Below are 102,538 nucleotides of genomic sequence, written 5' to 3'. Positions count from 1 at the left end.
TGATCAACGGTAAACCCTGTGGGAGCGAGCTTGCTCGCGATGTCGGAGGGTCGGTTTGCGGTGATGTTGGATACCCACAAGGTTTTTGGGTACTGCACGACCCTGTGGCGAGGGAGCTTGCTCCCGCCGGGTCGCGCAGCGGCCCCAAAAAAAGCGATGAGCGCTGCGCACTCAAGCGGGAGTAAGCTCCCTCGCCACAAAAGCGACCCAGCCATCACGCCACGGATTGATCAACGGTAGACCCTGTGGGAGCAAGCCTGCTCGCGATGGCGGTGGGTGAGTGGGTGGAGGTGTTGAGTGTGCCCAACCTCCGCTATCCTGAGCCTCACGCCCACCCGTCGAGGCTGTCCATGCTGGAAGTCCGCCAAGTGTTCAAAAGCTACCCCACGCCCCAAGGCCCATTGCCGGTGCTGCAGGGCGTCGACCTGACCCTGATGCCCGGCAGCAGCCTGGCGCTGATGGGAGAGTCCGGCAGCGGCAAGAGTACCTTGCTGCACCTGATTGCCGGGCTGGACAAGGTCGATCGCGGCAGCATTCGCAGTGGCGACTATCGGCTCGACGGTATGAGTGAAAGCCAGTTGGCGAACTGGCGTCGCACGGAAATCGGCCTGGTGTTCCAGCAGTTCAACCTCATCAGCAGCTTGTCGGTGGAGGACAACCTGGCGTTCCAGGCGCGTCTGTGTGGCCGGTATGACGCGGCTTGGCAAGCCCATCTGGTGCAGCGGCTTGGGCTCTCAGAGTTGCTGCGGCGTTACCCCGAGCAGCTTTCTGGCGGCCAGCAGCAACGGGTGGCGTTGGGGCGGGCGCTGGCTTCTCGACCGCCCTTGTTGCTGGCTGACGAACCCACCGGCAGCCTCGACGAAGCCACCAGCGACGAAGTGCTGCAACTGTTGCTGGAATTGCTGGAGGGCAGTCCAACCAGTCTGCTGATGGTGACCCACAGTCCACGGGTGGCGGCTCGCCTGGCCCAACGCGTGGTGTTGCACGGCGGACGGTTGGCGCAGGTGGCCCAGGGGTGATGATCTTTCGCCAGGTCCTCAAGGCCCTGCTCAGCCATTGGCGCCAACACCCGGTGCAATTTTTCAGCGTGCTCACCGGCCTTTGGCTCGCCACCAGTCTGCTCACCGGCGTGCAAGCGCTGAACAGCCAGGCCCGGGACAGCTACGCCCGGGCCAGCCAACTGATCGGCGGTGAACCCCAGGCTAGCCTCACTGCGCCCGGTGGCGGCACCTTCCCTCAGCAATGGTTTGTCGATTTGCGGCGCCAGGGCTGGCCGGTGTCGCCGGTGTTGCAGGCCCGGGTGATGCTCAAGGAGCATGCGGACCAGCGTCTGCAACTGATGGGCATCGATCCGGTGTCGCTGCCGCCCGGTGCGGCGTTGGCGGGGCAGGCGCGGGAGATGAGCGAGGTGGTGGCGTTCTTTACCGATCCCGGTCGTACCTGGATCGCCCCGCAGACTTTGCAGGCCCTGGGGCTGAGGGAGGGCGACCAGCCCCAAACCGTCGATGGACGACCCCTGCCGCCGCTGCATGTCCAAGTGGACATGGCGCCGGGCATGCTATTGATGGACATCGGGTTTGCCCAAGCGGTACTGGGAATGCCGGACCAGCTGTCGCGGCTGCTGTTGCCCGCCACGTTCAGCGCCCCGTTGCCGGAGGTGTTCGGCGATCGGCTGCAATTCAAGCGCGCCGATGAGGAAAACAACCTCTCGCGCCTCACCGAAAGTTTCCACCTGAACCTCGACGCCCTGGGCTTTTTATCTTTCGTGGTAGGGCTGTTCATCGTTCACGCCGCCATCGGCCTGGCCCTCGAACAGCGCCGCAGCCTGCTGCGAACCCTGCGGGCCTGTGGCGTCAGTGCGCGGGTATTGGTCACCAGCCTGGCGATTGAGCTGGGCGCGTTGGCCTTGCTCGGTGGGATGGCCGGGGTGCTCAGCGGTTATTGGCTGGCGAGCCTGTTATTGCCCGATGTCGCGGCGAGCCTGCGGGGCTTGTACGGCGCAGAAGTGGCCGGGCACTTGAACCTTAGCCCGGCGTGGTGGCTCAGCGGTGTCGGCCTTAGCTTGCTCGGCGCGCTGCTCGCCGGCGCCGACAGCCTGTTGCGGGCGGCGCGCCTGCCCTTGCTGGCGCTGGCCAATCCCCAAGCCTGGCATCAAGCCCATGGGCGCTGGCTGCGACGCCAGGGTGGGGTGGCGATGCTGGCGGCGCTGATTGGCGCATCGGCGTTGGTCTGGGGCGATAGCCTGGCCAGCGGTTTTGTCCTGATGACCGCCTTGTTGCTGGGCGCGGCGCTGGCCTTGCCGGTGTTGCTCAGCGGCGTGCTGACGTGGTTGTTGCGCCGCAGCCGCTCAGTGCTCGGGCAATGGTTTATCGCCGATTGCCGGCAGCAATTGCCGACGCTGAGCCTGGCGCTGATGGCTTTGCTGTTGGCATTGGCGGCGAACATCGGCGCCGGCAGCATGACCGCCGGCTTTCGCCAGACGTTCAGCAACTGGCTCGAACAACGGCTGACCGCCGAGTTGTACATCAACCCGCAAACCCCGGCCCAAGCCGGAGAACTGCACACCTGGCTCCAGCAGCAACCGGCGATCACCGCTGTCGTTCCCCTCTGGCAAGTCTCGATTCCGTTGCAGGGTTGGCCGACGGATATCCACGGCATCATCGACCATCCCCACTACCGTCAGCATTGGCCGCTGCTGGAGTCGGATGGCGACAAGCCTTGGGAACAACTGGCCAGCGCCAACACCCTCATGCTCAGCGAACAACTGGCCCGACGGCTCAAGGTGAGGATCGGCGATCAATTGACCTTGCCGACGCCGCAGGGTCCTTGGGCGCTGCGCATAGTCGGCATCTACGCCGACTATGGCAATCCCAAGGGCCATGTGCTGGTCAATGCCGAGCACTTGCTGGCGCACTGGCCGAACCTGACGCCGAACCGTTTCAACCTGCGCATCGAACCGCCCGCGATCCCGGCGCTGGTGACGGCATTGCAGAGCCGGTTCAGCCTCGATGACAGTCGCATCGTCGACCAGGCCCGGCTCAAGGGCTGGTCGACCCAGGTGTTCGAGCGCACCTTCGCCGCCACTGCGGCCCTCAACAGCCTGACCCTGGCGGTGGCCGGGGTGGCGTTGTTCATCAGCCTGCTGACCCAGAGTCAGAGTCGCCTCGGCCAGTTGGCACCGCTGTGGGCGCTGGGGGTGACGCGTCGGCAATTGATGTTGCTCAACCTCGGCCAGACCTGGCTACTGGCGCTGTTGACCCTGGTCCTGGCCTTGCCGCTGGGCATTGCCCTGGCCTGGTGCCTGGATGCGGTGATCAATGTGCAGGCCTTCGGTTGGCGCCTGCCGTTGCGGGTGTTCCCGTTGCAGTTGGCGCAGCTGCTGGCCTTGGCGATGCTCGCCACGCTGCTGGCGTCGGCCTGGCCGCTGTATGCGTTGTACCGCACGCAGCCGGCGGATTTGCTGAGGACCTTCGTCCATGAAGATTAAAGTTGGCGTGTTGTTGCTGGCATTGCTCAGCGGTTGTGATGACTCAGGGCCGACGCAAAAGGGCTTCGCCGGTCTCGGCGACCAGGCTGTCGCGTTCACGCCGGTCGTGCCTGGGCGGACGTTCAGTTTCCCGGCCGACCACGGTATTCATGACGGTTTTCGCATCGAGTGGTGGTATGTCACCGCCAACCTCAAGGATGCCCAGGGGCATGAGTTTGGCGTGCAATGGACGCTGTTTCGCAGCGCCTTGAATGCCGCGCCCCAGGCCGGCGGCTGGCGCAACCAGACGATCTGGCTCGGTCACGCAGCAGTCACCTCCGCCAGCGTGCACCATGCCGCCGAGCGATATGCACGAGGTGGGGTGGGGCAGGCCGGGGTGCAGGCACAGCCCTTCGAGGTCTGGATCGACGACTGGCAATTCGGCACCCAAGCTTCAGCGGCCGAGCCGTTGGCGGACATGCAATTGAAGGCTCGCGACCGACGCTTCAGCTATGCCTTGCGGCTGACGTCGGACCGTCCGTTGGTGTTGCAGGGCGATCAAGGTTTCAGCCAGAAATCCGAACAGGGACAGGCGTCGTACTACTACAGCCAGCCGTTCTTCCAGGCCAGTGGTGAACTGGAAATCGATGGCCAGCGCTACACGGTCAGCGGCCCGGCCTGGCTCGATCGCGAATGGAGCAGCCAACCCCTGACTGCAAACCAGACCGGCTGGGACTGGTTCTCCCTGCACCTGAACAATGGCGAGCACCTGATGCTCTATCGCATGCGCCACAAGCACGGCGCGCCCTACCTGACGGGCACCTGGATCGATGCCCAGGGCCGGGCACAAACCCTGCAGGCCGAAGCGATCAGCCTGCTGCCGTTGGATACCGCCAAGGTCGCCGGGCGCTCGATGCCGGTACGCTGGGCCATCAAGATCCCTGGCAAGCAACTCGACGTCACCACCCAGGCACTCAATCCCAACGCCTGGATGGACTTGCGCATTCCCTATTGGGAAGGCCCGGTGCGACTCAGTGGCAACCAGGGCGGCACGGGTTACCTGGAAATGACCGGCTACTGAAAATCACTGGAACTCCGCGCGAACGCCGACCCTCATAACCTATGAATGTCTCGCAGGAGTCCGTCATGGGCGATGACCTCAAGCTTCCGTCGCTGGCCGATTGGCAGCGGCTGTTCGACGACAAGGCCTACCGGCAGCAGTCCCCCGATGCTCATTTCACTGAGTTGATGCAGGTGGCCAATGACCTGTTCGGTCGGGGCGCCATCGACCTGGCACGTTGGCAGGATTTGAAGACCCAGGCCGAGCAACTGCACCAGCGCTCCCCGGATGCGAATGTCGCCGAAGAAGTCGCCGACCCCGATGCATGAATCCCGAAAGACCCAAGGAGTTCGCCATGAAGCAGAGTCCCGATCAAACCCGATCCAACCCGGACGCGCCAGCATTACCCGGCGAAGTGGAACGCGATAACGATGCCTTGCGGCCCAATGATCCGGCCAAGCGCAAACAGCAGCACGGTGATCCTGAAGCGGGGGACACCGATGCGCAAAAAACCGGACGGCGTGGATGAAGTGCGTCATGCCGGCGGGTATTAAAAAAGAGTTTTTCATGGCTGTTTAAATTTTTGCCGATAACTTTTTTGTATTTGTCCATGTTTTGTATAACTGTTTGGGCCGCCAGAGCAGGAGTTGCTATTCAAACTGTGGCGAGGGAGCTTGCTCCCGCTGGGATGCGAAGCAGCCCCAAAAGCGGCCGCTGCGCGCCCGAGCGGGAGCAAGCTCCCTCGCCACAGGTTCCGCGGTTCGGTCACAAATGTAACTGTGCGAGTCATGATCAATCGTCGGCAGTTACGATCAAAGATAAATAATTATTTAAACAGTCTCCCGGACATATTCTGAAAGTTCCATTATTATTGTCCCCGTTCGCCCAGTGTCAGGCTCTTTACCAGTGCATGGATTGCCGAGGCCGTCGCACTGGGCGAACACCATTCTGGATTAATGACTTTCAATTATTTGTTTGCACATTGGCCAACAGCGTTGGCCGATGCGTGAATGGTTATCTTTGATTCAACCGACGGCGGGTGCACGCCAGTCATCGGAACCCGAGGTACCGCAGACTTCGTGGGTCCAGGTGATCTTGCGATACGTGAAGTGAACGTCTTCCAGATGGGTGAAGTGAGCGTTCGTCGGGTCTTGGCAATTGAACATGTAGTCCTTGATTTCCACGATGATCGCGTCGAACAACGTGGTCGTGAAGTAGTGTTCCTGAGTGCCCACTTTTGAAGTGCGAAACCATTGAATCGAGACCTCTTCCATGAGCTCACCGCTGGTGAGGGCCGCCAGCAACAGGGGCGAGGCCTTGTCAAACACCTTGGTGATAACCAAGGGCTTGTGTATGCGCTGGCCGGTTGGTTGGCCGGATTGAGGGTCGCGCGGGATGATCACTTGGTGCTGGAAGCCCTGCACCAAGATCTGATCTTCGTGTCCTTCCTGATAAGTATTGCCCACCGAGTCGGCGGTAAACGCGCCGGCGGTAATCAGGCCTTGTTTGGTGCCGACGATGGCCATATATGCGGGGGTAGCCAAGGGATGCTCTCCTTCCTGGATAACTAAGGGCCTGGGACGGGAATCGCCCCGAGGTGGCCTGACGGTTATCAAGAGCTGTGCCATCTTCAAAAAAACTATAAATATCAATGGGTTGATTTGACGGTGGGCGAATAGACATTCCAGGCGGGCCAAAAAGCGCACAAACCCTTGCCCGGCGCATGACAGATCCTCGCGGCCCACCCGCACACCGCGCCATCCGGGCAGAATCACCCAGGAACGCGCGCCACGCTGCACGCCCCCCAGGCAACTTCTTGCCATTTCATCCTTCGGCTTGTTCCTACACGCCCAACGCAGCCCTGCACTCATCGATGGAGCGCTGTTGCGTCTGGGCATACAGCCCCAACTCGTCAATGGTTTCACGCCCCAGCGCCGTTTCGAAGGCCTGGCGATTGGACTGCCCGGCGTAATGGCTCTGGGCGGCGTCGCCGAGGTTCGACTGGAAGATGCCGGCAGCGCTGACCGGCAGGAAGTCTTCGTACACCAAGGGCTCGACCCGCAGGTATTGCTGTTCGAGCAAGTGTTCCAGGGAGGTCGCTGCCTTGAGGGTGCCCTTGGCGGCGAGGCCCTTGGGCGTCGGGAAATAACGGAAATACGCCAATGCCTGTTGGCGCAGTTCATCGTGGTCGTCCGGGAATGCGATGAAGTGTTCGGCCATCAGTGAGTTGTAGCGCTCGGCGTTGGCTTCGTTGGGGAACGCCCCCAGCGCATCGCGCGCGGCGTTGAGCAATTGGTCATAAAGCGCGCGGCCCTTGGGTGTGAGCGCGGCGCCGCGTTGTTCGATTTCGCCGAAGCGGGCGCTATGGCTGCCTTGGGGCTGGGTCCGGGTCTGGGACTGGTCGGTGAAGGCAACGGGCTCATCGAGCGCCTTGAAACTGGTCTGGCGCAGCAGGATCGGACATTGGCGGCGGGGTGGGCCTTCGATCACGGCCTTGGGGGTAATGCCATGCATGGGCATCCGCGCCTGGACGATGTCGATGTCCAAGGTGCGCGGCGTCAGGTGATTGATGTGCGGGCCCTTGAACGCCACCACGTCGGCGATCAGGCGATGCTGGGCGCTCAGTTGCCGATATTGTTCGGCGGTGACGGTGGCGCTGTGGTGCCAGCGAAAGGTTTCCAGGGCCTGTAGGACAAAGTCCTCGGTTTGGGTTTCGCTCAGGCCGCCCTGGCGTTCGGCCAGGTCAATGAGCTCAAGAGCGCCAGCGGTGAAGATTTGCCGTTTGGCCAACACCGATTCGGCAAAGGCCCGAAGCTCGGCATTCTCGATCAGTTCCAGGCGCAGCAGCGAGGTAAACACCCGGAACGGGCTGACCTGCAAGGCGCTTTCATGCACGGCGCGAAACGCGGTGGAATGCACCGGTACGCCGGCCGGCGTGAGGTCGTAATAGCCCACCGGCTGCATGCCCATGACTGCGAACAGTCGCCCTAGGGTCGCCAGCTCGGCGGCGGTGCCGACGCGGATCGCGCCGTGGCGTTCCAGGTCCAGGCGCTCGAGTTCGCCGGTGCTGCGCAGATGGGCGGCGAGTTCCGGCTGTTCGGTCAGGACCTGGGCGTTGGTGTCTTCCACCAGTTGCATCAGTGCGCCATACAACGGCACCTCGTCGCGGTACATGTCGGACATCGCTTTGGAGAAGCGTTGGCGGATCAGGTCGGGACTGACGAAGCTCATTGTGGGAATTCCTGGCGAGGGCTGTGGGAAAGTTGGACGAAAGATCGCAGCCTTCGCCCGCCCCGGCAAACGAAGAATCTTCAGGACTTCATTCTGCCAGGGACTGATCCACGCGGCTTGCGTGGAAAAGGGGGCGCTACGCAGCCCAGCGGGAGCAAGCTCCCTCGCCACGGGGTTTTGAGTGCACCTTGATCACTGCCCTAATCCCTTGAGAAAACCACGGTACAGCGCCGCGGTTTTCCCCGGTTGTTCGATCATGGGCAGGTGGCCGATCCCGTCCCAGATTTCCACACGCAAGTCCGCGATGCCCTTGCTCCATACGGGCACGCTGCTGACGTCGATCACCCGGTCCTGGCGACCCCAGAGCAGCAGCGAAGGGGCGCGAATGGCGGCCAAGTGGGGCTCCATCGACGGGCTGGCGCGAAAGTCGGTGTAGATCTCCGCCAGTTCTTCGCGCTGTTGTACATAACGCTCGGCCACGGCCGCCATGACCATGCCCGGTACCCAGGGCGGCGAGGCCATGGTCATTGCGTAGAACGGCATGAATTCCTCCCGCGAATGCACGAGGGACGGGTTACGACCGGCGTTCAGTTGGCGGTCCATGTCGCTGGGCTGGGGGGAGGTGACGCCGGCTGGATTGAGCAGCGCCAGGGTCAGCACACGCTCAGGCGAAGTGGCCGCCAGCCACGCGGCGAGATGCCCGCCCATGGAATTGCCGATCACATGGACCTTATCCAGGCCGCAGGCGTCGAGCAATTCGATCACCCGCCGGGCCTGGGTCGGGATATCGTAGCCGCCACCGGCCTTGAAGCCGGTTTCGCCATGGCCGGGGAGGTCGGGGATCACCACCCGGTAATCGTCGACAAAATGCCGGGCTACCCGCAGCCAGAGGTTCTTGTCGCCGCTGTAGCCGTGCAGCATCAGGATACTGGCGGACGCTTCATAAGGCCCGCCCTGCCAGGTCGACACGGTCATTTCGCTGATGGGCACGGTGATTTTGCGCAACCGGTAAAGGCGTGCCTCCAAGGCCATGCTCATGTCGTAGATCACATGGCCGATGCCGGGATACGTCAACCAACTCCAGGCGATAAGTACAGCAATAACCACGAACAACACCAGCATGTTTTGCCCTCCATGGGCTGCGACAGAATGTAATCAAACGGATCAGGCGGTGTTCCGAGAAGCTTAACCCAGGAACATCGTTGCCCAGGAACCCTGCTTTGCGAGGCGTCACGGATTTCCTTGTCATATATAGCCAAAATCCGAGCAGAGCCGCGCATTTGGCGAAGAATAAATACCCCTGCATTCAGTGGTGTCTATTTGATGGCGCCCTGATAGACTCCAGGCAAGCCCATCCCGATGATTCGGGAAACCCGCGGTGCAGAGGCGTCTATGCAAAAGACGGGAAGAAAGGGACTGTCGTTGGCCAGGAGGCTCTACGTATCACGCATCCTGGGGCTGACGCTGGGGTTGCTGCTGGTCAGCGCCGCGCTCTATCCCCTCGATCCGCCGCCCTGGGTCTGGGGCTTCATGCTGTTCAACGGCCTGCTCTGGCCGCACCTGTCCTATTGGTGGGCTCGCCGATGCGCGGTGCCGTACCACGCCGAACACCGCAACTTGTTGATCGATGCCTTTCTCGGCGGCTTCTGGGTCGTGGCGATGCAATTCAACCCGCTGCCCACGGCCGTCACGCTGGCGATGATGGCGATGAACAACGTCGCCATCGGTGGTCTGCGTTTCCTGTTCGTCGGGGTTGTGGCCCAAGTGGCGGGCATCGCCGTGGGCACGGTGATCTTCCCGCTGACCGGCGTGCCCATGACCAGCCCGACGCAGATCTATGCTTGTCTGCCGCTGCTGTGCCTGTATCCGATGGCACTGGGTTGGATCTGCTTTCGCCAGGCCTACACCCTGGGGCGGCAGAAACGTGAGTTGCTGGCCCTGAGTCGTACCGACAGCCTGACCGGGTTGCTCAACCATGGCGCCTGGAAAGATCGCCTCAACGAGGAGTTCCAGCGTTGCGGGCGCCATCCAGCGGACGGGATGGCCCATGGCGCGATTGCGCTGATCGACATCGACCATTTCAAAGCCATCAATGACACCTATGGCCACGGCGCCGGCGACGTCGTGCTGCGCCGGCTCGGCAAGCTGCTCAGGCAGAACCTGCGCGCCGCCGACATTGTCGGGCGTTATGGTGGCGACGAGTTTTGCGTGGTCTTGCCGGACCTGACCTTGCATAACGCTGTGCAGGCGATGGATGGTTTGCGAGAGCGCTTCGCGACCCTCGGCTACGAGCAGGATCCGGCGCTTAAAGTGAGCCTGAGTATTGGCCTGGCGGTGTTCAACCCGGCGTATGGCGACGCAACGCTTTGGCTCAACGATGCAGACCAGGCGTTGTACGAAGCCAAGACCAGCGGGCGCAACCGGGTCACTTGCCACCGACATCGGCAGGTGCTGGAAGCATCGGTTGTTTCCCTCTGAGATGGCCACCTGCTGTCTAGAGCCTTGCCCCGTTGTCAGGTAGGGTGCCCATGGCACTCTCTCGATACGGAACAAGGATGAAATCATGACGATGACCGCTGTTCGCTCCCGTCTGGCCGTCAGCCTCGGCCTGAGCCTGGCCCTTGGCGCCTTCACCCCCATGGCCTTTGCGCAACCCCATCAACAAATCCTGACCGATGCGCAGCAGTACCAGGGCGAGGCCCTGAAACTGCTGGAGCGGCTGGTGAATATCGACTCCGGCTCCGGCTATGTGCCGGGGCTGACCCAGGTCGGTGACATTGCCATCGATGAACTGGAAAAGTTGGGCGCTACCATCGAGAAGGTGCCGAATTCGGACGGTAGCCAGCACATCCTGGCGACCCTCAAGGGCACCGGTAAGGCAAAAATCCTGCTGATGGCCCACATGGACACGGTGTTCAAGGAGGGCTCGGCCGCCGAACGCCCGTTCCATATCAAGGATGGCCGCGCCTACGGGCCGGGGGTGATGGATGACAAGGGCGGCATCGTCGCCGGGATCTACGCCCTGAAAGTGCTCAAGAACCTCGATTTCAAGAATTACGCGCAAATCACCTTCCTGCTCGACGCCAGCGAGGAAACCGGCTCGGACGTGGCCACCGATCTGATCAAGAAAACCGCCAAGGCCCACGACGTGACCCTCAACCTCGAACCGGGTCGTCCGGCCGACGGCCTGGTGGTGTGGCGCAAGGGCAGTGCCACGGCGCTGATGGAGGTCAAGGGCAAGGCGTCCCATGCCGGTGTAGCGCCGGAACTGGGACGCAATGCGGCGATGGAAGCCGCCCACCAGATTCTGCAACTGGGCAAGCTCGGCGACGCGGAAAAGAAAACCACCATCAACTTTACGGTGCTCAAGGCCGGTGACCGGACCAACGTCATCCCCGACCAGGCGAGCGCCAAGGCCGATGTACGCGCGGCGGTACCGGAAGAATTCGACCGTATCGAAAAAGACCTGGCCCGTGTTTCACAGGACAAGTTGATCGCCGATACCGAAGTCACCACCAGCCTCAAGCGCGGCCTGCCACCGATGCCGCAGACGGCGGAGTCTGACCGATTGATGGCCATGGCCCAGGGCATCTATGGCGAACTGGGGCGCAAACTCACCGAAGAAGGCAGCGGCGGCGCGGCGGATGCCAGCCTGTCGGCCGGGGTTGGTACGCCGACGCTGGATGGGTTTGGCATCGTGGGTGGCAATATCCACACGCCGGAGGAGTACGCCGAAGTCGAGAGCGTGGTGCCGCGGATTTACCTGTTGTCGCGGATGATCATGGAGTTGGCGGGGCGGTAACGGGCCGCTCGTTCAGTCATGACGCACATGCCCTTGTGGCGAGGGACGGGCTTCGACGTTGTCCAGCGCTCGGTCTGCCAGCTGTCCACTCAATTCGATCAATTGGTGAATGCCCAGGATAATGTGGCGCCTTGAGCCTTCCAGGTCGAAGGCCAGGTCGCTGAGCATGGCGTTGGCCGAGGCCAGGTTTTCGCTGAGGTTGGCGAGCAGGGTTTCGGTGTCGACGCCATGGGCGACGGTGAACAGTTGGCCGGGATCAGCCTCGGGTTTGCTGGGTTTGGGCTTGAGGTAGTGGTCGAGGATGCGGTCGGCGGCTTTGTCGAACGCTTTTGATGATGGATCGGTATCCGGTGGGTTGGGTGTTGGTTTGAACATAGATGAAACTCCAGATAAGAAATTGGAGCCATCACTCTCGCTACCAAACGAAGGGTGGTGGCCATACGAAGGTTGGTAGACCGGTTACCTGGCAACCCGGCGCGTCCGAGAACGCCCTGCGCATGACCACCATAAAACAGAGGACGTAGAAGTCCCTCGCATCAGGATGCACGTGCGCCAGGAAACCGGGCTACCAAACCCGATCGCTGATTTGTCAGCGACCCGGAAACGATAAAGCCCTGGCCCCAAGGCGCACAAGCCGGCGGATTCTGGCGTAGTTGTAGGCAATGGCGCAAGACGAAGTCGTTCGGTCCTACATTAAGAATAATGAGGTAAACATCCGGGCTTTTGTGGTGGGGGATTTTAGCGAAACGTCGCCTCGCTCCACTGTGGGAGCAAGGCTTGCCCGCGATGAAGATGACGCGGTCTCCTGGCGAACCGAGGTGCCTGCATCGCGAGCAAGCTTTGCTCCCACAGGGATTTGTGCTGCGCCGCTTGGCGAGGTCAGTAAACCCAAACCTCCACCCGCCGATTCCTGACCCGTCCTTCATCCTCGCTATTGGCCGCCACCGGCATCAAGGCCCCGAACCCTCGCACTTCCCGCAGCGCCACGCCATATTTGACCAGTTCCCGTCGCACCGCCATGGCTCGCAGTTTGGACAACAGGTCGGCCCGCGCCGGGTCGTCCTTGGCGTCGCCAAAACCCACCAGGGTCACGCGTCGGTCGGCTTTTCCATGCTGCTTGATATAGTCGAGCACGCGGCCCAGGTCCTGGTGGGCCTTGTTGTCCAAGCTGGCGCTGCCTTCTTCGAAGCGAAAGTTCACGGTCAAGCGTTGGGCGTGGCGGCTCAAGGCCTGGTAACCCTCGGGCATCAGTGCATTCGGTGTGACGGCCATGGCCTGGACGGTCTGGGCGATAAACCCGTTGGCCGCGACGATGGCCTGGCCTTTGTCGCTTTGGGTAAACGCCACCAACGCTTCGGCCCAGGGGTTGGTGCCCCAGGGTGGCAAATAGAAGAACAGGCGTCGGGATAGCGGGTAGTCCTCGGTGGCGATCAGGTGGTTGAGCGGCAGCATGGGTTGGGACGCACCGTCGACAATGGCCAGCGCCTTGGCCTGGCGCACATAGGGCAAACCGATGAAACCGATGCCTTGCGGGTCCTGGCTGACCGCGTCGGACAACTGTTCGCTGGACTCGAAGCGCTGCGCTGTAGGATCCAGCCGTTTTCCCTGTCGGCTAAGGACCAGTTCCTTGAAGGTGTCGTAGGTGCCGGACTGTTCATCCCGGGCATACAGATGAATCGGCCCGCCCGCGCCGCCGACGGCTTCCCAGGTTTTCGCCTCGCCGCTGAATATTCGTGCCAGTTGCACGGCATCGAGCTGGCGCAGTGGGTTGTGAGGATGAAGGATGATTGCCAGGCCATCGATGGCGATGACCTGCTCGGCGGCGGGACTTTTCAGGTCGCCTAGGGACGACAGGTCCTTCAGTTCGCTGTCCTTGATCGGTCGTGAGGAGGCCGCGAGGTCGGCAGTGGCCTGTTTGAGGGCGGCGAAGCCGGTGCTGGAGCCATGGGCTGCGATGTCGACTACCACCCGCCGGCCATCGGTGGTCTGGCCTACGATGCGCTGTTCGTTGTCGCGCCCGGTAATATCGCTGCTGACCCTGAGCAGGCCCTGGTCCTCCATCAAGCCCCTGACCAGCGCCGGCCCCAGCGCCGCACCGATGGTATTGGAGCCCTGGAGGCGCAAGGCTGGGCCTTGTTCAGGAATGGGCAAATTGCCAGCCCATGCCACGAACGGCAGCCAGAGGTCCACGAAAAACACAACACACCGCCGCATGCCGGCACCTGCTGAACCCGAGGAAGTGCCGGAAGATTAAGTCAGTCAGGTTACTGAAAGGTGACAGGGGTGCGACTTGTCGTTGCCGCAAACCCCATGTGGGAGCGAGCCTGCTCGCGATGACGGCGGCACATCCAATATTAATTTTGGCAGTCACACCGCTATCGCGAGCAGGCTCGCTCCCACAAGGGAGTTGTATATGGCTTGGATCAGCCCAACTGCAACCAGATCGGCGCATGGTCCGACGGTTTTTCCATGCCCCGCAGCTCGTAGTCCACACCGGCATCCTTGACCCGTGGCAGCAGGCCGTGGGAGGTGAGGATCAGGTCGATGCGCAGGCCGCGCTTGGGCTCGTCCTCGAAGCCGCGACTACGGTAGTCGAACCAGCTGAAACGGTCGGTGACGTCCGGATTCAGGTGGCGGAAGCTGTCCACCAGGCCCCAGTTCTTCAGGCGGGCCATCCACTCGCGCTCTTCCGGCAGGAAGCTGCATTTGCCGGTTTTCAGCCAGCGTTTCATGTTGTCCGGGCCGATGCCGATGTCGCAGTCTTCCGGGGAAATATTCACGTCGCCCATCACCACCACCGGCTGGTCGTTGCTGAAGCGGCTTTCCAGCAGATGTTGCAGATCGCTGTAGAAACGTTCCTTGGCCGGGAATTTGGTCGGGTGGTCGCGACTTTCACCCTGTGGGAAATAACCGTTCATTATGGTCACCGGCACGCCGTTGGCATCGGCGAAGGTGCCCCAGATGAAGCGCCGCTGGGCGTCTTCGTCATCACCCTCGAAGCCTTTGTACAGGCTCAGCGGTGCCTGGCGGGAGAGCAGGGCGACGCCGTAGTGGCCTTTTTGCCCGTGGTAATGCACGTGGTAACCCAGGGCCTGCACTTCGGCCAGGGGGAACTGTTCGTCGTGGACCTTGGTTTCCTGCAGCCCGATCACATCCGGCTGATGCTTCTCGATCAGCGCCGCCAGCTGATGGGGGCGGGCGCGCAGCCCGTTGATGTTGAAGGAGACGATCTTCATGGTCGGCTGTCCTGGCAAAACTGCGATGCTAGCTGACATGTGGGAAGGGAGCTAGCGTGGCAGTAGGACAAATGCGCTGCTAATGTCCTGTGGCGAGGGGATTTCCCCGTTCGGCTTTGTAGGAGCTGGCGAAGCCTGCGATCTTTTGATCTTTCGCTTGGGATTCAAGCGCCCGTGGAAAGATCGCAGCCTCGTTGCACTCGTCAGCTCCTACAGGGCTCATTACCAAGCCTCGCCCTAGGAGATCCAACGCCATGCCTGAAACTGCAACCGCTATCGCCGACGTCCATATGCTCGACAGTGGTTATTCCCGGGAAGCCCGTTCGTTGCTGTACCAGGCCTATCGCCATGAGCCGACTTTCAGCTACCTGTTCGAATCCGAGCGTCCCGGTTATGAACAGCGGGTACGGGCCACGGTGCGTGAGCTGGTCAAGCAGCATTTTCTCCAGGACCTGCCGGCCATCGGCCTGCTGGTCAACGACCGCCTGATCGGCATCGCCCTGATCGCCCCGCCGCAGCGGCGCCTGGGCATCACCGAAAGCTGGGCCTGGCGCCTGCGCATGGTCTTGAGCACTGGTTTTCGTTGCACAAGGCGCTACTTGGACTATCACGCGGCGGTGCTGGCCTGCTTGCCGTCCGATGCGGTCCATGTACTGCCGCTGCTGGGCGTGCACCCACAGTTCCAGGGCAAGCATTTCGGCGAACAGTTGCTCACGGCGGTGCATAACTGGTGTGCGGTGGACGAACATTCCCGCGGCGTGGTGCTGGACACCGGCAACCCGCGTTACCTGGAGTTTTATAAACGCCAGGGCTACGAGGAAATCGGCGAAGTGGCGGTAGGACCGATCCGCGAGCATGTGTTCTTCCACGCCAACCCGCAGGTTCTGCAAAGCGCAACGGCATAGTCGGGCGAACTTTTAGGAAATGTCCGGCTCTATCAGGCACCTACGCTCGTGATAGCATCCGCGCCATGAACCGCTCAGGAAGAATGATCAGTGGCGCGCTCGTGCTGTCCCTCAGCTGCGCGGCCCTGGCAAAAAGTGAACTGGAAGTACGCGTCCAGCCGTCCAACGACGAACTCAAGGCCAACGTAGAAGGTTACATTGGTGACTTGGGTGATCGTGATGAGGAGGCCTTGCTGCGCTTCAGCCGCGGCGCCGAGGAACAGGCGCGCAAGGCCGCCCAGGCGCTGGGCTACTACCAGCCGCAGATCGACAGCGAGGTCAAGAGTGGCAAGGACCCGCGCCTGGTGCTGACTATCGACCCCGGCGAGCCGGTGCACCTGCGCAACGTCACCGTGCGCATCGATGGCCCGGCGGCATCGTTCAAGGCGTTTCGCACTCCCAGCAACGCCGGCCTGAAACCGGGCGCGGTGCTCAACCACGGTCGCTACGAAGACGCCAAGCGGGTGATTCAGAACCAGGCCTCGCGCTATGGTTATTTCAGTGGGCGCTTCACCCAGCAGAAACTCCTGGTGGACCCCCAGGCGGGTGTCGCCGACATCGAACTGGTCTACGACAGCGGCCCGCGCTATGCCTTGGGCCCCGTGAGTTTCGAGGGCGACACGCCGTTCGACGAAGACCTGCTGCAACGCATGGTGCCGTTCAAGGCCGGCACGGCGTACGATTCCGAACTCATCGCCGAACTCAACCAGGCCCTGCAATCGAGCGGTTATTTCGAAGGCGTGCGCGTCGATGCCGCGCCCACCGCAGCCACCGATAACGTGATTCCGGTGGCGGTCAAGCTCGACACACGCAAGCCGCGCACCATGGGCCTGGGCCTGGGCTTTTCCACCGACGTCGGCCCCCGGGCCAAAGCCAACTGGACGCGCCACTGGGTCAACCCCCAGGGCCACAGTTATGGCTGGGAAGCGGAAGTGTCGGCACCCCGGCAGAACGTCGGCCTGTGGTACGACGTGCCGCTGGACCCGCCGCTGACCGACAAGATGCGCTACGCTGGCGGTTATCAATATGAAGAGCTGGCCGGCACTGACAGCCTCAGCAAATTGCTCACCGTGGGCCCGGAATGGCACAGCAAGCTGCCCAGCGGCTGGCAGCGGGTGGTGTCGCTCAAGTGGCAGCGCGAGGAGTACCGCCTCGGCGACGATGCGGGCCTGAGCACGCTGTTGATGCCGGGCGTGAGTTATTCCTACCTGCGCAGCGACAACCGCATCGACCCGCACAACGGCTATCGTTTGCAGTTCGATACCAAAGTCGCCAAGGAAGGCCTGGGTTCGGACAACAACCTTTTATATGGCACCGCCATGGTCAAGGGCCTGACCACGGTGTTCGACAAGCATCGGCTGCTGGCTCGGGCGCAGATCGGCGGCAGCGCCACCAATGGCTATAAATCCATTCCGCCGTCCCTGCGCTTCTTCGCCGGTGGCGACCAGAGCGTGCGCGGTTACGACTACCAGAGCCTGTCCCCGGAGAACTCCGAGGGCGACCGTATCGGTGGTCGCTACATGGTCGCCGGCAGCCTGGAGTATCAATATTCCATCGCGCAAAAATGGCGGGTGGCGACGTTCATCGACCAGGGCAACTCTTTCAACAGCCTGGAGCTGCCGAGCCTGAAGACCGGCGTGGGTGTCGGCGTGCGTTGGGTGTCGCCGGTGGGGCCGATCCGCCTCGACCTGGCCCATGCGATGGATGACGATGGCGGCATTCGATTGCACTTTTCCATGGGGCCTGAGCTGTGACGCGTGGTTTGAAGAAAACGCTGCTGGCGCTCGCCGGGGTATTGCTGGCGCTCGTGCTGGCCTTGAGCGTGGTGCTGGGCACGGCCTTCGGCAGCCGCTGGGCCCTTGGCCTGGTGCCTGGGCTGACCGTGGAGAATTTCCAGGGCCGGCTGGGCGGACAGTGGAGCGCCGATCGGCTGCTGTGGCAGCAGGGCGACAGTCGTGTGGAAGTGGATCGGCTGATATTCGGCTGGTCGCCGCTGTGCCTGCTGCGCATGACCCTGTGCATCGAACAGCTCAAGGCCGACCAGATCGGTTTGCAATTGCCAGCCTCGGCCGATGAGCCAAGCAGCGGTCCGATCAGCTTGCCGGACCTGGACTTGCCGCTCGCGATCGAACTGGGCGATGTGCAAGTCGGCAGCCTGTCGTTCAACGGCAGCGAGCAGCTCAAGGGTTTGCAATTGGTTGCCCATTGGACCGCCGAGGGCCTGCAGATCGATTCGGTGCAATTGCAGCGCGACGAACTGGGCCTGAAGCTGTCCGGCTTGTTGAAGCCGGGCGGTGACTGGCCATTGAACGCCGAAGGCCGGTTGACCTTGCCGGCGCCAGGTGAGAAGCCCTGGGCCTTGGACCTGAAAGTCGACGGCAACCTGCTCAAGACCCTCAACCTCAAGGCCGACAGCAGCGGCTACCTGCAAGGCCAGTTGACCGGTGAGCTGCAACCGCTGGCGGACAACCTGCCCGCCAATGTGCGCATCACCGCCGACGGCTTCAAGGCCAGCGCCGATCTGCCCGACACCTTGTTGCTCAATCAGCTGGAGTTGACCGGCGCAGGCGATCTGAAAAATGGCTATCAACTGCTGGGCAAGGCGACCTTGCCCGCCGAAAAAGGGCCAGTGGCGTTGCAGCTACAAGGCACCGTGGATGCCAATGGCGCCCGGATCGCCGGGCTGGACCTGGACGCGGGCAATCAACAAAGCCTGAAGCTCAACGGGCAAGTGGACTGGCGCGAAGGCCTGAGCGCCGAGGCGAACGTCGCCTGGCTGGATTTCCCCTGGCATCGCCTTTATCCGCTGATCGACGAGCCGCAGGTGACCTTGCGCAGCTTCAACGGCGAAGTCTCATACACCGACGGTCAATACCTGGGCAACTTCCAAGCCGCCCTGGACGGACCGGCCGGAGCCTTCAGCCTGGACAGCCCCTTCAGCGGCGACCTGACGCAAATTCATCTGCCGCAGCTCAAGCTCGCCGCGGGGCAGGGCAAGGCCGAAGGGCACCTGAGCCTGCAATTTGCCGACGGCATTGCCTGGGACACGGCGCTGCAACTGTCGGCCATCAACCCGGCGTACTGGCTGGGCGAACTGCCCGGAACCCTGGCCGGGCCATTGCGCAGCAAAGGGGCGATGAAAAACGACCGCCTGGATCTCGATGCGGACCTGGACCTCAAGGGCAAGCTGCGCGGCCAACCGGCGCTGTTCCAGGCCAAGGCCAGCGGTGCCGGCGAGCAGTGGAATCTCAGCGCGCTGGACATCCGCCTGGGGGACAACCGCATCAACGGCAGCGCCAGCCTGCAACAGAAACTCACCGGCCAGATCGACATCAAGCTCTCGCGCCTGGCCCAGCTCTGGCCGCAACTGCGCGGCCAAGTGCTCGGCCGGGTCGACATGGCCGGCACGCTCAAGGCGCCCCAAGGCAAGATCGGCCTGCAAGGCACGCAGCTGGCATTGCAGGACAATCGCCTGCAAAGCTTGAACCTCGATGCGACCCTCGACAGCGCCCAGCGCGGCAAGCTCGACCTCAAGGCCAGTGGCATCCGCGCCGGCGAAACGTCGTTAGGCGTGCTGACCGTCAGCGGGCAGGGCGACATCAAGCGGCAATCACTGAACCTGGATTTGCAGGGGCCGCAGCTCGACACGACCCTGGCACTCGATGGCGCCTTCGACCAGGGCAATTGGCGCGGGCGCCTGGCCAGCGGCGAGGTGCAGGCCGGCGGCCAAGCCTGGCGCCTGCAAGCCCCGGCGAAACTCGAACGCCTGGCCGATGGCACGCTCAACGTCGGCGCCCATTGCTGGCGTTCCGGTGAATCCAGCCTGTGCGGTGAAGACCAACGGCTGATGCCGGAGCCAAAGCTGCGCTATCACCTCAAGCAATTCCCCATCGAAAGCCTGGCCCAGTGGATGCCCAAGGATTTTGCCTGGCAGGGCCGGCTCAACGCGGACCTGCAATTGGACCTGCCGGCCAGCGGCCCGAATGGCCGCATCCTGGTGGATGCCAGTGGAGGCACCTTGCGGATTCGGGATAAGGCGAGTGATAAACCGCGATGGCTGGACTTCCCGTACCAGACCCTGACGCTCAACAGCCGCCTGACCCCCAAGCGCATCGACACCGACCTGAATTTCGTCGGTGCCAGGCTCGGCGAACTGATGCTCCAGGCGCAAATCAACCCGCTGCCGGCGAGCAAGCCCTTGAGCGGCTCGTTCCGCCTGACCGGCCTGGACTTGTCCGTGGCCCGGCCGTTCGTGCCGATGGTGGAAATCCTCACCGGTCACCTGAACGGCAGCGGGACGTTGTCCGGTGGGTTGCTCGCGCCCCAGGTCAACGGCAACCTGGTGCTCAGCGACGGTGAGGTCTCCGGGCCAGAGCTGCCGGTCAGCCTCGAAGCCTTGCAAGTGCGGGCGATGATCGCCGGCGAAACGGTACGGCTCGACGGCGACTGGAAAAGTGGCAAGCGCGGGCAGGGCAGCCTGACCGGGAACATCGGCTGGGGCGAGGCCCTGTCCATGAACCTGGCCCTCAAGGGCTCGCAACTGCCGGTCACCGTTGAGCCTTATGCGGTGCTCGACGTGGCACCGGACCTGAACATCACGATGCAGGGCGAGCAGCTTTCCATTGCCGGCAAGGTCCTGGTGCCCAAAGGCGAGATCACTATTCGCGAACTGCCGCCGTCCACCGTCAAGGTCTCGGATGACACGGTGATCGTCGGCCACCAGACCGAAGAGGGCAAGGCGCCGCTGGCCATGGCGATGGACATTGACGTGATCGTCGGCCAGGACAAACTCGCGTTCTCGGGTTTCGGCCTGACGGCCAACGTCCAGGGCCAGGTGCACATCGGCGACAATATGGACACTCGCGGTGAACTGTGGCTCAACGACGGCCGTTATCGCGCCTACGGACAGCGGCTGACGGTGCGGCGGGCGCGACTGCTGTTCGCCGGGCCTATCGACCAGCCCTACCTGGACATCGAAGCCATCCGCCAGACCGACGACGTGATCGCCGGCATTCGCTTGAGCGGCAGCGCCGAGCAACCGACCACGCAAATCTTTTCCGAGCCGGCCATGAGCCAGGAGCAGGCATTGTCCTATCTGGTGCTGGGCCGACCGCTGAGCACCACGGGCGAGGACAACAACATGCTCGCCCAGGCCGCCTTGGGCCTGGGGTTGATGGGCAGTTCGGGGGTGACCAGCAGCCTGGCCAATAACCTGGGCATCGATGATTTCCAGCTCGACACCCAGGGCAGCGGCAATACCACCAGCGTGGTCGCCAGCGGCAACCTCTCGGAAAAGCTCAGCCTGCGCTACGGCGTCGGCGTGTTCGAACCGGCCAACACCATCGCCCTGCGCTACAAGCTCAGCAAGAAGGTCTACCTCGAAGCCGCCAGCGGCGTCGCCAGCTCGCTGGATATCTTCTACAAGCGCGATTTCTAACTCCCTTTCTAAATTCCCCAATGCCCAATGTGGGAGCGAGCCTGCTCGCGATAGCGCAATGACATTCAGCATCTTCGTTGACTGACACACCGCTATCGCGAGCAGGCTCGCTCCCACAAGTTTTTCTGTGTCTGTCTGTTTATGTGTAGTTAGCTAACGATTTGTTTGACATTTGCTGCCTAAGCAGTAATATTTCGACATACATTCACTGCCTAGGCAGCAAACGGTGCCCGGATGAAGCATTTCACCCCAGACGAATTTCACAATTGCCACCTCGGCATGCTGCTCGGCCGCGCCGCGCTGCTCAAGGACCGGATCATCGACACCCACATGGAACCCGTCGGCATCACCGCCGCGCAGTTCAAGGTGTTGATCATCATGGCCCAGCACGGCATCGACACGCCGGTCGAGCTATGTCGCTACCTGTCCCTGGACAGCGGCTCAATGACGCGCATGCTCGATCGCCTGGAGCAGAAAGGTTTCCTGGTCCGCCAACGCTCGGCAGAGGATCGGCGCCAGGTGCAATTGGTACTGACCGAAGCTGGCCAGGCCCTCGCCGATCGCCTGCCGTTCATTGGTGCCGACGCCATGAACCAGTTGGCGAGTGCCATCAGCCGCGAGGAGCTGCAGACCCTCGAAGACATCCTCAAGAAAATACTGCTCGCCGCCGGTGATCCCATCACCGTGTTGCGATTGGGGGAGAAATGAAACGTCAAACCTTGCGTACTCGCTTGAGTCTGGTGCTGTTGGCCATGAGCCTCGCCGGTTGCGCCAGCTACAGCGGCCTGAAGACCGAAGGCGTCAGCCTCGAGGCCAAGAGCCTCCAGGCTGGACAATCGTTGACCGGGGTTACGCTGTCACCGGCCGCGTGGCCGAAAAACGACTGGTGGAAAAGCCTCGGCGACCCGCAACTCGACGGCCTGATCCGTGAAGCCTTGCGCGACAGCCCGGACATGCAGGTCGCCAGCGCCCGGGTCCACCAGGCCAGTGCCGCGGCCTATGCCGCCAACGCCGCACGCCTGCCGACTCTGGATGCCAGTGGCAGCGTCAGCCGTTCGCGCCTGGCCCGTGACCAAGACCCGCAAGGGCAGGGCGGGGCCTACAGCACCCTGCGTTCGCTGAGCGTGGACTTCAACTACAACTTCGACCTCTGGGGTGGCCAGCGCGCCGCCTGGGAAGCCGCCCTGGGCCAGGCCCGCGCCGCCGAGATCGATCGCCAGGCCGCGCAGTTGACCCTGGCCGCCGATGTGGCTCGGGCCTACAGCGACCTGGGCCAGGCCCACATCATTCATGACCTGGCCGCCGAAGACCTCAAGCGCACCCGGCAGATGCTCGACCTGGGCAAGCGCCGTCTCAGCGCCGGGATCGACAGCGAATACCAGTTCCAGCAGACCGAAAGCCTGGAAGCCAGCGCCGATGCGACCCTGATCGACGCCGAGAAACGCCTGCAGAGCGCCAAGATCGCCCTGGCCGTGCTGCTGGGCAAGGGGCCGGACCGCGGCAACGGAATCGCCCGGCCGAACGTGCTGCAAGCCAGCGCGGTCGCCTTGCCGTCGAACCTGCCGGCCGAGCTGCTGGGCCGCCGCCCCGACCTGGTCGCGGCGCGCTGGCGGGTGGAGGCGGCGAGCAAGAACATCGAGGCTGGCAAGACCCAGTTCTATCCCAACCTCAACCTGAGCGCGGCGGCGGGAGTGCAGTCGTTGCTGGGCGATGCGATGTTCGGTTCGCCCAGCCGTTTCTTCAACGTGGCGCCCACCGTGTCGCTGCCGATTTTCGACGGCGGCCGTTTGCGGGCGGATCTGGATGCCCGGGACGCCGATTACGACCTGGCGGTGGCGCAGTACAACAAGAGCCTGGTCACGGCCCTTGGCGATGTCAGCGACACCATCAACCAGTTGCGTGACATCGCTCGCCAGATCGGTGCCCAGCAACATGCCACCGACATCGCGCAGAACTCCTACGACACCGTGGTCCAGCGCTACGGCTCGGGCATCGGCAATTACCTGGACGTGCTGAGCATCGAGCAGCAATTGCTTCAGGCCCAGCGCCAATTGGCGAACCTGAATGCCGAGCAGATCGATTTGTCGATCCAACTGATGCAGGCCCTGGGCGGCGGTTTCGAAGCCCAGACCCTGGCGGCGGCCACGCCGCCCCCTGCCACGCCGACCCACTGATTCGAGGTACTTGTCATGGCGACTGCCGAAACGACTCAATCCGAACAAACCCAAGACAGCGGCAACCCACGCAAGCGCAAGGTCATGCTGTTGGCACTCACGCTGATCGTCATCCTCGCGGGCCTGGGGGTGTGGGGTTGGCACGAACTGTACGGCCGTTGGAGTGAAAGCACCGACGACGCCTATGTGAACGGCAACGTGGTGGAAATCACCCCGCAAGTCACCGGCACCGTGGTGAGCATCGGTGCCGATGACGGCGACCTGGTGCGTGAAGGCCAGGTGCTGGTGCAGTTCGATCCGAACGACGCCGAAGTCGGACTGCAAAGTGCCCAGGCCAACCTGGCCCGGACCGTGCGCCAGGTGCGTGGCTTGTACAGCAACGTCGACGGCATGCGGGCGCAGGTCAACGCCCAAGAGGCGGAAGTGCAGAAGGCCCAGGAAAACTACAGCCGACGCAAGAACCTGGCAGCCGGCGGAGCGATTTCCCAGGAAGAACTGTCCCACGCTCGGGATGACCTGACCTCGGCGCAGAACGCCCTCGCCAATGCCCGGCAACAGCTCAAGACGACCAGCGCGTTGGTGGACGATACCGTGGTGTCATCCCATCCCGATGTGCAAGCCGCGGCCGCGCAACTGCGCCAGGCCTTCCTGACCAATGCCCGCAGCACCTTGATCGCGCCGGTCACCGGTTATGTGGCCAAGCGCACCGTGCAGTTGGGCCAACGGGTGCAGCCGGGCACAGCGCTGATGGCGGTGATCCCGCTGGATCAACTGTGGATCGATGCCAACTTCAAGGAAACCCAACTGCGTGACATGCGCATCGGCCAGCCGGTGGACATCGAAACCGACCTGTACGGCAGCGATGTGAAGTACAGCGGCACCATCGACAGCCTGGGCGCCGGGACCGGCAGCGCGTTTGCCTTGCTGCCGGCGCAGAACGCCACCGGTAACTGGATCAAGATCGTCCAGCGGGTGCCGGTGCGGATTCACATCAATGCCCAGGAGCTGGCCAAGCATCCGCTGCGGGTCGGCCTGTCGACCCAGGTCAGCGTCAACCTGCACGACCAGAGCGGCCCGGTGCTGGCCCAGCAGCCACCGCAGAAAGCCTCGTTCAGCACCCAGGTCTATGACCGGCAACTGGCCGATGCCGACGCGATGATCACCCGCCTGATCCACGACAACAGTGCCGCGGCGAGCAAGACCGCGCAGCGCTGATGAGTTTATAGGGTGCCAGTTATTTAGCGGTTTGAACCTGTGGGAGCGAGCCTGCTCGCGATAGCGGCGGATCAGCCAGCATTGGTGGCGACTGACACTCCGTCATCGCGAGCAGGCTCGCTCCCACAGTTTTTTGTTCCCATGCTTACTGGGATTGAATCGCGAATTTCGCTCTATCCGTTCCGCTTCATAGGATTCTCGCAATGAGCAATAACGCGTCCTTCACGCCGCCCAGCCTGTTGCTCAGCACCATCGGGCTGTCGCTGGCGACGTTCATGCAAGTGCTCGACACCACCATCGCCAACGTCGCCTTGCCGACCATTTCCGGCAACCTGGGCGTCAGCTCGGAGCAGGGCACCTGGGTGATCACCTCGTTCGCGGTGAGCAACGCCATCGCCCTGCCGCTCACCGGCTGGCTCAGCCGTCGGTTTGGCGAGGTAAAGCTGTTTTTGTGGGCGACGATGCTGTTCGTGCTCGCGTCGTTCTTGTGTGGCATTTCCACTTCGATGCCGGAGCTGATTGGCTTTCGTGTGCTCCAGGGGCTGGTGGCCGGGCCGTTGTACCCGATGACCCAGACGCTGCTGATTGCCGTGTACCCGCCGGCCAGGCGGGGCATGGCCCTGGCGCTGCTGGCGATGGTCACGGTGGTGGCGCCGATTGCCGGGCCGATCCTCGGTGGCTGGATCACCGACAGCTACAGTTGGCCGTGGATCTTCTTCATCAACGTGCCGATTGGGATCTTTGCGGTGATGGTGGTGCGCCAGCAGCTCAAGGCGCGGCCTGTGGTCACCAGTCATCAACCGATGGACTACGTCGGGTTGATCACGTTGATCATCGGCGTCGGTGCACTCCAGGTGATCCTCGACAAGGGCAACGACCTGGATTGGTTCGAGTCGAACTTCATCGTCATCGGAGCCTTGATTTCAGTCATTGCCCTGGCGGTGTTCGTGATCTGGGAAATGACCGACCGCCATCCAGTGGTCAACCTGCGGCTGTTCGCCTATCGCAACTTCCGCATCGGCACCATTGTGTTGGTGGGCGGCTACGCCGGGTTCTTCGGCATCAACCTGATCCTGCCACAATGGTTGCAGACGCAGATGGGCTACACCGCGACCTGGGCCGGATTGGCGGTGGCACCCATCGGCATCCTGCCGGTGTTGATGTCGCCTTTTGTCGGCAAGTACGCTCACAAGTTCGACCTGCGCTTGCTGGCCGGGCTGGCGTTCCTGGCCATCGGCCTGAGCTGCTTCATGCGCGCCGGCTTCACCAACGAAGTGGATTTCCAGCACATTGCGCTGGTGCAGTTGTTCATGGGTATCGGCGTGGCGCTGTTCTTCATGCCGACCCTGAGCATCCTGATGTCGGACCTGCCGCCGCACCAGATTGCCGACGGCGCGGGACTGGCAACGTTCCTGCGGACCCTGGGCGGCAGCTTTGCCGCGTCGTTGACCACCTGGATCTGGATCCGCCGGGCGGACCAGCATCACGCCTACCTGAGCGAAAGCATCAGCACCTTCGAGCCCACCACCCGCGAAGCCCTCAACCAACTCGGCGGCGCGAGTGCGCCGGCCTATGCCCAGCTCGACCAGATCCTCAACAGCCAGGCGTACATGCTCTCCACCGTGGATTACTTCACGTTGCTGGGGTGGGCGTTCATGGGGTTGATCGTGCTGGTGTGGCTGGCCAAACCGCCGTTCGCGGCGAAGGCGGGGCCTGCATCGGCGGGGCATTGATCCACACACAACACCCTGTGGGAGCGTACCTGTGGGAGCAAGGCTTGCCCGCGATGCAGGCGACATGGTTCAACTGCAAGACCGTGTCATCGTTCATCGCGAGCAAGCTTTGCTCCCACAGGCTCGCGCCCACAAAGGAGATCTGCGGGCTTCAAGTGCTTGGCAATGCCAACTGCGCATTACCAAACCCGAACGGCGCCAACGCAAACCCTTGTTCATCCACCTGCAACGCCCAGCCTTGCTTGTCCCAATCCCCCAGCACGATGCGCCGGGCGGCGTGTTCGCCCAGTTGCAGCTTGTGGATGGCGGGACGGTGGGTGTGGCCGTGGACCAGGGTCTTCACGCCGTATTGCTGCATGATCCGTGGGATCTCTTCGGGCGTGACGTCGACAATGTCATTGGCTTTCATGCGTGTCTGCGTGCGGCTTTCGCTGCGCAGCTTGCGCGCCAGTTTCTGGCGGCTGCCCAGCGGCAGGTGACGCAAGATGAACAGTGTGACCGGGTTGCGCAGCCAGCGCCGCAGTTTCATGTAGCCTTCGTCGCGGGTGCAGAGGCTGTCACCGTGCATCAGCAGCACCGGCTCGCCATTGAACTGCACGACGCTCGGGTCCTTGAGCAGGGTGCAGCCGGCCGCTTTGCAGAAGGCCTGCCCCAGCATGAAGTCGCGATTGCCGTGCATCAGGAAAATGGCCGTGCCGCTGTCGCTCAGTTCGCGCAGGGCCTGGCAGATGGAACGCTGGAACGGCGTCATGGCATCGTCGCCGATCCAGGCTTCGAAAAAGTCGCCCAGGATGTACAACGCTTGCGCCGAACGGGCGCGTGTGGCCAGTAAATCCAGAAACGCCCGGGTGATGTCCGGGCGCTCCTCTTCCAGATGCAAGTCTGAAATCAGCAGTATCACTCAATGATCTCGGCTTTCTCGATGATCACGTCTTCTGCCGGGACGTCCTGGTGGCCAGCCTTGGAAGTGGTGGCGACGCCTTTGATCTTGTCGACCACGTCGGTGCCGGCCGTGACTTTACCGAATACCGCGTAGCCCCAGCCCTGGACGTTCTTGCCACTGTGGTTCAGGAACGAGTTGTCGGCGACGTTGATGAAGAATTGTGCGGAGGCCGAATGCGGTTCCATGGTGCGGGCCATGGCGACGGTGTACTTGTCGTTGGAAAGACCGTTGTCGGCTTCGTTCTGGATGCTTGGGCGCTTGTCTTTCTTTTCCTTCATGCCCGGCTCGAAACCACCGCCTTGAATCATGAAGTTACCGATGACACGGTGGAAAACGGTGTTCTCGTAATGGCCGGCCTTGACGTATTCAACGAAGTTGGCAACGGTAATCGGAGCCTTCTCGGCGTTCAGTTCCAGGACGATGTCGCCATGGTTGGTGGTCAGTTTGACTTGGGTCATGATTACTACTCTTTCAAGAAATTCGTGGGTTTCGGGGCGCGAACGCCCGCAACCGGTCTGGCTGCAATCGCCAGGCTGGGGCAGTTTAGCGTGCCAGGCACGAATTTCGAGGCTGTTTTTCATCTGGCCGTCGATTAAATTCAATCGTTTGCCGGCCTGGCCTGTCAGGTGCTTGACAGCATCGGCTATGATACGGGCTTTGATTTATCAGGCCGCACCCGGCCGCGCACTTGTATGTTCAAGGATCCTATGAGCAAGCCCACTGTCGACCCTACCTCGAATTCCAAGACCGGCCCGGCCGTGCCGGTCAATTTCCTGCGCCCGATCATCCAGGCGGACCTGGACTCGGGTAAGCACACACAGATCGTCACGCGTTTTCCACCGGAACCCAACGGCTACCTGCACATCGGCCATGCCAAGTCGATCTGCGTGAATTTCGGCCTGGCCCAGGAGTTCGGCGGCGTCACGCACCTGCGTTTCGACGACACCAACCCGGCCAAGGAAGACCAGGAATACATCGACGCAATCGAAAGCGACGTCAAGTGGCTGGGTTTCGAATGGTCCGGTGAGGTGCGCTACGCCTCGCAATATTTCGACCAGTTGCACGACTGGGCAGTGGAGCTGATCAAGTCCGGCAACGCCTACGTGTGCGACCTGACCCCCGAGCAGGCCAAGGAATACCGTGGCAGCCTGACCGAGCCGGGCAAGAACAGCCCGTTCCGTGAGCGCAGCGTGGAAGAGAACCTGGACCTGTTCGCCCGCATGCGCGCCGGTGAGTTCCCGGACGGTGCCCGGGTGTTGCGCGCCAAGATCGACATGGCTTCGCCGAACATGAACCTGCGCGATCCGATCATGTACCGCATCCGTCACGCCCATCACCACCAGACCGGCGACAAATGGTGCATCTACCCCAACTATGACTTCACCCATGGCCAGTCGGATGCCATCGAAGGCATCACTCACTCGATCTGCACCCTGGAGTTCGAAAGCCACCGTCCGTTGTACGAGTGGTTCCTCGAGCACCTGCCAGTGCCGGCCACCCCGCGCCAGTACGAATTCAGTCGCCTGAACCTGAACTACACCATCACCAGCAAGCGCAAGCTCAAGCAACTGGTGGACGAGAAGCACGTCAATGGCTGGGACGACCCGCGCATGTCGACGCTGTCGGGCTTCCGTCGTCGCGGCTACACACCCAAATCGATCCGCAATTTCTGCGAGATGGTCGGCACCAACCGTTCCGACGGCGTGGTGGACTTCGGCATGCTGGAATTCAGCATCCGTGACGACCTCGACCACAGCGCCCCGCGCGCCATGTGCGTGCTGCGTCCGCTGAAAGTCGTCATTACCAACTACCCGGAAGGCCAGGTCGAGAACCTCGAGCTGCCGCGCCACCCGAAAGAAGACATGGGCGTGCGCGTCCTGCCATTCGCCCGGGAAATCTACATCGACCGTGACGACTTCATGGAAGAGCCGCCAAAAGGCTACAAGCGCCTGGAGCCTGCCGGTGAAGTGCGCCTGCGTGGCAGCTACGTAATCCGCGCCGACGAAGCCATCAAGGACGCCGACGGCAACATCGTCGAACTGCGTTGCTCCTACGATCCCGACACCCTGGGCAAGAACCCGGAAGGTCGCAAGGTCAAGGGCGTGATCCACTGGGTGCCGGCCGCCGCCAGCGTCGAGTGCGAAGTGCGCCTGTACGATCGCCTGTTCCGTTCGCCGAACCCGGAGAAGGCCGAAGACAGCGCCAGCTTCCTGGACAACATCAACCCTGACTCCCTGCAAGTACTTACGGGTTGTCGTGCCGAGCCTTCGCTGGGCAACGCACAGCCGGAAGACCGTTTCCAGTTCGAGCGCGAAGGCTACTTCTGCGCGGATATCAAGGACTCGAAACCCGGTGCTCCGGTATTCAACCGTACCGTGACCTTGCGCGATTCCTGGGGTCAGTGATCAAGTCTTAAGGGAAACCCTGTGCTTACGATCTACAACACGCTCACCAAGAGCAAAGAAGTCTTCAAGCCGCTGGATGGCAACAAGGTCCGCATGTACGTCTGCGGCATGACCGTGTACGACTACTGCCACATCGGCCATGGTCGCAGCATGGTCGCCTTCGACCTGGTGACCCGCTGGTTGCGGTTCAGTGGCTACGACCTGACTTACGTGCGCAACATCACCGACATCGAAGACAAGATCATCAACCGTGCCCGTGAAAACGGCGAGCCTTACGATGCGCTGACCGAGCGCATGATCAAGGCCATGCACGAGGACGAGGCGCGCCTCAATATCCTCAAGCCGGACCTGGAGCCCCGTGCCACGGACCACATCCCGGGCATGCTGGCGATGATCCAGACCTTGATCGACAAGGGCTACGCCTACGCACCGGGCAATGGCGACGTGTATTACCGCGTCGCCAAGTTTCTGGGCTACGGCAAGCTGTCGCGCAAGAAGATCGAAGACTTGCGCATCGGCGCGCGCATCGAGGTCGACGAGTCGAAGCAAGACCCGCTGGACTTCGTGCTGTGGAAAGGCGCCAAGCCGGGTGAGCCGAGCTGGGAGTCGCCATGGGGCGCCGGGCGTCCGGGCTGGCATATCGAATGCTCGGTGATGTCGACTTGCTGCCTGGGCGAGACCTTCGACATTCATGGCGGCGGCAGCGACCTGGAGTTTCCGCACCACGAAAACGAAATCGCCCAGAGCGAAGCGGCCACTGGCAAGACTTACGCCAATGCCTGGATGCATTGCGGCATGATTCGCATCAATGGCGAGAAGATGTCCAAGTCCTTGAACAACTTCTTCACCATCCGCGACGTGCTCGAGAAGTACCATCCGGAAGTCGTGCGTTACCTGCTGGTGTCGAGTCACTACCGCAGCGCCATCAACTATTCGGAAGACAACCTCAAGGACGCCAAGGGTGCCCTGGAGCGTTTCTACCATGCCTTGAAGGGCCTGCCCGCCGTGCCGCCGGCCGGTGGCGAAGGGTTCGTGGCGCGGTTTACCGAAGTGATGAACGACGACTTCGGCACACCGGAAGCCTGCGCGGTGCTGTTCGAGATGGTGCGCGAAATCAACCGGCTGCGTGAGAGCGATCTCAATGCCGCGGCCGGTCTCGCGGCCCGTCTGAAAGAACTGGCCAGCGTGCTGGGTGTGTTGCAGCTCGAAGCCGATGACTTCCTGCAGGCTGGCGCCGAAGGCCGGGTGGACGCCGCCGAGGTCGAGGCGTTGATCCAGGCGCGCCTGACGGCGCGGGCCAACAAGGACTGGGCCGAATCCGACCGCATCCGCGACCAGCTCACAGCCATGGGCGTGGTGCTGGAAGACGGGAAGGGCGGGACGACCTGGCGACTGGCGGACTAAGATCTTCAAAGCCTGCAATACCCCTGTGGGAGCGGGCTTGCTCGCGAATGCGGTGCATCAGTTAATGATTTGTTGACTGACACACCGAATTCGCGAGCAAGCCCGCTCCCACATTTTTTTGCGCGGCTCACTGCCATCGCATACACCAAAAATCCCCTGTGGGAGCGAGCCTGCTCGCGAATGCGGTGTGTCAGGCAGCACTTTTGTCACTGATACCCCCCCGCAGTTTTTTGCATGCCAACCCTGGCAATCATTCTTTTATGAGCTAGTACTGTCAGGTCGATTCGACGTTCCCTCTGTCAGGAGTCTTCCATGTTGGCTCATTGGTCGCTTGCGGCAATCCATTTGCTGGCGTTCGCCCTCGGGTTCTGGGCAGTGCTGACGCGCGGCACGGCACTACGACGCCTGGCGGGCGGCGTGGATGCGGTGCGGGGTGTCTTGGTCGCCGACAACGTGTGGGGCCTGTCGGCGCTGGTGCTGTTGATGACCGGAGGGATGCGAGCGTTCGGCGGGTTCGAAAAAGGCACGGACTACTATCTGCATCAACCACTGTTTCACCTGAAGATGACCTTGCTGCTGCTGATCCTGCTGCTGGAGATCGTGCCGATGATCGCCCTGATCAAATGGCGGATGGCGCTGGGCAAAGGGACGGCGATCGATCCTTCGAAAGCCGGTCGACTTGCGCGGATCAGCCACATCGAAGCCTTGTTGCTGATCTTGATGGTGGTCGCCGCCACAGGCATGGCGCGCGGCGTGGGCCTGGGCTGACCGGCCGCGAACGCCTGCTTCGTCATTATTAAAACGAAACGTCTGACAGCCATGCTAGAGGACATGCCATTAGTATCGGTTCACGGGCGGGACGAAAGAAGGCGAGGAGGGCAGGGTACGGCGCGGTCGACCAGAATCTTTAGCCAGCCATTGCGACGATGCAAACGGGCTGGCTGCGGACTGCTTGCAAGGCTCAGGGAGTTTGCGGCTTGTCGGGCGCGGTGAGGCCGGCCTGAATACGCTGATAAATCTCTTCGCGATGCACCGCAACGTTCTTCGGGGCGTTGATGCCGATTCGGACCTGTTGGCCGCTAACGCCCAGAATGGTGATCGTGATGTCGTCACCAATGTTTATGCTTTCACCGACTTTGCGGGTGAGTATCAGCATGGTGTTCTCCTTGATTGCTTTATAGGGCACCTGATTCAGACAGTGCAGATGTCGGTACTGCTTATAGATTAGTGCTAAGTGTCACAATGTGGGTGCCTCTTTCTGACGTGCAGATGCTGCATTAATTCCCAGGGTGCGACTATACAGAGACGCCGGACAGGATTCTCGTGTTTTGAGCATTGTTTGCGGCGATCTTGATGGGCACGGGTGCTAAAATCCGTGCCTCATGTCTTCCAGGGGAAACGTTGTGCGCAAATTGGCTTGGGTAATTGCGGTATTGGCATTGGCAGGATGCGGTGAGGGGCGTGACGTCGAAGCACCGAAGCCGAAACCCGTCGTGACCTCCGCACCGGCCGCCGCTGCCGCACCGCAGTGGGCCGTAGAGGTTCGCGGGCAGACACCGCAGGCTGTCAGCGACCTGACCGGTTGGCTCATCGAGCACAGCTTCATGTCGACCGTGGTGCGGGAAAACGGCAAGGAGCGCGTCCTGGTCGGCCCTTTGAACTCCGAGGCTGAAGCCAAAGCCAAGCAGGAACAGGTCACGGCCGCGTTGGTCCGGGCGAAGAAACGCAACATCGAGGCGTTGGTGGTGGATTACCCGACCACTCCATAACCGGACAGAACAAAACCTGTGGGAGCGAGCCTGCTCGCGATAGCGGAGTAACAGACAACAGTTTGTCGACTGATACACCGCTATCGCGAGCAGGCTCGCTCCCACAGTGGGTTTGTGGCGTTTACAAAGGGGAGGTCAACCGCAGGCCTTCAAATTCACCGGCCCCACGAACTCGTTCCCACGCCCCATGACGCACGCCACGCTCTGGTTGCGCTGGCGTTCCCAGCTTTCGACCGGGTAGGTCTTGTCCCAGGCTTCATACAGGCGCCGGTCCTGTTTCGACAGGCGCAGGCCATATTGCTTGCTCATGTAGAAATAGGTCCGGGCGATCATCCCGCGTATGGAAGGGCGGGGCATGACCTTCTTGGCCTTGAAATCCACTTGGGTCAGGCATGAGCCGTATTGGCCCTTTTGCTCCGGCAGCCAGCCGAAACTGAAATTGCTGCGGTCGCCATTCACTTCCCCGATGCTCGGGACCAGGTTGTGCAGGTCGGCCTCGGCCCGTTGATAGACCGGGTCATAGCGGGTGCAATTCTTGCGACCGCCTTCTTGCCAGCATTGACGCTGATGACCGATCTGCCACGCCGGAACGATATGCTCCCACTCGATACGGGCGGCGCGGCTGGCATTCTTGCGCGGTACATAACCGCAGGCGGCCAGGTTCACGCGGTTGCCGGTGTATTTGCAGCCACAATAGAACTCCGTGGATTGCGGGGCGTAGAGTTTCCAAGCGATTTTCTTGGCTTCGTTGAAGGTGCGCGGGGCACCGGCCTGTGCGCCCGTGGCGATAAACACAAGCAGTAAAGCTAAGCAGCGAACACTCATCACGCTTAATCTTCCTTCGGCACAACCCAGAAAACCTGCACGCCACCGTCGTCGCGATAGGCGAGGGTCACGTTGTCGTTCTCGTCGATTTCTTCCAGGAGGCGCTCCCACTCATCCACAGGCTCATCGGGAAGGCGGAAGATCAGCGCGGCCTTGGCTTTTTGCGCGGTGGGGGCATTGATGATTTTCGAGACCCGAAGGCCGAGTCGCGTATAGGAATCTAAGGGGGTGGTTGCAGCGGAGGGAGTGGCCACAGGATTATCCTTATTAAGCTGTACGGGCATACAGTATTTAACCGTAGGCATTTACGCAACTACTTAAAATTCAAGAAGATCGTCTGACAGCACTTTTATCGTTTTGGTGTAGGAGAAAGGGTTTTTTTCTCGGCTTGCATCAACAGGTGTCACCCGTTAAGGGTGGCGAAGCTATCGATTGATCTCAGCGGGCGCTAAAGAAAGTGTTTCGGCGGGCGATGTCCTTCGTAGGAATCCCCCTTCATGGAGTTTTGATATGGCCTTTTCCATCGGCTTTCCCAGTGCGGCAGCCGTGACCATCGGCGGCAAATCCGCAGCCACCTTGAAGGCGCTGACCGAGGCAGAAGCCCAGGCCGCCGATGAGGCCTTGGGTACGACGCGAGCCTCGGGCAAGGTCCGCACGAGCATGGGGGGCAGCACCGAAGCAACCGACCAGGCGCAGGAGGGTGGTAGCACCGAGAGCGTGGCCGTCCAGGTGCTGCTCAAGCGGATGCAAGAGCTGCAGCAACAGCTCCGTGAGCAGCAACAGCAACTGGCCGCCGCCCAGGCGCAAAGCTATCCGACGGAGGAGGCCAAGACCTCGGCGGTCATGGCTATACAGGGGCAGATCGCCGATACCAGTGGCGCGTTGCTGGAAGTCACCGGCCATTTGGTCACGGAGCTGGCCAAGGGTGCCGGTTCGGGTACGGTGGTCAACACGACGGCCTGAGCTTCTCCGTTCAACTGCAACGTTGCGGATTAAATCGCAACGTTGACAAATCCCCGAAGCCTTACCATAGTTCACTTCACGCAAACGTTTGCGCGGCGTTCCGTGCACTGATTTGCTCACAATAATCATAAGATCGGAGTGAACCCATGAAGTTGCCATTCGCTGGACGCCTTCTCGCTGTTGCCATGCTCGCGGCCGCCTCCGCTGCGCTGCCTCTCTCCTCGGCATTCGCCCAGACCGCAGAAAAACCCAAGGTCGCCCTGGTCATGAAATCCCTGGCCAACGAATTCTTCCTGACCATGGAAGACGGCGCCAAGGCTTATCAGAAGGAACACTCCGCCGACTTCGACCTGATCTCCAACGGGATCAAGGATGAAACCGACACCGCCAACCAGATCCGTATCGTCGAGCAGATGATCGTGTCCAAGGTCGATGCCCTGATCATCGCGCCCGCGGATTCCAAGGCCATGGTGCCGGTGATCAAGAAAGCCGTGGATGCCGGTATCACGGTCATCAACATCGATAACCAGCTCGATCCGGCCGTGGTCAAGAGCAAGAACATCACCGTGCCGTTCGTAGGCCCCGACAACCGCAAAGGCGCGCGACTGGTGGGCGAATACCTGGCCAAGCAACTCAAGGCCGGTGACGAAGTCGGCATCATCGAAGGCGTGTCCACCACCACCAACGCCCAGGCCCGTACCGCGGGCTTCAAGGATGCGATGGAAGCGGCGCAGGTCAAGGTCGTGTCCCTGCAATCCGGCGATTGGGAAATCAACAAGGGCAACCAGGTTGCCGCGTCGATGCTCAGCGAATACCCGAACATCAAGGCACTGCTGGCCGGTAACGACAGCATGGCGGTCGGTGCCGTATCGGCCGTGCGCGCAGCGGGCAAGGCCGGCAAGGTGCAGGTGGTCGGCTACGACAACATCAATGCCATCAAACCAATGCTCAAGGACGGTCGTGTCCTGGCGACTGCCGACCAGTTCGCCGCCAAGCAGGCGGTGTTCGGCATCGAAACAGCGCTGAAGATCCTCAAGGGTGAAAAAGTCGACAGCGGCACCAACGGCGTTATCGAAACTCCGGTCGAGCTGGTGACCAAGCCGTAATCCTGGCGACACAACGGTGCTCGCCCATCCGGGCGAGCGCATTGGAGAGTTTGTTATGTCCGTTCGCGACCCGAACGCTGTCCTGTGCGTCAGCGGTATCGGCAAGACTTATGCCCAGCCAGTACTGACCGATATCACTTTGACGTTGATGCGCGGTGAAGTGCTGGCGCTGACCGGCGAAAATGGCGCCGGCAAAAGCACCTTGTCCAAGATCATCGGTGGGCTGGTGACGCCGACAACCGGGCAGATGCAATTTCAGGGGCAGGATTATCTTCCTGGCAGCCGGACCCAGGCTGAAGAGCTGGGCGTACGCATGGTGATGCAGGAACTCAACCTGCTGCCGACCCTGTCCGTGGCTGAAAACCTGTTCCTCGACAACCTGCCCAGCCACGGTGGCTGGATCAGCCGCAAGCAGTTGCGCAAGGCGGCGATCGAGGCCATGGCCCAGGTGGGTCTCGATGCCATCGATCCCGACACGCTGGTCGGCGAGCTGGGGATCGGTCACCAGCAGATGGTCGAGATCGCCCGCAACCTGATCGGCGATTGCCATGTGCTGATTCTCGATGAGCCAACCGCCATGCTCACGGCCCGCGAAGTCGAGATGCTGTTTGAGCAAATCACGCGCCTGCAGGCGCGCGGCGTGTCGATCATCTACATTTCCCATCGCCTCGAAGAACTGGCGCGAGTTGCCCAGCGCATTGCCGTGCTGCGCGATGGCAACCTCGTCTGCGTCGAGCCGATGGCCAACTACGACAGCGAGCAACTGGTAACCCTGATGGTCGGTCGGGAACTGGGCGAGCAAATCGATCTTGGCCCACGCCAGATCGGTGCGCCGGCGTTGACGGTTAAAGGCCTGACCCGTTCAGACAAGGTCCGTGACGTGTCCTTCGAAGTGCGCAGTGGCGAGATATTCGGCATCTCCGGCCTGATCGGGGCAGGGCGCACCGAGCTGTTGCGGCTGATCTTCGGTGCCGATCCGGCCGACAGTGGTACGGTGGCGCTGGGTTCGCCGGCCCAGGTCGTGAGCATTCGCTCGCCGGCCGATGCTGTGGCCCATGGCATCGCGTTGATCACCGAAGACCGCAAGGGTGAAGGCCTGCTGCTGACCCAATCCATCGCCGCCAACATTGCCTTGGGCAACATGCCGGAGATTTCCAGCGCCGGCCTGGTCAATGGCGATGCCGAATTGGCCTTGGCCCAGCGGCAGGTCGATGCCATGCGCATCCGCAGTTCAAGCCCGACTCAATTGGTGTCCGAATTGTCGGGCGGCAACCAGCAGAAAGTCGTGATCGGTCGTTGGCTCGAACGCGACTGTGCGGTCATGCTCTTCGACGAGCCGACCCGTGGCATCGACGTCGGTGCCAAGTTCGACATTTATGCACTGCTCGGCGAGCTGACTCGCCAGGGCAAGGCGCTGGTGGTGGTGTCCAGTGACCTGCGGGAATTGATGTTGATCTGTGACCGGATCGGCGTGCTGTCCGCCGGACGCTTGATCGACACCTTCGAGCGCGACAGCTGGACCCAGGATGACTTGCTTGCCGCCGCATTCGCCGGCTACCAGAAACGTGATGCGTTGCTCAACGAAGCAGCGCCTAGGGATTTTTCATGAAAACCGCATCTGCCGTCGGCAAATCGAGTGGCAACTTCTACGGCCTCGGGACCTACCTGGGCCTGGCTGGCGCGCTGCTGGCCATGGTCGCGCTGTTCTCGGTCCTGAGCAGCCATTTCCTGTCCTATGACACGTTCAGCACCTTGGCCAACCAGATTCCCGACCTCATGGTACTGGCGGTCGGCATGACCTTCATCCTGATCATCGGCGGCATCGATCTGTCGGTGGGCTCGGTGCTCGCACTGGCAGCCTCGACGGTCAGCGTGGCCGTGCTTGGCTGGGGCTGGAGTGTCTGGCCATCGGCCTTGCTCGGCATGGCCGTGGCGGCGCTGGCGGGCACGGTCACCGGTTCGATCACCGTGGCATGGCGGATTCCATCGTTCATCGTTTCCCTCGGCGTGCTGGAAATGGCCCGGGGCCTGGCGTACCAGATGACCGGTTCCCGGACTGCCTACATCGGCGACTCGTTCGCCTGGTTGTCCAACCCCATCGCCTTTGGCATCTCGCCTTCGTTCATCATCGCCTTGCTGGTGATCTTCATTGCCCAGGCCGTGCTGACCCGTACGGTGTTCGGTCGCTACCTGATCGGCATCGGCACCAATGAAGAAGCCGTGCGCCTGGCCGGCATCAACCCAAAGCCTTACAAGATCCTGGTGTTCAGCTTGATGGGCCTGCTGGCCGGTGTGGCGGCGCTGTTCCAGATTTCTCGCCTGGAAGCCGCGGATCCGAATGCCGGTTCGGGGCTCGAGCTGCAAGTGATCGCTGCAGTCGTCATTGGCGGCACCAGCCTGATGGGTGGGCGTGGCTCGGTCATCAGCACCTTCTTTGGCGTGCTGATCATCTCCGTGCTCGCGGCGGGCCTGGCGCAGATTGGCGCCACCGAGCCGACCAAGCGCATCATTACCGGCGCGGTGATCGTGGTGGCGGTCGTGCTCGATACCTACCGCAGTCAGCGCGCCAGTCGGCGGGCTTGAACCATGGCGACGATCAAGGATGTAGCGGCGCTCGCGGGTATTTCCTACACCACCGTGTCCCACGTGGTGAACAAGACGCGACCGGTCAGCGAGGAGGTGCGGCTCAAGGTCGAGGCGGCCATCGAGCGCCTGGACTACGTGCCCAGCGCCGTGGCCCGGTCGCTCAAGGCCAAGACCACGGCGACCATCGGCTTGCTGGTGCCCAACAGCCTCAACCCTTACTTTGCCGAACTGGCCCGGGGCATCGAGGATTACTGTGAGCGCAACGGCTATTGCGTGATCCTGTGCAACTCCGACGACAACCCGGACAAGCAACGCAGCTACCTGCGGGTATTGCTGGAAAAACGTATCGATGGGCTGATCTTCGCGTCCACCGGCGGTGATGTCGGCCTGGCCGAAGGGCTGGCCAACGTGCGCACGCCCATGGTGATCGTCGACCGCGGGCTCGAGGGTGTCGATGCGGACCTGGTGCGCATCGATCATGAATACGGCGCGTACCTGGCGACCCGGCATCTGCTGGAGCTGGGGCACCGCGATATTGCCTTTATCGGCGGCCCGGCCAATACCAGCGTGGCGCAAATGCGCTTGGCCGGTTACTGCCGGGCGCTGAAAGAGGCGGGGATCGAGTTGCCCGTCGAGCGCATGCTCGAGAGCGATTTCACCAGTACCGGTGGCTACCGCGCCGCTGCGCAACTGCTTGAGCGGCAACCGCCCAGTGCGATCTTTGCGGCCAACGACATGATCGGCATCGGTGTGCTGCGTGCCGCTGCCGAACGCAACGTGCGCGTGCCCAGCGAACTGTCGGTCATCGGTTTCGACGACATCCAGATGAGCCGTTATGTCTATCCGGCGTTGACCACGGTGGGGCAGTCGATCCTGCAGCTTGGCGAGATGGCGGCCGAGGTGTTGCTGCTGCGTATCGCGACGCCGAGCCTTGCCACCGACCAGCGGATCGTGACGCCGAGTATTGTCCTGCGAGAGTCGACTGCACCGCTGTCCGGTACATTCGCCCAATACCGCTGAACCGAATTGATGAGTAGTGATGTATGCCAGCAAAAGTAGTGGTAATAGGCAGCCTGAACATGGACCTGGTGACCCGGGCGCCGCGTCTGCCCCGTGGCGGTGAAACGCTGATTGGCAAGTCATTCGCCACCATCCCGGGTGGCAAGGGCGCCAACCAGGCGGTGGCGGCCGCGCGCCTGGGAGCGCAGGTGTCGATGGTCGGTTGCGTGGGCGACGATGCCTATGGCGAACAATTGCGCGGCGCGCTGCTGGCCGAGGGCATCGACTGCCAGGCGGTTCGCGTGGTGGAGGATTCCAGCGGCGTGGCGCTGATTGTCGTCGATGACAACAGCCAGAATGCCATCGTCATCGTCGCCGGTGCCAACGGAGCACTCACCGCCGAGGTCTTGGACAGTGTCGATGCCGTGCTGCAAAGCGCCGATGTCATCATCTGCCAGCTCGAAGTGCCGGACGCCACCGTCGGCCATGCCCTCAAGCGCGGCCGTGAGTTGGGCAAAATCGTCATCCTCAACCCGGCCCCGGCTTCCCATGCGTTGCCGGCCGACTGGTATGCCTGTGTCGATTATCTGATTCCCAATGAAAGCGAAGCCGCGGTGCTGAGCGGGCTGGCGGTGGACTCTTTGGAAACCGCCGAAGCCGCCGCAGCGCATCTGATCGCCGCCGGTGCCGGTAAGGTAATCGTGACCCTGGGGGCCCAGGGCTTGATGTTCGCCAACGGTGCCAGCTTCGAACATTTCCCGGCCCCGCAGGTCAAGGCAGTGGACACCACGGCCGCCGGAGACACTTTCGTCGGCGGCTTCGCGGCAGCCCTGGCCAGCGGCAAGAGCGAGGTCGACGCGATTCGTTTCGGCCAGGTCGCCGCCGCGCTGTCGGTCACCCGCGCCGGCGCGCAGCCTTCAATCCCCACACTGCTGGACGTACAGGCTTTCAAACCATGAAAAAGACGCCGTTATTGAATGTGGCACTGTCGCGACTGATCGCTTCCCTCGGCCACGGCGACAAGGTGGTCATCGGCGATGCCGGCCTGCCTGTGCCGCCCCAGGTTGAGTTGATCGACCTGGCCCTGACCCACGGCATTCCTGACTTTGTCAGCACCTTGAAGGTGGTGCTCAGCGAAATGCAGGTGGAAAGCCATGTCCTGGCCGAGGAAATCCTCGACAAGCAGCCGACGGCCCTGACGACCCTGCAAGCCCTGAATGCAGAGGGTGCGCTGGGTGAGCGGGTGCTGGTCAGTCATGAGCAATTCAAGGTTATCAGCCGACAGGCGCGGGCGATTATTCGCACGGGCGAGTGCTCGCCGTACTGCAATATCGTGCTGATCGCTGGAGTGACGTTCTAATCCTGTTCAACCCTGCACAAGGAGTGCGCCATGCACCGCTATGCTCAGAAAATGCATCAACTGATCCGGAGTCTGCTGCTTTTGTCACTGATCACCGCAACGAGCGCCCAGGCGGCGGAAAAGATCGACCTGATCATCGACACCGACCCAGGAGCCGATGACGTGGTGGCGTTGTTGTTCGCCCTGGCGTCGCCCGAGGAGCTGCATATCCGTGCGCTGACCACCGTTGCCGGCAATGTGCGCCTGGACAAGACCTCGCGCAACGCTCGCCTGGCCCGTGAGTGGGCGGGGCGCGAAGACGTGCCGGTCTACGCCGGTGCCCCGAAACCGTTGATGCGCACGCCCATCTACGCGGAAAACATCCATGGCAAGGAAGGCCTATCGGGTGTCACGGTGCATGAGCCGAAGAAGGGGTTGGCCGAGGGCAATGCCGTCAACTACCTGATCGACACGCTAAAGGCTGCCAAGCCCCACAGCATCACCATTGCGATGCTGGGCCCGCAGACTAACCTGGCGCTGGCGTTGGTCCAGGAGCCCGATATCGTCCAGGGCATCAAGGAAGTGGTGATCATGGGTGGCGCGCACTTCAACGGCGGCAATATCACGCCGGTGGCCGAGTTCAATCTGTTCGCCGACCCGCAGGCGGCCGAGGTGGTGGCCAAGAGTGGCGTGAAGCTGACCTACCTGCCATTGGACGTGACCCACAAGATCCTCACCAGCGAAGCGCGCCTGAAGCAGATCGCGGCGTTGAACAACAACGCCAGCAAGTTGGTGGGCGATATCCTCAACGAATACGTCAAAGGCGACATGGAGCATTACGGCATGACGGGGGGGGCGGTGCATGACGCGACGGTGATTGCCTATCTGCTCAAGCCGCAATTGTTCACCGGCCGTTCGGTCAATGTCGTCGTGGACAGCCGCGAGGGGCCAACGTTCGGGCAGACCATCGTCGACTGGTACGACGGCTTGAAGGCACCGAAGAACGCGTTCTGGGTGGAAAACGGCGACGCCCAGGGTTTCTTCGATCTGCTGACCGAGCGCCTGGCGCGCCTGAAGTAACTTGCCTGACATGTGCCCGCAGGCCGGAGCTGCGGGTGCACGAGCCTCAATCCACGGCGTCGACGATGCTCGGGTAGCGTTCGAAGGCTTGCTGGATGAAGTCGCGTGCGACCTCCGTTCCCAGCTCCTTCACCAACAATTCTATACCGATGAGCGCCAGCTCCTCCGGGCTGCCCGGGCTATAGGAGCTGTGGCCCTGCGACCATTTGGCATTGATGGTGGCTTCGATGCTGACGGTGCTCATGGTCGGGCTCGCGAGTTGGAGGTCTGTAGGCTGAGTTAACCATTTTTGCCGAGGATTTGGCACTGCGACTTAGGCATAGGGGGAGGGCTGTGCGACACTTGGTCCTTTATTTTTAAGGAGCCCCACCGTGCAGATCGATTTGAATGCTCCTGATGGCCTGACCGTCGAGGCGGTTCGTCAGTTGCTGGCCTCGGCCAGTGACAACGAGCATACCCAGCTGCGCGTGACCAAGGGCGGTATCGCCTATTTGTCCTCGGGTGTGGTCGGCGGCACCGACATCGATGGCTTGCGGTTTCGCCTCGAGACCTGGGCCAAGGGCTCGGGATACGTCGGTCGGGTCGCTGCCAGTGACGAAGTTTGGGTGATGCAGATCTACAACGCACTGAAGGACAACTGGCCCAATCCGCCCTTCGATTACATCGACGTTTATTGAGTCGCGTTCATATCCAGTCACGATTCAAGCCTGAACAGCGGGAACGGGCTCAGGCAAACTGCCAGCTTTCCCTCAGTCTGATGGCTGCGATGTTGAAACCAAGCGCTGTTTGGGTTGTCGCACGCTCACTGTTTATTCATCGAAAAAAGGAGGCTTCATGCCTTGGAAGCTCGCGTCATTGGGTACTTTGCTGGCCGCCATGTTCTTGAGCGGGTGCAGCAGTACCTCTGAGTCTAACCCCGAACCGGTGGCGACCGAGACCGGTCACAGCCGCTGCGAAGCAAAGGCCGCCGAGTTCGCCATTGGGAAGAAGGCCTCGCCACAGTTGCTGGAGCAGGCGCGTACCCGTGCCGGCGCGCAGAATGCGCGGATCCTCAAGCCCAACGACATGGTGACGCTTGAGTACCGCTCCGATCGCCTGAACCTCAATACCGATGCCAACCTGGTGATCAATCGGGTGAACTGCGGCTGATCGACGCTTTTCAATCGCCCATAAAAAACCCCGTCACATGGACGGGGTTTTTTTAGTGCGCCGAGAAATTACTCTGGGCGAACCTGTGCAGCTTGCATACCCTTTTGGCCTTTCTCAGCCACGAAGGAAACGGTCTGGCCTTCTTTCAGGCTTTTGAAACCGTCGCTTTCGATAGCTTTGAAGTGTACGAACAGGTCGTCACCGCCACCTTGAGGAGTGATGAAGCCGAAGCCTTTTTCATCGTTGAACCATTTAACGGTGCCGGTTTGGCGATTAGACATGGTGTATCTCCAAGAAACATATATTTTCAGTGTACTGTGCTGCTCAGGCCAACTGGGCACACCCGGGTATCATAGTCGAAATGTTCGATTTGGGAGCCCCCCGCAGGCGCTGTTTGCCAATCAGTCGTGTTTGCTTTATCCCCTTTGTCCGCTGAAAGGCCCGGTTTTAAAGGCTTTCAGCCGAAAGTAAAGACGATAAAAAAAGCTGAAAAACCTGCATAAATCAAAGAAAAAAGCCCTTATTCGAGCCTTTTTATCCCTGTCGGGCGCCTCGCAAGGCCCCAATTATTCATTTTTTCGCAGGTGGGTTGGCCTTGCATTTGGCGATCTGGCCGAGTGCTTTCTGTTGCAGCTCCGCAGTGGCCTTGTTGTCCATCAGGGCCTGGATGTCCGAAGCTGGGTAGGACTTGATCGCGTCTGCCCCGCAGGCGCAATGGGATTTGGCCGCGGCCGCGCCGATCTGGGGTGTCGCGGCTTGCGTGCATTGGGCCATGTATTTTTCGCGCTCGCCCTTGGGCCAGTCGGCATGGGCGGTCAGTGGAAGCAGCAGGGCGAGGGGGGCGACTACTGCGAACAATGTATTCAGACGCATGCGAAGATGCTCCTTTCGGGTCGATGTCTTGTTATCTGAGGCGTTACGCCGGCTTCAGTTCAGCACTCTGGCATAAAAACCCTGGATTGACGTCTGCTTCAATTCCCACGCGGCGATGACCGTTCATCTGTGCTAGCATGCCGGGCTCGGCTATTTCCAGGCTGCGGACGATCGTTCGTCCCGGCGGCAAAGAACCCGAATAACCCTGATTTGAATCCCAGTCACTCTGGTTCGGTTTTCCGGTTGGCCGCAAGGCTCCTGCCGCTGTAAGGCAGGCGTTCGTCATTGAATGGCCTGGACTGGATCTTGTACTGGCTCATCCCAACCCACGTGACCTTTGGTAGGGGTCACCACTAGGAGAGGAGGCGCCATGCCAACTATTACTCTTCCCGACGGCAGTCAACGTTCGTTCGATCACCCGGTTTCCGTAGCCGAGGTCGCCGCATCCATCGGTGCTGGCCTGGCCAAGGCGACCCTGGCCGGCAAGGTCAACGGCAAGCTGGTCGACGCCAGTGACGTCATCGACAGCGACGCCACGCTGCAAATCATCACGCCAAAGGATGAAGAGGGGCTGGAGATCATTCGCCACTCTTGCGCGCACCTGGTCGGCCATGCGGTCAAGCAGCTGTACCCGAGCGCGAAGATGGTCATCGGCCCGGTCATCGATGAAGGCTTCTATTACGATATTGCCTTCGAGCGTCCTTTCACCCCGGACGACATGGCGGCCATCGAACAGCGCATGCAACAGCTGATCGAAAAAGACTACGACGTCATCAAGAAAGTTACCCCGCGCGCCGAAGTCATCGAAGTCTTCAAGGCCCGTGGCGAGGACTACAAGCTGCGTCTGGTGGAAGACATGCCGGACGAGCAGGCCATGGGCCTGTATTACCATGAAGAATACGTCGACATGTGCCGCGGCCCGCACGTGCCGAACACGCGTTTCCTGAAGTCCTTCAAGCTGACCAAGCTGTCTGGCGCCTACTGGCGTGGCGACGCGAAGAACGAGCAGTTGCAGCGCGTCTACGGCACTGCCTGGGCGGACAAGAAGCAGCTGGCGGCCTACATCCAGCGCATCGAAGAAGCCGAAAAGCGCGATCACCGCAAGATCGGCAAGCGCCTGGGCCTGTTCCATACCCAGGAAGAGTCCCCGGGCATGGTGTTCTGGCACCCGAACGGCTGGACCCTGTATCAGGTGCTCGAGCAGTACATGCGCCAGGTCCAGCGTGAGAACGGCTACCTGGAGATCAAGACGCCGCAAGTGGTCGATCGCAGCCTGTGGGAGAAATCCGGGCACTGGGCCAACTACGCCGACAACATGTTCACCACCCAGTCGGAAAACCGCGACTACGCCATCAAGCCGATGAACTGCCCTTGCCACGTGCAGGTGTTCAACCAGGGCTTGAAGAGCTACCGCGAGCTGCCAATGCGCCTGGCCGAGTTCGGTGCCTGCCACCGCAACGAGCCGTCGGGTGCGCTGCACGGCATCATGCGCGTGCGTGCGTTCACCCAGGACGATGCGCACATTTTCTGCACCGAAGAGCAGATGCAGGCCGAATCCGCCGCCTTCATCAAGCTGACCATGGACGTCTACCGCGACTTCGGCTTCACCGAAGTCGAGATGAAGCTGTCCACTCGTCCGGAAAAACGCGTCGGCTCCGATGAGCTGTGGGATCGCGCCGAAGCGGCCCTGGCCGCCGCCCTTGATAGCGCGGGCCTTGCGTACGACCTGCAGCCGGGTGAGGGCGCCTTCTACGGTCCGAAGATCGAATTTTCGCTGAAAGATTGCCTCGGTCGCGTGTGGCAGTGTGGTACCTTGCAGCTCGATTTCAACCTGCCGATCCGTCTGGGCGCTGAATATGTGTCCGAAGACAACAGCCGCAAGCACCCGGTCATGCTTCACCGCGCGATTCTCGGTTCGTTCGAGCGTTTCGTCGGGATTTTGATCGAGCACTACGAGGGCGCGTTCCCTGCGTGGCTGGCGCCGACCCAGGCAGTGATCATGAATATCACTGATAAACAGGCAGATTTTGCCGCTGAAGTCGAAAAAACTCTCAATCAAAGCGGATTTCGTGCCAAGTCCGACTTGAGAAATGAAAAGATCGGCTTTAAAATCCGCGAGCATACTTTGCTCAAGGTTCCCTTTCTCTTGGTTATTGGAGATCGGGAGGTCGAGATGCAGACTGTCGCTGTGCGTACTCGTGAAGGTGCTGACCTGGGCTCGATGCCCGTCGCCGAATTCGCTGAGTTCCTCGCGCAAGCGGTTTCCCGGCGTGGTCGCCCAGATTTGGAGTAATTATTATTAAGCGTGAAATGAGACAAGATAAACGAGCTGCACCGAAAGCCCCGATCAACGAGAATATCTCGGCACGCGAGGTTCGGTTAATTGGCGCTGACGGCGAGCAGATTGGCATCGTCTCGATTGATGAAGCGCTTCGTATTGCTGAAGAAGCCAAGCTTGATCTGGTAGAAATCTCCGCGGACGCAGTCCCACCGGTTTGCCGGGTGATGGACTACGGCAAGTCAATCTTCGAAAAGAAGAAGCAGATTGCCGCGGCGAAGAAAAACCAGAAGCAGATTCAGGTAAAAGAAATCAAGTTTCGTCCAGGGACGGAGGAAGGGGATTACCAGGTAAAACTGCGCAACCTGGTACGTTTCCTGAGTGATGGGGACAGGGCCAAGGTATCCTTGCGATTCCGCGGCCGTGAGATGGCCCACCAGGAGCTGGGGATGGAACTCCTCAAGCGGGTTGAACAAGACCTGCTCGAGTACGGTTCGGTCGAACAGCATCCTAAGATGGAAGGACGCCAGCTGATCATGGTCATCGCCCCGAAAAAGAAGAAGTAATCACCAGGGCACGGCAGGCCTTGCGATTATGTTTATCAACTGAATGCGGAGTATCCGAACATGCCAAAGATGAAGACCAAAAGTGGTGCTGCTAAGCGGTTTCTGAAAACTGCTAACGGTATCAAGCACAAGCACGCTTTCAAGAGCCACATCCTGACCAAAATGTCGACCAAGCGTAAGCGTCAACTGCGCGGTAGCAGCTTGCTGCATCCGTCTGACGTGGCAAAAGTCGAGCGCATGCTGCGCCTTCGTTAATTTTTGGATCAAGAATAGAGGAAGTAACTCATGGCTCGTGTAAAGCGTGGCGTCATTGCCCGTAAACGTCACAAAAAAATTCTGAAACTTGCTAAAGGCTACTACGGCGCGCGTTCCCGCGTATTCCGTGTTGCCAAGCAAGCGGTAATCAAGGCAGGCCAATACGCCTACCGTGACCGTCGTCAGAAAAAACGTCAGTTCCGCGCTCTGTGGATCGCTCGTATCAATGCTGGTGCTCGTGTTAACGGCCTGTCCTACAGCCGTTTCATCGCTGGCCTGAAAAAAGCGTCCATCGAGATCGACCGTAAGGTTCTGGCTGATCTGGCAGTGAACGAAAAAGCGGCGTTTGCTGCGATTGTCGAGAAAGCTAAAGCCACCTTGGCTTAAGTACCCCCGGCAGTCACCGGGGCCCACCTCTGTGGGCCCAGGTGTCAAACGTCATAAATAGGGGAAGAGCCTTAAAGCTCTTCCCCTATTTTGTATCTGGAGTCTGTACATGGAAAACCTGGACGCGCTGGTCGCTCAAGCACTAGAGGCTGTGCAAAGCGCTGAAGATATCAATGCCCTGGAGCAAATCCGGGTTCACTACCTTGGCAAGAAGGGCGAGTTGACTCAGGTGATGAAGACCCTGGGGAACCTGCCAGCCGAAGAGCGTCCGCAGGTCGGTGCGCTGATCAACGTTGCCAAGGAGCGTGTCACAGAGGTCCTTAATGCGCGCAAGGCGTTGTTCGAGGAGGCGGACCTGGCTGCCAAGCTCGCCGCCGAGTCCATCGACGTGACCCTGCCTGGCCGTGGCCAGACTTCTGGTGGCCTGCATCCGGTCACCCGGACCCTGGAACGCATCGAGCAGTTCTTCACCCGCATCGGCTACGGCATTGCCGAAGGCCCTGAGGTCGAAGACGACTATCACAACTTCGAGGCGCTCAACATCCCAGGCCATCACCCGGCCCGGTCGATGCACGACACCTTCTATTTCAACGCGAACATGCTGTTGCGCACCCATACCTCGCCGGTACAGGTCCGCACCATGGAATCGCAGCAGCCGCCGATCCGCATCGTCTGCCCAGGCCGTGTGTACCGCAGCGACTCCGATATCACCCACTCGCCGATGTTCCACCAGGTCGAAGGCTTGCTGGTTGATCGCGACATCAATTTCGCCGACCTCAAAGGCACCATCGAAGAATTCCTGCGGGTGTTCTTCGAAAAAGAGCTGGCCGTGCGTTTCCGCCCTTCGTACTTCCCGTTCACCGAGCCCTCGGCGGAAGTCGACATGGAATGCGTGATGTGCAGCGGCAAAGGCTGCCGCGTCTGTAAGCAGACGGGCTGGCTGGAAGTCATGGGCTGCGGCATGGTTCACCCGAACGTGCTGCGCATGTCCGGAATCGATCCGGAAGAATTCTCGGGTTTTGCCTTCGGCATGGGCGTGGAACGCCTGGCCATGCTGCGTTACGGCGTGAACGACTTGCGTCTGTTCTTCGACAACGACTTGCGGTTCCTCGCGCAATTTCGCTAGTCGTAACGAACCTTTAGGAGAGCAGGATGAAATTCAGTGAACAATGGCTGCGCGGCTGGGTAAGCCCGCAGGTAAGCCAGGACGAGCTGGTTGCTCGCCTGTCGATGGCCGGCCTCGAGGTCGATAGCGTGACGCCGGCCGCCGGTGATTTCAGCGGTGTGGTGGTGGGCGAGGTGCTGGGCACCGAGCAGCACCCTGACGCTGACAAGCTGCGGGTTTGCCAGGTCAGCAATGGCGCGGAAACCTTCCAGGTCGTCTGTGGCGCGCCCAACGTGCGCCCGGGCCTGAAGATCCCGTTCGCCATGATCGGCGCCGAGCTGCCGGGCGACTTCAAGATCAAGAAAGCCAAGCTGCGCGGCGTCGAGTCCAACGGCATGTTGTGCTCCCAGGCCGAACTGCAGATTGGCGAAGGCAACGATGGCCTGATGGAGCTTCCGGCGGATGCGCCGGTGGGCCAGGACATTCGTGAATACCTGGGCCTGGACGACGCAAGCATCGAGGTCGACCTGACGCCGAACCGTGGCGACTGCCTGTCCCTGGCGGGTCTGGCCCGTGAAGTCGGCGCGCTGTATGCCGCTCCTGTGACGCGTCCGACGGTCGCGACCGTGCCGGCCGTGCATGACGACGTGCGTTCGATTGAAGTCCTGGCGCCGGCAGCATGTCCGCGGTACCTGGGCCGTGTCATCCGTAACGTCGACCTGTCCAAGCCGACGCCGCTGTGGATGGTCGAGCGCCTGCGTCGCGCCGACGTGCGCAGCATCGACGCCGCCGTCGACATCACCAACTATGTAATGCTGGAGCTGGGTCAGCCGCTGCATGCGTTCGATCTCGCCGAAATCAACGGTGGCATCCGCGTACGCATGGCCGAAGAAGGTGAGAAGCTGGTGCTGCTCGACGGCCAGGAAGTGACCCTGCGCAGCGACACCCTGGTGATTGCCGACCACGCCCGCGCCCTGGCGATTGCCGGCGTGATGGGTGGCGAGCACAGTGGCGTATCCGCCACCACCCGCGATGTATTCCTGGAAAGCGCGTTCTTCGACCAGATCGCCGTCGCTGGCAAGGCTCGTTCCTATGGCCTGCACACCGACGCCTCGCACCGCTACGAGCGTGGCGTGGACTGGCAGTTGGCCCGTGAAGCCATGGAGCGCGCCACTGGCCTGCTGCTGGACATCACCGGTGGCGAAGCCGGGCCGGTCATCGAGACTGTCAGCGAACAGCACCTGCCCAAGATTGCACCGATCACCTTGCGTGCCCAGCGCATCACCCAGATGCTGGGCATGGAAATGGATTCGGCCGAAGTCGAACGCCTGCTCAGCGCCCTGGGCCTGAACATCAGCGCCGATGGGGCAGGGCAGTGGCGCGTCGAAGTGCCAAGCCATCGCTTCGATATCAGCCTGGAAGTCGACCTGATCGAAGAACTGGCTCGCCTGTACGGCTACAACCGCCTTCCGGTTCGCTACCCGCAAGCCCGCCTGGCCCCGCAAGCCAAGGCTGAAGCCCGCAGCGACCTGCCGGAACTGCGCCGCCTGCTGGTGGCCCGTGGGTATCAGGAAGCGATCACCTACAGCTTCATCGATCCGCGCCAATTCGAGCTGTTCAGCCCGGGCGTCGAGCCGCTGTTGCTGGCCAACCCGATCTCCAACGACATGGCCGCCATGCGCTCGTCCTTGTGGCCGGGCCTGGTCAAGTCGCTCCAGCACAACCTGAACCGCCAGCAGGATCGCGTGCGTCTGTTCGAAAGCGGCCTGCGTTTTGTCGGTCAGTTGGACGGCTTGAAGCAAGAGCCGATGCTGGCCGGTGTCGTCTGTGGCAGTCGCTTGCCGGAAGGCTGGGCGCAAGGTCGCGATGTCGTCGACTTCTTCGACGTCAAGGCTGACGTGGAAGCGGTGCTGGGCTTCGCCGGCGCGCTCGAGGCATTCACTTTCGTACCGGGCAAGCACCCGGCGCTGCATCCGGGGCAGACTGCGCGGATCGAGCGAGACGGGCGTGAAGTCGGCTATGTCGGTGCCATTCACCCGGAGCTGTCGAAAACCCTGGGCCTCGATCGTCCGGTCTTCGTTTTCGAGCTGGTCCTGGCTGAAGTGGCACAGGGGAAAATGCCGAAATTCCAGGAGTTATCGCGCTTTCCTGAAGTACGCCGTGACCTTGCGCTGCTGGCCGACCGTGAGGTCGCTTCCAGTGCTGTACTGGAGGTAATTTGTGAAAATGCAGGCGAATGGCTAACGGACCTCAGGCTATTTGACGTGTATCAGGGTAAAGGTATTGATCCGCATAGAAAAAGCCTTGCAGTCGGCTTGACCTGGCAGCATCCATCGCGCACTCTTAATGACGATGAGGTGAATACCGCAACGCAAAATATCCTCACCTCGCTCGAAACCAGGTTGAACGCCACGTTAAGGAAGTGACGTATGGGGGCTCTGACGAAAGCTGAGATGGCGGAACGTCTGTATGAGGAGCTGGGCCTGAATAAACGGGAAGCCAAAGAATTGGTCGAACTGTTTTTCGAAGAAATCAGGCACGCTCTGGAAGACAACGAACAGGTCAAGTTGTCCGGTTTCGGCAACTTCGACCTTCGGGACAAACGCCAGCGGCCTGGCCGCAATCCGAAAACGGGAGAAGAAATCCCGATCACGGCTCGCCGTGTGGTCACCTTTCGTCCAGGGCAGAAGTTGAAGGCCCGAGTTGAGGCTTATGCTGGAACCAAGTCATAACGACGAACTACCCGTCATCCCGGGCAAACGCTACTTCACCATTGGTGAAGTCAGCGAGCTGTGTGCGGTAAAACCACACGTGCTGCGCTATTGGGAGCAGGAGTTTCCTCAACTCAACCCGGTCAAGCGCCGCGGAAACCGCCGGTATTATCAGCGACAAGACGTGCTGATGATCCGGCAGATCCGCGCGCTGCTGTATGACCAGGGGTTCACCATCGGCGGCGCACGCCTGCGCCTTTCCGGTGATGAGGCCAAGGACGATACAACCCAGTACAAACAGATGATCCGCCAGATGATCGCCGAGCTTGAAGATGTGCTGGTGGTGCTCAAGAAATAAAATTTCTGCTTTTAAATCTTCCAGTTTTCAAAAGCTTGCGATATATTCTTGAGCGTTCCAGTGAGAAGTGGAACAAGATTCACGCCTAGTCGGGGCGTAGCGCAGTCCGGTAGCGCACTAGCATGGGGTGCTAGGGGTCGAGTGTTCGAATCACTCCGTCCCGACCATATTTACTGAGTAAAATCAGGCAGTTAAGCCGATCAGATAGATCGGCTTTTTTGTGCCCGCGCAAAACTTGTGGCCATGCTTCTTCGTAGGGGAACATACAGCGTTTTGGTGATCAAGGCTGGCTCCTGGCGTATCCGCCAACGATCCTGATCGCCTATATGTCGCGCTTGGCATCCCACTGCCCAACACGCCATGTCAATCGAACATCAATGCCTGTGTCAGACTGAGATCATAATCCGTATCACCCAAATGGCTAGCCATACACATCAAGCCAAACCCCACGGCCTTATGCTTGTTCCAAAGTCTTTCAAGATTTTCTACCAGCGGCAGCAAGCATTTTTCTTCGTAGGGGCTGAGTTCGAAGTCGCTCGGCTGGGAGCCAATCGTGTCGAAGTAATCATTAGCCACCAGCTCCTCCTCTGCATCCGATCGCAAGCAAGTCATTTCATCGTAGGCGCTGTAACAGGTCTCGCGCTCCTCGGCCATGAACGCTTGGAACTCGGCTTCGTCGTCGGGAAATTCCTCCCTCAAGTCATCGGGTACATCGGCAAGGCTTTTTATGAGCTTCCCACGATAGTCCTGCTTGAGTCGGGCAACGAAGTAATCGAGGCGATCGAATTTATGGTAGGTATCCGATAGCCATCCGGCTTTGACGTTCAACCATCGCGCATCACTGACTTTATCCATCAGCGTGTCCAGGTCGTCTCCCAGAGGTGTACGACCGAATACCGTTTTCAGGAAATCGTGCTGCTTGTTGAACTGGTCGTATTGTTTTTCGTAAGCGGCATCTATTTCGTTTGCTTGTTTGATCGTCATAGGTAAGGCTCGTTTGGACTGCCTAAGAGAAGGGGAGCTGGAAAGTGGCTGTGATTCAGATAACGAAAAACCTGCCAGGTCGTTATTCCTCGATGCCCATTACCGTATATACGCCGGGCTTTACCCGCATGTATTGAGTTTTTGCCCCTTTGCCAACGCTGAATCCATCCGCACCGGTCTTTTCATCTTGTGCGTTGTTGGCGACGGTGGTCCCAATCGCCGACTTCTTGAAGAACTCGAAACCAATCCGATATTTTTCCATCAGTTCCTTGCCCTCAAGGCACATCACCCGGCGTCGCTCCGAGGTCAGCTCCTGAATTTCAAAAGGATTGCTCAGTGCGCCATTACGCGTTTCCAACAAAATTGATTCATACAACGTCATGCTTTTTCCCTTAGAGTCAGGCAGTCAGAAGGAATCCTGGCCGCCGGGATTGATCGTCAATGCGTGGGTGAAACACGCCCATTGTTAAAAAACGCGAACCGCACCGGCCGCCGTAGGCAGGAAGAGCCAGGCCTCTGTCACAGGTTTGCCGGAAGCAGCCTCAATCGCTTGGGCGTACGCGTTGAGTTGGCCGGCATGTTCCTGGGCCAGCCGCTCCCACTGTGGCTCGGGGGATGGATTGGATTTATGGTCAATGAGTACCCACCCCTCTTTTGTATCCAGCAGCAGGTCGATGCGTCCATTCAGTACCTGCCCTGAGGTGAGCAACTGTTGCACCGGGTACTCGGCCATGGCTTTAGCCTGCGGCCACCGGGACTCGATCCAAGCATGCAAGGCAGATAGCTGATTGATGACTTGGCTGGCGCTCACATGCTCATGTACTTCATGGTTCAGCAGCAGACGCTGCACTTCGTCCAGGACGACGGGACGGCTTGGATCGGTGAACGAGAGGCACAGACTGGCGTGAATCGCGGTCCCCAATGCACTCATTTCCGGCATGCCCTGCAAGGCAATGCGGGTACCGATTTGGCATTTTTCGCCGGCGCCTGTCACCGGTCGGATGACGCTACTGGACGGTTGAAAGCTCAGTTGCATGCGGGGCTCGGCAACTACCAGTGGTGCAAACCAATGCAGATTTTGCATGGCAAATGGGACAGGTTCTGGCGTATGACCGGCGGTAAGTGTTTGACAGTCGGCCGGCAGCGTTTTCCCGTTAGGTAAACGTAGGACCTGCTCGCCAGGAGTTGTCATCAGCCACGGAGCCTGGACGCAGTCGAGCCACTGCCCGGTTGTTTTTCTGCCGGAACGTGCAATCACCAGCAGATCGCGGGCGCGGGTCATGCTCACGTAGAGCAGGCGTTTTGATTCTTCAACAGCTTCCTCTCGGCACGTTTGGGCCAGGCTGGTCTGCTCGAACTTCTCGGCCAGTGGGACCTTCTGCTGTTTGCCTAGAGGCCAAGGCCAGTAGCGGATGAAGCGGTCGTGCAATGGTTTGTGCGGATCGAACGCGCTATTGGAGCGCGAAGAAACGGACCATAGACGGTCGCCAATATCGCGAGCCAAATCCATCAGGATGACAACCGGCCATTCCAGACCTTTGCTGGCGTGGTGGGTCATCACCTGAACGGCGTCCAACGCCGGTGTGGCCAATGCATCATTGTTAGCGCTGGCCGTTTCGCCCAACCAGAGCACCAGCCCGGAGATAGATGCAGCCCCCAGCCCATTTCGGCATAGGTCCTCATATTGCTGCGCCAAGTCGATTATTGCGTCGAGGTTGGCCATGCGCTTTTGAGCCTGTGCTGGCGAGGTTGACCAACTCGTGACGCGTGAAGGTAAGTCACACTCAGCGATTAAGCGTTGCAACGCTTCCACAGGCGTCAGCAATGGAAGGTCCGCGCGCAGCCGCGCCACTGCCGCAACCAAGGGGTGTGCCCGATAATCGTCGATGTCTTGCTCGCGCCACAGCGCTTTTGGATGACCTGCATGCAAATAACGCAGTCGCTCCGCAACCCAGCTTTCCGGCTCTTCTGCCTCAGCCAGCGAAACAATCTGCGCGGTAGCCAGGGTATCGAAGGGATCATTCAAACGACACAAGCACGCCAGCGCCAGGGTTGCTTCTGCGGTAGCCAGCAAGCCGGGCTGCGCAGTGGAGCAGGGCATTCCCGCTGCAGCGAGGGCGGCGGCCACTTTGGCGACGTTGCTGTGGGAGTAGCAAAGTACGGTGATATCGCCCAGCTGGACGTCACGGATTTCCTTGCTGTTTTTATCGAATACCTGATGCCGGTTTCTCACCAGTTGGCTAATGCCTTCGGCCAACGCACTCACCTGCTGCTCGGCATTGCTGCCTTCGAGTAACCAATTGGCGAAGGCGGGCCCGGGCAGTTGGTCCGCTCGAGTAGGTATCAGCTGAACTTCGTCGGGCGGCAAGCTGCTGGAGAACGCCGGGCCAAACACTTCGTTCGCCAGCTCGACCAGCTCCGGTCGTGAGCGCCACGAGTTACGCAACACCTGTTTCTCACCGCCCATTTCGGGTAACGCGTTGAGGATGGCCTGCATCAATGCACAGTCGCTGCCACGAAAGCCATAAATGGCCTGCTTGATATCGCCTACCCAGTAAACCCGTTTGGCAAAGCGCGAAAGCTTCAGGAAGACTGCCAACTGCATTGGGCTGGTGTCCTGGAACTCATCAACCATGACCAGATCAAGTTCTTGCTCCAGCACCTGAATCACGGCGGGGTTGTCTAGCAGTTTCAGCAATGCGTGTTCCTGGTCGGCAAAGTCCAGCACGCCGAGCTCAAGTTTGCTCTGGCCGTACACGTGCAATGCGTCGATGGCCAAGGTGAACACCTGTTCCAGATACACCGAGATATCGCGATGCAAGTCCGTGTGTTCTGCGTAGCGCTCTACCGTTTCGGTCAGGCTTGCAACCAATGGCTTGAGCTTGGCTTCCGGGGCCGATTTTGCCAACTTTGCCCAGGCACTCCAGCGCGCGTTGCCTTGCAGCAACTCACGGTGGAAATCCATGAGCAGGGATACATAGTCCGCCGTAAGCTTTATTTTGCTGTTGGCAGCGTTCAGTTGTCCAAGCACATCAGGAATGATGCGTAGGAGCTCACCACTCAAGTCGGTTTTGGTCGCTGTGGGAAAATGCTCAAGCATGTCCTCGGCATTGCGGACAGCAAAGCCACGAGCCAGATCGAGATCGATGTCGTTGGTGCGTAGCTGATCTAACAGTCGGCGCAGTTCATCGAGCCAGTTATTGCTCGGATAGTCGCCCTGTTGATTAGTGACTTCCAAGCCCAGACGGCGTGCGATGGCAAGGAAGGTGTCCATGCTTTCACCATGCAGGACTCGATCTACTGCCTGATTGAGCAGCACTTTCGCCTGATTCTCTTCCAGGACTCGTTGTTGTGGTGGCATGCCTGCTTCAAATGCGAAGCGCTCAAGCAATTGGCCGCAAACGCTGTTGACGGTGCCTATCCGGGCCTGCCCCATAGAGGTCGCCAAGCCAATCTCACCTTTTTTGAGCAAATGGCTGCGTACTCGCTCGCGAAGTTCGGCTGCCGCTTTTCGTGTAAAGGTGGTGGCAATAACGCCTGCAGGTTGGACCTGCTGACTGAGCAATTCCTGGTGTAGAATCTCTGTGAGCCGGTGAGTTTTTCCGCTGCCGGCGCCTGCGCTGATAAAAGTGATGTGCGCGTTCTTAGGCATTGTCATTGCTCCCATCCGGCCAGGGCCAGGTAGTCGTTGTAGGCTTCCTTGAGGTATTCCATTGGCATCGCTTTCTCGGGCGGTGTTGAAGCCTCGTCCTCTTCAATGCTTTCCAGTGCCACTTCAAAGACGCCCGCAGTGATTTGCGCCTGACGCCATTTCCAGGCCTCGGTAAAGCTCTGCCAGAGTTCGGGCGTGGTGCTTGGCGGATTGGCGGGCACCCGTTCCGAATCGGCAAATACGCGGTCATCCGGTGTCAGCAGGCGGGCGGACTCCAGAATGAAATACGCTACGGACGGCAACGAATTGGTCTCCTGACGCAGCAATTCGGCATAAATCGCCAGTTGCAAATGGCGGTTCGCCTTGAGTTGTTCGGGATATTTTTTGCCGCCGGCCCACTTCATATCAACGATGGCTCGATGCCCGTCTTCTGTAGTCAGTACCAAGTCGGCAGAACCCGCCAGAGCGCCTCCAGCGAATTGCCCGTCCAACGCCTGCTCTGCGGTTACAACGCGGACATTGGCATTGGCAAAGTGTGCTCGCAGCTGGGTCATTGCACGCAACACTCGGTGGCGCAGGGTCGACAGATCGGCACCGCGCCCCTCCATCAACAGCACTGCCCCTTCTTCACGCACCACGCGCGGGAAATGAGTCGAGAACCACGCGGCGAAGGCTGCCGCGTCCATGGTCAGCGCGTCGGCTCGGCTGAAAAAGTGTTCAGCTAAACGGTGAGCAAGCGAACCGTTCAGAAGAAAACTGTCGCTCAGACTGAGACTCTTGGATGCCTGAATCTTGGCTCCGTATTGCAGCAGCCATTGGTAAGGGTTGAACAGCAGCAGGTTGAGGCTCGAGAAAGAGGCTTTTTCTGGCAGAGCCAGCGGCATGTCTGCCGGCAGCTTCCACCAGCGTTTGCGCACTGGTAGGGGGGTCGACGGTTGTGGCTGAAATAGGAGGCCGGGCGCAAACAAAAGGTCCTCCAGCGCATGTACTTTTGGGTGCTGAGCAACCGTTTCGATCATCTGCCAAAGTGGGTGACTTTCCTCGTGTGGCGGCGCCAGCACCAGCGTTAGATTGCGGTTCGCGACCAGCAATGGCCGTAGCCAGTCTTGGGCCGCTTGAGCCAGCAGCGTTCCACCGTCGGGCAGCGCCACTCCTGCATTTGCGAGTTGCAGCAGTTCCGCCTTGGACCACGGCGAAATGGCAGGCAGTGCCGGCATGGCCAGATTCCACCACACCACCGTGTCCGAGCTCTCAATGGCAGCCCCCGGGCGGGAAACGGTCAAATGAGCGCCGACCTGGGCGGCCAGTAACGGATTATCCGTGCCACTCGCAGTGGCCTGTTCGATCACCTGCTGCAACTGCCGCGGACGTAACCGCTCGACGCCTTGAATTTGAAGCGTCTCTAGTGTTTCCAAAGCAGCTTCGCACTGCGCATAACCCGCCCGAGCAGCTAGGCTGTGTGCGGGTTCTTCGTGGCCCAGGCGCGGTTGAAAGAACGCCAGCAAGCGCTGGACACGCACCAGCACTTCGCTCAGTGGCGCGCCTTCATCAACACTGAACGTGGGAGCTTCGAGCCAGTCGCCAATGGATGTCCGAACACGAGGCGCTTCGGCACCGTAGTGTTCTGCGATGCGCTCCAGGACTGCTTCCCATTCGGCTCCGACAATACCCGGCATAGTCGATACCTTGGTCGCCAACTGTCGACGGGCAAACAACCGAATCGGGCATATCGGATGGGTCAGAAACTGTAATAGCGCCGGGTAATTCAGTGGCGCCCAAAGCAACTCCATTGCCAAAGGCAATACCTGCAGGGCCGGCCGCAAATCGCTGCTGCCATTCAGGCCATGGCGAGCTTGGTTTGCACCGACTAAATGACCATCAAGGCAGCCGCCTTCGGCACCGGCCACCAGCAAGGTCTGCACGCGCTCATCCAGCGAGCGACTCAACCAGCTCGCCGCCAACACTCGCGTCTGTGCCTGGACGACCTTTACCGTGCCGTCCTCTTGCCACGGCATCGGCGTCACGCGTTCACCGGCAATGCTCCTGCGCAGTTGCGTCTGCAACTGGCCGAGGAAGCCTTGCGCCGTGCCCACGGGCACCTCGAGGCGCTCGTGTGGGAGGTGATGCAGCACCGCTTGCCAACCAAGTGGGTACACCTCCCAATCGTCAGCCAGCAGCACATTCTTGATCGGTGGTCGCCGCACAGCCAGAGCCGCGGCAACATTGTGCAGGCGTTGCCCAATCGATGGCGCGACTACCTCGCGGGCTTTCATCTCTACCTCGGTAAGGTCCTTCAGGCGTAGGCTGGCATCTGCCTCCACGCGCCCATCCCAACCGTACAGATACAAGTCATCTCGCCAAGCCAGCAATGCAGCGGACACACCCAGCTCATCAGCGGAAAAACTGGCGCTGTAGAAACGCTGTGCGTTGTTGCAGTGTGCCAGGCAATCCCGATACGCCGCTGTACGCTGCGCCGCGCAAGGCTGGTGTGCTGTCAGGCCCAGTTGGGTTTCCAGAATATCCAGAAACCCCTGTGGCCCGACCGTCAAAGCGCCCAGCTGATTGCTCGCCCGGGTTGCCCGTTGACCATCGAGTTGCATACCGAACGTGATGAGCATTTCAGACACGTTGACGCTCCTTGTGAACGTTGAGGGTTCAACACACCGCTATCGGTGAGTTGTTGTAACGACCTAAAGACGAAACACATTTAGCGGCTGGCGGCTACCGTACGAACGAGGTGCGACGGATTGCGTCGTGGTCGACACGTTTGTCAGCGAAGGCGCTGTTCTCGCCATATTTGCGACTTATCCAGGATTGAGCCAACTCAGGGCTCGATGAACACGTAAGGCGAGGTTGGGGTGGTGGGCGTTGCGTTCGTTGTGGTGGCGAGTCTTGAGCGACTGGTAATCCATTCCAGGAGTTTCCTTAGGGCAGAGGATGTCCGCTTGGCCTTGATTATCGAGGCTGTATCGGCGGATTAGGCTCAGGCTTGAGCATTCGGGGATACTCAGTCCAGTGCTTTCTCGCGCAGTGTGGCGATAAGCTATCACTTGTTGAGGGGAGGGATCCACAGGTGGAGAAACGTCAGCGAACCTGAGTGGGAGCGTTGAAACACTTGTAACCGGGATACTGGGCTTCGGCAGTGACCTTGGCCATGGCCGAGCTCACTGCTTGTACGGTGATAGTGAAATTGGCTTGCGGACCGGCAGTGGCGATGGAGCGTTGCATGAAGGCGCTGTAGGTTTTCATGAGTGCTGGCTCTGGGTTGTATTGATGAGCCTTCATTGTTGTGATCAGCCGCGACAGGATGTGTCGAGATGCGTGTACGACACAAAATGTCGTTGTCATTTCGATAATGAGCCCTATCGAATGATCAACCGGAAGGCTGTCCGAATGAGCCCTGATGAAAAAGTATTCCAGTTTCTGGATGCCCTGTTGCCCGATGCCGAGAGCATGCGGTTTGTCGAGTCGCGGTCGCCATGCGTTGCGGATGCAGACATTGGCATGCCGTCCTTGAGAGTGTTGAAAGCACCTGTGGATGGCAACCTTGCTTACCTCACGATCAAGGCCGCGAGCCCCATGGTCACCATGGTCGATCCCGCGTTGCTGCGCATTCTGTATCGTTCGCTACGCGATGACTCGCTCGCCTCAGACCCGGATGCGCTCAATGATCTTGGCTGGCTATGGATCAACGGTCGTCGCGTCCCTTTCGATAGCGTCCTCGCTCGGCGGTTGTTCAAACTCGCGTATGTGTTGGGATCGGGTGAGGCGGCATTCAATCTTGGCGAGCAAGCCTGGTATGGCCGGGGCATGTGCGTTAACCAGGACCTTGCGACCAGTTACTACGAGCAGGCCTATGAACGCGGCATCACGTGTGCGGCGCAGGCGTTGGGGCGTTTGCATGAAAAAGGAATGGATGGCCAGGCGCCAGACTTTGCCAAGGCTACGCACTGGTACCGGCTGGCTGCCGGAGCTGCGTTTGCGTCAGGAGAAAAATGCTATGGGTTTTGAGAGTTGGGGATCGATGGCGATGCTGGGGCTGATCCTTTCAGTGCTGGTTGCGCTGTACACGCGATGCGGCAAAACCTGGCGTTTACTCAGCGATTGGCATGTCACTGCGCAGGAGCGTCGAACTCGCGCGAATTGGCATGCCGAGGAAAATCGCGAGCTCAGATCGGCGCTGCGAGCGGAAGAGGCTCATGTGGAACAGCTACAGCGCAAGGTGGAAATTCTGCAGGCCTTGCTGCCTGTGGCGTAAAGCGAGCGTAACAGAGGAGTAATGACATGCCCATAAGACCAAGACCCTTCACATTTGTCTGTGGCAAATGTGGCTGGAAGAAAACGGTCGTGCCACTTAGCGATGCCCTTGGACCGGGGGATTGGTGCGATCGATGTGAGAAATGTGGAAACGAAGCGTTGACCCGACAACCGGCCAATATGATTGATCGTACGTTGGCTGAATGGTTTGCCCGGTTACGTAGATAGGAGGAAGTCATGGTCGAATTCCAGGGGCAGCGTTTGCGTGATGCTTCCCATGTGGTCGTATTTACTGGCGCGGGCGTTTCTGCCGAGAGTGGCATCCCGACGTTTCGCGACGCCTTGACTGGCTTGTGGGAGCGTTTCGATCCAGCGGCATTGGCCACCGCCGAAGCATTTCGCAACGACCCGGCGTTGGTGTGGGGATGGTATGAATGGCGACGCTCAAAGGTACTTGCCGCCAAACCAAACTCCGCCCATTTGGCTATTGCCGAACTCGCTCGGTTAGTCACCAGGCTGACGGTCATTACTCAGAATGTCGATGATCTGCACGAGCGTGCGGGTTGTCATGGAGTGATTCATTTGCACGGCAGCCTCCATTCGCCGCGCTGTTTTGCGTGTGCCCGGCCTTTTGAGGGGACCACTGATCAGTTGAATGATCATGAAGACGGACGCAGGATCGAACCGCCACGCTGTCGACATTGTAACGGCAAGGTCCGGCCGGGCGTGGTCTGGTTCGGTGAGTCGCTACCGGAGCAGGCATGGCGCGAAGCGTTGGCGGCTGTCAGAGATTGCGATCTGCTGCTTTCGGTGGGGACTTCGGGGCTGGTACAGCCAGCGGCGGAAATTCCCCGGATCGCCAGGGAACATGGCGCTGTAGTAGTGCATGTCAACCTGCAGCGAGAATCGGTCCAGGGAGAATGGGAGTTCAGTCTCGTCGGCAAAGCGGCAGAAATACTGCCGCGGTTGCTTACTCAGGCAAACAAATAGCGGACGCCTTCAACGGTCAGCGAATTGCTTAACGAGCGCCCTGTCTGCCGAACATGGGTCTGTTCGAGGCCCACATGCCATCTTCTATCGCCTGGACGACGGCACCGTCGATCTCTTTGCTAAATCGCCAGGCTTGAATGCGCAACATTCCCTCAAGTTCTGGCAGCCAGTGGCAGAGCTGCATGGCGTAGGTACCTTTATTGCCGAAGCCCAGATGTTGTTTGACCCGCGAAACCAGGTCTGAGGAACTCCCGACATACAGCAGCGCCGAGGCGGGATTAAGACGGCAGTACGCCCGATCGTTTTTCCGATTCAACTTGGCCTCTTTAAAGGCGCCGTAGAACTCTTCGTACACATTGTTTTCAACTGAAAACTGGTAAATGTAGTGTGCATCAGCGCTGCACCAGTTCGTCAGGGATTTCAGCGTTTGTGCGGGATAGTCCTTGCGGATCTCGCTGAAAGGAATGCATACGTCATGGTGGCAATCAATAGCTGTGCCTTCGACGATTTTGGCCAGATTCCGGAGATTGCTGGCGATGTCGGTCAGGGTCGATGGTGTGAGCATGTGCGTCTCCCTTTTTAGTGTTCGAGTCGGCGGCTTACAGCAGACAGTTTTCTGGCCCATACGCCGCAGCGGCGCGGCGCAATGTATCGCCTACCTGTTGGCGTAGTACTGCCGGTTCCTGCACTATCAAAGAATCGCCCAACGACAAAATCCACCAGTGCAGTTGCCACGTGTTGTTAACAGTAGCCTGCACCTGGTAACCGTCCGACAGAGCGTCAAGCGCCATGTCTTTACTCAATGGTGTCTCTCGAATCAACCGCGCCTGGTGTTCACTCACCCAAGCCTTGAAGAGTATTTTTTCCGGCTTTCCGAACTGCAACGCATCTGTATCCAGGTAAGTTTTCAATTCAAACGATTCCAGGCCTTGGCATGGAGTATCGAGTACGGTTGCTTCACGAAAGCGATGCACGGCGAACTGACGAACATCGGTGTAGGGCGCGGCAGTAGCAATGAGGTAGGTAATCAGCCCACGCTGGACAATTGCCAGCGGGTTGAGCGTTAGCTCACTGATTTTGTCGTTGTGCGCTGAATAGTATTGGCAATGCACCTGCTGCTCGCTGATCAGGGCATGCTGCAGTGCCTCCAACGTTTCTGCCTGGATTTCCGGAGCTCGAAGATTGAAATCCGGCCGAACGCTCGCAACTTTGTCGGGCCAGCGCGCGGCGGGGTTGCCGTCTTCGAGGCCTTTGAGTTTTTGCCGGGCATGCTCGAAGCGCGGTTCCAGCACGCTCAACATGCTGCCCGGGAGCAGTGGACGGATTGCATCTTCGACCAACGCAAGACTTACGGCTTCAGTCAGAGTAATGCCCTGCAACTCGACGCTCACGCCCGGTTTCCAGTACCAACCGAAGGGCGTACCACCGTCGTTGCACTGCAATGGAAACACCAGGGACAGATCACGCAGGTCGCGCTCGATGCTGCGGCGGCTGATGGAGTAGCCAGTGGCCGTCAGGCGAGTCAGCAATTCACTCACTGTGATACCGGGTGAGCGTTTGGGCAGCTGTTGCAACAGCTCCCATTGACGACTCAAAGCGCTATGGGTCTTGGCTGAAGGCAAGGGAATCATCCTTGTAGTGTTGAAGCTGGCCTTTGGCTGGCGAATAAGCCGGTTGTCTGCCTATCGGCGACAATCCGGCAACCTTTAGTCCGTTTAATGTATGAAACCGATAGGGCGCTGCTGCCCAGTGGACTTCAATCGACACTCGGCAAGCAGCGCGCCTGCCAATTCATCCGCGCTGGCGAATGGCTTGAAGCGCCCCCGGCGCGCGACCGCCGCGAAGTCACCGGGAGTCAGGTATGTCTCGTCGAGCAAGCGAGTCGCAGCACTGCTTTGTGGGTCCTTGAGCGCCAGAGCCTTCAGATGTACGGCAAACAATGTCTGAGCCTGAGCGGTTGCCAGGTAGCCGAAATGCACCTTAAGGTCGAAGCGCCGCAGAGAGGCTTGATCCAGATCGAGGATCAGGTTTGTGGAGGCAATGAACAGCCCTCGGTAGCTTTCCATTTGCGTGAGCATTTCATTGACTGCAGTGACCTCCCAGCTTTGCCGCGCCTTGCGCCGGTCCTGCAAAAAACTGTCGACCTCATCCAGCAGAAGCACGGCGTCTTCTCGTTGCGCGAGCTCGAAGGCGCCCGCCAGGTTCTGCTCAGTCATTCCCACGTAAGGGGATACGAGGTCGGAGACTCGCTTGACCATCAGCGGCTTGCCCAGCTCCTGCGCCAGCCAGTGGCCAAATGCGGTTTTGCCAGTGCCGGGTGGCCCGTAGAAACACAACCGTGCCTGTGGATGAGAGCGCAAACCGTCAACCAGTCCGTCCAGTGGGAGGTCGGCGTTGATCCACTCCGGAGAATAAAGCGCTGGCAAAGCGCCGTCGGTGTGCTGAAGTTTTTCGAAGCCTTGAGCTTTCAGCGTGCCGTCGACAATGCAGCGAATAGTGTTATCCAGCGCCGTGCTGGCGCGCTGCGACACGCTGCGTCCTACGCGCACTGCCCGCTCCAGCACGGCAGGCGTCATTCGCTCGTGTGCACTGAGGTGTTCGATCAACTGATCGCTCAATTTGCCACCGCCACACTCGCGCAGCATCCGCTTGCGTTGTGCCAGTGGCGGGTTGGGCACCTCGATCACCATATCGAAGCGTCGTATATGGGCGGCGTCGATAGCCTCTATGCTGTTGCTCAGCCAGAAACACGGCAGCGTATTTTCTTCCAGCATGCGATTGATCCAGCCTTTCTGCGAGCGACTATTGGCGTCTGCGCTGGCGGTCTGGAAGATGTCTTCGATCTCGTCAAGTACGAGCAAGGCGCGTTGAGAATGCAGCACACTGTTGGCCGCGCGCAGGGAACACAGACGTTGCTTGGCGGACACCGGGTCACCTTGGCTGTCAGTGCAGGCGACTTCATAAAGAGCGCTGCCCAGGCTGTGAGCGATCAGACGACTGAGTTGAGTCTTGCCAGTACCAGGCGGGCCATACAGCAGAATGTTCACACCTTGACGCCCTTGGGCCAAGGATTTGCTCAGGTAGCGTTCGGCGATCATCAGCGGCTGTCTGACATGACTGTAATGCTCCCAGCTCAAGCTGCCGGGTGGACTCAAACGGAACGCATAGGCGAACAGCTCCAGTGGCGTGCCTTTGCTGAAGCGCAGGAGGCCAGGCAGATCCGGGTTGCTAACCGACAACATCGAACTCAACGCCATGACGGAACGGTGGTTGTTGCTTATTTCCAGCAGTCCGGTGCGCATTAGTGGGCTGTTATGCGCTAGGCAGGCCTCGACCTCCGGCAGCGGCAGGCCCAATAGTACTGACAGCACTTTTATTGCACGGTTGAGTCCCAGCATCCCTAGCTGATCTGTAGCATCACTGAGTGTCGGATCGGTGTGCATCAGCACGCAAAACCCGAGCACCTGGAGCTCTGCGTCGGCCAAACCCAACAATTCTCCCAAGGCCTCAAGATTGGTCGCCAGGCTGTCCGGGTAGGGCGCATACAGGGGATCGGTGTTGAAGCTACGAGCGCCTTTGCGCAGTGTCGCCAAGGCAAGTGCGGGACTGTAATTGTCGCCGTCTATCCATTTGGCCAGACCCAGTTCATGCGCCAGATCCTCATCATTGAGGCCGTGTCGGCTGATAAAGGTGCGATGTCCCCCCAGATCCAGCAGCAGTTGGAAACTCCACTTCAGCGATAGCGCACAGGTGTCAACGGCGCGGCGGCTGCCGTGTGCGAAAGGGTTTAATCGGGTTCCCATGCTAGATCTCCTGATGCTGTGGAGGCGGCAGGGTAGGACGAGCAGTGGTCAGGATGTGTCGTGGTTGTCGTGCGTATTGAGTGATGTCATATTGCCTGCCGCTCTCGGCGACTCACTGGATGCCAGATCACTGCAGACGACACATTTTGTCGGTGCCTGGTGATATTGCTGGTTTGAGCACCTTGTTCATCCCGGCGTCAGCCTTCTCAAGGATCGAGTTTTCATGCTTACCGTTCTATCTCTGCTGGATAACAGGCTACGTCCTAAAGGATCACGAGATCCCTTGGCCATCGAGTCCATCTGGAGCTCGGTGGGGCGAAAGGCGGTGGGTAACCTGACAACGGTCACCAGCCGCATGAGCCATTTCATGGTCGCGTTGCTGGCCTGCCGATATGCCCATACAGGCACGAAATCTCGTCCCCTTGAAGATGTCCAGCAGCGGTACGCACGCGCCGAGCAACTGTCGGCTTACCTGCGACTTCATGACTCTGTTAAAGCAGGGCCACTGGGAAGCCAGCTTGCTATCGCCAATCTCAAGCGCGACTCGATGGAATTGGGCGTACACAAGAAGGCGCAAATCCTCAGTAATCAACTCAGCTATGGGCTGTGGGGGCTGTATTCCTCCGCACTACAGGCAGCGGGTCTTATCAAAGGCAGTGAAAGACGACTGACTGACCGAGGTGTGGCGCTCACGGATCTTATGTTGCAGGTGTTTGGTGACTCTCGGTGGCAACGCTTCGAGGATTTAGCCGGCCGGAACAATGTGACCCGGGCGCAACTGTCCCTGTTGGCGCCCGACTTTGCCGCGCTGCTCAATGACAAAGGCGTACGCAAGCACATCGTCCTGGCGCTGCTGAATTACCAAAGGGCTGGCCCCCTGCAAGTCGCGTTGTTCGAGGCGGTTAACGTGTGGCTCCTATTGCCTGGCGATAAATCTTCAGTGCGCGATTTCATTCAGTGGGCGCTGACCGAGCAGAGTGTCGACCCCCAATTGCAGGATGTTCTAAAGCAAATTTTGCTGCTGCAACCAGTGCTGGTGTTTGCCAATACGCTTGTTGCCTGGTTGCAAAGCCAGAAAGGCCGCAGCCGCAGCGATTTGATCGACGACTTGAGTCCACGGCTCACGGCGCCATTTCTACCGTTGGGTTGGAGCAGGCCGGGGTTGCCGCATTTATCGTTCCTGCAGAGCCTCGTGGAGGCTGCCAACGGCGGCGATGCCGCTTCGGTAATCGAGCAGATCGTCATCCAGAACAGCGTAGTGATGGGCCAGAGAGGTGGAGCCGCGTGGCTTCACTGGGAGGCAGACAAACTCAGGGTTCGGGTTCCCGTGGATCGCGCCTGGTTGCCTGAGGATCTTTGCGGTCATTGTGGAAAAACCTGGGATTACAGCTTTTTTCTTCATTCCTTCCTGACCATTGCCAAGGCAGGCCAATAATGAAAGCACACACCATCAGTGATGCGTTCCGGGCCTGTATTGGTGAGCGCGAAGTGACCTCGGCTTTTTTCACAACCTACAGCTTCGAGCCAGACTTCTTCGAGCTTGAGGTCATCCCGCTGCTACTGGGCGATCATGCACTTTCAAGCCAGAGCGATATTCGCTCGGTCCAGCTGCAGGCATTGATGCAGGACAAGGGCAGGCGCTTTGCCGTGGTGCATGACGTGGATGTATTCAACCCCACGGCAGGCAGTCGCCTTGAAGTCGATTATTTGCCCGTGCGGATCGGCGGGGGGTGTCAACACGCCAAGATTGCAATATTGGTTTTGCAGGAAAAGGGCGATCAGATACCGACGATTCTGCTGGTGGCAGGGTCATTCAACCTGACCAAGGCGGGGTGGTGGGACAACATCGAGGTTGGACATTTTGTCGAGCTGCAAGCGACTCGTGCGCCTGCCAATATTCTTGAACCCATGCGCCGTGCACTGCAATTTTTTCAGGCAGCCGCGCCCACCCCTGTCCTGGATGAAATAGTGAATGTGCAGGCCGGCTGGTTGGCGAGCGCCGATGATCCTGATTGCAGCTTCTATTTCTCCGGGGCTGCTTCTAAGCGTTTGGCTTTCCTCGACTTCATTGGCCAGCGCCCACATACGTTGCCCGCTGCCAAGGATGCAGCCACGTTGGAAATCGTCAGTCCTTTCTTCGGCGAGAAACCGGACAGTGGCGATACTCAGAAACTGATGAGTCTGTTCCCGACAGTCCGTTTGCTGCTGCCTCGGGATGAGGAGAAGCGGGCACTTGTCGATCCTGGAGTATTTGACGCGTTCAATACCGATCAATGGTGCGGTTGGGCCTCTGCCTGGAACGATAGCCATCAGGTCATCGGAGCCCCCTTTCGCCGGGTACATGCAAAGATATTCCAGGGGCGCGGCAAGCGGTCGTGGCAGTTTGTGGGGTCAGTGAATTTCAGCCACAAGGCATTTCGGGAAAATGTCGAGGCTGGTTTTCTTCTGCAAGGAGGCGATTTCCCGCCATTGCTGGAGCCTTTGACGGCCCTGCCTTCGGGGTTTGCCCCGGACTCGGATTCGCATAGCGCTGAAGCTTCGGAAGGACTGGCAATGCCGGTCTTGCGCCTGGCATACGACTGGAACAGTCAATGGCTGGAGGTGATAGCACAGGATTCGATCAGCGGTGAGCTGACATTGCTGGACAACCCAACGCCAAGCCTTGGCTCAATTGTTTTCGCACAGACAACTTCGGGCAATGCGTTTCTGCCTGCATTGCGTGACCATCTGGAACGTTCTTCTCTGGTCTGGGTGCGCTGGCAGTCAGGTGCCGAGTGCGTGGAGCGTTACCTGATGGTGACGCAGCGCAACATTTACTGTCGTCCCAGCCAGTTGCCGGCGATGGACCTGCAAAGTCTATTGCGTTTGTTCATCGAGATGCGCCTTACCAAAAAAATCAGCCAGTTCGGTGAGCTGGCTCAACAGATGCTTAACCTCCGTGCCGCACTGGGTGCGACGGATGAACAACTGCCGGAAATGATGGACGCGATTGAAGCCAAAAGCTTCTTCGCGGAGTTCTCGCAGGTCAATGGCGCGTTCTGGCAATTGGAACGCACCCTTGCACTGGCGGCAGACGAAAACAGCGCAAAAAAACTCGCGTACTACCTCGCTGGCTGTCAGCCCGACTCTTTGAAGGCCATGCTGGAAAGCGTGGAAGCGGGGGGCGGTGATGAGGAAACGGTGGTTGTGCGCTATTTGACGCTGGTCAGCATGCAAGGCTTGTTGACCCGATATCCGCAGCACAGCTGCGCGACCCTGATACGGCGAGTACAGGCACTCATCGCTGAACTGGAAAATGACGAGCTGTTGTGTCATCTCGACGAGGCCGAAGGTACGCGTTTTCTCGAATGGTTCAGGACTCAATTTCAGCGTCCCTTGACCCCTGCAAATTCACGGAAGAAGGATGTCTCTCATGCAGCGGATCAATAAAGCCACGGTCGGGACCGTCATCGATTTTTCAGGTGGCAACCCTGAACTCAAGGGATTGGCTGAGCAGCAATTGTTGGGCGCTGTCGCCCTGTATAATAAGCTCGCGGACCATCAGGTGGCGTACCTCGCCGATGAAGTGGGGATGGGCAAGACTTACATCGGCCTCGGTGTCGTTGCATTGATGCGGCATTTCAACCCCAGTTTGCGTGTCCTGTATCTGTTGCCAAAAAACAACGTTCGCGACAAATGGATCAAGGACTATCGGGCGTTTGTACATAGCAACTACCGGCTTGAGGATATGGCGGTCAAAGGCCTGGGTGGGGAGCCGGTCACTCCGTTCAGAGCCTGTCACAATTTGTCTGAGGTAGTTCAGACAGTGGCGAGTGGCAACGAGCGCGATCTATTTATCTGCACATCAGCCTTCAGCTTTGCAATGGGAAATACCGTAGCCGACATGCTGCGTTGGACACAGCGATTTGAGGAGTTGATGCCTCAACATCGCAAGCTTCTGGAGAAGATCGTCAGGCAGTTGAACACTATGGACGGCAGAAGCAATCCAGGGGGACTCAAGCGGCAGGTCAAGGATGTCTGGGTGAAGGCGTTGGGCGAGATGTTGCCCCGCTTCGATCTGGTGGTAGTGGACGAAGCGCACAACCTGCGTGCTGGCCGTGAAAGCAGCGACCGTAATCGCTTGTTGGCGACCTTGCTGGGCGACAACAAGCGTATCAAGCGCCTTTTGCTACTGTCGGCAACACCCTACGACCGCCATCTTGAACAGTTGCGCAACCAACTCGCGTTGTTCGGCTTCCAGGGGTATGCGGCACTGCCGGAGGGCGGCGATCCGGCCGACCCCGACATGCACGCGGCGCTCAGTCGCCTGTTCGTACGTCGCCTGAACACGCTCACGCTTGATCAGGTGGCTCACACCCGCAACATGTATCGTCGTGAGCATCGCAGCGGCGAGGCTGCGGAAGTGAAGATGACCGTAGCGCAAAAATTGTTCGCCGCTCTGCTGCAAAAGAAGGTGAGCGAGCACTTGCAGGAGAACTGCTCTAATCGTTTTGAGCTGGGTATGCTGGCGTCGTTCGAGAGTTACCTGCCTGGCGAAAAAAACCGGCCGGTAGAGTTCGATGGTCATGAGGCCGCGGACGAAGGCGATTCGTTACGGGATGCGGCAGACCGCAGCGTCGTTGAATATCTGGTGGACGATTACGAGAACTCCTTCAAACGCAGACCACCGCATCCAAAAATGGACAGTGTGAGTCAACAGACGCATCGTCTGGCGTTTGTCGAAGGCAAGAAACAGTTGATTTTCGTCCGCCGTGTGCGCAGCGTTTCCGAGCTGAAGTTCAAGCTCGAAGAAGCCTACGACGATTGGATTAGTGGCTACATCGTCGGCGACAATGCTGTTGTCAAAAGTTACCAGCTATACCGAACGCGCACGGTCGAACGTAGTCACTCCCTGATCGAAAACGATGTCGCTGACGTGTTCGATGCACCGGCAAGCAGCGACAATTTCTTTACCTGGTTCTATCGTGGTCAGAATCCGGAGCTGGTCAGCATCAAGGGCCTGGGGCAGTTGCCCCACAACTTCCGTAGCACGCTGTTGCAGAGCCGATTGTTCGAGGCTAACTGGTTATCTTTGCCGGGCATGCCCGCCATGACGTCGTTGATAATCGATTGGAGCGTGATCGGCAAGAGCGAGTCTGTCGCCAGCCCCGGCCAACGTTATCGATTGGCTCAATACGCGTATCTGCGGGCAGTCGCAACGCGTGACGATGCAGCCGCGACAGTCGCCAAGTGCGTGTTGAATGTGTTGTTCGAAGGGTTTCAGGCCACTTGTGACTTGGCTGATCCTTCAGTTCTTGCCCGTGAGCTGGAGCGTTCAACACTCTGGGATAGCCTGAGGCGCCATGACGAACTTGCCGTACTTGCACCTCAATGGAGCCCAGAGGTATTCACCCAACTTGCCACTTTGAACAATGGTGCTGTTGATCGGCTGTTACGCAGACTGAGTACCCATCAGGAGCTGCTGGGCGCCCTGTGCCGTGTGGATCATCCTTTCATTGATCTGTATTCGCTCAGGAACGCTCGCAGGGAAAAGGACGGTGACGCCGACGGCCTGTTCATAGAGGCACTGGTCGAGCTGTTGGGCGTTCAATGCGTGAAACACACCCCGTTCAGCAGTTATCAGATACTGCGCGATACCGTCGTGAACCTGGATTTGTTGATCAAACTCAACTTTCCGGAGATTTACTCCCGGTCGGTCAGCAGCCTGACCAAGTACCTGGCCACCCAGGTCCGTTCCACTTCACCCATTCGCGGAGCTACCGGCGAGAACAGCGCCAGCCGTACAGCAATTGCCACGCTCTTCCGCATGCCTGGCTATCCACGTGTGCTGATATCCACCGATGTCTTTCAAGAAGGGGAAGACCTGCATACCTTCTGCGACAGTGTCGTGCATTACGGTATTTCCTCCAGCCCCATCGCTCTGGAGCAAAAGGTCGGCCGTGTTGATCGGGTCGGGTCACTGGCACATCGGCGCATGCTCTCGGCAGGCACCGATTATGCCGAGCATTTCATTCAGGTGGGCTTTCCGCACATCCGTCAAAGCATGGAGTTTTATCAGGTACGCCAGGCTGCGGCCAACATGAACGCATTCATTCAAACGCTGCATGCCGTGGGCCACCTGGGACCCCGGTTCAAGCGCGAAGTGGAGCTGCATGAGGAGTTGGTGGACCAGGCGCCCGTGAAGCCGCAGATCCTCGATTTTCTCACCAGCCATTATGAAATCACTGACGAAGACCTTCAGGGCGATGACCGCAGTGAGGCGATAAGCAATCAGGCCAGTGTCATGACGCGGCGTCTGGCTCATGTCAAAACCCAACTGGGGACCACGCTCAGAGATCTGACTGGCGATCCGCAGGCTTTCGTGAGGGACGCTGGAGACGGCTGGCATCTGTCGACGGCGGATTTCGACACGCCGAGCGTTACCGTGCGCAGCGCTGTTGGCATGGCTGAATTGTTGGTAGCCGCGACGATACCCCGCGATATCGACGAACCGGGCGACATCCTTAGCCCCATCGGCCGCGTCCGCTTCCTAAAGACCCTGCAAGCAGACCCGTTCAGACGGGTGTTGCTGGCGCCGACTGCCGAAAAAACTAAGCGATTCGCTTTGCAGTACAACGCCGAAAATTACGCGGGCAGCGATGGTGTTCTAGTCGGTGACGAAATTCTCGACGTCTATCGGCGTGTCTCAGGCTCGAGTTCTACATCCAGCAAACGCACCGAGGAAACGGTTGCGCGCATCCACGGGATGGTAGACAGACTCGTACACGACACTGAGCGCATGAGCGTCAGGCGGCTTTCGACGTGGAGGCTTGAGTTCCATTTCAAACTGGAGGGGCGATACCAATTGGTCCGGTGGGGGTTCAAGGGCCAGTACGTGGTGTTCACCTCCAAGATTGTCGATCACAAATGGACCAGAAAATTGGCGATGTTCAAACAGTTCAGCCAGTCACCGCTGGTGGAGCACACGCTTGGACGCAATTGCCGATTCGATCTGGTGGACTTCCATGTCGACCAGGACGAAGAGCTGAGCGTGCGGGCGTGTCATCCAGTGCAACATCTGAATGATGAAGAGTTGATGCACATCGCCCATCAGGTCGCATCTCAGGCAGACAGGCTGGAGCACGTATTGATGGGGCGGGAAGGAGAGATCGGGGACGACGACTGAGTATCACCGCCAGGGTGAGTATTTTTCGTGCCTTTGGAATCTGCGGTTCGGCCCCGACACAATCTGTCGCGACCGGCTCTTAGGCTGAGCACAGACCACAAGAGAGGGATGCGAAATGCTGAAGAACGTGCTGGCTACTGTCGGTTTGGCCGTGGTGCTCAAAGCGAGCTTTGATCTGTATCTGAAGTACAAACAGATGGAGCGAGAGAATGATACCTGGCGCAAGTCGGCCTCCGGCGGGGAGTGATGCGCTAATTGCCTGGTTTTTTAATTGATCCAAAAAATCTTCAAGTTCGACGTCTGCTGTCCGATAGCTTTCTGATGCGCCGATGGGTTTCCAGCGGCTCAATCAAGACACTGCCTTCGGACTTCCGCAAGCTTCTCTTGCAAGGCTGCAAAGCCCAAGAGCTCAAATCAATGGAATGGTGATTACAGTGTCCTCCAGAGACTATCTCTATCAGAAGTTACGGCCTGAGCTGTTGGCCGCCACCGAAGAACCTCCCGCCCAGACTGCGCCCGCATCGCGAAGCACATTGCCTCGCTTCACACTGGAGCGGGACGTAGTGCTTTCGCCGCAGGTCAAGCAACAGCTCGATGAAGCCTTGGTGAAAATTCACCACCATCACACCATCTACGTCACCTGGGGCTTCGCTGAGGTCGACCCTTGTGGCAGCGGCACGATCCTGAACTTTCATGGCGCGCCGGGTACGGGAAAGACGCTTACGGCCGAGGCATTTTCCGGGAGTATCGGCAAACGGCTTATCAGCGCCAGCATTGCCGACCTAGAAAGCAAGTTCATGGGCGATACGTCAAAGAATATTGCGCAGTTGTTCGAGTCGGCGCGTGCTGAAGACGCCGTGTTGTTCCTCGACGAGGCCGATACCTTGCTGGGTAAACGCTTGTCGTCGGTCACCCAGGGCATTGATAACGAGGTCAATGCCATGCGCTCCACGCTGCTTATCGAGTTGGAGAAGCACACTGGCATCGTGATTTTTGCGACTAACTTTGCGCGCAACTATGACAGCGCCTTTGTCAGCCGTATTTCTCAGCACATTCGTTTCGAACTACCTGGCGAAAGTGAGCGGCGTGCGCTCTGGGCACGCATGCTGGTAGCGGGAATCCCTCTGGCCGAGGAGCGGGAAGGGGTGCTTGACGTCGTCGCCGCAGCTTCTGAGGGGCTGTCTGGCCGTGAAATTCGCACCTGCTTACGACTGGCTTTGCCCAAGCCTTTACTGGCCAATGGCGCCGGAGTTCTGCAACTGGCACATCTTCAAGAAGCACTCGCTCAGCTTCTGGCTGCGCGCCAAGACATTCACACTTCGCGACCCGAGGTTGATCTCGGCACTGTCGCGGCGACACGTAAAGCATTGGGCATTCATCAAAGGAGCGATAGTTAATGGGCTGGTTTGATTCTCTCGTAAGTACGGTTTCAAACGCCGTGTCGTCGGCGTTTCGTGCTGTCAAACAAACAGTCAGCAAAGCCGTCAAATGGCTTGCCGACGAAGCAGAAACCTTTGTCGGAGAAGTCAAACGGCTTTACCAGGCAGCCAAGCCTTACATTTCCAGCATGCGCGTAGGGCTTCGGACCCTGGCGATCCATGTGCCCTGGCCGTGGGTCAAAGCCTTGAGTCTGGGTCTGGAACGTGCCTTGGCTGTACTGGAGCACCTGGACACCCACCCGCTGGCCGCCAAGGTGCAGCAGGCCATCGATTGGGTGATCGCTCGTGCCCGTGAATGGCAGAAAAAGTTGCTGGATGAGCAGGAAATCGCCGAAGCGCAGGCGCGGGAGCGGGATCTGAATGCTGCCATGGCCAAAACCCAAGGCCCAGAGCGCGAAGCACTTCAGGCGATTGCACTGACCAACCGTTACCACTTGGTCAAGGCATTGACCAATCGTCTGATCGAAACGGAGGCGTTCGTGGATTTCGACCACTACCTGCGCGTTCGCGCTGTGCAGAAGCTGCTGCAGGTTTACGAAGAACAAATGACCCAGCTTGAAGACATCGGCTCCCTGAGCCAGGAGCCGCTGTTCATTATCGATGTCGCCACCCAACTGATCGAAGCGCGGGCAGAATTGAACGATGCTGACGTGCAGCGTCTGGATGAACTGACCGTCAAGCACTTTGACAAGGCAGTGATTCCGTTTGTGTTCGAGGAGATGATCCTGGTGTGGGGCCTGGATTTGCAAAATGCTCAAAAAACCTGGGAAGAGCTGAATAAACGAGTGGTCAAGGACCGAGTGCTCAAGCGCCGCCTGGAGATGGAGGCGGAACTGGAACCACTGGAAGCAGAAGAGGCGCGGATGCTGGACGATCTGCGCATTCTGTTGCCGCGAGACGAAGCTCAACTTGAAGCGCTGGGCAACGAGACCCGCGCCAAGCGTAATTATGTGTTCGCCGCGGAAGGCTTTCTGCAACTGCTTGAGAAAAGCGAGGAACAGCTCGTGGCCGATGATCAGGAGTATTTGATCGACCACGGTGGCAAGGTTGGCGAGATTCTGGTGCGTTGCGCTCAAAACGGCGAGAAATGGGAACGCCTGAGCCCAGAGGAGCAGTCGCTGATTGTCAGCTTCGCCAATATTTTCGAGGCCGACTGCAAGAAGCGTACTGATGCCTTCAGAGTGATTGAGGTTGCGGCATGATTGGCGAGATCCTGCAGTTCTTGACCCCTTCGCTGAGCAATCCGCTGGAAGTGTTTTTTTTCAGCATCATCCTGTTCGGTCTGTTGCTGTCGCTGATTACTTCACAGGTTTTCGGTCAACCGGCGAAGTGGGAAAAAAACTGGCGCGGCGGGGCTCGCATCAACGCGCTGGACATTGAGCACGGATCCATCGGTGAGTTGAGCCACGCTGTCGCTTCCGGTTGGGAGCGCTTTGCTTCCAATATGCCGGGGTTGCTGCTGATCATCGGGCTGCTGGGTACGTTTCTGGGCCTGGGCCTGGCGTTGGACAAGGCATCGACCATCCTTCAAGGACATGACGATTCGCTGAACGCCATGAGCGGTTCCCTGACCCAGCTCACCGGCATGATGAAAGACCTGGGCACCAAGTTCAAAACCTCCACTTGGGGGATCATTGCCTTCATTATGATCAAGCTGTGGGAAGCAGCACCCTGGTCGGCGGAAAGCAAGCGCACGGACTGGTGCCTGGGGCATATGAAGGCTGAGATCGATCTGAGCCGAAAAGCCGCGCTTGCATTGCATGCCGAACGTGATCAGGTGAACCTGACTGCCCTCGAGACTGTCGGTACCCGGCTGGTCGAGGCATTCAATGCCCAAGGGCTGCTGGTGGCCTCCGAGCTCAAGCAGATAAAGGCTGTCGAGTTCCAGAACGGCAAACAATCTGAAAGCCAACTCACAGCGCTGGGTGAAAGGCTTGCCAGTCTGGCAGTCGAAAATGAACTCGGCCGTAAAGCCTCGCAGGCGCTGCGCAAGGAAAGTGAGCAAGAGAATCGGGCCGCACTGGAAAATGTCGGTACGCGGCTGATTGAGGCATTCAACACCCAGGGTCTACAGCTGTCGACCGAGCTCAAACAGCTCAAGACGGTTGAATTCCAGAACGGTAAACAGGCCGAGAGCCATTTCAATGCGCTGGCTACCCGGCTTGCCGACCATCATCAACAGCTCGGTGAGATCGCCAGACTCAGTGAAAACCTTCCACGAATCGCCGAGATGAGTACTCAGCTCAGCCGCTTGGTTGAGGTCGAAGAGAGCCTCAAGAGCCTGCAGACGCTCGAGATGCAATTGGGCGAAGTGGCGGACAGCACCAGGGCGTCGAGCGAAAGTCTGCAAGGTTACGTGGAGGCCAAAACCGACAACTTGCTACGTCAGGAGGCCGCGGTACAGTTGATGGGCGAGTCCGCCACGCTACTGGCTGATTCAGCTGGGCTGCTTAAAGGCGGTGTGCAGGTCATGCAGGAAAAACTCAGCGGCGCGATTCACTCGCTGAATGAGGATTTCGCCGGGCACTTGGTAGAAATGAAGGTGAGCATGGATGACAACATCACTCGGCTGGGCACCGTCATTGAGACTATCGAAGAGAGCCTGACCGGCACCATTAGCACAATGAGCCGTGATTTTACCCAGAACACCCAGGACATGGCAGCCAATTTGAAAGGGGCGACCGACAATATTTCCACTGCGGTCCATCAGTTGTCAGAGCACGTCGGCACCGTGGTCAACGAAGTCAAGGTGACCACTGAAAGCGCCAAGGACATGCAGAAGAAAACCAGCTCCCAGTTCTCCCTCACCAGCGCCACGCTCAACGAAGCGATTGAAGTCATGAGCTCCAATATGGATGAGCTCGGTAAGAGTATTTCGCAGGGCCTGAAGGAGGCGTCCGAGGCAGGGCAGAAGATGGATGCGGTGGCGAAAAAGCTGGTGACCTTTCCGCAACTCGCCGAGCAGTTCACTGCGCTCAACGTGCAATTCAAAACCATGACTGACCAGGGTGCTCAAACCCAGGAGGCACTGGAAGCCTTGCCGGCCAGGCTGACCCCTTTAAATGCAGGCGTCAAACTGCTTGAGCAATTATGTGATTCGGCGCGTCAGCTGCCCCCGGTTATTCAGGACGTGAAGGCAATTGCGGAGTCGCATCGTCAAGGCCAGCAAACCATGAACGCTCTGCCTGAACAGTTGGCGACCAATATCGACAAGCAGTTTGCCAATCGCATCCAGGTACTCAGCGAGGCAGCACAGTCGACTGTGACGTTGCTGGGCCGACTCACGGCGGACTATGAACCTGCGCCTGCGAGTGGTTTGCAGACCGATAAAGCTCAGCTGGCGTAATCGACCATGAAAGAAAAACCCAGCGAATGGATTTCCATCTCGGACCTCATGGCGGGTGTCATGGCGGTCGTGATGCTCATGCTTGTGGTTTCGGTGTTGCAGAACAAGGCGGCTGAAGCGGCGATGCGAGTCGAGAAGCAACAGATGGAAGCGGCGCGTCAGGCAGAAAAGGCCCAAGGTGCGGCAACTCAACAAACACGCCTGAGTGCTTTGCTTGAAGCGATGCAGGCGGACCTTGCGCATGGCGGTGAAGGTGGACTTATCGATGTCGATATCAAGAACCGCCGGCTGACTTTGCCTGACAACGCCTTCGGCCGTGGCAGCGCCTGTATTACCGATGAGGCCAGGCAGGCGCTCACGCAACTGAGTGTTCGCGTCGCTACCTTCATTCACGATTACGGCCAAGGCCAGGTATTGGTCGAGGGGCATACCGACAATGTGCCGGTAAGCCGACCGGTCACTGATTATGAGCGGTACTGCACGGTCTATGACGATAACTACACGCTCTCCGCTGCTCGGGCACGGGAGGCGCGCAAATTGTTGGTGTTGGCCCTGGACGGGCAGCAATCATTGCGAGTGATTGTGGCGGGTTACGGTGATTCCAGACCAAAACCCGGCCTGAACCCGGCAAGCGCAGAAAATCGGCGCGTTGAAGTTCAGTTGGTGGTGTCTCAGGAGGATCGCTCGCTCGACGGGAGCTGATCTTTGTCTTGAAGGGCACGTCACGCAGGTAACGTGCCTCGTGAACAGAATGGTTGCCGACAGCCTGCTGTTTAGGGTCGGCAACCGGGATGAGAACGCTCAATTAGCCAATCTGGCAACCCCCACGCATTCATTACCCTGCATTTTCAGTTCAAGGATGACCTTGCGCGTATCCAGCACGGCCTGGCTGATTTCACGCAAGCGTCCGGTGCTGTCTGTCGTGAGTTTCAGCAGGCGTTTGTCTTGGGCCTTCAACAAGGACTGCCGTCGCGCATTGAGCTCCGCGCTGGACTCAGTAAGGGCGGACAAGTTGTTGGCTCTTTCCTTGTAAGCATCGCGAAATTTTTCGACGGCGCCGTGTTTACCCTCGAACCTTTCGGCGACGCTGGTGAGGGCGTCAAGGCGCACTTGCACCCACTCCATTTGCCCCGGGAAGGTATCGAGCAAGCGGCACGCGACCATTCGGGCAGCCAGGCAGAGCTGTGATTGTTCGAGCGAATGACTGAACCTTTCCAGCTCTTTTTCCAGCGCCGCTTTCAACTTGGTGGTGCCGAAGGTGGTGGAAACATTCAGTGTGCTAATACTGTTGGTGATGTTGTCAAGTTCGAGTTCCAGATGCTTCTGGATTTGCCCAAGTTGTACTTCTTGAGCTTCAAGCTGAGCAGGGACTGAATCATTAAGTTTCCCGTTCAAAAGCGCGGGTGCGATTTGACGCAGGTAATCAATGCTGCCGGTGATCTGGCCTTCTCGCTTATTTTGCTGAAACTGCTCGATGCGCTCTACCCCGGCGAGGATGTCACTCAACTTGGCGCTGATGTCTGCCAGGTGCTGTTGGGCGACGACGGCAGAGGCAATCTGAAATAACGCAGCCGAATTGACCAGGCTTGTCAGGTTATTGTCCTGAAACAGTCTGGCGTGTTCAGTAAATTTGCCGTCGGCAGATCTGGAGAAGGCACGTAGACCGTTGCCATCCTTCGCCGCTGCCAATGGGCCATTGATCTCCACTCGAAAATACTGATTCGAGTTTGCAACGCCCGTAGTGATCAAGTTGGGTATGGACTGGAGAAGGGGCGATAGTCGGCTCAAACCCAGTTGCGCTACCTGGTTGCTGTCACCGTGATCAGATGCAGTTGGCAGCGAGAGTGTCTTTACCGAGAGCACAGGAGCATTTTCGCTCGAGCCAACCAGCCATTGCTCACCATCGTCCCGTTTGGCGAGCCCTTTGATGCGAGTAATTTCACCAGTCATGTTTACCTCCAGGTAAACGAGGTTGCATGCCTTTCTGTCGGATGTAGGCGATTTGAACCACGCAAGGCAAGGTGATCCGAAATGCAGGGGACGCCAGAGAATAGCCTGCCAGACCTGCACCCAGAGCGACTCCGATTGGACCCAGGGCCAAGCCTGCCAACCTGCCCATGAGCATCTCCGCTCCCAACACAGCACCTGCACCGAGAAGGTTGGCTCCCAGGGAGGCGGAAATAAATGAGGTCACATCCAGTGTTGCCGCATGCCCAAAGCCCATACGGTTCAAGAAGTGGGTGAATGAGAAAGGATTGGCGGCATCAGACTCGCCAAACTTCTCTGCAAATTGCGCACGAGCTTCCTTGGACATCTTGTCCCATGCCTTGTCCAATAGGCGTTGCAATACTTTGAGCTCAATCGTGCCGAGGTCGTCTGAGTCCGTACTCTTTCCGCCGACATGGGAAAGCACGTCGGTGGCGATCTCTTTGTACGTCACGCCGCCACTACGGAACAGATTGGTAATACTGTTACCGCCAAACATGCGGAGCTCGTGCACCAGCAATGCCAGCACATCTTTGTCAAAGGCCTTGTCTTCACCAGCCTGGTGCAGAAATTCCTTTACCGTACCAGCAAGCGAGATCCGTCCTTTCCCTGAGTCCGTGATGTAATCCACCAATAAACAAACGTCATCCGGTTCGGCTGCCAGCAGCAGTGCAAGCAACGGCTCGTCACCGGCAATATTTATTTCAGACATCTACTCCCCCCTTGGTTAAAAACATGCATCGTAAAAGTACTTCTGACGCTGTGGGCGCCCGATTCCATAGCCCTAGCATCAGCTCACCAACACTTGCGTTCGCCAGTTTTACGAGCTGAGTACAAGCGCGGATCATGAAAAAAATAAGGGCGAGCTCACATTGTTGATGACCACCCCGGCTTGAGCCGAGGTAGTCTATCGGACGGTGTAGGATTAGAGATAACCAATTTCGGCCAACGACACGCTGCCTTCACGACCTACTACCACGTGATCCAATACCCGCGTACCAACCATGTTGAGGGCGTTCTTGAGGATAGTGGTCAGGATGCGATCAGATTCGCTGGGCTCCGGGTCGCCAGAAGGGTGGTTATGTACCAGAATCGCGGCTGCTGCATTGTGTTCCAACGCAATCTTGACTACTTCGCGTGGGTAAACGCTGGCTGCGTCTAGCGTGCCTCTGAATATCTCTCTGAAGGCAATAACTCGATGCTTGCTGTCGAGCAGCAGAGCAAAGACTAAGCCGGCCTACGCAGCCGGGCAAAAGCATAACAAGGACACTACATGCTACGGAAAGCGGTTCTACTGGTGCTGATCACCAGCCTAAGCGGCTGCATGGCCACCGCGATGCGGATGGACTACGACAAGCACCGGTGCCCCTACATCGGCCTGCGCTTTGACTGGTGGCTGGTGGGCACGTCCAAAGGAAAGCTGATTCCTTTCCTGCTGATCGACGCACCGTTTTCGCTGGTGGTCGATACCGTATTCTTTCCCTTCGAATACCAGTACAGCTGCAATCTCTAAGCGACAGAGTTTCTTGCGCGCTGGGGATTTGTGCTGACTGTTGCGTTTGTTTGTGCCCAGGCCGGTCCGCGAACCAGTTCTAAACGCTTGCCGCCGGCTGGCCGAGAGACTCCCAATACTGCTCTTCGTCGACCTCGGTCAGGGTTGCATAACCGTCGTAGTAGTACATTCGGTTCCTGTCTCGGGCATAGCGCTCACTCAGGAATTCCAGGGTAGCCAGGTCGATACGCTTGGCGCTGACGGGTCGTCGGTGACAGAACAACTTGCGCGTGCCCAGTTGCAGGAAATCGGGATGGGGCACGCGGACTTCATCGGGGTTGAACGGTACATCCAGCGGCTTGCCTTCCGAAAGGATCAGGGTAGGGCTGACGGCATAGGTGCCGAGAATGCGGGTATCAGCGGGATCTAGCCGTTTTTTCGCCTCGCCGTAGTAATACACCGCATTTTGATCCTGGGCCCAGCCATGACCGCAGGACTCGAAGGTGGCCGCATGGGCCTTACGAATCGGTTGGGGAGGATGGTAGAAAATCCGGTGGCAGAACACGGTTTTTCCGTCGGTCAGGTAGGGCCCACCGAGCGAGCGGAAGTGCTCCGCGGGTTCTTGGGAAAACCGTTCGGGCACTTGCGTTTCGGCGTTATGAAACGGGATCAGATACAAGCCCTGGGCATCGCCGCACAGGTGCGTATCGAGCAATTTGAAACTGGCCGCGTCCAGCCCGCTGATCACGCGTCCATGGAAATACACCTGGTCGCCTAGTTCGAATCCGAGACCGATGGCCTGTAACGGCTGCGTTTGCGCGTGTGTTTGCGCGGCCTCGGTTGTTGCCCGCAAACGGTGCCACCAGTAACCCTCCAACTGCGGATGGGCCTCGAAATAAGGTGCCCAGGCCTCTTGCATGGCCGCATCGATGATCCCGTCTGAGCCCAGCGGGCCGTGCTTGTCGCCTGCCAGCACGGGTGAATAATCTTGGTTATTGCGACAGAGCTGGGTCACGACGAAACTTTCCACGTCGACATCGAGGCGTTTCTGGCGCTGGTAGACGTGCCGGTGATCACGGTAATAATCGAACCCCAAGTGGCGAAAACTCGGGCCATGGGCGTCACGCACGCGGGTCCCGGCGGCATAGACGAAACTGTCGTCCACGGCAAAATAATCATCATCGTATTCGCTGGCGCTGACCACGCGCCCGCATTCATCGAACGTCGGCTGCCAGCACTTGAGCAGGTGGAAATCGCCAACGTAGCGGATGCCCTTGCCGGTCAGGTAATAGGCGCGTTGCTTGTCCTTGGCGTAGCGCTCATTCAGCACGGTGAAGGTTGCCAGGTCGGCATTGTCGATGCGGTAGAAGTATTCGTAGGAAATGCTCGAACCTTGCTGCGCTTGCACGATGATCGACTGCCCATCGGTGCCCCAGCGATGGGCGAGCATTTGGAAGTTATCTGGATTTGCCACCGGCAGCGGCGTGCCGTCCTTCTGGTGCAGGGGTTTGAATCCCCTGTAGACCTGATCATCGATCACTCGATAGGACGGGTGGTTGCAATACCGCACCCGCGCCGTGGCGCTGGCGAGACGTTGCCCTTGCAGAAAGAGATGCACACCGTCGCTGAACAGGGCGGACGCTGAAGTCACCGAGGCGGGCGACTCTGGCAACAGGGCCAGGCGGTCGGGTCGGGCCTCGGGAATCTGGCTGATCGCGTACTCGCCGAACCAATAGGCGCCGGCTGCGTCACGCCAGTACTGGTGGCCGAGGCTTTCCAGGCCGTTGTCGAACCGAAACGGCAAGGCTTGGAGCGCGTGGTAGCCGTGGCGCGCCCGGTAGGCTGGAAGCAGGTAGTAATCGCGCAGGACGTCGCGCAAGACCCAAGGGCTGCGTCGATGCCGCCAAACCGGCTGACCGGCCAGCAAGGGCGAGGGCGGATAGTGCCCGGCGTTGGCAGCTTGTGCCAACTCGCCGGGGCGTGCGCTTTCAGGGCCGAGCATGATGTACACATCAGGCACTTGCCCGTCGCCCAGCAACACACGGTCCATGAAGGCGAAGCCTTGATGCCATTCAAGGTCAAGCGGTTCCCAGTCAGCCTTATCCGTCCCTGTGATTGTCATGTCAGTGCGATCTGCCCTCCAGATAGGTGTAACACCAAACCAAAGGCCGCCGCCGCCACGCTCAAAAAATGAACTTGAACAGCGCAATCACCACGATCAGGCCAATCAGGAAAATGATGCCTACGGTACCGCCAAGGAATTTCAACATAAGAACGCTCTCATCGGATGGGCTTAATCGTCTAGACCGCCACCGATCACGCGCGTTTCGTCGAATATTCAGTCGTGATGATCAATGGACCGCAAAAGACCTCGGCACTGGCACATGCTCGAATTTCGAGATGGTCTTGATCCAGTAGCGACGATAGTCCGTCTGGTCCGGCGCCAGCGGTGCGTGGCTGGACCACGGATGTTTCTCCTTCAGGCTGGCGCGGTACGCTTCCCATTCTTTCTGTTCGGCCACTTCCCGGGCTTTGCTCCGGTCGTCGAACCAGCCCAGCACGTAAGCTTCGCCCTGATCCGTGCCGTGCGCTATCAGCAAATAAATTTCTGTCATGACTGACCTACCGTTTCGTCCTGCGCCCCAGTGGTGGGGTCTTATCCGGGGTATCGGCCGTTATGGCGCGTGTTTGAGGTTGATCGCAGAAAAACGCTGGGCCCAATGATGTGCCTCACGAAACTGCTGAACAGCCGAACAATCGCTCTGAGTGGCGAGCGCTTCGACGACGGTTTTGCGCAAATCGGTGCCTTCCTCCACGATCCAGACGCCCGGCTCTCGGTCGCGCAGGGCCATTTCACCGAAGCGAGTGGAAATGACAGGCAGGCCGAGGGCGCGGTACTCGTAGTATTTGATCGGGTCGACCGAGGCCGTCAGGCGGTTGCGCATGAACGGGATCAAACCCACCGAAAACCTTGCCATGGCCGCGATTGCACTGGCATGGGAGCATTCCGGAAGCAGTTCGATGTTGGCCGGTAATGCGCAAGGCGGGGGTTTGAAGACGGGGCCGATCAGCCGGATGAGATTTCCAGGATTGGTCCGTGCCAGCGCGATGACCAGGTCCCAGTCGAACCAACGACCCAGCGTGCCGACATAACCCAGCACCTGTTGCTTGGCACTCAAGTCCAGACGTTCGACCGGCGCCAGTCCACGCATGTCACAGGCGTTGAGGGCCAGTGCTACCGGGGCGGTCATGCCCAGGAGTTTGTCGCGAAGCGGGGTGGACGACGCCAGTACCGTGTCCACCCGGCGAATGAGCTGCGCCTGGCGACGTTCCATGGCCCTGCGTGACAGGCCCTGATAAAAGGCCGGGAAATCGTCCATGGCATCGTAGACGGCGGGGCTTTGCGGGATCAGCGCCAGCAACTGCAAGGCCAGTTCGGAAGGTTTCCCCACGCAGATCATGCAGGGCCCTTGCGCAGCAAATGCCACGGCCTCTTTGAACAGGTCAAGCCACAGTCGCTTGAGGAGCATGGCTGAGCCTGGCAGGGGCTCGATGGGTAAGCTACGGGGTTTGCGGACCTGCAACCAGGGTGGAACGCTGGCGCTTTGCTGATCGGTCACGGGCGGCTTGCGCCTGAAGTCGTTCAGCGTGGGTAGGCGTGTCGGGTACGGATCGATCCAGAGCACCGGCGCCCCGGTCTGGTGGTGATACCAATCGACGAAGTGATGGGGGCGCTGGCTGAAGCTGGCCCATGGCAGCGGCGACAGGTAAATCATGCGCATGACTGGAAGTACTGCCTTAACACATCGACGATACGTGCTGCGGCCTTGCCGTCGCCATAGGGGGAAACCCCACGCGCCATGCCCCGGTAAGCCTCGGGATCATCGAGCAGGCGCTGCGCCTGTTCGACGATGGTGTCCCGGTTGGCCCCCACCAGTTTGACCACGCCGAGGTCGACCGCCTCCGGGCGTTCCGTTTCCTCCCGCAGCACCAGCACGGGTTTACCCAGGGCCGGGGCTTCTTCCTGCACGCCCCCGGAATCACTGATGATCAGGTACGAGCGCTTCATTGCGGCGATAAACGGCGCGTAATCCAGGGGGGCGCAGAGGAGGATGTTCGGCGTCTGGCCGAGCAGTTGGTGCGCGACTTCCTTGACGTTCGGGTTGGGATGGACGGGATAGAGGATCTGGATGCCCGGGTTCCGTTCGGCCAGGTGCTTGAGGGCCTGGCAGATATTCTGGAACGGTTCGCCGAAGTTTTCCCGTCGGTGGGAGGTGACCAGCACCAACCGTTTGCTGGCGTCCAGTGCAATAGCCAAGGCGCAGTCCTGTGCCGCGGTCATCAGCAGGGCATCGATCACGGTATTGCCGGTCAGGGTGATATCGCTGGCGCTGACGCCTTCGCGCAGCAGGTTGTCCACGGCGCCCTGGGTGGGCGCGAAGTGCCAGCGAGTCAGCTTGCCGGCGATGACCCGGTTGGCTTCCTCGGGGAACGGATTGTAAAGGTCCCCGGTACGCAGGCCCGCTTCGACATGGCCGAAGGGAATCCGCCGGTAGAAACACGCCAGAGCGGCACTCATGACCGTGGTCGTGTCGCCTTGAGCCAGGACGACGTCGGGCTGCTCGGCTTGCAAGACGCTGTCGAGTTCCAGCAGCAGGCGAGAGGTCAGGGCCGCCAATGACTGGTTGGGACGCATGATGTCCAAGTCCAGGTCGGCCGTGATTGCGAAGCCGTCCAGGATCTGGTCCAGCAGGCCTCGGTGCTGGGCGGTGGCGAGCACCCGGCAAGCGATATTCCTTTCGGCCTGGAGCGCCTTGATCACGGGCGCCATCTTGATGGCTTCCGGACGGGTGCCTACGATGCACAGTACCTTGTGGGTCATGCCTTTTGATGTCCTATCTTGGTGGCAAGTGAGCGGGCTATCCGGTCCGCGTTGGCCATGAGGGTCAGCGTGTGAGACTTTTCGGTGAGTCTGGGCAAGCAGGCACCGTCGACAATATGCACGCCGGGCAAGCCGGCGACTTCGCCAAGGCGATCGGTCTGCCCGATCCGGGGCGTCGCGTGCATGGGCAGCGTGCCGGCATAGTGGATATCTGCCCCCGGCCTGCCGACGGTGAAGCTCATGGGCATCAACAGCGCGCCCATTTTCCAATAGATCCGGCGAAGCTTTGTCTCGGCAGTCTTCATGAGTCCGGGGAGTTCGGGATGCACGTGGCCGTTGATGCTCAACGAGCCATCGGGGCGCAACGCCGCCGTGTTGTGGGACAGGTGCCCGGGCAGGAAGAGGTTCCCGACGACGCAGGCACTGAGCAGGTTTTTCAGCAACTCGATGCTGTAGCGTTTGCTCAGGGGGATCCGGTTGACAAACTCGGTCATGGGCAAGCCTGTGGTGTTGAATGTCGAGCCGAAAGCCGTCGCACCGGCCGTCAGCGCCAGGGTGAAGGATAGCTGGCCCAAGCCAAATGCCGGCGCCCTCGGGGTGCCGAGCATTTTTGGCAGCCACAGCAGGAAGGCCGCTGTCGGCGATGACAGCAGCGGTATCGGGGCCGAATGATTCAAGCCCTTGAGGGCGAGTCGGGTCGAGGCCAGGGTACCCGCCGCCAGCAGCAGGCGTGTACCGCAGAAGCGCCGGGAGGAGCGATGATGGGTGACCGCCCATGAACCGTCCTGTTTCTGCAGATCCTCCACGAGGAAATCCTGGACGTGCTGGAATCCCGGGTACTGCTTGAGTTTTTGCAGCTCTTGCGACGCGCTGTACAAGGCTTGGTTGTTACAGCCCCACAAGCAGTTTCCCGACAGGTCGCAGGCCTTGCGCGTGTCCAGGGGCTGGCTCAAGACGGCGACCCTGGAGCGGCCAAGGCGAAACCCCTGCTCGGGATACGCCGAACGCCGCCGGGCGTACTGATCGAGCAAGCGTTGGTGCAGGGCATCCAGCGGCAGCGGCGGTTGCGACCACTCATCGAGGCCGAAATAGCTTGAAAGGTCGTCGTCGATCCGGCCACTGATGCCGATCCGGCGGGCGACGGTTTCGTAGGACGCTTGCATCTCGGCATGATCGATGGGCAGCCCGGCTAAGTCGCTGGCACCCAGCGTTGCCACGCCGCAGCCCCAGGCATTGGACAAGCCGCCGGTGGCCAGGGAGCCGACGCCGATAAAGTTGTCGGCCTCGATGCGATTGCCGGCGCTGAATCCTTCGAAGACATGGGCGTGGATCGGTGTCTTCAGCTTGGGCGATACCGCGTCCAGTTGGTTCAAGGCGTGGAAGTTATCGCCAATCATCCATTTCCACTGATGCGCGTCGTTGGCCCTGGCGCTGAGGAACGGGCGGGTTGGCAGCACCGATGAACCGATGCTGGCCTGGGCATCGATCATGAGGACTTTCAGGCCCGCCTTGACCAACGGATAGGCCGCCGACGTCCCGGCCGGGCCACTGCCGACGATGATCACATCGAATTCAGGCTTCACGGTGGGCTTCACTTTCACGCAACAGCTGGCGAGCAAAGGGCCGGCCTGACATCGCCGCTAGTTTCCACACCAATGCTTTGATCGCGGTGAGCCCCAGCGCAACCAGCGTGGCGACAGGGCTGCGCGATTGTTGAACACCGAGAAACACCTGGGCGCCCTGGGGGCTGGCTTCGGCGATAGCGAGTGCAACCTGCAGGCGCCAGGCCAGCGCCTGGCCGTCGGGCTTGCCCAGGACGCCGGGGGTGTCCAGCAGCGTCAGGAGTATCGGCCAGCTCATCAGCAAGCGTGAGCTAACGACGGGGCGGGTTTTCCCCCCACGCTCCAGTGCCCTGACATAGCGACTGACCAGGCTTCTTTGCGGCGGGCGTTTGAGCAGATAGTTCAAGAGAACCGTGGCTTCCTGGAGAAGCCCGCGACGTTGCCCCCGGCCGGAGCGATGCATGCCGTGGGCGAGCGGGCGCAGTTGAACGCCGAGTTTTTGCAGGGAACGCTCACTGTCCATGGGCGGCAGGTGGATGAGGGAAAAAATCCGCTCCAGGCCCAGCTTCGCGCCCATGGAGTGCCCCAGCAACCGACGCAACAGCCTGAGCAATACCACCGGCAGGGGAATTGGCAGGCGAACGGCACGGACCCGGTGCGCTGCAATCGCCCCCAGGAAGCGGTCGAAGGCAATCGGCTGCACGGCGCCCAGGTTGAGGATCTCGGCACGAATGTCGTCCCGCTCGACGACGGCCAATATCGAGGCCGCGAGGTCATCGACATGGATGGGTTGTATGCAAGGCGCTGGCCAGAGAATCGGAATGAACGGACTTCGGCGAACCAGCCCCGACAGCAGGCCAAAGAGCCCGCGTTCGGGACCACCGTACACTTGGCCGGGGCGGATCACGGTGCCCTCGGCAGCCAGCACATGCTGTTCGATGCGCCACTTGGTCCGGCCATAAACGCTCGGGGCCGTGGGCTCGGCGGTTTGGCTGGAGATGAAGATGAACCTGGCCGAGCCTTGTTGGGCGCAACGGATTAGCGCCAGGGCCGCGTTGACTTCATCGTCCGCGTCGTTGTCGGCACCGGTCGAGGTGTCGGCCGCCAAATGGATCAGCGCCTGAGTGCCGGCCGGGCATTCGGGCGCCGGGCCCCGCAGGTCATAAGGAAGCCAGGCATAGGGGGCAGGGCCCGGGTGGCGTGTGGCGCAAATGACCTCGTATCCCCTTGCCGTTGCGAGGGCGGACAAATGTTGCCCGATGTAGCCTGTCGCGCCGGTTATCAATAGCTTCATGGTCATGCGCCTTCGGCTCGGTCAGTGGGGGCCGGCGGGGGCGTAGTGGAATGAAACACGAACAGTTTGCTGATCCAGTAGGTCAGGGCCACGCAGATCACGTCGCAGACAAATTTCACCGGGGCAGGGCTGTCGACGACATACAGCCCCACGCTGAACAGCGCTGAAGCGACCGGGATATTGATGGCGAGCAACGAAAAATAACGCAGCGCTTGCGCCTTGCGGCTGCCGTGGGTCGACTGGAACGTGAAGTGTCGATGCAAAAAGAACGCGAACACCCCGGCCACGCCTTTGCCGGCAATGTTGGCCAGGACGGGGTGACCGTCGACCAGCGCGATCAACAGCAAAAAGGCACCCATGTCCAATGCATAGGCCATGACCTGGATGGCGCCATAGCGGATAAAGGTCAAGACGTCCTCCGGATCACCACGATGTGATGCAGCGCCAATACCCGTCTCAACGGATGCAGCAGTTTTTCAACGACCTGGAGCACGGGGATCAGCGCGTCAGGCAGCAACTGGCGAAAATTCAGGCCGCCGGAAACCAGGTAACGCAGATAGTTGCCGCAAATTTCCTGATGAACGATTTCCAAGCCCGGGTACTTGCGCTCGAACGCCTGTCTGTCGCGCACGAAGACGATGTAGCTGAGGGCCTGGTTGGCGCCGTTCATGGGGCCAGTCGAGGGTGTTTCCCAAGACGGGAAGTGCATGTCGAAGCCTTCGGACTTGAACAGGCGTTTATAGAGAAAAGCGGCAAAGGGTCCGTGAAAGGGCTCGATCAAAATGGCGCCGCCGCCGACCTTGAGCGTTCTTTCCAGCTCCGTGAAAAATTGCTCGGGGTGAGGAAAGTGATGAAAACAGTTCTGGCCATAAAAGGCCCTGACAGAATGATCGTCCAGGCTCATTGCTTCGGCATTGAGCGCCATGTCCAGTTGCTCGGTGGCGACAATGTCCGTGGCCAATACTTCTGGGTACGAATCGCGCATGGGCGCGATGCCCGCCCCCAACTCCACGTCAAGGCCTTCGACCTTGAAGTAGCGGTCTGCCAGGCGATGAAACCCGTGGTGAAATTCCACGAAGACTTCCCGCAGCATTCGCTTGCGTTCAAGCACTTTACCGTGAAGTTCGAGGCGTTCGTTGCCATCGACATCCAAGGTCTTGAGCGACGGGTCGGATAAAAAATCTCTTAGCGCTTTAATGAGTTTTCTTCCCGCAATGACGTTGCTTTACCACGCCTGGATTGCCGTGGCCGGCTGGGTACCGAGGCGATGTCGTAACCGAGGAACGCCATGATCAGCTGCAACCCCATGAGCATGGGTAGGGCGCTGAGCATCACGGTACCGGCGGGCGTCGCGACGCTATTCTGCGCCGACTCATACCAGTGATAACTGCCGAAGAAGATGCCGAACAACAACATCAGAATGCCGATCGGCAGCTCGATCGACGCCAGGGACATGTCGCGTAAATAGTAGTTGTAGAGCACGCGCTTGGTGAAATTGCGCAGGTGCTTGAACAGGAATTCGCCCACGATCTTCGAAATCTTGAGGTGGCTGACTTCGTCGCCGTAGCGGGCCTCCATGGGAATGTCCACCACGACGGCGCGCACCGTGTTCAGGCGGAACAGAATGTCGGTCTCGAAAAAATAGCGCTGGCTGACCTTGTCCAGGGGTAGCAGCCGGGCGACGTCACGGTGGATCGCCGTGTAGCCATTGGTAGGGTCGAACAGATCCCAGTAACCCGTCGACAGTTTGGCCATCAGCGATAACACGGCGTTGCCGAACAGGCGCAGCCGCGGCATCGATTGCACTTCTTCCAGATTGAAAAATCGATTGCCCTTGGTGTAGTCGGCTTCACCCGCCAGGATCGGCTCGATGAACAGCGGGATCAGCGTCGGGTCCATCTGACCATCCCCGTCGACTTTGACGATGATACTGGCACCGTCGGCGAGGGCTGCCCGATAGCCGGTCATGACCGCACCACCGACGCCTTTGTTGACGTCATGGGGCAGCACTTTGACCCGGGCGTCGCTGCAGGAGGCCTGGACATGCCCGCCTGATCCGTCCGGGCAGGCATCGTCGATGACATAGATGCGCCAGACCTCCGGCCCTATGGCGTCGATGACGCCGACAATGTGCGCGGTGACCCGATAGCTGGGGATGACGACGGCGACTCGCTGTTCATCCGTGAAAAGCTCGGTTTTTGAGTTCATCGATATCGCCCACTATTGCCTGAATGAAAGTGACCTGAATGCCACGGGAGTGTCGGTATGCCCGGACGCATAGATGATCGCGGACGTGGCATTCGCAGGGGCAACGACGCTCATTTCATGGGTCTCCCATTGCGTGGTGCAGTCAAATGTCTCGATGCTGGCGGTGATGAAATCGCCTTGGTCGTCCATCCAATTGGTCTGGATTCTGCCGGTGGTGGCGGTCGTTGCGCAGCGTGCGGACACGCTGTTGATGTACGTCAGGCCCGGTGTCACTTCGACCCGCTGCGTGGCCGGTGTGTTGACGTTGACGGTCAGGATCTTGCGCGCCGCGTCATACGCCGAGGGTGAAGTCAGGCTCCAGCCTTCGAGGCTGGACAGCTCCGGGTTGAGCAGGTGTTCATCGTGCGTGACGTTGAGTTTGCGCAGGTCCAGGTCACCCAATCTGGCAGACGACGTGGACACAGCGAGCAGCCGATCGAGAGGCGCCTGGGGAAGGGATTTTAGGTCAATCAGCAGCCAGTTCACCTGACGCTGGCGCAAGCGCTGGGTGAGCGCCGAGGGTGAGGCCGCCGCCTCGAATTCGTTTTTCCACTTCAGGTTGTACCAGGATGCGTAAAGGGCATCGCCGTGCAAACCGGCCATCAGCGGCGACGCAAAGACCGCCACGGGCTGATCACCGCTGTTCAAGGCGTTGACGGTATCGACCATTTTCCGGATAGGCAGGCGTTCCAACAGATAGGCCTCCCGACCTGCCTGGCTCAACAGCGCCGAGGGGCTGATGTCGCCGTAATAAGTCGCGGCCTGAATGAAGCGGGTATTGGTCAGGACCAGCAGGGCACCGGCGACGATGGCGAGGCTGCGGGGGAAAACCCTGGCGTCGGAGAAGGGCAGGGCCAGGATCACCGAAAACAGCGCGAAGGACGGGAACACATAACGCAGGTAGGCCGTTGAGTGGAACGTCGTGAACATCGCGCCGGCGCCAACCAGGAGAATGCACAGGGCTTTTCTGTTGCCGCTCAACAGCACGGCGACGGCGGCCGTGGGCAGCAACAGCCACTGGAAACCGGCCGCACCGACGCGCCCTTCGATGAACTGGGGCGACTTGAAAACCATTCGATAGAGGGTATCCCAGGTCATCCCGGTACCGAACGTGGCCGGCGGTTCGAAATTGATGTCGGGCCAGAGCGGCGAATGGAAGATGGCGTTGAAAAACGGGAACACCGGGTTGCCGGTCAAGACCCCGGCGCAGAGGTAGGGAGTGGCGCCGGCCAGTATCAGGCCGGCACTGCCCAGCAGGAGCGTCTTGACGATGCCTGGCACAACCCAGGCCTTGAAGTGCACCAGCAGGATCACCAGCAGGACCGGCAGGATGCTCAGCGTCACGGCCTTGGTCGCCAGGGCGAAGCCCAGCAGGACGCCGGCCAGGAGCAGTTGCGACAGGCGCTCCCTGGGATCCGGCGTGAAGCTTGTGACCTTCAGGATCGCCAGGGTGCCGGCCAGCATGAAGGCGGTCCACGCCGACTCGATATGCAGGCTGCTGCTTTCGGCGAAGGCGAGGGGCGTTGAGAGGAAGATCAGGCTTGCCCAGCGGGCACTGGTGGCAGAGCCTCCGGCCCAGAGGGTCATGTTGCGGATCTGCCACGCCAGCAGCAAGGTGAATGCGCTGTTGCTCAGGCGCGCTGCCGTTTCGCCGGCCAGCATATAGACGATGCTGTAGATCCAGTCGGCCAGCATGGGCATGACGGCCCACACATAGGTGCTGGCATCGAATGACCATTGATGTCGCTGGGCCAGGTGGGAAGGGACGAAGAGGTGCATGGCCAACGCGTCATGCCCGACCTCCGGCATGAAGGCGACCAGCACGTAAAGGCAGGCAAAGCCGCCGATCAGGACGTCAAGCCCGGTCTGGAGGGGTGTTTGTGCTGAGCGGGTGGCCTGGATGTGCCGCAGCAGTTCACGCCATGACCCGGTGACGTGCTTGTACCCCAGTAGCAGCGGCAGCGACAGCATCGCGCCATATAGCCAGGGGTAGTTGATCGGCCAATACGCGGCCAGGCCCGTTAGCGTACCGAACGTACCGGCACCTACCAGCAGATGGACACTCCAGTCGGCAGAGGCTGCTTGCCCGAGCATCCACCTGCCGAGCACCGTGGCAGACAGCGCGAAGACTACGACCACTATCACCGGCCAAGCTTGCGCGCAGGCAACGGCCAGGCACGCCAGTAAACCCAGGCAAAGCATGAGCGGTGGCTTGCGAGTGAAGACGGTGAGGACGGCAAGAACTGCCACTGACAGCAATATCGTCCGGCTACTGCTGTTCATGGACGCCAGTTCAAGCGTCGAAAAACCGTATACACCGACCACCGCACTTACCAGCAGAACCAACAGCACTACTGCATATTTGAGGCTGAATCTGGGCAAAATATCGTCTCGGCTAAAGGGACAACACTGTCCATTAAGGCAAACCAAAGATTCGTGGCGAGGGAGCTTGCTCCCGCTGGGCTCTGTAGGAGCTGGCGAAGCCTGCGATCTTTTGATCTTTCACTTGGGATTCAAGTGTCCGGGGAAAGATCGCAGCCTCGCTTCGCTCGACAGCTCCTACAGGCCCAGCGGGAGCAAGCTCCCTCGCCACACATTCATCTGCTCCCTTGAGTAAATAGCGTTGCATGCGAAGAACGTTCAGGCGTCTCGGTACGTGTGCGGGACCCAGGATCCCCACTTGCTTTCGTAGATCGCCCGGTTCTTTTCGAAAAGTGCCTGTTTTTTCCTGGCACCCAAGGTGTTGAACGACGCAGACAAATGGTGATGAACGAAAACATCTTCGGCACAGGCCGCGCGCATGCCACGACGCTGTACGCGGCGGCAATAGTCGTCATCCTCGAAAAACCCGAGGCCGTACTCTTCGCACAGGCCACCGATCTGCTCGTAGGTCGAGCGCGGGAACATCACGCAGAAAAACGCCAGGGTGTTGATCTCGAACCACTCGCCCATGCGGGCGCGGGTCATTTGCGCGGCTTCGGCGGGCATGTCTTCTATCCGCTCATAGCGGGTGCTGACTTTGGCCTCATTGCCGATGTTGTTGGTGATCGGGCCAATGATGCCGATCTCCTTGTGGTCTTGCAGGTGGCGGATCAAGCCTTTGATCCAGCCGGCGGTGACGACCGTGTCGTTGTTCAGGATAACCAGGTAGTCGCCGCTGGCCGCGGCGAGGCCCAGGTTGTTGCCGGCGGCGAATCCTTTGTTGTCCTGGTTGAGGATCACGATCCGGTCTGGATGGCCGTCGGCCCAGGCAGTGAGGAACGCCGGGGTCTGGTCGCTGGAGTGGTTGTCGACGACGATGATTTCAAGGTTCGGGTACTGGCTCTGGGTCAACAGGCTGTCGAGGCAGGCCTTGGTCAGTTCGAGGTTGTTGTAGGTCAACACCACGACGCTGACTTTGGGCACGGGCAATGTCGCGATGGCCTCGCGCAAGCTGGCGGCCCGATGCTGCCAGGTCTGGCCCCGGGCAAACGACTGACGTGCCGCCAGCGTGGCGCTGTCCTCCGGCAGTGCGCCCAGGACACTGCGCAGGGTCGAGATGAACTCAGTCGGCTCTTCAACCGCCCAGACCAGTTTGCCAAACTGGCTCAACTCCGGCAGTTTCACCGACACCACCGGTTTCCCCGCGCTCAGGTATTCATAGACCTTGACCGGGTTGGTGGCGAGGGTCAACGGCATGACCTTGAACGGAAGCAGGCAAACGTCCATGGCGTGGAGGTAGTAGGGCAGGGCGGTATACGGGACTTCACCTTCGAGGACCACATTCGGGCAGGCCTTGAAGTGTTTTTTCGCCTGGACGATGTCACTGCCGATCAACAGGATCAGGTGCTGCGGAAAGGATTGGGCGACGCGTTTGACCAGGTCCAGATCGAACCATTCGGCAATGACGCCGTAGTAACCGATGATCTTCCTGTTGCCGGGAGCCCGGTAGACCTTGTCGGGACGTCGGCTGAAGAAACCGAACTCGCAGGCGTTGCGGATCACCTCGACGTTGCGGTTTTCCCGCTTGCCGTGTTGTTCGATCCAGTCGGATGTCGCCACCAGCAGATCGGCCCGGCGCATCAGGGCGATTTCCAGGTCGAGCAGTTCCTGGGCCACGTTGCCGAAGCCTTCATGATGATCCATGCAGTCATAGACCAGCGTGGCGTTGGGGACACGCCTGGCCAGCGGAAACCAGTAGGCGTGCTGGACAATGCAATCCACGGCATCGACGTTCGCCGCTTGCAGGAGCATCGCCAGGCCTTCGCACAACTGGCGGATCGCGGCCGCTGACGGCGGGGCATGATAAATGGCCGGTGCACCGAGCACCTTGAAACGGATCTGGAACAGCCGGTTGGAGCCCTCCAAGGGCTCTGCTTCGAAGCCGGGGGCCTCGTCGTCGATGAAATTGTTCGAGATATAAAAAGTCGTTTGTCCGGCCCGGGCCAATTCCTTGGCCAGGTTTTGTGGGCGTTGGATGCGAAAGTGCCAGTCGATTACGCCGAACATCAGGATCGTGGGCTGCCCGAGGCTGGACGGTACTGCGAGGTTGACCGGCGGTGGCAGAGGTTGCAGCGCAAGACTGGCGTCTGTCGATGATTCGCCGGGTGTCGCCGTGCCGGGTTTCAACCAACTTCGAAGCCGCCGCGCCAGTTTGCTTTTCTGCTGTGCGGGGAGTGGCAACCAGGCGTAGACCCGACGCGATAATTTATACAATTGCTTGCGTATCGAATAACGCAGCGGAGCGCGTTCGATGGCGTTGCCCCAGTCGGAAAGCTTGAACAGCTCGGCTTGCTTGGCCGCCAGTTGGGCACGCAGATCCACCGCCCAATCGGAGAGCACGACTGCCTCTTTTTCTTTTGTTTGGATTAATGCCTCGGCGTCCTTGAGGCGCTGTTCGGCCACCCGCAATTGCTCGCGCAGCCGCCCGGTCTTGCCTTCTTGGAGCGACAGACGGGTGCGAAGCGCTTTCGAACCAAGGTTCAGTTGTTCGATAAGCCGATCTCGATTCTCGATTTCCTTGACCAACTGTAAGGTTTCAATGGTTCTGGATTGTGTTGAGCGAGTCAGTTGGTCAATGCAATCAACAAGACGGTTGATCTGGTCCATGCGGTTTTCTGGTCCTTTGGTCAATACGGCGACGCACACTCGGTCCTTCAGGAACGATGTGTGCGTCAATCACCAGCCAGGCTCCCGCCGTGGCATGAATCAGCATAGCGGGTACTGGGCGGGGCGCCATGTAACAGTGTCAGATGACGTCGGCAAAGCCTTTGCGGGTCCGCTGGAACCAGGCAAACCCGGCGCAGGCAATCAGCACGGAAATGGCCGAATAAGCCGCCAGGTACTCCCAATGCGGCGGCCGCCCCCAGAACAGCACATCGCGAACCATTTCCACCGGCAGCGTCAGTGGGTTTGCCTGCAACGCGGCCTGATAGCTCTGCGGAAGCGTCGAGAGCGGATAGAAAATCGGCGAGAGAAACAGCATCGCCGTGATGATGATGCCGATGAACTGGCCGATATCACGCAGGTAGACGCTGATCGAGGCGAGAAACCAGGAGAGACCCAGCGTCATCAGCACCAAGGGGAAAAGCACCAATGGCAATAGAAGGGCTGTTGCCGGTGGCGTTCCGAACAGGACGATATAGAAGATCAGCCAGGCCAGGACGCTGACAGCCATGTGGAACAGCGCTGCGCCGAGCGACACCAGGGGCAGGGTTTCCAGTGGGAAGACGATCTTCTTGACGTAGTTGGTATTGGCCAGCACCAGGCCTGGCGCACGGTTCACGCATTCGGAAAACAGGTTGAAGACCAACAGGCCCGCGAACAGCACCAGGGCGAATTCGCTCTTGGACTCACCGCCGCCCGACCAGCGGGCCTTGAAGACGACACTGAACACGAATGTGTAGACCACCAGCATGAAAACCGGTGTGAAGAACGACCATAAGACGCCGAGCATCGACCCCTTGTAGCGACCAATGACTTCTCTGCGGATCAATACGTAGATCAGGATTCGATTGACCAGGACACTCTTGATCATGGCGGTGGGGGACGTGCTGAACGACTGCATTGGTGCTTGATCCTTAAGGCAATATTCGGATGCTCTCTGAGTCGCGTCCTCATTGGAGGGTAGACCACGTGCAGGTTCATTCGAAGTTTTTTTCCCCATCTGTGCTTAACTCTTTCGCAGTGCCCAGCGAAGGACTGATTGAGTAGCACCGCATTAATGGCCGTGATTCATGGAAGGGTTTTGCCGATGTCGTTTGAAGTGGCCATCCGTGCCGAAAACCTGAGCAAGTGTTATCAGATTTATGATGCGCCCAAGGACCGTCTATTGCAGATGCTGGTGCGCGGCAGGAAGCGGTTCTATCGCGAGTTCTGGGCCCTGGACGATGTTTCCCTGACCATCGCGAGGGGGGAGACCGTCGGTATCATCGGCCGTAACGGCAGCGGCAAATCCACCTTGTTGCAACTGATCTGCGGGACGTTGATGCCGACCCGGGGCAGTGTCCAGGGCAATGGCCGGATTGCGGCGTTGCTCGAGCTGGGGTCCGGTTTCAACCCGGAGTTCACCGGTCGCGAAAACGTCTATGTGAATGCGGCGGTGCTGGGCTTGAGTCGTTCGGAAATCGACGCTCGTTTCGATGACATCATCGCCTTCGCCAATATCGGCGACTTCATCGACCAGCCCACCAAGATCTATTCCAGCGGGATGCTGGTACGGTTGGCCTTCGCCGTTTCGGTCTGTGTCGAACCGGAGATCCTGATCGTCGACGAGGCCCTTTCCGTTGGTGATGCCTCTTTTCAATTCAAATGCCTGAACCGGCTGGAAGAACTGGCTGCCAAAGGCACGACGTTGCTGTTCGTTTCCCATGACATGAGCATGGTCAAGCGCTTCTGCCACCGAGTCATCTACCTGCGCGCAGGCCGGGTCGTGGCCAGCGGCTCAGCCGATGAAATGGCCGAGCTGCACTTGCTCGACATGCGGGACGAGCAACGTCGCTGGGCCAGTGGCGGCGTCATACCGGTGACGCGCAAGTCATTCATGGGCGGGCAGGAGGGGATGGCCTTCGGGACCGACGAGGGGCACATCAGCGCTGCCTGCTTCACCAACACCCAGCAACTTTCGTCCAGCTACCTGTATGGGGACGATATCGAGATTCGCGTCGAGGCGTTGCTGCATGAATCGATCACGCAACCGAACATCAGCTTCACCATTCAAGAGGCCAGGCTGCTGGTGATCGGCGGGGGCAACTTCGCACTGCAACCCAGCCCGCCCGAAAACGGCTGGCGGCGTGCGGCGATCACGGTGCGCTTCCCGGCCAACCTCGCCGAGGGGCGCTATCATGTCACGCTCAAGCTGTTGCACGGCGCGACGGAAGACACCTCGCAACTGATCGAAAAGCAGGTCGCCCCCTTGGCGTTCGACATGTTGCCGAACCACAAGAACTTTTTGGGCATGGTTGACCTGGGGTTGCAGCGGATCGACCCTCGACCGGTTGCGACGCCTCCCAAGGTCTGCGCGGCTCAAGGAGAACAGCTGTTGACGGAGCACCCGGACACGCGCACGTGGCAGGTTGCCATATTCGGCACCTTTGACGTGGAGAACTACGGCGATCTGCTGTTTCCGATCATCGCCGAGGCGGAGCTGACCCGGCGCTTGGGTTCTGTCAACCTGCATCGGTTTTCCTACCACGGGAAAACCCGACCGCAATGGCCTTATGCGGTGACGTCGCTGACGGAGTTGCCCCATGTCGCGGCGAGCCTGGATGGGGTCTTGATCGGCGGTGGTTTCCTGATCCGCTTCGATAAAGTCGTTGCCCACGGCTATGGTCCGACAACTGCCGATATCCACCACCCCACCGGTTATTGGCTGACCCCGGCGCTCATCGCGCTGCAACACGCGGTCCCGGTCATATGGAATGCCCCCGGGATGCATTGCAACGGTATTCCCGACTGGGCCAGGCCGCTATTGAAAATGACCCTTGAGCAGAGCCAGTACGTGCGCGTGCGAGATGCACTGTCGCGCGATTCCCTCGCCACGCTGACTCAACAGGCCGAGATCGAAGTGCTGCCCGATACCGCGTTTGGCTTGCCCCGCTTGATCGATGAGCAGCAACCCTCGGCCGAGTTCATTGGCCTGCGCGAACGGGCCGGGCTGACTGGGCCCTACATCGTGATCCATGCCATTCACGTGGTGGAATCCTTTATAAAACTGTTCGAAGACCACGCCGAGGCATTCCAGGGCTATCAGTTCCTGGTGGTGCCGATTGGCCCCGTCCTGGGGGACGATCCGTCGGTCATTGCCGGGCGCCTGCCGGGGGCCGTTACCTTGTCGTTCTGGCCAGAGCCATTACTGATGGCGGAAATTCTCAGCCAGGCCCAAGCGGTCATCGGCCATAGCTACCACCTGGCGATCACCGCTTTGGCGTTTGGCGTCCCGGTGTTTTGCTCGGCGGACCTGACCACGGGCAAATACACGGCGCTGGCGGGGTTCGACTCGCTTCACGCGTTGCCGGACGTGGCGACGGTCGATCCGCAATGGTTTCTCGCCCGTGTGGGCAAGACCTGTCCATCGCCCGCGGCGCGTGCGGCGGCGGATCAGTTGGTCGAGCATTGGGACCGGGTCGCGGCGATCATTCGCCAGGGTAAAACGTCGTCGCAGCCGGTGTTGGGAGCATTTCTACAGCATTTGCCGAATCTGCTCGAAGCCGGGGCCGAGGGCCATGACCCAGTGCCGGCTGAATGGCCGGCAAGCCCCGTCGTGTCAGAGCCAGAGCCAGAGCCAGAGCCAGACAGCATCGAACCGACGCAGAACCTGGCAACCCAGGCGCTTGCCCAGCAACATCGGATCGTCCAGCTCAGCCAGCAACTGGCCCTCAGTGACGCCAGGATGCTTGAGTTGCAGAACTCCAATTCATTCCGAATGACCGCACCACTGCGTTCCATCGCCCGTGGTATCCGAAACCTGACAGCGAACAAGAACCGACAATGCTAGATCTCTCTCGTCTCACACCAGCGGCGCTACAGGCTCATCCATTCTCATGGGCGGAAATTGGCGGCTTATATTCGGTCGAGGATGCCGCCGCGTTGGCGGCGTCCTTTCCTCATGATCACTTCAAGACGGTGAGTGGTTATGGTGGTGAGAAAAACTATGACTATGAGGCGCGGGCCCTGGTGAGCATGGGCGCTCCTACCATCGCATTTCCCGAAGAACTGAGCGAGGCGTGGTTGCGACTGGCACAGGACCTCGGCTCGGCCGCCTATCGAGAGGCCATGTCGGAGCTGACCGGGATTGATCTGCGCAGCGTACCGATGGAGGTCAACGTCTTTCATTACGGCCCCGGGGCGAGCCTGGGCGCCCATCCGGACCTGCCCGACAAACTGGTCACCCATATCCTGTACTTCAATGCGTCCTGGGACCGCAACGACGGCGGCTGCCTGACCATCCTGCACCGCAACGATCCCACCGCCGTGGCGGCCGAGATCGAACCACTGGTGGGCAATTCGGCGATCCTGGTCCGCTCGGATAACTCCTGGCATGCCGTCACTCCCGTGGTGAATGGCTGCCAATCTTCCCGCCGCAGCCTGACGGCAACGTTCTACCGGCCGGGCTCCGTCAGTTCCATGTGGCCGCCGGGTGACAGCACGCCGTTGCATGGGTACCCACGTGCTTAAACTCGACAGTGCCTTGATCGACCGCGATGCCGCGTTGGCTCAACGAGACGCGGCCATCAACGAGCGCGATATCGCCTTGGCGAAAGTCGACTTCCTGCAAAACACCCGTTCGTGGCGTTTCACCCGACCCCTGCGCTCACTGTTTCGCGTGATGCGCTATGGGTTTGCCGCCACCCAGGAATTTCCCGAAACGGCCGCGGCAATCGTCTACCCGGCCGCACCGGAGCCGTTGCCGAGCGTTTCGGTGGCGCCTGATTTCGCCACGAAAGGGCGCCTGGATATTCTCTGCTTCGCCAACATCGAGTGGGCCGCACGCTTCCAGCGACCGCAGCAGTTGATGAGCCAGTTCGCGAACAATGGTTATCGGGTGTTTTATATCGTCCCCTCCGTTGTGCCGGAGCAGGGACGGCTCTATCGATTGGCGTCGGTGGCGCCCAATATCTTCGAAGTGGCACTGCAGCGTGACGCGCAAGAGGCGTATTACGAAAAAACAGTGACGCCCGAGAATCATCAAGCCTTGCTGCGAGCCCTGGCTGCGCTGGTCGCCGACATGCAGATCAGAACTGCCCTCTCGGTGGTGCATATCGCTTACTGGACCCCCGTGGCCCTCAGCCTTCGCGCCGTGCATGGCTGGCGCATTCACTATGACTGCATGGATGACTGGGATGGCTTTCCGAACATCGGCGAACAGCTGCTGAGTGAGGAAAAGACTCTGGTTGCCCAGGCCGACTTGGTGACCGTCTCCGCCACGTTGCTTTACCAGAAATGGTGCGCCCATAACCCACGCTGCGTACTGGTGCGAAACGCGGTGGATTTCGCTTTTTTTCGGCAGCACTGTTTTACCAATGATGTATTGAGTGGGCTTGTCGGGCCTGTCATTGGTTACTACGGCGCCCTGGCCCAGTGGCTTGATTATCCCTTGCTGGCGGCGCTGGCGGACCGGCGGCCAGCGTGGAACTTCGTCCTGGTGGGGGATATTTTCGTCGAGGATCTGGCGGGCCTCGAGCACAAGCCCAATGTGCAGTTGTTGGGCCACAAGCCGTACTCGCACATGCCGCTTTACCTGGATCATTTCGATGCCTGCCTGATTCCCTTCAGGCTCTACAACGTGACGCATGCGGTTGATCCGGTGAAGTTCTACGAATATATCAGCGCAGGCAAACCAGTGATCTCTACGCCACTGACGGAGATGAGCCTTTATAAAGACCTGCTGTACTTCGCCACCGGAGTCGATGAGTTCCTCGAGCAGATCGAGCGTGCCTTGGCCGAACGCGACCTGGCCCTGTACAAACGGCGCGTGGAACTGGCTCGGGCCAATGATTGGAAGGATCGATTCAATAGCATGCACCTCGCTATCGTCGGCCTTTACGAAAAAGTCTCCATCGTGCTCGTGACGTACAACAACCTCAACCTGACCATTCAATGCGTCAACAGCATTCTGCGTAACACCACCTGGCCCCATTACGAGCTCATTGTTGTCGACAATGGCTCGGACGATGGGACAGGTGACTATCTTGAAGGCCTGCGCCAAGAGGTGCCGAGCGCGAAGATCATCCTCAACCCGGACAACCGCGGCTTTGCCGCAGCGAACAACCAGGGTTTGCGCGAAGCCGATGGTGACGTCCTGCTGCTGCTCAACAACGACACGGTCGTGCCCGGCGGTTGGCTGGACCCGCTGGTCAGGCATTTACGCGATCCGAGTATCGGCTTGGTCGGGCCGGTCACGAATGCGGTCGGCAACGAAGCGAAAATCGAGATTTCCTACACCGACATCCAGCAAATGCAAGCGTTTGCAGACCGTTACACCGACGCCCGAAAGGGACGCTCGTTCGATATTTCGATGCTGGCGATGTTTTGTGTCGCCTTTCGCCGCAGCGTCCTCGAAGAGGTGGGGTATCTGGATGAGGCGTTCGGTATCGGAATGTTCGAGGACGACGACTACAGCCGTCGCGTGCAGGCGGCCGGCTACCGCACGGTCTGTGCCGAAGATGCGTTTATCCACCACTACGGGCAGGCCTCGTTCAGGAAGCTGATCGCCAGTGGCGAGTATCAGGCCCTCTGGGACAAAAACCAGGCGTACTTCGAAAGCAAATGGGGTGCTTGGCAAGCCCATGTTCATCGCAACGAGCCGGGGGAGAAGGGTTAGGCCGTCATGGGCCATCACCTTCAACCTCTTCGTCGACGGTAATGCCGCCATCGCGAGCAGGCTCGCTCCCACAGGGTTTACCGTTGATCAATCTGTGGCGTGATGGCTGGGTAGCTTTTGTGGCGAGGGAGCCCCCGCCGCGTCTTCGACGCTGCGCTGTCGCGCAGCAAACAATTATTCGGCCTAAGATAGGAGGTGCGCGCAGGACAGAGGCCGTAGTTATCACTGGCGTGTTCGCAC

Annotated in this window: 87 protein-coding genes, 1 tRNA gene and 2 pseudogenes; 53 read left to right on the top strand and 37 right to left on the bottom strand. The window is 59.7% G+C overall.

What is annotated here, in order from left to right; translation table 11 throughout:
- Window positions 1-350: 350 nt before the first annotated feature.
- The 5 genes from J3361_RS09270 to J3361_RS09250 all read left to right on the top strand — a co-directional run bounded on the left by J3361_RS09270 (window position 351) and on the right by J3361_RS09250 (window position 5,055).
- Window positions 351-1,019, top strand: a complete 669-nt coding sequence (locus tag J3361_RS09270; protein ID WP_207964049.1) for an ABC transporter ATP-binding protein — start codon at window positions 351-353, stop codon at window positions 1,017-1,019.
- Entirely contained in the window at window positions 1,019-3,487 is a 2,469-nt protein-coding gene (locus tag J3361_RS09265) for an FtsX-like permease family protein (RefSeq protein WP_243458812.1), read from the top strand. The genes J3361_RS09270 and J3361_RS09265 overlap by 1 nt, the downstream gene beginning before the upstream one ends.
- Window positions 3,477-4,547 carry a lipocalin-like domain-containing protein gene (locus tag J3361_RS09260; RefSeq protein WP_207964045.1) on the top strand — a complete coding sequence of 357 codons (1,071 nt, stop codon included), beginning with the start codon at window positions 3,477-3,479 and terminating at the stop codon, window positions 4,545-4,547. Before J3361_RS09265 ends, J3361_RS09260 begins: the two co-directional genes overlap by 11 nt.
- Window positions 4,548-4,612: 65 nt before the next feature.
- A complete protein-coding gene (locus J3361_RS09255; RefSeq protein ID WP_186730067.1) occupies window positions 4,613-4,855 on the top strand; it encodes a hypothetical protein in 243 nt (80 codons plus the stop codon).
- 26 nt (window positions 4,856-4,881) lie between these two features.
- Entirely contained in the window at window positions 4,882-5,055 is a 174-nt protein-coding gene (locus tag J3361_RS09250; protein WP_207964043.1) for a hypothetical protein, read from the top strand.
- A 496-nt stretch (window positions 5,056-5,551) separates the two neighbouring features.
- Here J3361_RS09250 and J3361_RS09245 read toward each other — a convergent pair whose 3' ends face one another.
- From J3361_RS09245 to J3361_RS09235, 3 genes are all read right to left on the bottom strand, one after another.
- A complete protein-coding gene (locus tag J3361_RS09245) occupies window positions 5,552-6,070 on the bottom strand; it encodes an Hcp family type VI secretion system effector (RefSeq protein WP_207964041.1) in 519 nt (172 codons plus the stop codon).
- A gap of 298 nt (window positions 6,071-6,368) precedes the next feature.
- Complete coding sequence (locus J3361_RS09240) at window positions 6,369-7,757, bottom strand: VOC family protein (RefSeq protein WP_207964039.1); 1,389 nt, start codon at window positions 7,755-7,757, stop codon at window positions 6,369-6,371.
- Window positions 7,758-7,949: 192 nt separating this feature from the next.
- Window positions 7,950-8,879 carry an alpha/beta fold hydrolase gene (locus J3361_RS09235; protein ID WP_207964037.1) on the bottom strand — a complete coding sequence of 310 codons (930 nt, stop codon included), beginning with the start codon at window positions 8,877-8,879 and terminating at the stop codon, window positions 7,950-7,952.
- A gap of 270 nt (window positions 8,880-9,149) precedes the next feature.
- Here J3361_RS09235 and J3361_RS09230 point away from each other — a divergent pair, with 270 nt between their 5' ends.
- Both J3361_RS09230 and J3361_RS09225 read left to right on the top strand, forming a co-directional pair.
- Entirely contained in the window at window positions 9,150-10,235 is a 1,086-nt protein-coding gene (locus J3361_RS09230; protein WP_207964036.1) for a diguanylate cyclase, read from the top strand.
- 85 nt (window positions 10,236-10,320) lie between these two features.
- Window positions 10,321-11,559 (top strand): M20/M25/M40 family metallo-hydrolase, encoded by a 1,239-nt coding sequence (locus tag J3361_RS09225; RefSeq protein WP_207964035.1) that lies wholly within the window; start codon window positions 10,321-10,323, stop codon window positions 11,557-11,559.
- A gap of 12 nt (window positions 11,560-11,571) precedes the next feature.
- Here the strand turns inward: J3361_RS09225 and J3361_RS09220 are convergent, their stop codons facing one another.
- The 3 genes from J3361_RS09220 to xthA form a co-directional block, all read right to left on the bottom strand.
- Window positions 11,572-11,934 carry a DUF6124 family protein gene (locus J3361_RS09220; RefSeq protein WP_207964034.1) on the bottom strand — a complete coding sequence of 121 codons (363 nt, stop codon included), beginning with the start codon at window positions 11,932-11,934 and terminating at the stop codon, window positions 11,572-11,574.
- A gap of 504 nt (window positions 11,935-12,438) precedes the next feature.
- A complete protein-coding gene (locus J3361_RS09215) occupies window positions 12,439-13,773 on the bottom strand; it encodes a phosphate ABC transporter substrate-binding/OmpA family protein (RefSeq protein WP_207964033.1) in 1,335 nt (444 codons plus the stop codon).
- Between the two features lie 209 nt (window positions 13,774-13,982).
- On the bottom strand, window positions 13,983-14,795 hold the full coding sequence (gene xthA / locus J3361_RS09210; RefSeq protein WP_186706614.1) for an exodeoxyribonuclease III: 813 nt from the start codon (window positions 14,793-14,795) through the stop codon (window positions 13,983-13,985).
- 254 nt (window positions 14,796-15,049) lie between these two features.
- Here xthA and J3361_RS09205 point away from each other — a divergent pair, with 254 nt between their 5' ends.
- The 7 genes from J3361_RS09205 to J3361_RS09175 all read left to right on the top strand — a co-directional run bounded on the left by J3361_RS09205 (window position 15,050) and on the right by J3361_RS09175 (window position 26,298).
- The gene (locus J3361_RS09205; RefSeq protein WP_207964032.1) at window positions 15,050-15,700 is read left to right on the top strand and encodes a GNAT family N-acetyltransferase; all 651 of its coding nucleotides are present in this window, start codon (window positions 15,050-15,052) and stop codon (window positions 15,698-15,700) included.
- A 65-nt stretch (window positions 15,701-15,765) separates the two neighbouring features.
- A complete protein-coding gene (locus tag J3361_RS09200) occupies window positions 15,766-17,493 on the top strand; it encodes an autotransporter assembly complex family protein (RefSeq protein WP_207964031.1) in 1,728 nt (575 codons plus the stop codon).
- The gene (locus J3361_RS09195; RefSeq protein WP_207964030.1) at window positions 17,490-21,176 is read left to right on the top strand and encodes a translocation/assembly module TamB domain-containing protein; all 3,687 of its coding nucleotides are present in this window, start codon (window positions 17,490-17,492) and stop codon (window positions 21,174-21,176) included. The genes J3361_RS09200 and J3361_RS09195 overlap by 4 nt, the downstream gene beginning before the upstream one ends.
- A 234-nt stretch (window positions 21,177-21,410) precedes the next feature.
- Complete coding sequence (locus tag J3361_RS09190; RefSeq protein ID WP_053183538.1) at window positions 21,411-21,884, top strand: MarR family transcriptional regulator; 474 nt, start codon at window positions 21,411-21,413, stop codon at window positions 21,882-21,884.
- Window positions 21,881-23,350: an efflux transporter outer membrane subunit gene (locus tag J3361_RS09185; RefSeq protein WP_207964028.1), complete on the top strand. Its 1,470-nt coding sequence runs from the start codon at window positions 21,881-21,883 to the stop codon at window positions 23,348-23,350. Before J3361_RS09190 ends, J3361_RS09185 begins: the two co-directional genes overlap by 4 nt.
- Before the next feature lie 15 nt (window positions 23,351-23,365).
- Window positions 23,366-24,565 carry an HlyD family efflux transporter periplasmic adaptor subunit gene (locus J3361_RS09180; protein WP_207964026.1) on the top strand — a complete coding sequence of 400 codons (1,200 nt, stop codon included), beginning with the start codon at window positions 23,366-23,368 and terminating at the stop codon, window positions 24,563-24,565.
- Window positions 24,566-24,768: 203 nt separating this feature from the next.
- Window positions 24,769-26,298, top strand: a complete 1,530-nt coding sequence (locus tag J3361_RS09175) for a DHA2 family efflux MFS transporter permease subunit (protein ID WP_207964024.1) — start codon at window positions 24,769-24,771, stop codon at window positions 26,296-26,298.
- Between the two features lie 151 nt (window positions 26,299-26,449).
- On the opposite strand, the gene J3361_RS09170 is transcribed toward J3361_RS09175, so the two are convergent.
- Together J3361_RS09170 and J3361_RS09165 are read right to left on the bottom strand one after the other, a co-directional pair.
- Window positions 26,450-27,199 carry a UDP-2,3-diacylglucosamine diphosphatase gene (locus J3361_RS09170; protein WP_207964023.1) on the bottom strand — a complete coding sequence of 250 codons (750 nt, stop codon included), beginning with the start codon at window positions 27,197-27,199 and terminating at the stop codon, window positions 26,450-26,452.
- A complete protein-coding gene (locus J3361_RS09165; RefSeq protein ID WP_053121103.1) occupies window positions 27,196-27,699 on the bottom strand; it encodes a peptidylprolyl isomerase in 504 nt (167 codons plus the stop codon). Before J3361_RS09165 ends, J3361_RS09170 begins: the two co-directional genes overlap by 4 nt.
- Window positions 27,700-27,948: 249 nt before the next feature.
- Between J3361_RS09165 and J3361_RS09160 the strand changes: the two genes are divergently transcribed.
- The 3 genes from J3361_RS09160 to J3361_RS09150 all read left to right on the top strand — a co-directional run bounded on the left by J3361_RS09160 (window position 27,949) and on the right by J3361_RS09150 (window position 31,818).
- The gene (locus J3361_RS09160; protein ID WP_186730386.1) at window positions 27,949-29,646 is read left to right on the top strand and encodes a glutamine--tRNA ligase/YqeY domain fusion protein; all 1,698 of its coding nucleotides are present in this window, start codon (window positions 27,949-27,951) and stop codon (window positions 29,644-29,646) included.
- 21 nt (window positions 29,647-29,667) lie between these two features.
- Window positions 29,668-31,050, top strand: coding sequence for a cysteine--tRNA ligase (gene cysS, locus J3361_RS09155; RefSeq protein ID WP_207964022.1), 1,383 nt, complete (start codon window positions 29,668-29,670; stop codon window positions 31,048-31,050).
- Between the two features lie 312 nt (window positions 31,051-31,362).
- A complete protein-coding gene (locus J3361_RS09150; RefSeq protein ID WP_207964021.1) occupies window positions 31,363-31,818 on the top strand; it encodes a DUF2214 family protein in 456 nt (151 codons plus the stop codon).
- Window positions 31,819-32,011: 193 nt separating this feature from the next.
- On the opposite strand, the gene csrA is transcribed toward J3361_RS09150, so the two are convergent.
- Entirely contained in the window at window positions 32,012-32,206 is a 195-nt protein-coding gene (gene csrA, locus J3361_RS09145; RefSeq protein ID WP_003179932.1) for a carbon storage regulator CsrA, read from the bottom strand.
- 247 nt (window positions 32,207-32,453) lie between these two features.
- On the opposite strand from csrA, the gene J3361_RS09140 reads away from it, so the two are divergent.
- Window positions 32,454-32,819, top strand: coding sequence for an SPOR domain-containing protein (locus tag J3361_RS09140; RefSeq protein ID WP_207964020.1), 366 nt, complete (start codon window positions 32,454-32,456; stop codon window positions 32,817-32,819).
- Between the two features lie 135 nt (window positions 32,820-32,954).
- On the opposite strand, the gene J3361_RS09135 is transcribed toward J3361_RS09140, so the two are convergent.
- Window positions 32,955-33,644, bottom strand: a complete 690-nt coding sequence (locus J3361_RS09135) for an endonuclease I family protein (RefSeq protein ID WP_207964019.1) — start codon at window positions 33,642-33,644, stop codon at window positions 32,955-32,957.
- Between the two features lie 5 nt (window positions 33,645-33,649).
- The gene (locus J3361_RS09130) at window positions 33,650-33,949 is read right to left on the bottom strand and encodes a DUF1654 domain-containing protein (protein WP_053121397.1); all 300 of its coding nucleotides are present in this window, start codon (window positions 33,947-33,949) and stop codon (window positions 33,650-33,652) included.
- Window positions 33,950-34,154: 205 nt separating this feature from the next.
- On the opposite strand from J3361_RS09130, the gene J3361_RS09125 reads away from it, so the two are divergent.
- From J3361_RS09125 to J3361_RS09090, 8 genes are all read left to right on the top strand, one after another.
- Entirely contained in the window at window positions 34,155-34,607 is a 453-nt protein-coding gene (locus J3361_RS09125; protein ID WP_207964018.1) for a hypothetical protein, read from the top strand.
- Window positions 34,608-34,753: 146 nt separating this feature from the next.
- Window positions 34,754-35,713, top strand: coding sequence for a sugar ABC transporter substrate-binding protein (locus J3361_RS09120; protein WP_207964017.1), 960 nt, complete (start codon window positions 34,754-34,756; stop codon window positions 35,711-35,713).
- Window positions 35,714-35,768: 55 nt separating this feature from the next.
- On the top strand, window positions 35,769-37,322 hold the full coding sequence (locus J3361_RS09115; RefSeq protein WP_207964016.1) for a sugar ABC transporter ATP-binding protein: 1,554 nt from the start codon (window positions 35,769-35,771) through the stop codon (window positions 37,320-37,322).
- Window positions 37,319-38,296, top strand: a complete 978-nt coding sequence (locus J3361_RS09110; RefSeq protein ID WP_186706631.1) for an ABC transporter permease — start codon at window positions 37,319-37,321, stop codon at window positions 38,294-38,296. Before J3361_RS09115 ends, J3361_RS09110 begins: the two co-directional genes overlap by 4 nt.
- A 3-nt stretch (window positions 38,297-38,299) precedes the next feature.
- Window positions 38,300-39,319: a LacI family DNA-binding transcriptional regulator gene (locus tag J3361_RS09105; protein ID WP_186706632.1), complete on the top strand. Its 1,020-nt coding sequence runs from the start codon at window positions 38,300-38,302 to the stop codon at window positions 39,317-39,319.
- Window positions 39,320-39,342: 23 nt separating this feature from the next.
- Window positions 39,343-40,257, top strand: a complete 915-nt coding sequence (gene rbsK / locus J3361_RS09100; RefSeq protein ID WP_207964014.1) for a ribokinase — start codon at window positions 39,343-39,345, stop codon at window positions 40,255-40,257.
- On the top strand, window positions 40,254-40,658 hold the full coding sequence (gene rbsD / locus J3361_RS09095; protein WP_207964012.1) for a D-ribose pyranase: 405 nt from the start codon (window positions 40,254-40,256) through the stop codon (window positions 40,656-40,658). Before rbsK ends, rbsD begins: the two co-directional genes overlap by 4 nt.
- Window positions 40,659-40,688: 30 nt before the next feature.
- Window positions 40,689-41,717 (top strand): nucleoside hydrolase, encoded by a 1,029-nt coding sequence (locus J3361_RS09090; protein ID WP_207964010.1) that lies wholly within the window; start codon window positions 40,689-40,691, stop codon window positions 41,715-41,717.
- Between the two features lie 46 nt (window positions 41,718-41,763).
- Here J3361_RS09090 and J3361_RS09085 read toward each other — a convergent pair whose 3' ends face one another.
- Window positions 41,764-41,961 (bottom strand): hypothetical protein, encoded by a 198-nt coding sequence (locus J3361_RS09085; RefSeq protein WP_186706635.1) that lies wholly within the window; start codon window positions 41,959-41,961, stop codon window positions 41,764-41,766.
- Between the two features lie 127 nt (window positions 41,962-42,088).
- Here J3361_RS09085 and J3361_RS09080 point away from each other — a divergent pair, with 127 nt between their 5' ends.
- Together J3361_RS09080 and J3361_RS09075 are read left to right on the top strand one after the other, a co-directional pair.
- Complete coding sequence (locus J3361_RS09080) at window positions 42,089-42,394, top strand: hypothetical protein (protein WP_207964009.1); 306 nt, start codon at window positions 42,089-42,091, stop codon at window positions 42,392-42,394.
- A 157-nt stretch (window positions 42,395-42,551) separates the two neighbouring features.
- On the top strand, window positions 42,552-42,866 hold the full coding sequence (locus J3361_RS09075) for an I78 family peptidase inhibitor (protein ID WP_207964008.1): 315 nt from the start codon (window positions 42,552-42,554) through the stop codon (window positions 42,864-42,866).
- Between the two features lie 68 nt (window positions 42,867-42,934).
- On the opposite strand, the gene J3361_RS09070 is transcribed toward J3361_RS09075, so the two are convergent.
- Both J3361_RS09070 and J3361_RS09065 read right to left on the bottom strand, forming a co-directional pair.
- Window positions 42,935-43,147, bottom strand: a complete 213-nt coding sequence (locus J3361_RS09070; protein ID WP_003179963.1) for a cold-shock protein — start codon at window positions 43,145-43,147, stop codon at window positions 42,935-42,937.
- A gap of 289 nt (window positions 43,148-43,436) precedes the next feature.
- On the bottom strand, window positions 43,437-43,739 hold the full coding sequence (locus J3361_RS09065; RefSeq protein ID WP_207964007.1) for a hypothetical protein: 303 nt from the start codon (window positions 43,737-43,739) through the stop codon (window positions 43,437-43,439).
- A 370-nt stretch (window positions 43,740-44,109) separates the two neighbouring features.
- Here J3361_RS09065 and thrS point away from each other — a divergent pair, with 370 nt between their 5' ends.
- From thrS to J3361_RS09020, 9 genes are all read left to right on the top strand, one after another.
- Complete coding sequence (gene thrS, locus J3361_RS09060; RefSeq protein ID WP_014337550.1) at window positions 44,110-46,032, top strand: threonine--tRNA ligase; 1,923 nt, start codon at window positions 44,110-44,112, stop codon at window positions 46,030-46,032.
- A complete protein-coding gene (infC, locus tag J3361_RS09055) occupies window positions 46,032-46,583 on the top strand; it encodes a translation initiation factor IF-3 (RefSeq protein WP_169432615.1) in 552 nt (183 codons plus the stop codon). The genes thrS and infC overlap by 1 nt, the downstream gene beginning before the upstream one ends.
- Window positions 46,584-46,643: 60 nt before the next feature.
- Window positions 46,644-46,838, top strand: coding sequence for a 50S ribosomal protein L35 (gene rpmI, locus J3361_RS09050; protein ID WP_002553160.1), 195 nt, complete (start codon window positions 46,644-46,646; stop codon window positions 46,836-46,838).
- 30 nt (window positions 46,839-46,868) lie between these two features.
- Complete coding sequence (gene rplT, locus J3361_RS09045) at window positions 46,869-47,225, top strand: 50S ribosomal protein L20 (protein ID WP_002553161.1); 357 nt, start codon at window positions 46,869-46,871, stop codon at window positions 47,223-47,225.
- 109 nt (window positions 47,226-47,334) lie between these two features.
- Window positions 47,335-48,351, top strand: coding sequence for a phenylalanine--tRNA ligase subunit alpha (gene pheS, locus J3361_RS09040; protein ID WP_207964006.1), 1,017 nt, complete (start codon window positions 47,335-47,337; stop codon window positions 48,349-48,351).
- Window positions 48,352-48,377: 26 nt separating this feature from the next.
- Entirely contained in the window at window positions 48,378-50,756 is a 2,379-nt protein-coding gene (pheT, locus tag J3361_RS09035) for a phenylalanine--tRNA ligase subunit beta (protein ID WP_207964005.1), read from the top strand.
- A gap of 3 nt (window positions 50,757-50,759) precedes the next feature.
- The gene (ihfA, locus tag J3361_RS09030) at window positions 50,760-51,062 is read left to right on the top strand and encodes an integration host factor subunit alpha (RefSeq protein WP_002553164.1); all 303 of its coding nucleotides are present in this window, start codon (window positions 50,760-50,762) and stop codon (window positions 51,060-51,062) included.
- Window positions 51,043-51,399, top strand: coding sequence for a MerR family transcriptional regulator (locus tag J3361_RS09025; RefSeq protein WP_003179985.1), 357 nt, complete (start codon window positions 51,043-51,045; stop codon window positions 51,397-51,399). The genes ihfA and J3361_RS09025 overlap by 20 nt, the downstream gene beginning before the upstream one ends.
- A 90-nt stretch (window positions 51,400-51,489) precedes the next feature.
- A tRNA-Pro gene (locus J3361_RS09020) sits at window positions 51,490-51,566 on the top strand.
- Window positions 51,567-51,762: 196 nt separating this feature from the next.
- Here J3361_RS09020 and J3361_RS09015 read toward each other — a convergent pair.
- The 5 genes from J3361_RS09015 to J3361_RS08995 form a co-directional block, all read right to left on the bottom strand.
- Window positions 51,763-52,383 (bottom strand): hypothetical protein, encoded by a 621-nt coding sequence (locus J3361_RS09015; protein WP_207964004.1) that lies wholly within the window; start codon window positions 52,381-52,383, stop codon window positions 51,763-51,765.
- An 82-nt stretch (window positions 52,384-52,465) separates the two neighbouring features.
- Window positions 52,466-52,765 (bottom strand): hypothetical protein, encoded by a 300-nt coding sequence (locus tag J3361_RS09010; RefSeq protein ID WP_207964003.1) that lies wholly within the window; start codon window positions 52,763-52,765, stop codon window positions 52,466-52,468.
- Between the two features lie 84 nt (window positions 52,766-52,849).
- On the bottom strand, window positions 52,850-56,035 hold the full coding sequence (locus tag J3361_RS09005; RefSeq protein WP_207964002.1) for a UvrD-helicase domain-containing protein: 3,186 nt from the start codon (window positions 56,033-56,035) through the stop codon (window positions 52,850-52,852).
- A gap of 2 nt (window positions 56,036-56,037) precedes the next feature.
- Window positions 56,038-58,653: a PD-(D/E)XK nuclease family protein gene (locus J3361_RS09000; RefSeq protein WP_243458806.1), complete on the bottom strand. Its 2,616-nt coding sequence runs from the start codon at window positions 58,651-58,653 to the stop codon at window positions 56,038-56,040.
- Between the two features lie 466 nt (window positions 58,654-59,119).
- Entirely contained in the window at window positions 59,120-59,284 is a 165-nt protein-coding gene (locus J3361_RS08995) for a hypothetical protein (protein WP_165933340.1), read from the bottom strand.
- Between the two features lie 144 nt (window positions 59,285-59,428).
- Between J3361_RS08995 and J3361_RS08990 the strand changes: the two genes are divergently transcribed.
- The 3 genes from J3361_RS08990 (at window position 59,429) to J3361_RS08980 (ending at window position 61,282) form a co-directional block, all read left to right on the top strand.
- On the top strand, window positions 59,429-60,046 hold the full coding sequence (locus J3361_RS08990; protein ID WP_207963999.1) for a sel1 repeat family protein: 618 nt from the start codon (window positions 59,429-59,431) through the stop codon (window positions 60,044-60,046).
- A complete protein-coding gene (locus tag J3361_RS08985; protein WP_207963997.1) occupies window positions 60,036-60,293 on the top strand; it encodes a hypothetical protein in 258 nt (85 codons plus the stop codon). The genes J3361_RS08990 and J3361_RS08985 overlap by 11 nt, the downstream gene beginning before the upstream one ends.
- Before the next feature lie 236 nt (window positions 60,294-60,529).
- Window positions 60,530-61,282 (top strand): NAD-dependent deacylase, encoded by a 753-nt coding sequence (locus J3361_RS08980; protein WP_207963995.1) that lies wholly within the window; start codon window positions 60,530-60,532, stop codon window positions 61,280-61,282.
- A 28-nt stretch (window positions 61,283-61,310) separates the two neighbouring features.
- On the opposite strand, the gene J3361_RS08975 is transcribed toward J3361_RS08980, so the two are convergent.
- The 3 genes from J3361_RS08975 to J3361_RS08965 all read right to left on the bottom strand — a co-directional run bounded on the left by J3361_RS08975 (window position 61,311) and on the right by J3361_RS08965 (window position 65,085).
- Entirely contained in the window at window positions 61,311-61,847 is a 537-nt protein-coding gene (locus tag J3361_RS08975; RefSeq protein ID WP_207963993.1) for a GIY-YIG nuclease family protein, read from the bottom strand.
- 34 nt (window positions 61,848-61,881) lie between these two features.
- Window positions 61,882-62,904 carry a WYL domain-containing protein gene (locus tag J3361_RS08970; RefSeq protein ID WP_207963991.1) on the bottom strand — a complete coding sequence of 341 codons (1,023 nt, stop codon included), beginning with the start codon at window positions 62,902-62,904 and terminating at the stop codon, window positions 61,882-61,884.
- 93 nt (window positions 62,905-62,997) lie between these two features.
- Entirely contained in the window at window positions 62,998-65,085 is a 2,088-nt protein-coding gene (locus J3361_RS08965; protein ID WP_207963989.1) for an AAA family ATPase, read from the bottom strand.
- 223 nt (window positions 65,086-65,308) lie between these two features.
- On the opposite strand from J3361_RS08965, the gene J3361_RS08960 reads away from it, so the two are divergent.
- From J3361_RS08960 to J3361_RS08930, 8 genes are all read left to right on the top strand, one after another.
- Window positions 65,309-66,520, top strand: coding sequence for a hypothetical protein (locus tag J3361_RS08960; RefSeq protein WP_207963987.1), 1,212 nt, complete (start codon window positions 65,309-65,311; stop codon window positions 66,518-66,520).
- Entirely contained in the window at window positions 66,520-68,514 is a 1,995-nt protein-coding gene (locus J3361_RS08955) for a hypothetical protein (RefSeq protein ID WP_207963985.1), read from the top strand. Before J3361_RS08960 ends, J3361_RS08955 begins: the two co-directional genes overlap by 1 nt.
- Entirely contained in the window at window positions 68,498-72,250 is a 3,753-nt protein-coding gene (locus J3361_RS08950; protein ID WP_207963984.1) for a DEAD/DEAH box helicase, read from the top strand. Before J3361_RS08955 ends, J3361_RS08950 begins: the two co-directional genes overlap by 17 nt.
- Before the next feature lie 115 nt (window positions 72,251-72,365).
- Window positions 72,366-72,497: a hypothetical protein gene (locus tag J3361_RS29700; RefSeq protein WP_279382068.1), complete on the top strand. Its 132-nt coding sequence runs from the start codon at window positions 72,366-72,368 to the stop codon at window positions 72,495-72,497.
- Between the two features lie 82 nt (window positions 72,498-72,579).
- Window positions 72,580-73,647, top strand: coding sequence for an ATP-binding protein (locus J3361_RS08945; RefSeq protein ID WP_243458801.1), 1,068 nt, complete (start codon window positions 72,580-72,582; stop codon window positions 73,645-73,647).
- Window positions 73,647-74,891, top strand: a complete 1,245-nt coding sequence (locus J3361_RS08940) for a hypothetical protein (RefSeq protein ID WP_207963983.1) — start codon at window positions 73,647-73,649, stop codon at window positions 74,889-74,891. Before J3361_RS08945 ends, J3361_RS08940 begins: the two co-directional genes overlap by 1 nt.
- Window positions 74,888-77,035 (top strand): hypothetical protein, encoded by a 2,148-nt coding sequence (locus tag J3361_RS08935; RefSeq protein WP_207963982.1) that lies wholly within the window; start codon window positions 74,888-74,890, stop codon window positions 77,033-77,035. Before J3361_RS08940 ends, J3361_RS08935 begins: the two co-directional genes overlap by 4 nt.
- Window positions 77,036-77,041: 6 nt before the next feature.
- Window positions 77,042-77,737 (top strand): OmpA family protein, encoded by a 696-nt coding sequence (locus J3361_RS08930; RefSeq protein ID WP_207963981.1) that lies wholly within the window; start codon window positions 77,042-77,044, stop codon window positions 77,735-77,737.
- 99 nt (window positions 77,738-77,836) lie between these two features.
- Here J3361_RS08930 and J3361_RS08925 read toward each other — a convergent pair whose 3' ends face one another.
- From J3361_RS08925 to J3361_RS08915, 3 genes and pseudogenes are all read right to left on the bottom strand, one after another.
- A complete protein-coding gene (locus tag J3361_RS08925; RefSeq protein ID WP_207963980.1) occupies window positions 77,837-78,985 on the bottom strand; it encodes a hypothetical protein in 1,149 nt (382 codons plus the stop codon).
- On the bottom strand, window positions 78,975-79,733 hold the full coding sequence (locus J3361_RS08920; RefSeq protein WP_207963978.1) for a hypothetical protein: 759 nt from the start codon (window positions 79,731-79,733) through the stop codon (window positions 78,975-78,977). Before J3361_RS08920 ends, J3361_RS08925 begins: the two co-directional genes overlap by 11 nt.
- A gap of 213 nt (window positions 79,734-79,946) precedes the next feature.
- A pseudogene (locus J3361_RS08915) lies at window positions 79,947-80,249 on the bottom strand (JAB domain-containing protein); the annotation flags it as partial.
- A gap of 45 nt (window positions 80,250-80,294) precedes the next feature.
- Between J3361_RS08915 and J3361_RS08910 the strand changes: the two are divergent.
- Window positions 80,295-80,534: a YceK/YidQ family lipoprotein gene (locus tag J3361_RS08910; protein ID WP_186706641.1), complete on the top strand. Its 240-nt coding sequence runs from the start codon at window positions 80,295-80,297 to the stop codon at window positions 80,532-80,534.
- Between the two features lie 79 nt (window positions 80,535-80,613).
- Here the strand turns inward: J3361_RS08910 and J3361_RS08905 are convergent, their stop codons facing one another.
- The 12 genes from J3361_RS08905 to J3361_RS08850 form a co-directional block, all read right to left on the bottom strand.
- Entirely contained in the window at window positions 80,614-82,635 is a 2,022-nt protein-coding gene (locus J3361_RS08905; RefSeq protein WP_207963976.1) for a DKNYY domain-containing protein, read from the bottom strand.
- Window positions 82,636-82,864: 229 nt separating this feature from the next.
- Window positions 82,865-83,128: a hypothetical protein gene (locus tag J3361_RS08900; protein ID WP_186706645.1), complete on the bottom strand. Its 264-nt coding sequence runs from the start codon at window positions 83,126-83,128 to the stop codon at window positions 82,865-82,867.
- Between the two features lie 60 nt (window positions 83,129-83,188).
- Complete coding sequence (locus tag J3361_RS08895) at window positions 83,189-84,295, bottom strand: glycosyl transferase (protein WP_207963974.1); 1,107 nt, start codon at window positions 84,293-84,295, stop codon at window positions 83,189-83,191.
- Window positions 84,286-85,395, bottom strand: coding sequence for a UDP-N-acetylglucosamine 2-epimerase (non-hydrolyzing) (wecB, locus tag J3361_RS08890; protein WP_207963972.1), 1,110 nt, complete (start codon window positions 85,393-85,395; stop codon window positions 84,286-84,288). The genes J3361_RS08895 and wecB overlap by 10 nt, the downstream gene beginning before the upstream one ends.
- On the bottom strand, window positions 85,392-86,978 hold the full coding sequence (locus J3361_RS08885) for an FAD-dependent oxidoreductase (RefSeq protein ID WP_207963970.1): 1,587 nt from the start codon (window positions 86,976-86,978) through the stop codon (window positions 85,392-85,394). The genes wecB and J3361_RS08885 overlap by 4 nt, the downstream gene beginning before the upstream one ends.
- Complete coding sequence (locus tag J3361_RS08880) at window positions 86,968-88,251, bottom strand: NAD-dependent epimerase/dehydratase family protein (RefSeq protein ID WP_207963968.1); 1,284 nt, start codon at window positions 88,249-88,251, stop codon at window positions 86,968-86,970. Before J3361_RS08880 ends, J3361_RS08885 begins: the two co-directional genes overlap by 11 nt.
- Before the next feature lie 2 nt (window positions 88,252-88,253).
- Window positions 88,254-88,661, bottom strand: coding sequence for a GtrA family protein (locus J3361_RS08875; protein WP_207963966.1), 408 nt, complete (start codon window positions 88,659-88,661; stop codon window positions 88,254-88,256).
- Complete coding sequence (locus J3361_RS08870; RefSeq protein WP_347709625.1) at window positions 88,658-89,326, bottom strand: methyltransferase domain-containing protein; 669 nt, start codon at window positions 89,324-89,326, stop codon at window positions 88,658-88,660. Before J3361_RS08870 ends, J3361_RS08875 begins: the two co-directional genes overlap by 4 nt.
- Before the next feature lie 110 nt (window positions 89,327-89,436).
- Entirely contained in the window at window positions 89,437-90,459 is a 1,023-nt protein-coding gene (locus J3361_RS08865) for a glycosyltransferase family 2 protein (protein WP_207963963.1), read from the bottom strand.
- A gap of 12 nt (window positions 90,460-90,471) precedes the next feature.
- Window positions 90,472-92,781 carry a phospholipid carrier-dependent glycosyltransferase gene (locus tag J3361_RS08860; protein WP_243458798.1) on the bottom strand — a complete coding sequence of 770 codons (2,310 nt, stop codon included), beginning with the start codon at window positions 92,779-92,781 and terminating at the stop codon, window positions 90,472-90,474.
- Between the two features lie 357 nt (window positions 92,782-93,138).
- The gene (locus J3361_RS08855) at window positions 93,139-95,586 is read right to left on the bottom strand and encodes a glycosyltransferase (RefSeq protein ID WP_207963960.1); all 2,448 of its coding nucleotides are present in this window, start codon (window positions 95,584-95,586) and stop codon (window positions 93,139-93,141) included.
- 139 nt (window positions 95,587-95,725) lie between these two features.
- Window positions 95,726-96,544, bottom strand: coding sequence for an ABC transporter permease (locus J3361_RS08850; RefSeq protein ID WP_207963959.1), 819 nt, complete (start codon window positions 96,542-96,544; stop codon window positions 95,726-95,728).
- Window positions 96,545-96,730: 186 nt separating this feature from the next.
- Between J3361_RS08850 and J3361_RS29470 the strand changes: the two are divergent.
- From J3361_RS29470 to J3361_RS08835, 4 genes and pseudogenes are all read left to right on the top strand, one after another.
- A pseudogene (locus J3361_RS29470) lies at window positions 96,731-97,954 on the top strand (ABC transporter ATP-binding protein); the annotation flags it as partial.
- Complete coding sequence (locus tag J3361_RS29465; RefSeq protein WP_243458805.1) at window positions 97,934-99,472, top strand: polysaccharide pyruvyl transferase family protein; 1,539 nt, start codon at window positions 97,934-97,936, stop codon at window positions 99,470-99,472. The pseudogene J3361_RS29470 and the gene J3361_RS29465, both read left to right, overlap by 21 nt.
- Window positions 99,466-100,152: a 2OG-Fe(II) oxygenase gene (locus J3361_RS08840; protein WP_207963957.1), complete on the top strand. Its 687-nt coding sequence runs from the start codon at window positions 99,466-99,468 to the stop codon at window positions 100,150-100,152. The genes J3361_RS29465 and J3361_RS08840 overlap by 7 nt, the downstream gene beginning before the upstream one ends.
- A complete protein-coding gene (locus J3361_RS08835; RefSeq protein WP_207963955.1) occupies window positions 100,145-102,298 on the top strand; it encodes a glycosyltransferase in 2,154 nt (717 codons plus the stop codon). The genes J3361_RS08840 and J3361_RS08835 overlap by 8 nt, the downstream gene beginning before the upstream one ends.
- The last annotated feature ends 240 nt before the right edge of the window (window positions 102,299-102,538 follow it).

Source organism: Pseudomonas sp. OA65, from assembly GCF_017498305.1.
GTDB lineage: Bacteria > Pseudomonadota > Gammaproteobacteria > Pseudomonadales > Pseudomonadaceae > Aquipseudomonas > Aquipseudomonas zanjanensis.
Note: the sequence above shows the minus strand (reverse complement) of the source record. Positions and strands in the feature narration are given on the sequence as shown.

What these genes read in the sequence shown, in the direction of transcription:
- rbsD (WP_207964012.1), top strand. Translation starts at nt 40,254, where the DNA reads ATGAAAAAGACGCCGTTATTGAATGTGGCACTGTCGCGACTGATCGCT.
- J3361_RS09130 (WP_053121397.1), bottom strand. Translation starts at nt 33,949, where the DNA reads ATGCCTACGGTTAAATACTGTATGCCCGTACAGCTTAATAAGGATAAT.
- J3361_RS08990 (WP_207963999.1), top strand. Translation starts at nt 59,429, where the DNA reads ATGAGCCCTGATGAAAAAGTATTCCAGTTTCTGGATGCCCTGTTGCCC.
- J3361_RS09025 (WP_003179985.1), top strand. Translation starts at nt 51,043, where the DNA reads ATGCTGGAACCAAGTCATAACGACGAACTACCCGTCATCCCGGGCAAA.
- J3361_RS08955 (WP_207963985.1), top strand. Translation starts at nt 66,520, where the DNA reads ATGAAAGCACACACCATCAGTGATGCGTTCCGGGCCTGTATTGGTGAG.
- J3361_RS09190 (WP_053183538.1), top strand. Translation starts at nt 21,411, where the DNA reads ATGAAGCATTTCACCCCAGACGAATTTCACAATTGCCACCTCGGCATG.
- J3361_RS09205 (WP_207964032.1), top strand. Translation starts at nt 15,050, where the DNA reads ATGCCTGAAACTGCAACCGCTATCGCCGACGTCCATATGCTCGACAGT.
- J3361_RS09010 (WP_207964003.1), bottom strand. Translation starts at nt 52,765, where the DNA reads ATGACGTTGTATGAATCAATTTTGTTGGAAACGCGTAATGGCGCACTG.
- J3361_RS08980 (WP_207963995.1), top strand. Translation starts at nt 60,530, where the DNA reads ATGGTCGAATTCCAGGGGCAGCGTTTGCGTGATGCTTCCCATGTGGTC.
- J3361_RS09260 (WP_207964045.1), top strand. Translation starts at nt 3,477, where the DNA reads ATGAAGATTAAAGTTGGCGTGTTGTTGCTGGCATTGCTCAGCGGTTGT.
- J3361_RS09230 (WP_207964036.1), top strand. Translation starts at nt 9,150, where the DNA reads ATGCAAAAGACGGGAAGAAAGGGACTGTCGTTGGCCAGGAGGCTCTAC.
- rbsK (WP_207964014.1), top strand. Translation starts at nt 39,343, where the DNA reads ATGCCAGCAAAAGTAGTGGTAATAGGCAGCCTGAACATGGACCTGGTG.
- J3361_RS08920 (WP_207963978.1), bottom strand. Translation starts at nt 79,733, where the DNA reads ATGTCTGAAATAAATATTGCCGGTGACGAGCCGTTGCTTGCACTGCTG.
- J3361_RS09160 (WP_186730386.1), top strand. Translation starts at nt 27,949, where the DNA reads ATGAGCAAGCCCACTGTCGACCCTACCTCGAATTCCAAGACCGGCCCG.
- J3361_RS09120 (WP_207964017.1), top strand. Translation starts at nt 34,754, where the DNA reads ATGAAGTTGCCATTCGCTGGACGCCTTCTCGCTGTTGCCATGCTCGCG.
- J3361_RS08855 (WP_207963960.1), bottom strand. Translation starts at nt 95,586, where the DNA reads ATGGACCAGATCAACCGTCTTGTTGATTGCATTGACCAACTGACTCGC.
- J3361_RS09175 (WP_207964024.1), top strand. Translation starts at nt 24,769, where the DNA reads ATGAGCAATAACGCGTCCTTCACGCCGCCCAGCCTGTTGCTCAGCACC.
- J3361_RS08895 (WP_207963974.1), bottom strand. Translation starts at nt 84,295, where the DNA reads ATGCGCATGATTTACCTGTCGCCGCTGCCATGGGCCAGCTTCAGCCAG.
- J3361_RS08995 (WP_165933340.1), bottom strand. Translation starts at nt 59,284, where the DNA reads ATGAAAACCTACAGCGCCTTCATGCAACGCTCCATCGCCACTGCCGGT.
- J3361_RS09115 (WP_207964016.1), top strand. Translation starts at nt 35,769, where the DNA reads ATGTCCGTTCGCGACCCGAACGCTGTCCTGTGCGTCAGCGGTATCGGC.
- csrA (WP_003179932.1), bottom strand. Translation starts at nt 32,206, where the DNA reads ATGCTGATACTCACCCGCAAAGTCGGTGAAAGCATAAACATTGGTGAC.
- J3361_RS08975 (WP_207963993.1), bottom strand. Translation starts at nt 61,847, where the DNA reads ATGCTCACACCATCGACCCTGACCGACATCGCCAGCAATCTCCGGAAT.
- J3361_RS09135 (WP_207964019.1), bottom strand. Translation starts at nt 33,644, where the DNA reads ATGAGTGTTCGCTGCTTAGCTTTACTGCTTGTGTTTATCGCCACGGGC.
- J3361_RS29465 (WP_243458805.1), top strand. Translation starts at nt 97,934, where the DNA reads ATGGTTGACCTGGGGTTGCAGCGGATCGACCCTCGACCGGTTGCGACG.
- J3361_RS09090 (WP_207964010.1), top strand. Translation starts at nt 40,689, where the DNA reads ATGCACCGCTATGCTCAGAAAATGCATCAACTGATCCGGAGTCTGCTG.
- J3361_RS08965 (WP_207963989.1), bottom strand. Translation starts at nt 65,085, where the DNA reads ATGGGAACCCGATTAAACCCTTTCGCACACGGCAGCCGCCGCGCCGTT.
- ihfA (WP_002553164.1), top strand. Translation starts at nt 50,760, where the DNA reads ATGGGGGCTCTGACGAAAGCTGAGATGGCGGAACGTCTGTATGAGGAG.
- J3361_RS09180 (WP_207964026.1), top strand. Translation starts at nt 23,366, where the DNA reads ATGGCGACTGCCGAAACGACTCAATCCGAACAAACCCAAGACAGCGGC.
- J3361_RS09220 (WP_207964034.1), bottom strand. Translation starts at nt 11,934, where the DNA reads ATGTTCAAACCAACACCCAACCCACCGGATACCGATCCATCATCAAAA.
- J3361_RS08935 (WP_207963982.1), top strand. Translation starts at nt 74,888, where the DNA reads ATGATTGGCGAGATCCTGCAGTTCTTGACCCCTTCGCTGAGCAATCCG.
- J3361_RS08910 (WP_186706641.1), top strand. Translation starts at nt 80,295, where the DNA reads ATGCTACGGAAAGCGGTTCTACTGGTGCTGATCACCAGCCTAAGCGGC.
- J3361_RS09150 (WP_207964021.1), top strand. Translation starts at nt 31,363, where the DNA reads ATGTTGGCTCATTGGTCGCTTGCGGCAATCCATTTGCTGGCGTTCGCC.
- J3361_RS08860 (WP_243458798.1), bottom strand. Translation starts at nt 92,781, where the DNA reads ATGAACAGCAGTAGCCGGACGATATTGCTGTCAGTGGCAGTTCTTGCC.
- J3361_RS09105 (WP_186706632.1), top strand. Translation starts at nt 38,300, where the DNA reads ATGGCGACGATCAAGGATGTAGCGGCGCTCGCGGGTATTTCCTACACC.
- J3361_RS09200 (WP_207964031.1), top strand. Translation starts at nt 15,766, where the DNA reads ATGAACCGCTCAGGAAGAATGATCAGTGGCGCGCTCGTGCTGTCCCTC.
- J3361_RS08950 (WP_207963984.1), top strand. Translation starts at nt 68,498, where the DNA reads ATGCAGCGGATCAATAAAGCCACGGTCGGGACCGTCATCGATTTTTCA.
- wecB (WP_207963972.1), bottom strand. Translation starts at nt 85,395, where the DNA reads ATGACCCACAAGGTACTGTGCATCGTAGGCACCCGTCCGGAAGCCATC.
- J3361_RS08840 (WP_207963957.1), top strand. Translation starts at nt 99,466, where the DNA reads ATGCTAGATCTCTCTCGTCTCACACCAGCGGCGCTACAGGCTCATCCA.
- J3361_RS09015 (WP_207964004.1), bottom strand. Translation starts at nt 52,383, where the DNA reads ATGACGATCAAACAAGCAAACGAAATAGATGCCGCTTACGAAAAACAA.
- J3361_RS09250 (WP_207964043.1), top strand. Translation starts at nt 4,882, where the DNA reads ATGAAGCAGAGTCCCGATCAAACCCGATCCAACCCGGACGCGCCAGCA.
- J3361_RS08865 (WP_207963963.1), bottom strand. Translation starts at nt 90,459, where the DNA reads ATGAACTCAAAAACCGAGCTTTTCACGGATGAACAGCGAGTCGCCGTC.
- J3361_RS08905 (WP_207963976.1), bottom strand. Translation starts at nt 82,635, where the DNA reads ATGACAATCACAGGGACGGATAAGGCTGACTGGGAACCGCTTGACCTT.
- J3361_RS09085 (WP_186706635.1), bottom strand. Translation starts at nt 41,961, where the DNA reads ATGAGCACCGTCAGCATCGAAGCCACCATCAATGCCAAATGGTCGCAG.
- xthA (WP_186706614.1), bottom strand. Translation starts at nt 14,795, where the DNA reads ATGAAGATCGTCTCCTTCAACATCAACGGGCTGCGCGCCCGCCCCCAT.
- J3361_RS09125 (WP_207964018.1), top strand. Translation starts at nt 34,155, where the DNA reads ATGGCCTTTTCCATCGGCTTTCCCAGTGCGGCAGCCGTGACCATCGGC.
- rplT (WP_002553161.1), top strand. Translation starts at nt 46,869, where the DNA reads ATGGCTCGTGTAAAGCGTGGCGTCATTGCCCGTAAACGTCACAAAAAA.
- J3361_RS29700 (WP_279382068.1), top strand. Translation starts at nt 72,366, where the DNA reads ATGCTGAAGAACGTGCTGGCTACTGTCGGTTTGGCCGTGGTGCTCAAA.
- pheT (WP_207964005.1), top strand. Translation starts at nt 48,378, where the DNA reads ATGAAATTCAGTGAACAATGGCTGCGCGGCTGGGTAAGCCCGCAGGTA.
- J3361_RS09255 (WP_186730067.1), top strand. Translation starts at nt 4,613, where the DNA reads ATGGGCGATGACCTCAAGCTTCCGTCGCTGGCCGATTGGCAGCGGCTG.
- J3361_RS08960 (WP_207963987.1), top strand. Translation starts at nt 65,309, where the DNA reads ATGCTTACCGTTCTATCTCTGCTGGATAACAGGCTACGTCCTAAAGGA.
- J3361_RS09000 (WP_243458806.1), bottom strand. Translation starts at nt 58,653, where the DNA reads ATGCTCATCACGTTCGGTATGCAACTCGATGGTCAACGGGCAACCCGG.
- J3361_RS09075 (WP_207964008.1), top strand. Translation starts at nt 42,552, where the DNA reads ATGCCTTGGAAGCTCGCGTCATTGGGTACTTTGCTGGCCGCCATGTTC.
- J3361_RS09065 (WP_207964007.1), bottom strand. Translation starts at nt 43,739, where the DNA reads ATGCGTCTGAATACATTGTTCGCAGTAGTCGCCCCCCTCGCCCTGCTG.
- J3361_RS09005 (WP_207964002.1), bottom strand. Translation starts at nt 56,035, where the DNA reads ATGCCTAAGAACGCGCACATCACTTTTATCAGCGCAGGCGCCGGCAGC.
- J3361_RS08925 (WP_207963980.1), bottom strand. Translation starts at nt 78,985, where the DNA reads ATGACTGGTGAAATTACTCGCATCAAAGGGCTCGCCAAACGGGACGAT.
- J3361_RS09240 (WP_207964039.1), bottom strand. Translation starts at nt 7,757, where the DNA reads ATGAGCTTCGTCAGTCCCGACCTGATCCGCCAACGCTTCTCCAAAGCG.
- J3361_RS08900 (WP_186706645.1), bottom strand. Translation starts at nt 83,128, where the DNA reads ATGACAGAAATTTATTTGCTGATAGCGCACGGCACGGATCAGGGCGAA.
- J3361_RS09070 (WP_003179963.1), bottom strand. Translation starts at nt 43,147, where the DNA reads ATGTCTAATCGCCAAACCGGCACCGTTAAATGGTTCAACGATGAAAAA.
- J3361_RS08880 (WP_207963968.1), bottom strand. Translation starts at nt 88,251, where the DNA reads ATGAAGCTATTGATAACCGGCGCGACAGGCTACATCGGGCAACATTTG.
- J3361_RS09225 (WP_207964035.1), top strand. Translation starts at nt 10,321, where the DNA reads ATGACGATGACCGCTGTTCGCTCCCGTCTGGCCGTCAGCCTCGGCCTG.
- rpmI (WP_002553160.1), top strand. Translation starts at nt 46,644, where the DNA reads ATGCCAAAGATGAAGACCAAAAGTGGTGCTGCTAAGCGGTTTCTGAAA.
- J3361_RS08945 (WP_243458801.1), top strand. Translation starts at nt 72,580, where the DNA reads ATGGGTTTCCAGCGGCTCAATCAAGACACTGCCTTCGGACTTCCGCAA.
- J3361_RS09235 (WP_207964037.1), bottom strand. Translation starts at nt 8,879, where the DNA reads ATGCTGGTGTTGTTCGTGGTTATTGCTGTACTTATCGCCTGGAGTTGG.
- thrS (WP_014337550.1), top strand. Translation starts at nt 44,110, where the DNA reads ATGCCAACTATTACTCTTCCCGACGGCAGTCAACGTTCGTTCGATCAC.
- J3361_RS09185 (WP_207964028.1), top strand. Translation starts at nt 21,881, where the DNA reads ATGAAACGTCAAACCTTGCGTACTCGCTTGAGTCTGGTGCTGTTGGCC.
- J3361_RS09265 (WP_243458812.1), top strand. Translation starts at nt 1,019, where the DNA reads ATGATCTTTCGCCAGGTCCTCAAGGCCCTGCTCAGCCATTGGCGCCAA.
- J3361_RS09165 (WP_053121103.1), bottom strand. Translation starts at nt 27,699, where the DNA reads ATGACCCAAGTCAAACTGACCACCAACCATGGCGACATCGTCCTGGAA.
- J3361_RS09270 (WP_207964049.1), top strand. Translation starts at nt 351, where the DNA reads ATGCTGGAAGTCCGCCAAGTGTTCAAAAGCTACCCCACGCCCCAAGGC.
- J3361_RS09110 (WP_186706631.1), top strand. Translation starts at nt 37,319, where the DNA reads ATGAAAACCGCATCTGCCGTCGGCAAATCGAGTGGCAACTTCTACGGC.
- pheS (WP_207964006.1), top strand. Translation starts at nt 47,335, where the DNA reads ATGGAAAACCTGGACGCGCTGGTCGCTCAAGCACTAGAGGCTGTGCAA.
- J3361_RS09215 (WP_207964033.1), bottom strand. Translation starts at nt 13,773, where the DNA reads ATGCGGCGGTGTGTTGTGTTTTTCGTGGACCTCTGGCTGCCGTTCGTG.
- J3361_RS08850 (WP_207963959.1), bottom strand. Translation starts at nt 96,544, where the DNA reads ATGCAGTCGTTCAGCACGTCCCCCACCGCCATGATCAAGAGTGTCCTG.
- J3361_RS08930 (WP_207963981.1), top strand. Translation starts at nt 77,042, where the DNA reads ATGAAAGAAAAACCCAGCGAATGGATTTCCATCTCGGACCTCATGGCG.
- J3361_RS08940 (WP_207963983.1), top strand. Translation starts at nt 73,647, where the DNA reads ATGGGCTGGTTTGATTCTCTCGTAAGTACGGTTTCAAACGCCGTGTCG.
- J3361_RS08985 (WP_207963997.1), top strand. Translation starts at nt 60,036, where the DNA reads ATGGGTTTTGAGAGTTGGGGATCGATGGCGATGCTGGGGCTGATCCTT.